Origin of the sequence: Brevibacillus sp. SIMBA_040 (assembly GCF_046535075.1) — a bacterium.
In the GTDB taxonomy this organism is placed as follows: Bacteria; Bacillota; Bacilli; order Brevibacillales; family Brevibacillaceae; genus Brevibacillus.
The window spans coordinates 113,714-198,848 of record NZ_JAWRXI010000012.1 but is presented as its reverse complement, the minus strand read 5'-3'; the positions used below and the strand labels follow the sequence as shown (position 1 = coordinate 198,848).

Below are 85,135 nucleotides of genomic sequence, written 5' to 3'. Positions count from 1 at the left end.
AGCTGACGAATACTAATCGGTCGAGGACTTATCCACACACTCTTAGCAAGCATGCGTATTCAGTTTTGAAGGAATGAAGCGAAAAGCTGTATTCACGATTACTTGAAAAAGTAATGGGGAATGCAGCTTTTTTGTTGTAGTCTGTTTTGTTCTCAAATCTGAATCCAAAAAAGTTATGCTCTAATGTGAATATCGATAAGTATGCCTGTTCACTTTTTTTCCAGCCAGCTTGCTCTCATTGTGATTTTGGGCATTTATGCTATGCTGGAACAGGTAGTTTTTTTAACGAAAGAGGGATAACCATATGTTAATTCTTGCAGTCGAGGATGAACAAGCTCTGCTTCAGGCGATTGCTGGAGTGCTGACGGATGAAGGCTATCAAGTAGATACAGCCGAGCGCGGGGATGATGGACTTCTGCTTGCACAGCGGGGTATCTATGATCTATTAGTGCTCGATATTATGATGCCCGGAATGGATGGACTAACGCTGGTCAAAACCTTGCGTGCCAAAGGCATTATGACACCTGTGCTATTTTTGACGGCAAAAGATAGCGTCCGAGCCAGGGTTGAAGGTTTGGATGCTGGTGCAGATGATTATTTGGTGAAGCCCTTTGCGACGGAGGAATTAACTGCGCGGGCACGGGCACTTTTGAGACGGCATGGTAAAACAGGAGCCGAGGGAGAAATGGCTTACGGGCCAATTGCTCTAAAAATAAATGAGTACGATGGGTTTGTTGACGATGAACCGATGAAGCTCACGACAAAGGAGTACGAGCTGTTAAAGTACTTTTTGCAAAATCGGGAGCAAATTTTAACGCGCCAGCAAATATTCGATCGGGTGTGGGGAATTGATTCAGATGCGAACTACGGGGTGGTAGATCTGTATGTTCACTATCTGCGCAAGAAGCTGGGTCAGTGTGAAGGCTTTATCCGAACCATCCGCAATGTGGGTTACATTTTGAAAAAGGATGAACGGTAATGTTTCAAAAAACCAGAATCCGTCTGGTGACATTGAATGTCATTGTTGTATTTCTGTTATTGAACGGTTTAGGAAGCGCGGTCTACTATACGATGCAATATCGCCTATACTCGCAGGTGGATCGCGAGCTGCAAAAAGTGACCGAGCGACTCATCGTAGATCCGCTGCCACGCCTTCAACGGGTAAATGAGGAAGCATTTCCCTATAATCGTCAGGAGCGAAAAAAATTCGGGGAGTTGGAGCGCAGATATGTCCTGCTTGTTTGGAATGAGCAAGGTGAAGTCATGGGCACTGCTTTTTCTGAGCGTTTAGAGCCTGAGGATTTACCTGGTTTTCAACACATCGGACAGCCGGATCGTGTAGAAACGCTTTCTGTAAACGGGCAAGTCTATCGCGTACAGACGGTCACGATGCCCAAAAAGGTCATTGTAGGGAACAGACCGCAAGCATCGTATCAATTTCAGTTGATCTACAATCTGGAGCAAGAACAAAAAATGCTGAGCAGCTTGTTGTATGTAGTCGTAATCGGCGGCGCGGTCAGTATCGTTATCGCGATGGTGGTAGGTCTGTTTCTCGCGAGAAGGGCGCTCGTTCCGATTCAGGTCTCGTGGGAAAAACAACAGCAATTCATTGCCGATGCTTCGCATGAGCTGAGAACGCCCTTGGCGGCTATTCTCGTCAATTTAGAACGGCTATTCCGTTATCCAGACCATACGATTGAGCAGGAAAGTGAAAAAATCATGGTCGGGATGCAGGAGACGCGGCGATTGAGCAAGCTTGTCTCCGATTTATTGACACTTGCTCGCAGCGATTCGAATGAGCTGCAAATCATGCCGCAAAAGTTCAGGCTGGATGAAATTGTACAAAAATGTACCCAAGTCTTTACTCAGCTCGCCATTGTGAAAGAAATCAGCATGGAAACGGAAATTGAACAGCCATTGGAAATGGATGGAGATGAAGAGCGATTGCATCAGCTGCTTGTCATCTTACTGGATAATGCGCTGAAGTACACGAATGAACACGGCAAGATTTTTGTCTCCTGTAAACGGGAAGGACAGCGTGTCGTTGTGCTTGTAAAAGATACAGGGATAGGAATTCCCAAGGAGGATATCCCTTATTTGTTTGACCGTTTTTATCGGGTAGACAAGATGCGCTCCCGATCGACAGAAGGGACAGGTTTAGGGCTGTCCATTGCGAAGTGGATTGTAGATGCGCATCATGGGAAAATACAGGTGAGTAGTGAGGAAGGGATAGGAACCAGTTTTTTGGTTACACTTCCGATGAGGCAATAAGGATAAAGAAAGGTAGCCGATTTCCGATAAAAAAGGGGATCGGTTATTTTTACTTTCTTTGTAACAGTTTATTATACTTTCTTACTTTACATATTTAGAAAGTGATGTAAACTACAAATGTAGAGAAAGGAGTGGCGCTTCTATGAAACTTACAGTAACTTCAGCAGCTCTTGCATGGTTTCGAGAGGAGTGGGGATGCCAGGAGGGAGACAGCATCCGCTTTTTCGTTCGTTACGGAGGCGTTAGCACAGTACAGGACTCGTTTTCCATGGGAATCGCAAAAGAGCAACCAAATGAAGCAGGGCTCTCCACAGTTGTAGATGGAATTACCTTTTATATGGAACAGGACGAGCTGTGGTACATGAATGGAAAAGGCTTGCTAGTGGATTACTTGCCTGCTACAGACGAAGTCGTTTTTAAGCTTGATTAAGAAAATCATATCGTGCTCATGAGCTAAGAAACTCCGAAGATACATCGGAGTTTTTTATTTTTAAAGCTGATTTATTTTATATTTTATACTTAACAAACCAAAAAGTTTATTATATGATAACGATAAGCAACTGGAAAAAGGAGGATGAGTGATGAGGCTGTTGGATTCGTATATAGAGCTTGGCGTAGTGGCAATGGCGCGGGCTGCTACGGCGGGATGGTTCGGAGGACATTATGGGGCAGCGCTGCTTGCCGGCTATTACATGAATCAGGAGCATGAATTGCCGGAGCATGTCAAAGCTGGCATTGAGCGAACCTGTGAAGCGTATCGCGCCCAGCAACCAGACTGGTTTTTACCAATCGACCAGGATGAGGCCGCTGACGCTACCCTGTTAAGTCAAGTTATTGCTGGACTTGCTGACAATGTCGCACAGCTACGTACCTCTGGGCATGGATTGGCGTTGGGCGTACTTGCCCTGAAGGCGCTGAGAGAGCGACCAGATTTGATCAGACCAAGTGTCGTAGATGGATTAGTCAAGCTGCTAAAAGCGACGACAAAGGACAGGCAAACCCGTTACTGGGGTATCGAAAACTATTTTGACCTCACAGAAGCAGACATAGCTGGTATTGAGCCGTATCATACTACAGTCGAGATGGCTGAGCGGGCATTTGATGAACTGCATACAGTCATACCGGGGCGTGTCATTGATGGGCTGCGCTATCATTTTGCAGGAGAGGTCGTTCACAGCGTCACCCATGCACAGGCATTGACTGATTTAGAGCGGTTCGGATACAGGGAGCTAGTGACACCTGGCATACGCAATCATCATGTGCAGATATATCTCAATAGGCAGATACCTGACTTTGTGTTGGAGGATAAAGTCAAGGAACCAGCCTTTGAGAACATTTTTTCACCTGTATTTTGGGAAAAGACGTACAGAGATCCGCACGCCCTGAAGCTGCCCTATGCGGCTCTTGATCTACTCAGACGTTTGCCGGTTGAAAAAAGGGCAGTAGCAGAGCGGAATTTATGCAAGCTATTGACGATCATGGACTGAAAAAAAGGGACGAATACAGAAAAAGCACAGAAAAGAGGAGGCCAGTATCGGACCTCCTCTTTTGTATAGTCTTGATTCTATTGAGCTTCTACCAGCTCGGAATAACCGTAGTCGTCGATTCACGATTGGCAAAATAGCTTTTATGCTCCACGAGAGCATCTAAAATAGCTTGTTCATTAATGCCAAAGCCAATGCCCGGTGCGGTTGGGACCTCAAGGACACCAGGTGCAGCAAAATCGATCATCGGCGTCACAATATCTTGGGCAAAGTAACGATTCGACGGGGAAGTATCACCTGCGATTGTGAAGTTGCCAAGTGACGCCATCGCGATATTGTGCGCGCGGCCAATACCGGCTTCCAGCATACCGCCGCACCATACCGGAATGCTGCGTTCTGCACACAGGTCATGAATCTTCTTGGCATCTGTCAGACCACCTACACGCCCGATTTTGATGTTGATGATGCGGCAGCTGCCCAGCTCAATCGCTTTGCGTGCATCTTCTACGGTATGGATGCTCTCATCCAGACAGAGCGGTGTCTTCAGCTCTCTTTGTAGAGTGGCATGGTCGATGATATCGTCATGCGCCAAAGGCTGCTCGATCATGATCAGTCCAAAGTCATCCAAATCCTTCAGCATATCCATGTCTTTCAACGTATAGGCGGAGTTTGCATCTGCCATCAATGGCACGTCCGGTCCGAATGTATGACGGATTGCGCGCATCGGTTCTACGTCAAAGCCAGGCTTGATTTTCACCTTGATTTTTTTGTAGCCGTCACGGATGAAGCCATCTACGCGCTCCAGCAGCTTTTCAATCGTCGGCTCAATCCCGATACTGACGCCCACATCGATAGTAGAGCGAGTGCCGCCTAATGCCTGAGAGAGCGAGATGCCGTTCATTTTCGCATACAGGTCCCAAATAGCGCCTTCAAGCGCAGCTTTGGCCATATGATTACGGCGCATCCAGGAGAACAGGCGAGAAACGTCATCAGGATGCTCGATCTCACGGGAGAACAGCTGAGGGATCAAATACTTCTCCAGCATGTACCATACAGTGTCCACATCTTCTTCGTTGTAGACAGGGACATCCATCGCAACACTTTCTCCAAAACCGACATGGCCTCCACTGTAGGCGCGAACGAGGATACATTCTTTGTGGGTTTCGGTTCCCATACTGGTTTCAAAAGGCGAATTCAGCGGTATCTTGATTCTTTGCAGATCAACGCGTTCGATTTTCATGTCCATATCTCCTCAACAATTGGGATGGGTGTTATGCAGTGAACGTAGAAGGAAAGCCTACTTGGTACTGTGCCGTTCGAAGGTAGTGAGCACCGCTCTCGTCAAAATTTCAATTCCGTCGAGCAAAGCTGATTTTTCAAAAGTCATCTGTGGATGATGGAGACCAGGAGCGAGGCCACAGCCCAGACCCAGCATCGTTGCTCGCAAATGCGGGCGTTCCTTGGTGTAGTAATGAAAATCTTCTGCACCAGGTGTCTGGATAGGAGGCTGGAGCTGCTCAGCTCCCAAAGTCTTGGTGATTGCATCGGCCATAATGACGCGCGCTTCTTCGTTTACCTCGGCTGCATATACCCGCTCTGTAATATCATAAGTCAGATTGACCTCATAGAGCTGGGAAACCTGCTTGAGGATATGTTCTACCTTGACAAAGAGAGCGTGCATGATTTCGTTTGTTTGAGCGCGCAGATCAAGCAAGAACTGAGCAGAGCCAGGAATGATGTTGGAGTTTTTTCCACCGGCACTCAGCTGCGTCATTTTGACGGAGTAAGGGACGAGTGGGTCCAAATGAATTCCTTTGAGCTGCTCGACGATGGTAGACACGACCTCAATCGCATTGACCCCAAGATGGGGGCGTGCCCCGTGAGCATCGTCTCCTTTAATTTGACCGGCAATCGTACCTGCCGCCCCATGCAAAATGGCAGAGGCAGCTGTACCGTTAGGGATTTCCTGTACAGGACGCAGATGGACACCATACAAATAGTCGACATCGTCCACGACCTTTTTATTCACGAGGGCCAAAGCACCATTCCCGCTTTCTTCAGCAGGCTGAAAGATCAGCTTCAGTCTGCCAGGCAGGTCGATGTTTCTCGCTTGCAGAACCATGAGAACGCCTAGAACCATCGTCATGTGAGCATCATGGCCACATGAGTGATTCGCTTGAAACACGCCGTTTACTTCCTGCCATAATGCATCCATGTCGGCGCGTACACCGACTGTCAACGAGCCTGGAGTGTTACTTCCCCATTCTGCAACAACCCCAGGTACATCCTCAAACGTAGTGACACGGCAGTTGGATTTCTGCAAAAGCTCGGCCACATACGCGGTCGTTTGCACCTCTTGCCAGCTTATTTCTGGATGCTGGTGCAAGTATTCGTACAGTGAAAAAATAGTGGGCTGCAATTGTTCGATAGTTGTGCGCATGGTTCCTCCAAATCTTGTTTACCGATAAGAATGCTTCTGTATTTTAGGAAACGCCGATGATGACGGCAACGATCAGGGCAACACAGGCGATGACTGCCCAGCCCAAGAGCAATTTCCAAATGAATTTAACCCATTTCTCATACGGAATGCCTGCTACAGCCAAGTATCCCATCAGTGCAGAGGAAGTAGGGATAATGGAGTTGGTTACAGCATCACCGTATTGGAAGGCGAGTACAGCGATCTGGCGTTGGATGCCCAAGAGGTCAGAGATCGGTACCATGATCGGCATAGTTGTAGCTGCTTGTCCGCTACCAGACGAAATAAAGAGATTTAGTACTGCTTGAATCAGGAACATGGCAATGACGTTTACAGCGTCAGGCAGATGCCCGATAGCAGAAGTCAAACCGTTAATCATCGTATCAATAATTTTTCCGTCTTCCAAAACAACAGTAATGGCACGGGCAAAACCAACGATCAGGGCTCCAAACGTAACTGCTTTTGCACCAGCGACAAAGGAGTCAAACAGGTTGTTGACGGAGAGACCACCGACTAGTCCGGCAACCAGACCCATGATCAAGAACGAAGCGGTAAGCTCAGTCAGGAACCATTCGTATTTGAATACACCGTAGACGTTCATCGCGAGTCCACAAACCATAACCAAAAAGACGAGCTTGTGACGAGCATTCAGATCAGGGATGTCTACTTCTACGTTTTCAGAGCTCGTTTGTTTTTCAATTGCGTAGATTACACTCTTGGTTGGATCAGCTTTTACGCGGTAAGCATAGCGCATGACATACCAGATTGCAAAAGCGAGAACGAATACATAGACAACTGCACGGAAGGCGAGACCAGAGAACAATGGCAACTGGGCAAGAGATTGGGCGACACCCACCGTAAACGGATTGAGCATACCTCCCATAAAGCCACTAGCAGCCCCCATGGTAATCATCGCAGTTCCTGTTACGGCATCAAAGCCCATAGCACGTGCCAAGGCAATTCCGATTGGAACGAAAATGATGCTTTCCTCAGCCATCCCCATCGTAAAGCCACCAATAGAGAAGAGGAACATGGAAGCCGGGATCAAAAGCTTTTCCCTGCCCTCTAAATGTCGAACCCCTTTGTTAATGCCGGCCTCGATTGCTCCGGTCTGACGGATGATTCCAAAAACACCGCTGACGATAAAAATGTAAAAGATGATTTGTGAGCCTTTTTGCATCCCATCTGGAATGGCTTTAAACATGTCGAAAAATCCGACTGGACTGCTTTCTACTTCATGATAGCTACCATTTACAACGATGGTTTTACCGGAAGTGGCGTCCTTGACGCGTTCGAACTCTCCTGTCGGCAAGACATAGGATGCTAACGCTGCCAAAATGATGATGATAAAGAGAATGGCATAAGTATGTGGCACAGAAAAACGTTTCTTAGCAGGTGTTGTCTGCTCAGAAGAATGTTGTGTAGCCATGAGGTCACCTCGCTTTTTTTCGGAATATACAAGCAAGGGGCGTGCCAACTGTCGAAATGTAGCGAAATAAGGCACTTTTCTTGGATTTGCGTATGTAAGCGGATACGCCCATACGTTCTTTAGGAATGTTTATTAGGTTTTATTCAGCCTAATACGACCTAATATTCGTTTCCCTTGCGCTCAAATCCGACCGTGTTGACGCAGTACCTCAATCCCTTCTCGGGTAATCGTGGTTCCCTGGCGGGTCGTGCCTGATTGTACCAGGCTTTGCTGCTCCAAATGCTTCAGCTTGTTGCGAAGGGTACTCTCTGTCCAGCCTATAGCTTTTAGAGCCGGAGAATGCGCAAGCTGATAGCGTCCCACTGGTTTGTTTGCCGTGTAGTATTGATATAGACAAGAAAGAATATCCAAATCGCGAACATCTGCGATGCTCACGGGTGTATCATGGGCAGATTTGCGGAATACACGATCTATGAGTCGTTTGGGCAGATCGTCCATGTTGATCATAGTCTGTTCAGATACAGTAATGGCGTAATCAACGACATTTTTCAGCTCGCGGATGTTTCCACGCCAATCGTGACTGAGCAACAGCTCCATGACTTCGGGTGCCCATGTTTTTCGTATGCCCTGCTTATCCAGATGGTCCTGCAGGAGCAGGGGAAGGTCACTGATTCGCTCACGCAGTGACGGGATTTCAATTGGCAGAACAGCAAGGCGATAAAACAGGTCCTCGCGGAAATGTCCTTGTGAGACAGCATCCTCCAAATCGCGGTTGGTCGCTGCAACTACGCGGCAATCGACAGAGAGTACCCCGGTCCCGCCCACGCGAATGACTTGCTTTTCCTGTAGCACGCGGAGCAGCTTTACTTGAATCGATGGCGATATATCTCCGACCTCATCGAGGAAAATGGTCCCGCCGTCCGCTTGCTCAAACACACCTGGCTTACCACCTTTTCGGGCGCCGGTGAACGCTCCGTCCTCATATCCGAACAGCTCGCTCTCCAGCAGGTTTTCTGGCAGAGAGGCGCAGTTGATCGCGACAAACGGGCCGTTTTTCCGCAGAGAGTGCTGATGAATGGCGTGGGCAAACAGCTCTTTGCCTGTTCCGTTTTCTCCGAGCAGGAGGATGGTTTGGTTGTTTTTGGCCATCTTTTTGCTCAGTTCAATGGCGTGCGTCAATCGCTCACTTTCCCCTTTTATGTCGGAAAACGAATAGGTGGCCGTGTGACCGCGCAAGGTGAGCTGGGTACGTAAGCGCTGAATTTCCGTGACGTCTTTAAACGTACAGACAAATCCCAGGTGCTCCTGGCTCCGGCGAATACTTTGGCTGCTAACAATAAATTGCCGACCGTCGATGGTGACCAGCGTATCTTCCTGCCCCTCATGCTCGAAAAAGAGGGTCAGCAGGTCGTGTTCTTTGAGCAGGGTGTAAGAGCGCCCGATGATGGAAGTGTCCTGTGGACAAAACAAATCTACTGCGACGTCATTGATGAAAGTAATCAGCCCGTCCTCATTGCAAGCGATAACGGGATCCTTGACTGCCTGAAAGGTAGACTGGAGCTGACTGTTCAGCTTCTGAACCTCGGCGTAGGAGGTGCCGAGCATTTTGGCCAGCTCTGACATTTCTGCGATGAACTTGGACAAATATTCGCGCTCCCACTCGATGGGCACGCCTACCTTGCGTCCCGTATCGATCAAATCGTGAATGCTGATTTTGCGAAACCCGAGGTCAATGACCTCAACATGGGGCGGCAAAGGTACATCAGGCACGCTCATAATAATGGCGTACGTGTTTGTATCATCGAACGTACATCCGGGGTGAAAAGGAATGTAGTTCAAGTGATCAATGTTGGCTTCCAAAAGATTATCGATTACTTCCTGGGAGCTGACTGGCGAGTTGTTCATCACGGGCACTGTTGTTCCCGGAGGTATTTGCATCAAGGCTTTAATTTTGCGCAGCTCAAAAAAGCGGTTCAATACCGTAATCGGAACCTCGTCGGCGGCTGCCTGACGCGCGATGGTATAGAGAAGCGGTGACTTGGAGGTGATAAAGATGTGTGCGGCTCCTCGCAAGTCTGGAATGTGCTCATAGCTCACATAACCGATTACACGACAGTATGGCTCCAAATAAGCCCGCAGTTCTTTTAATAAAAATTCGAGTGTGTCTATTGCGTTTGCTATCACAACGATGGTGTTGTTCATGAGGCACCGCCTTTACTAGGAACAGTTGCTTCCATGATAGCACAACAGGTGACCTTGAACGGGACAATTCCCGTGTATACGGTTGGTAAGACAAGGATTGATCAGAGGGTACCTATCTATGGTTTAATAGAAGAAAAGAGAGAAAAAGGAGCAGGGGGAGTCTTCATGGAAGACACATTGGTTCCAGAAGTGTTGCAAATGATTGGTGAAGTTGTTCCTGAAGGAGTATCCGTTGCCATTTCAGATGGCTCAAAATATCTCTACTACCAGCCAAGCTCAACGGTAGATTTGAAAATCGTTCCGGGTGATCAGGTGCCGATTGGCTCTGCTACACATCGGGCATTGAATGAAATGGGAAAAGTGGGTCATCAAGTAGAGAGTCGCGTCTTTGGTGTGCCTTATTATGGATTGTCCTTGCCACTCGTCCGACACGGACAGGTGATGGGGTGTATCACCGCGATTTATCCAGTACAAACGATGCCGCTAGTAAGTCCCGAACCACGGCCTCCGTTATTGATCGGCAAAGGGGAGGATGGCTGGCTGCCAATTTCACTGAATGAGATCGTGTACATCAGCTCGAACGAAGGGAAAACGCTTTTGCATACAGCAAGCGGTGCGTTTACCAACAAGTATAGTATGGCTGAGCTGGAGTACATGCTTCCATCTGAGCGGTTCGTGCGCTGTCATCGTTCTTATTTTGTCAATATGGAATCGATCGGCTTTATTCATCCGCATTTCCATTCGACGTTTATGCTGGAGATGAAGGATAAGCAAAAAACGCGTGTGCCCGTCAGTCAGACCTATGCCAGCTCATTTCGGCAACTGCTCGGCTTTTGATAGCGATTGAATGAGAATGGTTCGCTGTCAAAAAGGCTGCTTCGCCACATAAATATTCTGCTTTACCCAAAATCGAGTGCCCGCTCAGAATTCATGTGATAGTGTATAGGACAACAAAGAATTGGCGGGGGGTCACAATGATGTGGGAGCGCTTACGCGATAAACGAATGGCAGATAAAATCGTGACAGCTGAGGTAGCAGCGGGCTTTATCGAGGATGGCATGACGATCGGGTTAAGTGGCTTCACGCGTGCTGGTGATGCCAAGGTAGTTACACTCGCATTAGCGGAGTTAGCCAAAAAAGAGAACAAGCCTTTTGGGGTGAACGTATATACAGGAGCTTCACTCGGATCTGATGTGGATGCAGTAATGGCTGAAGCAGGAATCATCATGAAACGACTTCCTTTCCAGGCAGACCCGGTGATGCGCAAAAAAATTAATGATGGGAGCCTGATGTTTGTGGATCAGCATCTGTCCCACACAGCAGAGCTCATTCGCGAAGGTTTCATGGCACCGGTTGATTACGCGATTGTGGAAGCGGTTGCAATAACTGAGGATGGCATGATTATTCCTTCTACGTCAGTAGGGAATTCGAATATTTTCGTCGAGTATGCCAAGCATGTCATTATCGAATTGAATCTGGCTCAATCGCCGGAGCTGGAAGGCGTTCACGATATTTACACGCCAGCCAGACAAGGAGAGCGTGGACCAATCCCACTCACCACTGTGGATCAGCGGATTGGAACCGTAGGTATTCCTGTTGATATTGAAAAAATCAAAGGAATCGTGATAACCAATCAACTGGATTCGCCTTCGACGATTGTGGAGCCAGATGAGGAAACGGCACAAATCGCAGCTCACCTGATCGAATTTTTGCGTCTGGAAGTGAAACAAGGGCGTTTGCCAAATAGCCTCGCCCCACTGCAATCCGGGATCGGTTCGGTAGCAAATGCCGTATTCAACGGATTTTTGGAATCGGAATTTACCGATCTGACTGTTTTTTCCGAGGTGCTGCAGGATGCGGTGTTTGACTTGCTTGATGCCGGGAAAATTTCTTTTGCATCGGGCTGTTCGATCACGCTGACAGCAGACAAGATGAAGCAGGTGATGGACAACTTCTCTTCCTATCGTGACAAGCTGATGCTTCGCCCACAGGAGATAACAAACCATCCAGAGCTGATTCGTCGTATGGGCTTGATCTCAATTAATACCGCGATTGAAGCCGATATTTATGGAAACGTGAATTCCACCAACGTTTCCGGTACAAAAATGATGAATGGGATCGGAGGCTCCGGTGATTTTGCTCGCAATTCACGCCTGGGTATCTTCGTCACCAAGTCGATTGCCAAGGGTGGAAAAGTATCCAGCATCGTACCATTTGCATCCCATGTGGACCATACAGAGCATGATGTGGATATCATCGTAACCGAGCAGGGGCTTGCTGATCTGCGTGGACTGGCTCCACGTGAACGCGCACTGAAAATCATCGACAACTGTGCTCATCCGTTGTATCGTGATCAGCTGCGTGCTTATTACGCGGAAGCACTCACTCGCGGAGGACATACTCCGCATGTATTGGAAAAAGCCTTTTCTTGGCATGTTCGTTATGCGCAGGAAGGAACGATGCTGGAGCAAGAACCGGCTCTTGTATAATAGAAAAGACGAAGAACCCGCTAGGCTGTCTGTTGCCTTGGCGAAGAGAAAATCATTTGGTTAAAAAACGAGGCTGCGCCATTAAATGGACGCAGCCTTCATTATTTGGGAGTGCTCGATTGGAGTGCTCTACTTTTGCCTGACATAATGCTCGTCTTTCATAAACAGACGCCAGAAGTAAATAAATCCCGGAATCAAGACAGCAAAGCCAACCAGATAGCAAATAAACAGCGCATGAAACGTATCTGGATGCGTAAAGCTCGATTCAATCGTCACATGAGGATAAACGATATACGGTAATCTCGCAGCGCCGTACACGTAGCTGGCGAGCAAATACTGAATGGTGACCGCAATTACTGCGATTCGCGGCAGATGAAGTATATAGCGACGATTCTGCGGGAGGAGCAGTGCGATATAGCCGATGAAAAAACAGCCCACAGAAGCCAAAAGCCAAGGCAAATAGGTAATGATTCTGCTGTAGAGCCACTCTGCCTCTACTTTCATCGTCACCACAGTCAGGATTGCCATCAACAGCGTAACCGGCCCCAGGAGTGTGGCGTCCCGCCGATACACAGAAAATGCCTGTTTTTCGCCTGCTATGTATGAGTAGTCTGCCAAGAGAAGGGAGGAGAGAAACAGGGTGCTGCTAACAGCCAGACAGATGTAGGCATAGACGTGTGGGCTGGTGAAAAACAAGCTCCAATCCAGATTCTCAACACCGTCGGTTGAGCGGATGAAGCCCCCCTGTGTCACAGGGAGTACGCTGATCAACAGGGCAGGGACGAGGATGCCTGTAATCCCGGATACGATGCTCAGCGTCTTGTCGTATCTATGGATCAGATGGCTAAAGACCATGAAAGCACTGCGAATCAGTATCAACAACAGTACCAGGCTGCCAGGAATGAGCAAAACACTGCCGAGTGTATAGGTAGCACCGGGAAAAAAGGTAACGAGGGCGACGACGATCAAGACGATGAACACATTCACCACTTCCCAAGAGGGGGAAAGGTAACGGTTCGCGATAGAGGTGGCTTTGGTTTTTTCGTGATTCAAATAGATCATCGACCAAAAGCCTGCGCCGAAATCAAAAGAGGCGGCAACAGAGTAGATTACAACGAAAATCCAAAGCAGCGTAATCGCAATAATCGTGTCGGTCATCACGGTCCTCCGTTAGTGGAAATAGTAGTTACTCGGCATGGCGTTCCTTTGGATGGGTAAGAGGCTCAAGCTCCAGTGGATGGCGACCAAAATAGCTGCGAAAAACGAGCAGTGTGATAATACCAAGGAACAGATAGATAGCGAGAAATATCCGGAAAAAAGTGGAGACGCCTGCTGCTTGCGTAGCGGCATCTGCGGTTTTCATGACGCGGTAAATGACCCATGGCTGGCGTCCGGTACAGGCAAAAATCCAGCCGAATTCGATTCCGAGCAGGGCAAGAGGGCCACTTGCGACGAACACCCATAGCACCCAGCGGGGGAACTGGGAGCGGCGCAATAGCTTTTTCCAGGCAAAGCCCAAAAATCCTACGACGATCAGTAGGCTACCGATGCCGACCATGCCGTTGAACAAGGTATGGATATAGAGAGGCGGCCATAATTCTTGGGGGAAATCATCCAGCCCAACTACCACCTCGTCAAATCGGTTGGCTGCCAAAAAGCTGAGTGCCCACGGAATTTCTACGGCATATTTGACTTCTTTGGTCTGTGGGTCCGTAAAGCCGCCGATGGCTAAAGGAGCGTACGCTTGTGTTTCAAACAGTCCTTCTGCGGCAGCAAGTTTTTCCGGTTGATAGCGATGTAAAAGCTGTGCGGACTCATGGCCGTTTAATGCTGTTAAAAGGGAGAAGGTGCCTCCGACGATGAGGCCAGCCAGCAATGCTTTTTGATGATAGGAATAGACGCGCCCGCCTTTTTCAGCCCGAAGCATTTTCCATGCTGCCACACCTGCGATAGCAAAGGCACCTGTCATATACGCTGATACCGTGACATGCCCGGCTGTGACGAAAAAGCTGGGATTAAAAAAAGCAGCCCACGGATTCACATCGACAATCTCTCCGTCAGTGATTCGAAATCCGGTGGGTGTGCCCTCGAAGGCATGGACGTTGGTAATCAGGATGGCTGATGCTGTGGCCCCAACCAGCACCATAAACACACTGAGTAGGCGCATGGCAGGGGAGAGGCGATGCGCAGCGTACACGTAAATCGACATAAATAAAGCCTCTAGAAAAAAGGCAAAGATCTCAATTTGAAAGGGGAGCGAAATCACTTTACCGACTACCTCCATGAATCCCGGCCATAGGAGAGAAAGCTGCACACCTGCAATCGTACCCGAGGGGATTGCGACTCCCAAGAGGATCGCTTGTGCTTTTGTCCAACGCTTGGCCATGGTTTCGTAATCGCGATCCTTGGTCCTCCAAAACAAAATTTCTGCGAGCAGAATCATCAATGGGAGTCCTACACCGAGGGTGGCAAAGATGATGTGAAAAGCCATAGTTGTCCCAAAAGCAGCTCTGGTCATTACGATATCTTCCACGTTTCGCTTCCTTTCCAATCGATACTCACATGTTCAAGTTTCCTTACATAATGTCTCATGCTGAAAGGAAATTTATGCAAAAAGACCGCCCCAGAAGGAACGGTCTTAATAGAAGATAGAGGGAAGAATTGCATGGTTGCAAACGAGATTATTTGCGGTAGAGCGGATAGTCGACTTCCGTTGGGACTTGAATCAGTACCAGACGGAGCGGAGCATCAGCAGAGGCCTGGTAAACAGCGGTACTATTTTCCTCAGCTGAGGCGACGACGAAATCCCCTTTGTTCATCGTAACCGCATGTGCTGTAGGTACGTTTCCATCTGTGACTGTACCTGTACCTGAGACAACTACGACAGAATGTGCATAATCTGCTGGTAGGTCAAACTCATACGATTGTCCTGCCGGGATCGTGATATCATTCATCAAAGAGTCGGTAATCAGTTTAATTGGTGCTGCCTGCCCAATGATTTTCTTCACAATGACACCGTTTACCTCGTCAGTAGGAAAGTCCTCGTGATTGTATTGATTGTAGGTCGGTGGCAGCTTTGTGCTTTTCGCCAGATGCGGCTCAAACCAGATTTGAAACATTTCCGTATCCTTGCCCAGCTCTTCCGCGTGCTCTGCACCAGATCCTGTTTGCATTATCTGCACGCCACCTGTAGTCACCTCTTGCAGATTGCCTAGCGTATCGCGGTGACCCACGGTTCCGTTCAGTACATAAGAAAGAATTTCAAAACCAGAGTGCGGGTGAAGTGGAATTTCAAAGGTTTTTAATGATTTGGCCCAAGCCCAGTAGAACAGTGGTCCAACCCGTTTGACGACGGAGCCCTCGCGAGGAAAGCCAATCGGTTTGTATTCTACGATTTCTCCGTTTCCGAAATGTCCTTGTGCTTGGTCAGCTTGTGTGTAGACTTGAATATCCATTGGTTATTTCCTCCCTTAGAGTTTTCGATCGTATGCGGGACTTCACAGTTTATTTATTAAAACAGAACGTATGCGCCAGGTCCAATCATAGCAAGACCGATAGCAACAGCGATCAAAGCAAGATTGTATTCATAGCCGTTTTGAGTTACCCACAGACCATTTTGACCGTGTACTTTTACAATGGCTACGAGCATCGTAATGGCAATCAGGATAGCTCCCGCCCAGAATCCAACACCAGTTGCGAACAACAGCCCGCCGACAAGCTCACCGAGTCCGGCAACGAGCGCCATAGCGACACCTGGTTTCACACCGATAGAATCAAGCCATCCGCCTGTTCCTTTTAATCCGTAACCGCCAAACCAGCCAAACAGTTTTTGTGCACCATGACCTACGAACAGAAGTCCAATCACCAAACGAATGATAAGCAAACCGAGATCCATCATTTTTCATCTCTCCTTAAATTATTTTAAATTATAGTATTTTGAATTTGAGATATTACTTGAAAAAAAGGCTGGCGGGCCTTTAGAAAGTTTCCGCCAGTTGAGCTGCTTTTACGACACCAGCTTGAACGATTTCTTCTGCTTTGTCTGGGAACTGATTGTGACCTTCTACAACCACTTCAGTTACGTTGCTGATACCCCAGAAGCCGAGGATTGTTTTCACATATTTGCTAGCCAGCTCAATTGCTGCCATTGGTCCTTCGGAGTAAACGCCACCGCGAGCAGTCAAGAGAGCTACTTTTTTGTCGCCCATCAGACCTACTGGACCTTCTGCAGTGTATTTGAATGTTTTGCCTGCTTGGGACAGGTAGTCCATGTATGTGTGCAGGACAGCAGGAACGGTGAAATTCCACATTGGGTAAGCGATAACTACTTTGTCAGCTGCTGCAAATTGGTTCAGATATTTGTTAACGTAGTCTGCGCCTTTTTGTTCTTCGGCAGTCAGCTCCATGCCACGACCAGCTTTGAACATAGCAGTGATCAGATCGTTGCCGTAGTATGGCAGGTTTTCTGCAAATAGGTCCAACTCAGTAACAGTATCGTTAGGATGAGTCTCTTTATAGGATTTAACGAAAGCTTCGTACAGCTTTACGCTAGTAGCCTGTTCAACTGGGCGATCATTTGCTTTAATAAAAAGTACGTTACTCATGAAGTAATTATTCCCCTTTCGAATTGTAAGTTGCTAACTTAAAAAATGTAAATCTTGATTTTAAGATTATTATGAGCAAGGTATTTTGTCAATACCTTTTTGCACATTCATTTTTCCTTCGATACTAATAGCTATCCTGCGCAGCACGCCCCAGCTTTTTTAGCAGTTCAGTCGCTTGTCTCTGTTCCTCAAGAGTAAGACCACTCACCGCCTGTTCAATGACCTCTTGATGCGAGGGGAAAATATCAGCCAAAAACTGGTTTCCTTTTTCCGTCAGCTCTGCATAGATGACACGGCGATCCGCAGAACAGGGCTTGCGAATCAGGAGCTGCTTCTTTTCTAGTTTGTCCACCACGTACGTAATGTTTCCACTGGAGATCAGGATCTTTTCCCCAATTTGCTGTAACGGCTGTGGTCCTTTATGGTAAAGAACCTCAAGAACACCAAACTCGGTTGGGTTAAGCCCATACTGGCGAATATTGCGATTGGAATGTGCCATCACCCAGTTATATGAACGTGAAAGTACGACAAAAAGATCAAGGGAGTCATTTCGCATCGATTGCTCCGACATGAATGCCCCTCCTTTCAGATCAAAGAAAATGTGAATATCTTTAATTTAAGATAATCGTACACGATGGGAGTGAACTTGTCAATTCGTGCCCAGAAAAAAGAAAAACCTGAGGCGATTGTTGCCGTCAGGGAATGGAAGGAGAGAACCGGGATGGTTAGTACTCAATTTTCGTTACTTCATCTAAAGGGCCGAGGGGATTATCGTTTGCTTCGGCGATTTCTTTTTGCAAAAGTTTTTCATGTCCTTCATCAGACAGGTCAAAATAGAAGTATTCCTTTGGTCTATTTTGCTTCATGGAAGTACGCTTTTCAGACATTATAATCCCCCTTGGCTTTATTTTTCATGGAATAGTGTTTGCGACTCTGCAAAATTACATCCCTAACCAACCCAAGGAAGAGCACACTTTACGATTTTTTATTTTACAAACAAATGTCTTTGTGATAAACTTTTGTTTGTAGACGAAAGCTGTGAATGCTAGCAAACGAGAAAGGAGGATGACTGTGGACAAAGAAATGCAGATTTTGCATCATATTCGGCACAATCCTTTTATTAGCCAGCAAGAGCTAGCGGACCTGATCGGAATTTCCCGTTCGGCTGTCGCAGGCTATATTGCCCAGCTAACCAAGCGTGGCGAAATCAAAGGACGTGCCTATATTTTGCGCGACGAAGGCTTGATCGCTTGCATCGGTGGAGCGAACCTGGACCGTAAAGCGCGAGGGAAGCAAAAGGTGCGTCTGCACTCATCCAATCCGGTTACGATCATGGAGTCGTGCGGAGGGGTGGCGCGAAACATCGCCGAAAATCTGGGACGACTCGGCTGCAATACTTCCCTTTTTACCAGCATTGGCGAGGACAAGGAAGGCGAATGGATCGTGCAGGAGACGAGAAAGCACGATGTGGACATTAGCCAGGTATGGCGTTTAAAAGCCCAGCGGACAGGCACCTACACGGCGCTATTAGATATCGACGGAGAAATGGTCGTTTCACTCGCTAATATGGACATTTACGATGCACTGACACCGGAAATGTTCGCGGATAAATGGTCGCATATTGCAGCTGCCAGTGCGATCTTTCTCGATACGAACGTACCTGAGGATTGTCTGGCTTACATCATCGAGCGGTGCCGAGAGGAAGGCATTGCGCTGTTCATTGACCCGGTCTCTTCTGCAAAAGCAAAAAAGCTGCCACAGCGCTTGGACGGAGTAGAAGCGATACTGCCCAATCGCGAAGAGGCGGAGCTGTTATCCGGCGTGACGATCGGCTCGATCGAGGAATGTGCCGAGGCTTGCGCCAAAATCAGGGAACGCGGCGTCAAGCACGTCATCGTGACCATGGGTGAACAAGGAATTTATTATCAATCGGAAAACGTATCTGAGCATTTGACCCCGTATCCAACAGAAGTAGTGGATGTAACGGGAGCAGGAGATGCCTTCGTTTCCGGGCTGTTGTACGGGATCGTGAATGGAGAATCGTTCGAAAGAGCTTGCCGCCTCGGACTGGCAGCCTCTGCCCTGACCTTGCAAACGGAGCAATCGGTATCCCCATTACTCAAAGCAGATCAACTGGAACGGACAGTTGAACAATACGAAGAGGAGCGATAAGAAATGAAACAATACTTGACCTTTACTGAAGAAGTACGCCATGCACTGGAGAACAATTTGCCGGTAGTTGCACTTGAGACGACGATCATTTCGCACGGTATGCCATATCCACAAAACATCGAGATGGCAAAAGAAGTAGAACAAATCATTCGCGACAACGGAGCAGTACCAGCAACAATCGGAATCATGAACGGCAAAATCAAAATCGGTTTGACCGAGGCTGAGCTGGAAGAGTTTGCGACCAACCAATCGGTAGAAAAAGTAAGCCGTCGTGACTTCCCGTACATCCTGTCCAGCGGTAAAATCGGTGCGACAACCGTAGCGGCTACGATGATCGCAGCGGAGCTGGCAGGCATCCACATGTTTGCAACCGGCGGTATTGGCGGGGTTCATCGCGATGGCGAGATCACATGGGACGTGTCTGCTGACCTGACTGAGCTGGCGCAAACAAACGTAGCAGTCGTATGTGCAGGCGCAAAATCCATCCTGGATATCGGTCGCACTCTGGAATACCTGGAAACCCAAGGGGTTCCGGTAGTAGGCTACCGTACAGCTGAATTCCCATCCTTCTTTGCTCGCGAAAGTGGATTTGGTGTAGACTTCCGTCTGGATACTCCTGAAGAAGTAGGAGCATTGATGAACACAAAATGGGATCTGGGACTCAAAGGCGGTATGATCATCGCAAACCCGGTGCCTGAGTCTGATGCTCTGAATCACAAAGAAATCGAAGCGGTAATCCTGCAAGCTCTCACGGAAGCAAAAGAGAACAACATCGCGGGTAAAAAGGTGACTCCGTTCTTGCTTGCAAAAGTGAAAGAACTGACAGCAGGCAAAAGCTTGCAAACAAACATCGCACTGGTGAAGCACAATGCTGAAGTAGCTGCGAAGGTAGCGGTTGCTTACCAGCAAAAAGCAAACGAAAGCAAATAAGAAAATGATGAATCAAACCCTCGGGAATCAACCGAGGGTTTTTTGCATGCTGACAGCTTTTTGTTAGGCGATCTGCTCATCCTCCGGCACATCTCTGGCTTCCTGGCGTGAATAATACTTGCCTTTGGTCGCCACAGCCAATACGATCGTCAGGATAAAGGCAAGCACCGCAGCAAAGAAAGCGGCAATGTTTTGCAAAAGCTGCCCCATGTTGCCGAAAGCGGCAAAGGTACCTAGAATGCTGGATACAACCAGCGAGATGACGCCAACCGGATTCCACGGATACAAATAACGGCTGCGGTATTCAAAAAAACGCGGCCCGATTTTCAACCACTTTTTGACAACAAGAGCATCGGCGACCAAAATCGCGGCCCAGGCAAACAGGAAGACCCCTTGGAAGGTCAAGAGCGGCCCAAGGTAATCCAGCGCGCCGGCCAGCATAGCAATGATGGCGGTGATGGCCGTTGTTGCCACCCAGAAGGTGCGACCGGGTCGGAAGCGGAACACGTGCTCAAAAAAGTTGGCGAGCGACAAGGAACCACTGTACAGATTGGTGATATTGATGCGCAGCTGCGTCAGGATGGTAAAGAGTGCGCCACCGATACCGATCAGATGGACAAAATAGACGCCAGGGTTAGGCTCGCCCAAGCGGACGCCAAACCAGATGCCAGCCAATCCCATGAGGAAAAAGCAGACCAGTTGCGGGATAAACCCGACTGCGAAGACACCGATTTTCATTTCGTCACGTTTGATGAAGCGGGCATAGTCGGAAACTAGCAGCGCCATGATGCCGACCAGGCCGTTCATGATGCCGATGCAAGTCAACAGCATCGTGCCGCCAAACTGCGCACCCTCGGGCAAAAACGACCACACACTTCCCGTGTAGGCAGGCGTGATCCGCGTCGCAGCGACGATACCTGCGCCAAGCAGGATGAGAAAGACGGGCAGCGTCCACTTCTGCAGCTTTTCCAATTGCTTCATGCCAAACCAGTTGAATGGAATCACGATCAGTCCGAAAAAAATCATCAATGCCCAAACAGGTACGACCTGTACATATTCATGGACTGCACTGGCCATGATAGAGCCTTCAATCGCGGAGTACATGATGAAGTTCATGGCATAGATGAAAGAAGTGATGGAGGCGCCGACATAGCCAAAACCGCCGCCGCGTGCCATGAGATTGGTGTTCAGTCCCGATTTTGCAGCATAGTAGGCAATGGCAATGCCCAATGCCCCGCCGACTGCTGTTGCATAGATTTCGGCGATCAAGGCGTTCATGCTTCCATAGGCGGTGGCCATCAGGCTGCCCATCTGCATAAAGACCATGGCGGTCGCAACCCCGAGAGTAACATTGGTGATGCTCCACCATTTCATTCGATGGTGTGTCGGAACCTTCTCCAGCGCATAGTCCTCCTTGTGCTCATGGGATGCATCGTTGGTTGGATCTGTTGCTGGACGGATGATTTCTGCCACGTAAATCAACCCCTCTTCCTTTTATGAATGTGTTTGAACATCCGATTGGATACCGCTCCTCCTTTCTTGTTTGCAAAACGTAAGATAAGCAACCTGCATACCAACCGGGAAATATGTAATGATTTGAATTTTCAGATTAAATTCTTTCGTTTTTGCAAGAATGGAGAAAACAAACATAATAGGCAAAGCGGCTTGCAAGAATGCGAAAATCCCGTGTTGGCTGGTTTTTTCGATGCAAAAAGGCCATCTTCCATAAATGAAAGGCGATCTTTTGATATTGCAAGTATTTCAAGTAAGAAGACGCTTGAAAAATGAAGACTTCAGTAAAACGAGCGTTTTTCCCCTTGTGTGAAGGTGGTTTTTACGGGTTGGTATATTCCTTGCTTATGCTCATCTACGAGACGCAACCATGCGCAGTTATCATGAGGAAGGGGGAAGATGTCGGTGTCTGTTTTACTAGGTGAGATAAATAGCAGCACATAACAGGCTTTGTTTTTTGAAAATTCGAGCTTTTGGAGGGCTTACGATGGGGAAATATCAGTTGGCAGTTGACGTTGGTGGAACATTTACAGATGTTTTCATCTTTGACGAGGAGTCTAAACAAATTTCGGTGACGAAAGTTTCGTCTACCCCGCACAATCCTGCTGTCGGGATTTTGACGGGAGTCTCGCAATCAGAAGTATCGACAAAGGATATCCACTTGTTTTCACATGGAACAACAGTTGGTTTGAATGCGCTAATTACGAGACGTCTGCCAAAAACATCGCTGATTACGACAAAAGGCTTCCGTGACGTGCCGGAGATTCGACGCGGCACCAAACTTGATTTGTGGGATGCCTATGAAGATGTGGCTCCTCCCTATATCAAGCGGCGGGATCGGTTTGAACTGGATGAGCGGGTGGATTATACGGGCAACTTGCTAAAGGCTATCGATGAGCAAGAAGCAAGAGAGCTGGCGCGGCTCTTGAAAAAACGCGGCGTCCAATCTGTCGCGATCTGCTTCATGAATGCGTATACAAACGGCGCCAACGAGTTGAAGGTAAAAGAAATCCTGCAGGAGGAGCTGCCTGGCGTCTATATCTGCACGTCGAGCGAAACGCTTCCCGAGATTTTTGAGCATGAGCGGATGAGCACCACGATTGTCAATGCCGTGTTGGGCCCGATCCTGAGCACCTACATCCAAAACTTGACGGAAGAAATGAGGGACAAAGGCTACGAGGGAGATGTTCTCGTTTTACACTCGGGCGGGGGCGTCATGACCTCGGAAACCGTTCCTAAATTTGCCGCCCGCCTCGCCAGCTCAGGGATTGCCGCCGGTGCGATCGCCAGCTCCTACATCGCCAAGCTGTGCGGATTCCAGAATGCCATCGGGCTCGACATGGGCGGAACCAGCACCGACATCTCGCTCATGTACAACGGTGATTTGCGGATCGCGAAGAACTGGTATGTCGAATACGGCTACCCGATCGGATTTCCCAGCATCGAGATTCTCAGCATCGGAGCAGGCGGAGGCAGCCTGGCCTGGATCGATGAGGGAGGATCGCTGCGCAACGGTCCGCAGAGCGCAGGCGCAGATCCAGGGCCTGCTTGCTACATGAAGGGTGGAAAGGAGCCCACCAATACAGACGCCAATGTGCTTCTCGGCAGGCTGAACACCAAACTGCTCAGCGGATCGATGACATTAAATAAAGAGGCGTCCCATCAAGTCATCAGTGAGAAAATCGGGACGCCATTCCAGCTGTCTGATGAGGAAGCGGCCAACTCCATTTTGAAGGTGGCCAATGCCAACATGTGCGACGCGCTGCGACTTATTTCCATCCGTCGCGGCTATGACCCGCGTGATTTCGCGCTTGTCGTGTTTGGCGGAGCAGGAGCCCTGCACGGCGCTTATCTGGCAAAGGAGATGGAGATTCCGACTGTGATCGTTCCTCCTTTTCCGGGCATCACGTCCGCCATGGGCTGCTTGCTGGTCGATGTGCGCCACGACATTTCCAAAACCTATCTGGTCAATGCCGCTGACGTTACGGCTGAACAACTGGAGGCAGAATTCCAGGGGATGGAGGAGGAAGCCGCCGCGTTGCTTGCATCGGAAGGCATCACTGGCGAACAAATGAAGCTGGTCCGTTATCTGGACATGCGTTATAGCGGCCAGTGGAGATCTCTTGAGGTGGCGATGAGCCGTCCGATTCATTCTCTTGTAGAAGCGCTGGATCGATTCCATCAGGAGCATCAGCGCGAGTTCGCTTTCTCCAATCGTGAGCAAAGCGTGGAAATCTATGGGCTGCGTGTCGAGGCGATCGGGCTGGTGCCGAAGCCGAATCTGCCCCGCTATGAACCGGAGGGAGAGTTTGAGGATGCGCTGATCGAGTATCGTCAGGTCTTCTTTGAGGAAGCGGGAGGCTACACGCCGACACCGATTTACAATCGGGCTCAGCTGCCAGTGGAAAGCCAGTTTTCGGGTCCTGCCATTGTGGAGCAAATGGACTCCACGACGGTGATTCCACCGGGCTTCGTTGTGAGAGTGGATGAGTATAAGAACATGATCTTGACGTACGGGAGGGAGATATAAGATGAGTCAGGTTCGAGAGCAAGCAATTGCGTACAAAAGCAAGCTGGACCCTGTTACTTTTGAAGTATTAAAAAATGCGTTTGTGAATCTGGTGGACCAGATGTCCGAGCAAATTTTGCGAACCTGCTATTCCTTCGTCATTTACAATCGCGACTTCAGCTCTGCGGTATGCGATGCCAAGGGCAATACTATCATGCAGGGGACGCAGGATATCTCCGTCCACGTGGGGACGCTGCATTTGACTGCCAAAGCGGTGATCGAGGATTTCGGAGATGACATCCATCCGGGCGATGTTTTTCTGGTGAATGACCCGTACCGCGGCGGCACGCATTTTTGCGATGTGCGCATCATCCGCCCTGTCTTCTACGAGGGGGAATTGATTGCGCTCATGCAATCCAATGGACACTGGGCTGATGTTGGTGGCTCGGTTCCCGGTTCATTTGATGTGCAATCGCAGGACCATTATGGCGAGGGCATACGTATCCCGCCGATCCGGATGTGGAGCAAAGGCATTTTTCTCTCTGATGTCGCTAATTTGCTGGCCGCCAACATGCGTCTGCCTGAGGAGCGTTTGGGCGATCTGCGTTCACAAGCGGAAGCGACGATGGTCGGGGAGCGGCAGCTGCTGCAATTGATCAAAAAATATGGCAAAGAAACCGTGCTGACTGCGTTCGACGAAGTGCAGGATTATGTAGAGCGCTTGGCCAAGACGAAAATTGACCAACTGCCTAATGGAACGTGGGAAACGGTAGATTACCTCGATATGGACCCGCATCAGGGTGATGGCCTGATCCCGATCAAGGTGAAAATGACAATCGATGATGACACGATCTATTACGATTTGAACGGGTCCCATCCCTATATCGGCTGCTTCCTCAATGCAGGGTTTGGCTCGTCCTTTTCGGCAGTCGTCGCGGGCACCAAAACGTTTTTCCCGGAAATCCCGCTCAATTCCGGATTTTATCGAGCTCTTTCCGTAGACCTTCCGGAAAACTCGGTCGTGAATGCGCCGTGGCCAGTAGCGGTAACCGGATTTTGCTCGGGTGCCTATGAAAAGATCATGAACGCCATTTTTGAGCTCTGGTCCCACATCATGCCGGAGCGGGCGCTCGCGTGTTCCTTTAACCTGGAATACCTGCTGATCGGCGGCTGGGACAAACGGAGAGGATACGACAATTACTTCATGTGGTACGACTGGATGGCTGGTGGTCACGGCGGCCGCAACGACAAGGATGGGGCAAACGCCATGTCGCCTGTGTTCGGTGTGGGACTGAGCATTCAGCCGTGCGAAGGACAAGAACGGCTCTCCCCGGTGCTTACAACACATCATCAAATCATCCCCGATTCCGGCGGCCCGGGCAAATTCCGCGGTGGCTGCGGGGTGGAAAAAGGCGGAATGATGACGAGCGTCGATCGCACGGTGATGTCGTATTGCTGTGATCGTTCCCGTTCTATCACCTGGGGCATTTTTGGCGGCCAATCCTCCTATCCGCATGGGGCATGGCTCAATCCGGGCAAAGAGGAAGAACGCTATCTGGGTACGATATTTTCAAATGTCAAAATCAATACAGGTGATACGTTCACGCGACCTTCAGCGGGCGGCGGCGGCTTGGGCGATCCGCTGGAACGGCCAGCGGAACAAGTGGTGGAAGACGTAATTGACGGATACGTATCAATTGAGCGGGCCAAACGCGATTATGGCGTCGTAATCTGCGAGATCGACGGGGAGCTGGATCTGTTTGAGATCGATGAGAAAGCGACGGAGGCAGAGCGGGCGTATATCCGCACGCATCGCAAGGAATGGATGGAGCTTGACCTTTCCGAGGTGCAGGCATTGTATAACAGCAAGCAGATCGATAAGCTTGATCTTTTGCGCCGCTACAATGTCATCCTTGATTACGCAACAGGGACGATCCTGCCGAAATCGACGGAGCAATACCGCGCCATGACTGCAAAACGCACCTTGCCGTACTGGTCCTAAAACCGCTGCATGCACAAGCCCTTGGCTGTTCCGATGAGAATGCCAAGGGCTTGGCTGCTTCCTTGAAAGGGGTTTTTTTCCCTATCCTTTAGGGGACAGGCTTTAGTACAATATATAAAGAGGGATCTTTTGTTTTTTCTTCGCGACAGGTGGTGGAAAACATGATGATCTGGAAAGATATTCTTCAGGCGATGCCTGAGTCTGTTTCGCAACATGCAACCTTGAATGAGGCATTGAAAACGTTGAATGCATCCGCGCAAAAAATCATTTTTGTCACTGCGGAAGAAGCCGTGATCGGTTATCTGGACAGCGAGAGCTTGCTCCGTCAAATTGAGCGACATGGTCTCGACGCACAGATTCGCTACAATACCGACATCCTCAAGGTGCCGTGCGACAATCGGGTTGAGTTTTACCACAATGTCTCTATCGTGCTCGGCGTGGATAGCGGGGGAGGTCAGGTCGGGTTTACCACATTTGAGGAAGCGCGGAACCGGATTACCCAGCTGCAGCTGCATCAAAAAAACCAAATCTTCCACAGCTCCGGGATCGGGCTGATTACGACGGATTCTCAATTCCGCATCACGTTTATCAACGAACGGGCGGAAACGATTTTGGGACTCACCCGCAATTTTTTGTTGCACCGCAATTACAAGAAGTTGCTGGCTCTCGATGTGCTCGAGGAGGTTTTGCAAGGGAGACAGCTCGTCAATGTCACCAGCTCGCTTAATTTCAAGCAGATGATTGGCAATTTTTCGCCCTTGCAAGAAAGTGGCAACATTCAGGGCATCGTCCATATTTTTTATCTGCGTCAGCAATTGGAGCAAGAGATTCAAGAGCTGGAACTGGTGCGCAATCTGAACGATGATATCAAAGCGATCTACTCCTCCTCAAATGAAGAGATTCTCGTCATGAATGGACAAGGGCGGATCATGCGCCTGGCCGGCACGTATTTACAAGAGTTTTGGATGTATGAGCATCCGGACATGTTGATCGGCAAGCATTTTGGTGAGCTGCAAAAAGAGGGCTTTTTTCGTCAAAATATTTTGGATATATGCAAGGGTCAGCGGGGAAAGCATGTGTTTATTCAGGAGAATACGCGGGGGCGCAAGGTTTGGTCGGTCGCTACCCCTGTCTTTCGCGGCGAATTGTTGGAAAAAATCGTGATCATTTCACGCGACATCACGGAGATCAATCAGTTGAAGGAAGAGCTTGAGACAGTAAAGAAGAAGTCGGACCGTTACAAGCAAGAGCTGGATAAGATCCTTCATAAAACGCAACATGAAAAGAAGTTAATATACCGTTCCAAGGTGATGGAAAATCTGGAGAATCTCATCAAACAGATTGCTCGGGTAGATTCGACCGTCTTGCTTTACGGGCAGTCGGGGGTGGGGAAGGAAGTGTTTGCCCAAACCATTCATGCTTACAGCCCGCGCAGCCAGCAGCCACTTGTTCGGGTCAACTGCGGGGCGGTCCCGGAAAATCTGATTGAGAGCGAATTTTTCGGCTATGAGAAAGGGGCTTTTACCGGCGCGGATCGGAACGGCAAGCCTGGATTGTTTGAACTGGCTGATAAGGGCAGCATTTTTCTCGATGAGATTACCGAGATGCCGCTCAATTTACAGGTCAAGCTACTCCGTGTGCTGCAAGAGCGGGAGGTCACCCGGATCGGCGGGGTGAAAAGCAGGAAAATCGATGTGCGTGTGATTGCCGCGACAAACCGAGAAATCAAAAAGATGGTGGAGGAAAACAAATTCCGTGAAGATTTGTACTACCGGCTTAACGTGATTCCTATTCATATTCCGGCTCTCCGTGATCGGGTTGAGGACATCATCTCGCTGTCGATCGCCTTTATGCAGCAATACAATGCGGCGTATCAGCGGGAGAAAACGTTGACGCGCGAAGCACTTGATGTTTTGGAGAGTTATCACTGGCCTGGTAATGTCAGAGAATTGCAAAATGTTTTGGAGCGGCTGATCGTGACGACGCAGGAAGACGGGATCAAAGGGGAAGACGTCATGGCGATCCTCTACGGCGAAACGCGCGAGAAGAAAATCAAACCGATCATCAGCTCCATCGTGCCGTTAAAAGAGGCGGTGGATGAAGTGGAGGGGCAGCTCATCCGCTTTGCCTTGCAAAAATACGGAACAGCGGCAAAAGCGGCCGAGATTCTAGGTGTCAGTCAAGCGACGATGAGTCGCAAAATCAAACAATTGCTACCGTAGGTCAAAAGGGGTGAGCCGCATGTTTACACTGCCTGAGACGCGTTTTGATATTGCTGGTGACGAGTACATTTATGCGGAAATCTCGCGGGAAATGGGGCTGGAGAGTAATTTCAAGGCGCTCGCCATCACGAATGAGCTGCGCAAGCGAAAGATTCCCGGGCTCATCGATATCTGTCCGGCAAACGCATCCTACATGGTTCGGTTCAATCCTGAGCTGATTTCGGCGATTGATCTGCTGGATTATTTAATCGAGATCGATATCACCAAAAGCAATGTCGCCGAGCTGAATCTCGCGACGCGAATCGTGGAAATTCCAACCTGGTACGATGATCCGATTACCCGCGAATATTCTTTCCGTTTTGCCAACCGTCACCAGCATCCGGGGATCTCCGACTTTGAGTTCGTGATGAAATGCAACCATTTTGCGGACAAAGAGTCGTTCATACAAGCGCACTCGTCCACACCGTATTTCATCACGATGGTCGGGTATATTCCAGGCACTTCGTGGGAGTTCCCTTTGGGGGCAGCGAAGGAAGAGATCTTGCAGGCGCCCAAGTATCTCAGCCCCCGCACCGAGACGCCGAACCGCGCGATTGGATTGGGAGGAGCCTTCAACGCGATCTATCCGGTCGATAGCCCGGGAAGCTACCAACTAATCGGGATGTCAGCCGTGCCGGTTTATGATAAAGAGCGCCGCTATCCCGAGCTGTGCGATTATGTCCTGGCAAAGCCGGGAGACATCTGGCGGCATCGCCCGATTGACGAGACCGAATACAACCGCATCGTTGCGGATGTGGAGGAGGGCAAGTACCGGTATCGCACGCGTCATGTAGAATTTACTGTCAAAGAGTATTTGCTGCGAGGAAAAGAGTACATTGCGCATCTGATGGAGGGATTTTAGATGATTTTGGTGGTTGAGCCCGGCTTGTCGACCACAGTGCAGGATATGGGCAGAGACGGCTATTATCATTTGGGCATTCCTCCATCAGGGGCAGCGGACAAATACTCGTTTTTGCTCGGAAACCTGCTGCTGGGCAATCCTGTTTCGTATGCCGCGTTGGAGTTGACGCTCTTTGGGCCTAAGCTCGCATTTGGCAAAAAAACGGTGATTGCAGTGACAGGTGCACCGGTAAAAGTATACCTGAACCAAAGGGAAATGCCGATGTGGCAAAGCATTGAGATTAATGAGGGAGATATTTTGTCATTTGGCGCTGTTTGGTCAGGTATCCACGCGTATCTGTGCGTGTCTGGAGGGATTATCGTTCCTGAGATCATGGGCAGCAAATCAACCTATGTGCAAAGTGGTCTGGGCGGATTCGCTGGCCGCAAGCTGCAAAAGGGCGATCAGATCGAAATCGGAGAGCCTCTTCCCGGCGTGAGCAAGCAAATCGGCAAACGGGTTGGTGATGAAGCTCTTCCGCTGTTTCAGAAAGAAATCGATGTCCGGGTCGTCCTTGGATTGGCTAGCGATCGCATCAGCGATGAGGGCGTTCGCGCCTTCTTGAACGAAGAGTGGCGGGTATCGTCCGAATCTAATCGGGTCGGGTATCGCTTCTATGGTCCAACGCTACCCTTCGAGCCGTTTGAGACGCCATTTGGAGCGGGCAGCGAATTTTCTAATGTGGTGGATACCGCATACAAAATTGGTGGCATTCTCTTAACCAACAGCGAGGAAATCATCATTCAATTGAGAGATGCGACAACGGGGGGAGGGTTCATGACGATGGGGGTGGTCATCAGTGCAGATCTGGACCTGATCGCGCAGTCGAGACCCAATACGATCACCCGGTTTCATGCCGTGACCGTCAATCAGGCATACCAGGCTCGGATTGAAAAAAAGACGAAATTGATGAAAGTGGCAGAACAGTTTACCTTAACGAAATAAGAATGAGGAGCAAGCCTGATGCCGGTGAGGAATCCCTGCTCGCTCAGCCCGTCTCGCCATCATGGTCGGGAGTGATTAGGAAGCCTTCGATTTTCAACACAATTCTATCCAAAAAAGAAAGGCGGTTTGCTATGTCTTTACCCAACACGTATTTCATCGCCGGTCACGCCAAACTCCCGCAGGGAATGGCAGCAAAAAGCGTCTTTGATTCATTGACCATTACTGCTGAGGTGGACAAAAAATACGGTGTCATCGTAGAGGCCTCGTGCACGTTGGCTACAGAGCACGGCTCCGATTTTGTCGGCAGGCTGCTTCGGGGGTTCAGCTTGAAAGACGGAGTGGATGAGCCCATTCGGCATATTGTGGCACATTACCGGGGCAAGGCCGCCAATGCCCTTGTTGCCGCTATGAAAGATTTGCATGTGCAGTACGAGTCGTGTCGGTCGAACGGAAATTAATTGATCGCAATAAGGTAGTTGACAAAAAGATAAAAACGAAATAGTATGAAAATAATCTCACATTCACTTCAAGAAAGATGAACCCTTTCACGAGCGGTGAATGACTATTCTTTGAACCCCATTAGGTAAAATTACTGACGAATCTTCTGAACTCCGAGAGATCGGAGAGACAAAGCAGATCGAAGCCAGTTATATCATTCATGATTTTTCATGGATGGCTATAGCTGGCTTTTTTATCTATCCGGGCGAAAAGAAATCAGTTCATAATGTTCAGGAGGGAATGTACATGAGTATCGTGCAAGAAAAACAGGCGCTGCGATTTTTACAAAAGAAAGCGGGATACGAAATTAAGCCGCATCCGCATCACAACCGCTTATATCACATTGAGGTAAACGCTGAGCTTCTTGGTCAGTTTTTCGACGCTTTTCAAAAGGAGAATGCAGAGCGGCTCCAGTACGTGCCGTTTATGCGCTACATCATGGCAGGGGAAATGCGGGACTTGTTCGGTCAATCCTTTGTTGATGCGATTCGCGGGATTTTGCATGACCGTCAAACCGGGGGATTTACGATTGGGGTCCAGGGACAGACGACGGATACGGAAGACTACGTGAAATTTGCCACTGCGTTGACCCACCTGGTCGGGTCGTCGAATTTCGATGCGATGTCCGGAACCTTTTATGCGCGGTTTACGGTAAAGGATACGGACAACAGCGATTCGTATTTGCGTCAAGCGTATCGTCTCTTTACCCTGCATACCGACGGCACCTTTGTGGATGAACCAACGGACTGGCTGCTGATGATGAAAATGGATGAGCGCAATGCGGTTGGCGGAGAATCGCGCCTGCTGCACCTTGATGACTGGGAAGAGCTGGAGAAGTTTAGCAAGCATCCGCTCGCATCCTATAAATTTTTATATAAAGCGCCGGCAAGCAAAAACGTAGAGCAGGTCGTTTATCGTCCGACGTTCTTTGAAAACAACAACGGAACCTGCATCTGCTTTATCGACCAGTTCGTTCAGCCAGAGACGATTGATCAGGCAACGTATTTGAAGGAGCTGTCGGATTCGATGGAAAACAGCCCGGCCACTCACGCCTTGAAATTGCCTGTCGGTGATCTGGTGATGCTCAATAATACGTTCTGGCTGCACGGTCGGGCTGCTTTCGAGAAACATCCGGAATTGCACCGCGAGTTGATGAGGCAACGGGGGATGTTTGCCAAGTAATGAAGGCATTTATACAGCATGAGAGGAAAGGGGCAATGAACGATGGCGCGGATGGACGCGACAGATAAATGCATTTATTGTAAAGAAGAGCTGGCTTCTTGGGAGCGCAATCGCTCAGAATGCATGGATTGCCGTGATAAACACCCAACTGAGACGTATAGCGAATATCTAGAAGAGGATTCTGATCGAAAAACTGTTGACGGAATATTTGCAAAAATGATATAATTGGATTGTTATTATAAATTCACTTCTAGAAAGATATCCTCTTTTAAGATCAGTGAAAAATAACGATTTAGTAACAGGTGTTAGAATTTAAAACTGAATAGCAAAAATAACTGATGAATCTTCTGTACTCCGAGAGATCGGAGAAGCAAAGTAGATCAAAGCCAGTTATATCGTTCATGATTTTTATGGATGATATAACTGGCTTTTTTATTCGGAGCGAGAAGAAATATGTTCATATTGTTCAGGAGGGAATGTTCATGAGTATGATCCAAGAAAAACAAGCTTTGAAATTTTTACAAAAGAAAGCGGGATATGAAATAAAGCCACATCCACATCACAACCGTTTATACCACATTGAATTAAACGGTGAACTTCTTGGTCAATTTATCGACGCGTTTAAGGATGAGAATTCAGATCGGCTCCGATACGTGCCGTTTATGCGCTACATCATGGCAGGTGAAATGCGGGACTTGTTTGGTCAATCCTTTGTGGACGCCATTCGCGGGATTTTGCATGACCGTCAAACAGGAGGATTTACCATTGGGGTACAAGGACAAACGACGGATATGGAAGACTACGTGAAATTTGCCACTGCGTTGACCCACCTGGTCGGGTCGTCGAATTTCGATGCGATGTCCGGAACCTTTTATGCACGGTTTACGGTAAAGGATACGGACAACAGTGATTCTTATTTGCGTCAAGCGTATCGTCTATTTACTCTGCATACCGATGGAACCTTTGTAGATGAACCAACGGACTGGCTGCTGATGATGAAAATGGATGAGCGCAATGCGGTTGGAGGAGAATCGCGCCTGCTGCACCTTGATGACTGGGAAGAGCTGGAGAAGTTTAGCAAGCATCCGCTCGCATCCTATAAATTTTTATATAAAGCGCCGGCAAGCAAAAACGTAGAGCAGGTCGTTTATCGTCCGACGTTCTTTGAAAACAACAACGGAACTTGCATCTGCTTTATCGACCAGTTCGTTCAGCCAGAGACGATTGATCAGGCAACGTATTTGAAGGAGCTGTCGGATTCGATGGAAAACAGCCCGGCCACTCACGCCTTGAAATTGCCTGTCGGTGATCTGGTGATGCTCAACAATACGTTCTGGTTGCATGGTCGGGCTCCTTTTGAAAAACATCCGGAATTGCACCGTGAGTTGATGAGACAACGGGGTGTATTTGCAAAAAGTTAATCGAACAAGAAGGAGATGGCAACTATGTATGATTTTGCGATTGTGGGAGGGGGGATCGTTGGTCTCTCCACCGGAATGGCTCTAAGCCAGCGCAATCCAAATGCGAGCATTCTTGTTTTGGAAAAGGAAGATAGTTGGGCGAAACACCAAACGGGGCATAACAGTGGCGTCATTCATTCCGGCATTTATTATAAGCCAGGCAGTTTTAAGGCGAAATTTGCACGAGAAGGAAGCCGTTCGATGGTTGAGTTTTGCCAGGAAAATGGAATTGAGCATGATATTTGCGGGAAAGTGATTACCGCCACAAAACATGAGGAACTGACGTTATTGGATCAGTTATTTGAACGCGGTCTGGCAAACGGACTCGGGATTACGAAGATTAGTGCTGAAGAACTGAAAGAAATAGAACCCCATGTGAGCGGTTTGGCAGCCATCCGTGTTCCTATGGCGGGAATCGTTAATTATAAGCAGGTATGTGAAACATTCGCCGTCATCATTGCAAAATACGGCGGAGACTTGCGTTTGAATACCAGAGTGGAAAAAATTGTGGAATCTAATAATGGAGTCCATATCGAGACGAATAAGGGATCTTTTCAAGCGCGTTTTTTGATTAACTGTTCGGGATTGCACAGTGATCGAGTAGCCAAGAGCAGCGGCTTGAAAACGGATATGAAAATTGTCCCGTTTCGCGGAGAGTATTACGAGTTGAAACCAGAGAAACGCTACTTAGTTAAGCACTTGATCTATCCGGTTCCTAATCCTGCTTTCCCTTTTCTCGGGGTTCATTTTACTAGGATGATTGGCGGGCATGTGGAGGCCGGACCGAATGCAGTTCTTAGCTTAAAACGGGAAGGCTATAATAAGACGGATTTTGATTTGAAAGATTTTTCTGAGATTATGACCTATCCAGGATTTTGGAAATTGGCATCCGCATATTGGAAAGAAGGGTTGGAAGAAATGTTTCGATCCTTCAGCAAAGCAGCATTCGTCAGAAGCCTTCAGCAGTTGATTCCAGAAATTCAAGCGGAGGATCTTGAACCTGCATCAGCAGGAGTTCGAGCACAAGCCTTGAAACCAGATGGCAGTTTGGTGGATGACTTTCATTTTATCTCAGGAAAAAGTAGCATTCATGTTTGTAACGCTCCTTCTCCTGCGGCAACTGCTTCGATTCAGATCGGCAAGGCTATAGTGGAACGCATACCAGAACCTTCACAATTTAAAAAAATATGTGCCATCTAAAGAGGTGTTGCATCGATGTCAGTAAAATCACATGCAAAAACGTATCAAAATAGAATGAATGGCCAATGGGTGGAATCCAGTTCCGGTAAAGTGGTGGCAAGTCTCAATCCTGCTGATAATCGGGACATCGTGGGTTATGTACCAATGTCTGCGAAAGAAGATGTGGAACAAGCTGTTTCTGCAGCCAAAACGGCGGCGAAAGAGTGGCGCAAAATGTCCGGTCCAGCCCGTGGCGAGTTTCTTCGTAAAACGGCTGAGATTATGGAGCAGCGACTTGATGATATTGCCGAAACAATGGCGCGCGAAATGGGGAAAACACTGGTGGAGGCAAAAGGTGAAACCGCTCGTGCCGTAGCCATTTTGCGTTATTATGCGTCAGAAGGAATGCGTGCGATAGGTGAAGTTATCCCATCCAGTGAAGAAGGGGCAGTGTTGTTTACTTCCCGTGTTCCGCTTGGTGTTGTCGGGCTGATCACACCTTGGAATTTTCCGGTTGCTATTCCCGTTTGGAAAATGGCTCCAGCCCTTGTTTACGGAAATACCGTTGTAATCAAACCAGCTTTGGAGACAACGGTAACGGCAATAAAAGTTGTGGAGTGTTTTGTTGATGCCGGATTACCTGCAGGCGTTATCAACTTGGTCAGCGGGTCAGGTTCTGTGATTGGCAATGAGCTTTCTGAACATCCAGACGTAAAGGCGATCAGTTTTACCGGCTCCAATCAGGTAGGATGCTTGATTGCTTCAAAAGCTTTGGCACGCGGTGCAAAATACCAGTTGGAGATGGGCGGAAAAAACCCGGTGATTGTGACCCAAAGCGCTGATTTGGAATTGGCGGCCGAGCTCACCGTTTCGGGCAGCATGAAATCGACTGGTCAAAAATGTACGGCAACCAGTCGGGCAATTGTTGTCAAAGAGGTGTATGATACTTTTCGGGAAAAGGTTATTGAAAAAATCAAAAAAATAAAGGTTGGCAATGGTTTGGAGCCGGACACATACATGGGACCCGTCGCTTCCGAAAAACAATTAAAAAGCGTATTAGCCGCAATCGAGAAAGGAATAGCTGAAGGAGCCACGCTCGTTGCAGGAGGATTACCGCTAAACCAAGGTGAATGGGTCAATGGTTATTTTATCGAACCAACACTTTTTGAAGATGTAGAACCGAGCATGTCGATTGCTCAGGAGGAAATCTTTGGGCCTGTATTGGCTTTGATGAAAGTAAATAACCTGCAGCAAGCGCTAGAAGTTGCAAATGATGTTAAATATGGTTTGAGCGCTTCGATCTTTACCAATCGCTTGGATGAGATGATGTTGTATATGCAAGACATGGATGCTGGAATGATTCGAATAAATGGGGAAAGCTCGGGTGTTGAACTGCAAGCTCCATTTGGGGGAATGAAGGAATCTAGTTCTCATTCAAGGGAACAGGGAAGAGCTGCCATAGAGTTTTTCACCTCGGTTAAAACTATTACGATGAAGTCGTGAAATAATTTAAACATTAGATAAATTGAGACTGTTATGTTTGTCCTCCTTCATACCAGAAGTGAGATCACAGACGAAGTAGCCAGTCAAATCCCCGGAATCAGAGCTGACTAGTTCAGTAGATTATGGGGAGAGGACTGGCTTTTTCATTTTTATAAATAAATTTCCTGAAAACGAAAGTGAATGAGAGGGGATTTTCAGATGGAAACAACCAAAGAAATAAAAACGACCATTCCTGGGTTAAAATCGCAAGAGCTTCATGAACGCAGACAGAAAGCGGTTCCCGTAGGCCCTTATAACATTACTCCACTTTATGTAAAAGAAGCTCGCGGTGCATTGGTTACGGATGTAGATGGAAATACTTTTATCGACTTTGCTGGAGGAATAGGAATTCAAAATATAGGGCATTGCCATCCAAAAGTGGTGAAGGCCCTTCAAGAACAAGCCGCACAGTCCATCCATACGTGTTTTCATGTATTTCCTTATGAAAGTTACATTGAATTAGCGGAGAGATTGAATGCCGCAACGCCTGGGGATTTTGTGAAAAAAACGATGTTTGTCAATAGTGGGGCAGAGGCGGTAGAAAATGCTGTGAAAATTGCACGCGCGGCAACGGGACGAAAATCAGTCTTATCCTTTAGCCGTGGTTATCATGGGCGTACGTTGATGACCATGTCTTTAACGAGCAAAGTGAAGCCTTATAAATTTGGATTTGGCCCGTTCGCTCCCGATACCTATAAAATCCCCTATCCTTATTACTATAGAGATGCAGAAGCGTTGACTAGTGAAGAGGTTGATGCACAAGTTTTACAACGAATTGAAGAATTTTTCCTCGGTGAAGTAGCTGCAGAGGATGTAGCTGCCATTATTATGGAACCTGTGCAGGGAGAAGGCGGATTTGTCGTCCCGACAGGAAACTTCGTTCAAGGAATCAGACAACTTTGTGATAAATACGGTATCTTGCTAATTGCGGATGAGATTCAAACAGGTTTTGCGCGTACAGGAAAATTGTTTGCTATGGAAAATTTTGGGATAGCAGCAGATATTATGGTTTCATCTAAATCAATTGCCGCTGGAATGCCTCTTAGCGCAGTGACTGGCCGGGCAGAGATTATGGATGCAGCGGGAGCAGGACAGCTTGGTGGTACGTTTGCGGGTAGCCCGATGTCTTGTGTAGCAGGACTTACTGTGCTTGATGTTATTGAAGAAGAAAATTTAGTTGGGCGCGCACAGGTAATTGGTGAGCGTATGCTCATGTATTTCCGTGCCATGCAAGAGAAGTTTGCGTTAATAGGTGATGTACGTGGCTTAGGTGCGATGGTTGCGATGGAACTGGTCACTGATCGTAAAACAAAGAATCCAGCGAAAGAAGCGACAGCTGAGATTGTTCAGTTATGTTGGAAAAGCGGACTTATCGGTTTGAGCGCTGGACTGAATGGAAATATTCTTCGTTTCTTGCCGCCACTCGTAATTACAGATGAACAATTAGAGAAAGGCTTGGATATTCTTGAAGAAGTTATTGCAGCTGTAGAAAGAGACCAATTTTCTCAAACCACATAGTCGAGGACTGCACGAAAAGAACCGTCAGGGTGATGAACCCTGACGGTTCTTTGACTAATTAATCGAGCCAACCCTCAGTCCCTGTCTGAATGATGCATCCCTTTGTTCAGAAACTCGTATTTCTTCCATATTATTTTGACTACCTCAGGGGCTGAAAAATTGCAGTATGGATTTTGGGCAAAAAAATGTGAAAAAACCACTTGATATACCCTTGGGGGGTATTGTATTATAAGGGTGTGATAAGAATTGACCTGCAGGGGAACAATACGATAAAATATACCCCATTAGGGTATCTGTGACGGGGGAATAAAAATGAGTGCCAAAACAGCAGAGGCGACTGTTCCGATTACAGGAATGACATGCGCCGCATGTGCGCTTCGAATTGAAAAGGGCTTGAAGAAGCTGGATGGCGTTGAGACTGCCAATGTCAATTTGGCTCTGGAAAAGTCGACAGTCATCTATGACCCGGCAATAACTAACCTCGATGATATACGCACAAAAATTGAATCGCTGGGGTACGGTGTCGCAGCCGACAAAGTAGAGCTGAATATCACCGGTATGACATGTGCCGCTTGTTCGACCCGGATTGAGAAAGGGCTCAGTAAAATGCCCGGTGTTCTCAAGGCCAACGTCAATTTAGCATTGGAGATGGCCACAGTCGAGTACGATTCATCTCATGTAGGCGTGGCCGATTTGATCCAAAAGGTTGAAAAGCTGGGCTACCAGGCTGCTCGCAAGGAAGAGGGCAATGATGAGGAAAAGGTAGACCGTCGGGCAGCAGAGATTCAGCGTCAGACGAGGAAGTTCTGGATTTCCTTGGTACTCTCACTGCCACTGCTGTGGTCGATGGTAAGTCACTTTTCCTTCACCTCGTTCATCTGGCTGCCGGAATTTTTGATGAACCCGTGGGTGCAGCTGGCCTTGGCGACACCGGTTCAATTCATTATCGGGGCACAGTTTTACGTGGGGGCGTACAAAGCACTGCGTAACAAGAGTGCCAATATGGATGTGCTGGTCGCTCTCGGTACGTCAGCCGCTTACTTTTACAGTTTGTATGTAGCCATCTCTTCAATCGGTACTCATGGTCATATGCTTGAGCTTTACTTTGAGACCAGCGCCGTTTTGATCACGCTGATCCTGTTGGGTAAACTATTCGAGGTAAAAGCCAAAGGGCGTTCATCGGAAGCGATACGCAAGCTGATGGGACTGCAAGCGAAGACAGCAGTAGTCGTTCGGGATGGCGTCGAGATGACGATACCCGTAGAGGATGTTCGACTGGGCGATATCGTACACGTGAAGCCTGGTGACAAAGTGCCTGTAGATGGTATCGTTTTGGAAGGCCAATCCGCTGTCGATGAATCCATGCTGACTGGAGAAAGTATTCCTGTAGACAAAGCAGCTGGAGATACGGTCATTGGTGCCACCCTCAATAAAAACGGTTTTTTGAAGGTCCAGGCGACTAAGGTAGGAAAAGAAACCGCATTGGCCCAAATTATCAAGGTCGTAGAAGAGGCGCAGGGCACAAAAGCTCCAATTCAACGTCTGGCAGACAGCATTTCCGGGATTTTTGTTCCCATTGTTGTCGGGATTGCGATCATTACCTTCCTGGTCTGGTATTTCGCGGTCATGCCCGGCAATTTCGCTGAGGCATTGGAAAAAGCCATTGCAGTTCTGGTTATCGCTTGCCCGTGTGCACTTGGTCTGGCGACACCAACCTCGATTATGGCAGGGTCAGGACGTGCGGCTGAGCTGGGCATTTTGTTCAAGGGCGGGGAGCATCTTGAGACTGCCCATCATCTGGATACGATCGTTCTTGATAAAACGGGTACTGTTACAAAAGGTGAGCCTGAGCTGACAGATGTCATCACCTTTGATATCGAGGAGCAGGAATTACTCGCGCTTGTCGGAGCTGCCGAGAAAAATTCCGAGCACCCATTGGCACAAGCCATTGTGCGCGGCATAGCAGAAAAAGGCATTTCTTTGGCGGAGACCACTTCATTTGAAGCGATTCCCGGTTTTGGAATTCGAGCTGTTGTAGCCGGCAAGGAGGTACTGGTAGGTACTCGCCGCCTTCTGGAGCAATACCAGATTTCGTACCAAGCTGTTACAGATACGATGCTTCGCCTGGAGCAATCAGGAAAAACGGCAATGCTCGCTGTCGTCGATGGTAAGCTGGCAGGACTGATTGCCGTAGCCGATACGATTAAACCAACCTCGAAGCAAGCAGTGGAACGTATGAAAGCGATGGGACTCACGGTCATCATGATGACGGGCGACAACCGGCAAACTGCCGAGGCGATCGCACGTGAGGCAGGTATCGATCACGTAATCGCCGAAGTCCTGCCCGAAGGCAAGGCAGCTGAAGTGAAAAAGCTGCAAGCAGCAGGCAAAAAGGTAGCTATGGTCGGTGACGGAATCAATGACGCTCCAGCACTTGCCACAGCCGATATCGGCATGGCGATCGGAACAGGAACAGATGTGGCGATGGAGGCAGCCGATATTACACTCATGCGCGGCGAGCTCACGAGTGTCGCTGACGCAATCGAAATGAGCAAACGCACCATCCGCAACATCAAGCAAAACCTGTTCTGGGCATTTGCCTACAACACATTGGGCATTCCGTTCGCAGCTCTAGGATTCCTGGCGCCTTGGCTCGCAGGAGCAGCGATGGCATTCAGCTCCGTATCCGTAGTCCTCAACGCACTGCGACTACAACGGGTAAAGCTGTAATCGCCTGCAGCCAATAAAAGAAGTAACACGCGGCACGTCCGCATACCCTATAAACATAAAACTCAAAAGGAGAGATTGAGAAATGAAAAACATCACATTGAACGTAGAAGGTATGTCCTGCAACCATTGCGTTAACACCGTTGAAAAAACTTTGAAAGAGCTGGGCGCAGAAGGCAAGGTAAACCTCGCAGCCAAAACAGTAGAAGTAACCTATGACGAAAATGGCACAACCCTCGAAGCTATTAAAGAAGCCATCGAAGAACAAGGCTACGACGTAGTATAAAAGTAGAACTATGTTTTTAAGCTCTTGCCCGGTAATCACGGGTAAGAGCTTTTTTATTTTGTCGCCCACCAAAAAGTGCTGCGAGGACAGCCAACAGCTGTCGAGAGGAAAAAGGAGAAAAAAGCGAAACACGCCTTTAAGCGTCCACCTTTGATATGCCTCCTGAAAAAACGACTTTGGACGCGGTTTCGCTTTTTTCATGTAGCTGTGCAGGAATGACCCCTAAGCAAAGTGTTCCAAGAATCTAGAGCGTTTTCTCCTTTTTCCTCTCCTCCACTACAGCCCGAACCAATCACATCACTTCCCTCCCCCCACTTGTTTTGTAAAGATTCTGTAAATCGTTAACCAAACCTAAACAATGCATGAGCCTAGACATACAAAAACGCGCCACGACAGCATTTTCTTTTTATCAAACCTTGTTCAGCGCTTTATATGGGATTAAAAATTCAAATCTACAATGAAAGCAAGTGAAAGAGGTGGTCATTGTGGATTTGCATATGCACACCACTGCTTCTGACGGCAAGCTCACGCCAAAGGAGCTGCTGCTGGAGGCAAAAGAGCGGGGCGTGACTCATCTAGCCATTACCGACCATGACACCGTGGACGGTTATTTACTGGCACGAGGGGAAGCCACGCGGCTGGGGATCGGACTGATACCTGGAATCGAATGGAATACAGAAGGGCCGGAAGACGAGCTGCATATACTGGGCTACGGCTTTGATATTTCCGACCCGCGTCTGCTGCATCTGATGGATCGAAGACAGCAGGAGCGGATTGAGTGGGCCTCTGAGATGGTCGAGAGCTGCAACAGGCTGGGGATGGCGATTACCATAGAGGACTGTCTGGTCCGTGCAAAAGGCGGGGTCATCGTTCGAACACATATTTCGGAAGTATTAGTAGAGCGTGGATACAGCTCGACGCCACAGGCAGCATTTGATGCTTATTTGCGAAAAGGTGCTCCTGCGTATGTACCAAGACCAGTCTTTTCCGCACAGGAAGCAATCGAAGTAACGCACGAGGTAGGGGGAATAGCGATCCTCGCTCACCCAGGGATTTATCCGTTCGAAGTGAAGCTTGATACCCTGCTTGAATACGGGATTGACGGGATCGAGGTCTATTACCCGAAGCATTCATCAGCACAAATGGCCTTTTGGGAGCGTCAGGCAAAAAAGCATCAGCTGATTCGCTCGGGAGGCAGTGACTTTCACGGACATGGCTCACGCAACTCTACACCTGTTGGAAGCGTGCCATTGCCACGTGATGTAAAGGAGTGGTGGACATGCTGTATGTTTCATCAACACTAATGTGGGCGTACCCAGTAGAGGCCGCCATTCTAATTGCGAGGCAGTATGGATTTAGCGGTATGGAGGTGTGGGCAGAGCATGTCTGGTTTCATCAGAGCAATGCGCGCGAGATTCAGCAGGCAGCGAAGCGTGTAGGAATGAAGCTGACCCTGCACGCAGCGAGCTGGGATTTGAATCTGTGCTCGCTGAATCACGGTATACGCCAGCAGTCCATAACGGAGATAAAGCGATCGATTGCTCTGGCTTCAGAGATCGGTGCCAAGAGTGTGACGATCCACCCAGGACGCTTTACGCTGACCTCTAAAAACAGGAGTATGCATGAGTCGCTATTGATTGAAAGTGTAAATGAACTGGCGTACGAAGCTCAGCAGCAGGAGTGCATCCTGTCGATTGAGCACATCGAACCGCTCCCCAAGGAGATGATTGTAACGCCACAAGATCTCAATCGCTTGCGATCAGCGCTAGCGTATCCGACCACTGCTACCTTTGATATTGCTCATGTTCCGCTCTCCTGTTCCCTGACCCAATTTTATCGGGAGCTGGAAGGGGTGGATAAAATCCACGTGAGTGACGCCACTGCATCTAAGCTACACGTGCCGCTTGGAACAGGTGAGATTGATCTTGAGGCAATTTGGCCGCTTTTGTTTGAAAAAGACAGACCCGTTGTTGTAGAAGGCTTCGATGATGCGAAGGATTTGGGTGTACTCAAGCAAAATCTGTTGTATCTACAGCATGGTGATTGTGTCTCATTTGGATAGGAGGTTTATTACACATTGAATATTCTCGTCACGAATGACGATGGGATCTTTTCCAACGGCGTACTTTGTTTAGCACAGGCGTTACAACCGTTTGGCAATGTATCCATCGTCTGTCCCGATCAGGAACGTAGCGCAATCAGTCATGCGATTACGCTGAAATCGCCCGTAAAGGCGAATAAAGTGAACTTTTTCGATACTTCATTAGAAGCTTGGGCGGTCAATGGCACCCCTGCCGATTGCGTCAAAATGGCGATAGAAGCCATTCTCAAGGACAAGCCCGACGTCATTGTATCCGGAATTAACCGCGGTCCTAATTTGGGAAGGGATGTATTTTACTCCGGAACGATTTCAGCGGCAATCGAGGGCGCGATGTACCAAATCCCTTCGATTGCGATTTCTCTGGCGACACTGAAGCCGAATCCGTCGTTTTCTATTGTAGAGCCGCTCGCTTATGAAGTGTTTGAGACACTCTTGAGGCACAAGCTCACGCCAGAAACGGTATTGAACATCAATCTCCCGTATCTGTCAAAAGAAATGGTAAAGGGAGTAGCTGTAACGCCGCTCGCGATGGATGTCCTACGCTATCAATATGTCGGATTGAACGATCCCCAGGGATACCTCTGCTACTGGCTCTCTGATCATTTGACCGAGCTGCATTTTGAAGACGAGGAATCTGATTACTACAAGCTGCGCGATGGCTACATCACCATCACACCGCTTCAGCTGAATATGACGAATACGGCGATGAAAGCAAAGATTGGCAAGTGGTTTCAAAGTACAAAACAAAGCTCATAGCCATGCCCACTCATGATTAGGAGGAAATAGAAAATGAAACGTGTTCAACTCCACAAATGGACTCTTTCTCTATTCACAGCACTATCAGTTTTGGGATTGACAGCATGTGGTACACAGTCCACTTCCACTTCTGCGCAGCCAGAAGCCAAGCCGGCGCCAGCCACCCCAGCAGCAACAACTACAACTGCCACAACCGAGGCGGCAGCACCAAAAGTAGCGGGGAATCTGAGCTTTTACACATCACAGCCAGATGCAGATGCAGCGGCTTTGATCGAGAGCTTTACGAAAAAGTATCCGGAGGTAAAGGTCGAGCTGTTCCGTTCAGGTACGGAGGAGGTCATCAGCCGCTTGCAGGCTGAGGCACAGGCAGGACAAGTCAAAGCAGACGTTCTGCTGGTAGCAGACGCGCCGACCTTTGCCAGCTTGAAAAAACAAGACTTGCTCATGGGCTACAACTCTCCTGAAGCTGCTGACATCCCTGCGGATTGGAAGGATGCAGACGGTGCGTACACAGGAACAAAGGTCATGGCGACTGTTCTCGCCGTCAATACCAGCAAGGTAACTACAAAGCCTGACAGCTGGAAAGTACTGACGAGTCCACAGGCTGCTGGAAAAGCAATCATGCCAAGCCCGCTCTATTCCGGGGCAGCTGCCTACAACGTCGGTGTACTGACCCGCCAGGGAGATTTTGGTTGGGATTTCATCCAAGGACTCAAATCCAATCAAATGACTGTAACCAAAGGAAACGGCGCTGTGCTCAAAAGTGTAGCAGGCGGCGAAAAAGAATACGGCATGGTCGTCGATTATTTGGTAGCCAGAGCGAAAAAAGAAGGTTCCCCAGTAGAGCTGATCTACCCAAGCGAAGGTGTACCAGTCATTACAGAGCCGATCGGTATTTTGAAAGCCTCGAAAAATCAGGAAACGGCAAAAGCATTCGTGGACTTTGTTCTCTCGGAGGAAGGCCAAAAGCTCGCAGCAAGCCTGGGCTACACGCCTATTCGCAAAGGAATTCCCGCACCAGAAGGACTACTTGGCCAAGATCAGTTCAAGGTCCTTTCAGCCAATACAGATGAGCTGGAAGCATCCCGTGAGGCGGACAAAAAGAAATTTGGAGAGATGATGGGTGGCAAGTAACTGGCAGACAGTAGTGACCGAACGGCAGATCAGAGAGCGGCGTAAATTCGCCGCTTCTCTGTCGATGGAACAGGCGGCTACGTGGATGGTGCTGGTACCAGTCGCCTTCTTTTTTGTCTATCCGCTGTGGAAGCTGATGGCGCTCAGTGTGAAAACGGACACAGGACTCGGTTTTGCACATTTTGCAGAAGTGCTGACACATGCACGCACGTGGGATGCGGTTGGTCACACCATTACGGCTGCTGGTGTATCTACCGTTCTCTCGCTCGTAATCGGCGTATCATTGGCTTGGCTGTGCGCCTATACCGATATTCGCTTGAAGCCTGCGCTTCATGTACTTGCGCTTTTGCCACTGCTCATTCCTTCCTACGTCATGACACTGGCATGGACGCAGCTTGCAGGGCCGCAGGGAGTCATCAATCGAGTAGCAAGCTGGGTGGCTGGAACACCTGTAGAGATATGGAATGTGTATGGTCTGGACGGAATTATTGTCGTGATGGGCTTGACTCATTATCCGCTGGTTTACATGCTGACACTGTCTGTCCTGTACCGAATTCCCAAGGAGCTGGAGTGGGCAGCGCACTCTTCTGGAGCAAGTGCTCTCACGGTGTTTCGCAAGGTTACGCTGCCGCTTGCATTGCCTGGCATCGCTGGAGGCGGGCTGCTTGCTTTCATTTCTGGTCTCGACAATTTCGGAATCCCAGCGTTTTTGGGAATTCCGGAAAATATATCTGTTCTCAGCACACTCATCTATGAAGAAGTGATCGGATTCGGGCCGAGTGCTTTCGCCAAGGCTGCCGTTCTGTCTATTGTGCTCGGAGTAGTGGCTTTGGCTGGAACGGGGGTACAGTGGCTTTTGCTGCGCAAGAGTCGGGTAGACCAGACGAGCGCGGAAGACAAGTCGATTCGGCGATACTTGGGTGCGAAACGGGGATGGGTAGAGCTGGGTGTATGGGGCTTTATGCTCGTTACCGGCGTATTGCCGCTGCTATCGATGGCTGCCACCGCCTTTGTAAAAGCATATGGCTTGCCGTTTATCGCAGAAAATTTGACGTGGAAGCACTTTGCGTTTGTGCTCTTTGGCCATGCAGGGACACGGGACGCGATTCGAAATAGCCTGATGCTTGCTAGTCTGACGGGGATTTTGTGTGTGCTCGCAGGCACCTGGTTTGCCTACTGGCGCGTCAATCGCCCCTCGTTTACGGGCAAAATCATGGAAGGAGCTGTGGCATTGCCGTATGCATTACCCGGCATGGTGCTTGGCCTCGCGATGATTTTGACCTGGATGGAGCCGATTCCCGGTTGGCAGCCCGGCTTGTACGGAACGGTTTGGCTTATTTTGATTGCGTATGTGACACGGTTTTTGATTCTCCAAGTTAAGAGCAGTACGGTTTCGATCATGCAGGTAGGCAAGGAAGTGGAGGAAGCGGCAAGAATCAATGGGGGTGGCTTTTGGACGAGATGGGGCAGAATTCTGGTGCCGCTTTATGCGCCAGGAATGGCAACGGGCTTGTTCCTCGTCTTTTTGACGGCATTTACTGAGCTGACGCTGTCCTCGCTCTTGTGGACATCTGGCGCGGAAACGATTGGCGTCGTTATTTTCGGCTTTGAGCAGGCGGGGTCTACGACCTACAGCACGGCGCTTTCCACGCTGATTGTAGCTGCTATTCTGCTTCTTTTGACAGCGGGTGGCTTGTGGAAACGATATTGGCAGCGGAGGGTAGAGCAATGAATAGTGCGAGGGTAGCAGGAGTTTCCAAAAAATTTGGCAGTGTAGCTGCACTTCATCATCTGGATTTGCAAATTGGGCAAGGAGAGTTCGTCGCTCTGCTGGGACCGAGCGGCTGCGGAAAGACTACGCTACTGCGATTACTCGCTGGTTTTGAATCTCCGACGAGTGGTGAAATTTGGATCAATCATGAGCGGGTGGCAGATTCAAGCGGACGCAAACCACCGGAGGAGAGACGGATTGGCATGGTGTTCCAGTCATTCGCGCTGTGGCCACATCTGAATGTTTACGAGAATGTAGCCTTTCCACTGCGTCATCAAAAGCAAGTGCCGGATGCGTATAAAAAAGACCCTCGGGCGCGTGTGGCGCAAATGCTCGAAATGGTCGGACTGGGAGGAATGGAGGAACGCTTTCCAAGCCAGCTGTCTGGCGGACAAAAGCAGCGGGTAGCTCTGGCGCGTGCCATCGTGTTTAATCCGACGCTACTACTGATGGATGAGCCGCTCAGCAGTCTCGATGCGGAGCTGCGGATGCAGATGAGAAAAGAAATTCAGTACATTCACCGTGAGCTGGGCACGTCGATTGTCTATGTCACCCATGACCAGTCAGAAGCGCTAGGAATGGCAGATAAGATCGTGGTCATGAAGGACGGACGGGTAGAGCAGGCGGGTACCCCGCAGGAGATTTACTATGCTCCCGAGTCTTTGTTTGTCGCCAAATTTGTGGGACGGTCCAACTTTTTAAAAGGCAGCTGGTCGAATCCACACACCTTTTTGCTGGAGAAGGCAGGGGGGCAGACACAGCCGATTCCGGTATCGCGCGACTATGGTTCGTTTCACGCTCACCGCGTACTGCCGGTGCGGCCCGATCAGCTAAAGCTAAAGGCTTGGCACCAAGGCATGGACGGTGTCGTGGGGAAGGTAACTCATGTCCAATTCCAAGGGCGGGAGCTGTTGTATTCGATCCAGGTAGGTGAGGAGGAGTGGGAGGTCGTCTCCGATGTGAATGAGCGGTTTTCCTACGATGAGCAGGTGCTTGTAGAAGTGCACGTGTAAATTCGATCTGATAAAAAGGAAAAGCTCCGCCTGTTTGCCAGGATGGAGCTTGTTGGTTTTCTTACACACCAAGTAGTTTTTCCAAATCCTTGTCCAGCACAAAAACCTCGATTCGCTCTCCCATTTTTGTGCTGATGTCGCTATGGCTGGATAACACCTTGCACCCGGTCAGCTTTTCTACGATTTGTTCGGATTCTTCGCTGTACATTTCACGCAGCAGCTCACGCATTTCCTTTACGATGCGTCGCCCTTTTTCATGACTGGACAGATGCTTTTCCTCGACGGTGAGGACACCCTTGAAACGGGCAATCACCATGTCTCCGACTATGTACGTTTTCGACTCCTGCGGTCCACGTCCGATCAGATCGCGTTGGAACTTAATAAACGCTTCGCTAATTTCTGCTTCAAGCTTTTTTTTGTTAGAGATGGCCAATCCATATTCCTCCCATGCGTCATTTCCTTGTATGATTGGGCGCATCGAAGGCCCTGCCTGCGCCATTAGGCTTGCCGCGTGCTCTGATGGCTATATCTTAACGAGGTACTGGCGAGACTGTCAACAAAGTCGCAGGTAAGTGATTATCAGCTCGGGTCAGGGACCTAGTCTCTTTTTGAAAACAGAAGAGAAACCATGAAATATCGTGAGCGAATGAGGCTTGCTGGCTTTAAATCGCTTACATCAATAAAGAATGAGTAAATCGTGCTAATTAGACAGAAACAGGACATTAACAACCGATTATGCCGGACGTATAATGAGACTCGTAACCAACAATTGCAAATCTGGCCAAATCCCGAGGCACTCGGGAACGGAGGACCCAATCAGTAGGGGTTAATTCCACGATTCATTTGTGGAAGGGATGAGAAACTCTTTCGCCATCCTACCCGTCAGCTAACTTCGTCGGCTAAAGCGAGGGAGGTCTAAAGACCGCCTATTTGAGGAGGCCTTTTTGTTATCCCTAGGGATGGCAAAGGGCGCGACTCCAATCATTTTGCAGGTCTTTTCGTTTTGCCCAAAAACAAAAATAATCGGTACGACGAAAAAGGAAACGGGAGACAAAACGCAAAGAAGGCAATGCCGTTGTCGGCTGGGCGTTAGGTAGACCAATGAGTACTTTTTCTCCGAGAAAACATCGTTTTGCCGCTGGATGTGGGCGAGTGTATTCGCCTGTGCATCTTTGCCGGAGGGCTGTGTCGATCTACGGGGAAGGAGTAAGCATTGGTCTATTTTTATTACCCGAAGGCTTGTTTTTTTCCAAAAAGAAAACGAGCACAGGGTGAGCGAGAGAGACGCCTTAGCGATGGCGGTGGCTTGGTTTAAATAAAGGGTGAATTTTGAAAAAGGGGGAAACGGGGATGGACGTAGTTTCCATACTGCTCTTGGCACTATCATTCGGGGTATTTTACGCACTCATCCAATTTTGTGATGCTGTGGTCAGAGAACAGGGAGGAAAAGGAAAATGATCGTTTTGCTAGTGATCGTGGCCGGACTTTCCTTGTATTTGTGCCATGCTTTGATCTACCCGGAAAAATATTGAGCGCATGTGATGAAAGATTTTGCAGGAATGTTAGGAGGAGCGGTTGTGGACTTTTTACAAATATCGTTGGTTTTGGTGGTGCTGCTCATTCTGGCGATACCGATGGGGCGATACCTGGCTAACGCTTTTTCACTTGATGTGACAAGACTGGATCGGGTATTTGGCGGTCTGGAAAACGGAATTTACAAACTGTCCGGGATTCGCATGACAGATATGACCTGGAAGCAGTACGCCGTAGCGGTTTTGATGAGTAACATCGCCATGGTTGCCATTGCGTATATCCTGCTTCGCTTGCAAGGGGTGCTGCCTGGCAACCCGAGCGGCATTGCTGCGATGGACCCACTGCTATCGTTTAATACAGCGGTCAGCTTTTTAACGAATACAAATCTTCAGCATTATAGCGGCGAGAGTGGATTGTCCTACCTGTCGCAGATGATGGTTATCATTTACCTGATGTTCACGACGCCGGCTACAGGAATTGCGGTAGTCATGGCGTTTATGCGGGGGCTGACGGGGCAACGCAGCATCGGCAACTACTTTGTTGACTTGGTTCGTGCGCATACACGGGTCCTGCTTCCTTTGGCTGTAGTCGTGACGCTTTTGCTCGTAGCGCAGGGCGTTCCGCAAACATTAGAGCCGACAGCAACCGCGACCACGATTAGCGGTGCCGAGCAGCAAATTGCGCGCGGGCCGGTTGCTTCTCTCGTTTCGATCAAGCATTTGGGAACAAACGGCGGGGGCTTCTTCGGAGTGAACTCGTCACACCCTTATGAAAATCCAACTCCGTGGACCAATGTGCTGGAGATGCTCTCGATGTTTCTGATCCCGGCGTCGCTTCCGATTGCTTTTGGGCATATGGCAAAAAGCCGCAAGCAAGGATGGATCATTTTTGGGGCGATGGGAGCGATGTTTCTCGTCTTTTTGGCTACGGCTTATGTCAGTGAGAGTCACGGCAACCCTGCGTTGGAGCAGGCGGGCTTGTCGCAGGCGATGGGCAGTATGGAAGGCAAGGAAGTACGCTTTGGCATTGCGCAAAGTGCTCTGTTTACAGCGATCACGACAGCAGCAACGACCGGAACCGTCAATAACATGCACGATACACTGACACCGCTGGGCGGCTTGGTGCCGCTCGGGGAAATGATGCTCAACTGCGTATTTGGCGGAGACGGGGTAGGAACGGTCAACATCCTGATGTACGCGATTTTGGCGGTTTTCATTGCTGGCTTGATGGTAGGACGCACACCCGAATTTTTGGGACGCAAAATTGAGGGCAAAGAGATGAAGCTGATTGCGATTGCGATTCTTGCCCATCCACTGATCATACTGGCGCCTACTGCGATTGCACTGGCAACTGAGATGGGGACAGCTGGCATCAGCAATCCTGGATTTCATGGAATATCTCAGGTGCTGTATGAATTCACCTCGTCGGCAGCCAACAACGGCTCCGGTTTTGAAGGGCTGGGCGACAACACGCCATTCTGGAATATTTCTACGGGACTAGTCATGCTGTTTGGGCGGTATGTCTCCATCATCGCCATGCTGGCAGTGGCAGGCTCTATGCTTGTCAAAAAGCCGGTGCCGGAAACGATGGGAACGCTGCGAACCGATAACAATGTGTTCCTGGTGCTGCTGATCGCAACCGTTGTGATTGTGGGTGCCCTGACCTTTTTGCCTGTACTTGCACTAGGTCCGATCGCTGAGTGGTTGACCTTGCGATAGATACGGCTTTTCCCATGAAACTAGAGGCAAAGGAGATAGTTCTGATGAGTAGAACGCGCACGGTCGCGCTTCCCAAAGATATATACCGTCAGGCGTTAGTGGAGGCTTTCAAAAAGCTGGACCCGCGTGTGATGATGAAAAATCCGGTCATGTTCGTAGTAGAGGTCGGGTTTGTGATTACCTTATTGCTGACGTTTTTCCCCGGTCTGTTTGGGGGAGCATCAGCTCCAATCTACAACGGTGTCGTCAGTCTCATCCTGTTTGTGACGATTTTGTTCGCCAACTTCGCTGAGGCATTGGCGGAGGGACGCGGCAAAGCACAGGCAGCGAGCTTGAAGAAAACGAAGCAGGATACAAAAGCGCGCAGAATCGCAAAGGATAGTTCCATCCAGATAGTCAGCTCGACAGAACTCAGAAAAGGGGATGTAGTCGTAGTTGATATGGGAGAGTTGATCCCAAGCGATGGTGAAATTATAGAGGGTGTCGCTTCCGTTGACGAGTCAGCGATTACGGGTGAGTCGGCGCCAGTCATCAAGGAAGCGGGAGGAGACTTCAGCTCCGTCACAGGAGGTACGCGTGTCGTCAGTGACAGTATCCGTGTACGTGTGACGACAGATCCCGGTGAATCCTTCCTCGATCAAATGATATCGCTTGTTGAGGGAGCCAAACGCCAAAAGACGCCGAATGAAATTGCGCTCAATACGCTGCTCGTTAGTCTAACCCTCATTTTTGTGATTGTCTGCACGACTCTGTCGCCAATTGCTGCCTATGTTCATGCAGCAATACCTGTCGCCACACTGGTTGCCCTCTTGGTGTGCCTGATTCCGACGACGATTGGCGGCTTGCTTTCCTCGATCGGAATTGCAGGGATGGACCGGGTCACACAGTTCAACGTGATTGCGATGTCCGGGAAAGCAGTGGAAGCTTCGGGAGATATCAATACGATTATTCTCGATAAGACAGGGACGATTACATTCGGAAACCGGATGGCTGCTGAGTTTGTGACTGTCGGATTGACGACACAGGAAGCGTTGAACAAAATGGCTGCCAAAAGCTCGATTTACGATGAAACGCCAGAAGGACGCTCGATTATTGAGCTTGCGAAAAAGCTTGGTGTGGATGCCAAAGAGTTTGAGCTGCCCGGTTCTGAGGGCGTGGAATTTAAGGCGGAGACAAGGATGAGCGGTACGGATTTAGCTGATGGAACCGTTATCCGCAAGGGCGCTGTTGACGCAATCAAGCAATACATTGCTTCGCAAGGTGGGAGCGTTCCGACTGATCTGGAGGAAAAAGCTGCGAAAATTGCTACTGCTGGAGGAACGCCTTTGGCCGTAGCGGCAGGAGCCAATATTTTCGGGCTGATCTATTTAAAAGACACGGTTAAGCCTGGCATGCGTGAGCGATTTGAAGAGCTGCGCCGCATGGGAATTCGGACGGTCATGTGTACGGGGGATAACCCGCTGACGGCTGCGACGATTGCTCGTGAGGCAGGGGTCGATGATTTTGTCGCGGAGGCGAAGCCGGAAGACAAAATTGCGTTGATTCGCAACGAGCAGGCAGAAGGCAAGCTGGTTGCCATGACTGGGGATGGAACGAATGACGCCCCAGCTCTGGCACAGGCTGACGTCGGTTTGGCGATGAATAGCGGCACGATAGCTGCGAAGGAAGCTGCGAATATGGTCGACCTCGATTCCGATCCGACCAAAATTATTGAAGTAGTGGCGATCGGCAAGCAGCTGTTGATGACGCGTGGAGCCTTGACGACCTTTAGTATCGCAAACGATGTGGCAAAGTACTTTGCGATTATTCCGGCGATGTTCATGCTCGCCATTCCACAAATGAGTGCCTTGAACATCATGGGACTGGCAACACCGCAAAGTGCGATTTTGTCTGCGCTGATCTTTAATGCGATTATCATTCCGATCCTGATTCCGTTGGCGATGAAAGGCGTGAAGTATTCGCCGATGAGTGCGACGAAGCTGCTCAGCCGCAACCTCGTCATCTACGGATTGGGTGGTATCGTGGTTCCTTTTGTAGCGATCAAGCTGATCGACCTGATGCTGGTCGGATTGAATCTGGTGTAACCAACTCTGTTTAAAGAAAGCAAAGGTGAAAGCATATGCTGCTTACAAATCTGCGTCTCAGTCTCGTCTTGCTGTTAATCTGTGGTCTCGCCTACCCGCTTGCCATGACGGGAATTGCTCAAATCACGATGCCTGCAAAAGCGAGTGGCAGCTTGATCACAGACGCCAGCGGAAAGGTAGTGGGCTCCGGGCTGATCGGGCAAACCTTTTCTGATCCAAAATACTTCTGGGGCCGTGTGTCCTCGATTGATAACAATGGGGCAGGGTCAGGCTCCAACAACTATTCACCATCCAACCCAGCGCTGATCGAGCGTACACAAGCGGATATAGCCAGCTTTTTAAAAGCAAATCCTGCTGTGAAAAAGGAAGACATTCCTGCGGATTTATTGACCAACTCGGGCTCTGGGCTGGACCCGCATATATCTCCGCAGGCTGCTCTCATTCAGATAGAGCGGATTGCCAGTAAGCGAAATCTCGACCCAGCCAAGCTGCGTAATCTGATAGCGGAGCAGACAGAGGGAAGAAGCATGGGCGTATTCGGGGAATCACGGGTAAACGTGCTCAAGCTGAATCTGGCTCTGGATCAGTTGAGATAATACAGCAAAAAAGGAGGGCTGCAAGATGGTAGAACAGTTTCGAAAGAAGTCCCCAGACCAAATCTTGCAGTCTATCTCCAAAATGCACCGGGGCCGACTGAAAATTATTTTGGGGGCGGTGAGTGGTTCCGGCAAGACGTACCACCTGTTGATGGAAGGGCAAAGCCTGAAGAAAAAAGGAATCGACGTCGTACTTGTGCGTACAGGCGAAGCTACACATTCAAAGCTCGAACAAAAGAGAGAAGGGCTGGAGCAACTCCCGTCTATTGAATGGAACAGGCTCGGGCAAACGAGGCATGACCTGGATGTCGACGCATTGATTGATCGCGATCCGGAGGTAGTACTGGTGGATGGGCTGGCGCATCGCAATCGACCGGATGCACCGCGAGCCACCCGTTTTGAGGATGTCCAATTGCTGCTGCAACACAATATCAGTGTGATCACGACCGTAAATATATATGAGCTTTCCGGCATGAAGGAGCTGGCGGAACGATTGACCAAGATCGAGGTACAAATCGAGCAATGCGTTCCCGAGGATACATTAGCGCAGGCGGATGAGGTTAAGCTTTTGGACGTAACCCCGGAGGCGATCCTTAAACGATTGCAAGAGAACCAGGGCAATCTGTCACGTACGAAGCACCCTTTGTTTCGCAGAGACAATCTGCACATGCTGCGTGAGCTCGCTCTGCGTTTTGTAGCCAACGGAGTGAACGATGATCTGGAGGACTACCGGGATAGACATGGTATGGTGGGCGCGTCTGGTGCAACCGAACGGATTTTGGTATCGGCTCAGTATCATTGGAACGGATCGATTCTAGTCAGACGCGGACAGCAGGTAGCCAAAAGGCTCGGCGGAGAGCTGCTGGTTGTCTGCTTCTGTCTCGCCGGAAAAAGGCAGACGAAGGAGGAAGCCACTTTTCGTAGGGCAATCCTGAAGCTCGTTGATAAAGTGGGGGGCGTATTCGAAGAACAGTCGCTGCATCGTCCGCAAGCAGTTGCGAGTGAGCTGGTTGCCTATGCGATGGACAAAAAGGTAACGAGAATCGTCATGGGACAGTCTAAGCGAACACGCTGGGAGGAGATATGGTACGGCTCCATCGTCCACAGAATTTTGCGTCAAACGAAAAACATCGACATCTTCATCGTGGCAGACCGATCTGAGCGAGATGGGGAGCGAGTGTTGCCTACAAAACGCAGAGCTGCACCAATCAATCCTTTTCGGCGCCTGAGTGAGGCTGAAATGGAGGAGGAAATCGGTAAGATCAAGCGTGGCAGCTTGAAGGTGTACGTCGGGGCAGCGCCAGGGGTTGGCAAAACGTATACGATGCTGCGCGAGGGAAACGAGCTTGCGCAAAATGGCATTAACGTCGTTATCGGTCTGTTAGAAACACATGGACGAAAAGAAACGACAGAACAGGTTGGCGGGCTTCCTCTGATTCCACGCAAGCGAATTCCGTATAAAAACGTCACGCTGGAGGAAATGGATACGGAAGAAATCATTCGGCGCAATCCTGACGTGGTGCTGGTTGATGAGCTGGCGCATACCAATGTGCCGGGCAGTCAGCTGGAGAAACGGTATCAGGATGTAGAGAGGATTTTATCCACAGGTATTTCGGTCATTTCCAGTATGAATATTCAGCACCTCGAAAGCCTGAACGACAGTGTGGAGCAAATTACGGGTATTCGTGTGCGTGAAACCGTTCCCGACCACATTTTGCATCAGGCAAATGAGGTTGAGCTGATCGACATCTCGCCAAAAGCATTACGGCAGCGAATGCGCGAGGGAAACATTTATGCCATGGAAAAGGTAGAACAGTCACTCGCCAACTTTTTTAAGACGGGAAATCTCATTGCCCTGCGGGAATTGGCGCTGCGCGAGGTGGCGGATGACGTCGATGAACGATTGGAAGCGTGGGAGAGGCGAACGCTGCGGGGACCGTGGCGACAGCGGGAAGTGATTTTTGTCTGTGTCAATTTGCGAGCGGACAGTGAACGGTTGATTCGGCGCGGATTTCGGATTGCCTACCGGTTAAAAGCATCCTGGCACGTCGCCTATGTCCAGGATCATCAGCCGCTGACCGACGAGGAGAGAATACAGCTGGAAAAGCTGAAGAAATTGACGGAGCGGCTGGGGGGATGCTTTGAACAATATGAAGCAGCATCCAAGCGAAAGGTGTTCACCAAGCTGGTATTGCACATGAACGAGAAGCGTGCGACACAAGTAGTGATCGGACAATCAGCGAGGACGAGATGGCAGGAAATACGCGACGGCTCTGTCATACAAAGGCTACTGCGAGAAGTGAGGCATATGGATGTACTGGTCGTCGCCGATCATGTGCCAAATACGAATTGAGGGGGGCTTGGCATGGGCGCAGCAAATAAAGGGCAATGGGAGCAAAGCTTGGCAGAAGCCTATAGCCGCTTGGAGTGCCTGACAAAAGAGAGCGTCAGCTGTGGTGTGCAGGCTGAGTCGTGTATGGAGGCGCTTTTATTTTCTGAGCTGACCCGCGTCTATCTGGAAGAGGAAGAGGTTCGTGTGCGGCAAAAGCTGAAGCGAAAATCATCACAACGAATTTCTCGGGTTATACATGAGCGAGTAGGAGAGTTTTTGGCTGAGCGATTAGCAAGACTGTCTTTTCAGGTGAAGGATGGCCTGCTTTTTGTCAAAAGGGGCGAGCAGCTCGTCGGTGTAATCAAATGCATTCCCGATCTGGGCAGTTATGATACACCTTCGTGGAATGCAACCATCGCCCGTTTTGCCAAGCAGTATCAAAAACGCTACAAGCTGATGCCCGAGCAATTGTTGTTTGTAGTCTGCTCCCTCGCAAAAAGTCTGGATGCCGCTCATGCCAAGGCTTTGACGGGAGTGGACGTATGGAGCGGGACCACGTTGACTAGCCTCGCCTATCGGGATGCGCTGCAAGCCTATGTGGGCAAATGTGTGGAAGCTATGGATGCCATCCCGAAGCCGTGGGAGCAGCTCTATTTTTTAAGTGCTGATGTTCATCCCAATGCTCTCGCAACACAGCTGATCCAAGGGGAGACGGTGAGCATGCCAGATCGCTGGCTGCGACCTTCCGTATGCGAGATCATCCATTTTTTGGAACGGAAGCTGTGATATACTAGCTATATTCACAAAACCGAAGTTACAGGAGGGACTGGCTATTCCAGTTAAAGTTGTTGGTATTCCTCACTATGTGGGAGCATTGGTTTCGGGAACAGAGCTTGCTCCAGATGCCCTGCGCAAGGCAGGACTCATCACGCAGCTACAGAAGTACGGTTTGGATGTAGAGGACATAGGCAATCTGCGTCTTCCTGATTATTTACCACGGCACAATATGCCGCCAGTTCGCAATTGGCCTGCTCCGCGCATGCTATGGGATTTGCTGCAAAAGGAAGCGTATGAGTGGTTTGATTCTAAAGATTTTGTCGTGATGCTTGGCGGGGATTGCAGTACCATTGTCGGTACGGCCCTCGCTCACAAGGAGCGGTATGGAGAAAAGGCATATCTTGTCGTGATAGACGGTCACTTTGATGCAGTCGTTCCAGTTGCTTCCCGTTCGATTGGGGCAGCAGGGATGGGACTCTGGTTTTTGCTGGAGGACGCGGGCACTTGGATTATGCCGAGCGGCTGGACCTCGGATCGGATAAGAGTGATCGGCTGTCAACGGATGCCGGAAGTGACGTATGGTGTGGATATATTGACCTTGGATGAGCTGTCCGGCGATCATCTGGTTGAACGCATTACTGCTGTCATGAGATCTATCCCGGCAGATGCCAAAATATTGGTACACTTAGATGTCGATGTAATGCATAAACAGGCCATGGCAGCAGCTTATTCTCCGAGCGAAACGGGCTTGTCTTTGCAGGAAGCACAATCTGTACTCGATACTGTTTTGTGTGATTCGCGTGTGGTCGGTATGGAAGTGACAGAGTTCTCCGCGCTTCGGGATACGGACGGGGAACAGGCGGAAAGACTTGTGCAACTGATCTCTTCTACTGTTGCGAATCGAATTCGTACATAAAGGTAGCTTGCTTTTGGAATACATCACAAAACGGAGTGACACCTATTTTGGGGTCACTCCTAAGCTGTGTTTATTCATTACGCGGCTTGGTCGGATAACAATCAGGGGCTTTTACGTCAGAGACCTCAGATAGTTTCATTAAGTAATAGCACTCTTCCCTGGACATATGATCAGCCATTAATGGAGTGAGAACCCCCAGCAACTCATCGTTCATCCGCATTTCTTCCAATTCATGTAGGAACACCTGAAACAGCTTTATTTCCATTTCCGCTTGATGATTAAAACGGTTTAAAGCAGGGAAATTTTGCAGGTTTGTTCGTAGATACCCGGCTAACTCTATTGCTTTTAGATAAAAATGCTCGAATTGATTGGTAAAACGTTTGCTTTTTTCTTGAGTGTCGAATTCGACCATATCTAACAAGGAAGTGATGGTAGCAGCATGACCAGCAGCATCGGAGAGCCATAGCAGATGAATGTCAACAGGATTAGTGGCAGGTGGCAGGTTTCCTGATAGGTAAGCGTTCAATATTCGTTGATATTCTTCTAGCTCGTTTACCATGTGGTTTATAAAGGTAGGCGAAAGGCTGAGAGAAATTTTTCCGATTAGCTGTCTTTCTAGAAGATATAGTTTAAAATCGCGCAAGCTTTGTGTCTGAATGCTTGCCTGTTGGTTTAAAGTCATGATTTCTTCGTCAGACAAATTACTCCGAGCAAATTCCAGTAGGTTGTCAAAAGACTGGATAAAGTAATGGGCTCGTTCAATCTCGCTTTGCTCATTAGGCGCTAACGATTGAAAAATAAAACGGGAGTGATCGCCAAGAATTTGCAGCCAAAACCGATTCTCAAACAATACACTTTCGCGGATAGCTTCATTCATTTGAGTCCCTCCTTATTACCGTTCTTAGCCTATGTCGAGGTGCCCAGAAGTGTGTATTACTTCTCTTTTTGTTATAATATATAAGTGATTGGTTATATGAGGAGGAGAGGCCTGTGTTCAAAAAGTTAATGGCTAAGTTTGGAGTAGGGGCAGCCAAGGTTGATTTGAAGCTTGATCGCCCGGGATACCGATTGGGTGAAACGATGACGGGTGTTGTTCGAATAGAGGGTGGAAATGTAGAGCAGCGCATTTCAGATTTAAGTGCCCTGCTGCTGATGCGCGTGACGCTCAGAGGACAGGAAGTGACCAGGCAGGTACAGGCTTTCCCGATCAGCCGCAATTTCACTGTACAGCCGAAGCCATTCGCGCAGGAGATTCCTTTTTCATTCGTCATGCCAGAGGGCTTGCCGATCTCGACTCCAGCCGTTCAATATGCGCTTCACACCAAGCTGGATGTTGAAATGGCGCTTGATCCGACCGATTTTGATCGAGTAGAGGTATTACCGTCAGAGCCTGTTGAACGCGTCTTGAAGGCGCTCGATTGCTTGAATCTGCGCCAAAAATCTGACTCGGGCAAATTGACGCAATACGGTCAGGAATTCTCCTTTTTCCCAGGCGTGGATTTGGGTATTCCACTTAAGGAACTGGAGGTTATCTTCTTCACAGCTCCAGAAGAGCTTCGTTTACTCGTAGGTCTGGATCTGGCTTCCGGGCTGCTGCGTCGTGACAAAGAGTACAAGGCAGAAATCGTTGTTCCGCAAGACTTGCTCGCAGATGGTAAAGAGGAGGAGCTATCCCGCTATCTGATCGAGACGATTACCGGCTATGCCAACGATCCACAATCGATCCCGTACGTGTCGCTTGCCTCTTATCAGCAGGGACAATACGGTCAGCAGGGACAATACGGTCAGCAGGGACATCGCGGTGGTGGTATGGGCGGTATGCTTGGGGGTATGGCAGCAGGTGTCCTCGGTGGAATGCTGCTCAGCGACCTGATGTCAGGCGACGAGGAAATGGCATCGGAGGACACCGGAGATGGAGAAGGCGAAGACATGGATTACGACTTCGGAGGTTTTGACGAGGAGCTGTAAGAAAAAGTAATCCATTGGGTATAAATTAAAGCCATCGCTTGCTGGAATTTCGGCAGGCGGTGGCTTTTCAAATTTGTTAGCTCGTTGAGAATAATAGACACAGTAGGCATGAGGCTGACTGGCAGGAGCATTTGAAAAAATGGGAGGTTATAGATGCACTAAATTTGCATGCTAGTCTACGTTAGTCCATTTCCAGACACTTCCTCCTTCATATCATAAAGCGTAAGACAAACATCCGAGAATGGAGTGAGGAGATGGGTCTTTTTTTTCGCAACAATACGAACAGAACCGTATATGTTGCCTACGGTTACCTGAATTTCAACTGTGGACCTGTCACCTATGCGAACCGCGGCTGGTACCGTATTGATCCAGGCCAAACAAGACTGGTGAGAAGAGGGGGCGTCGGGGGACGTACCTACTATTTTTACGCCGAGGATGCTTTTGGTCGCAGATGGTCAGGTGATTACTTTACTGACGTGCCGCAGCAAGCGTTTCACTGGTGCTGGAACACAGGGTGTACGACATGTAGAAATGTAGGGTTTCGGAGGTTCTATGTAAGGGCGCTTAGAGATAACTACACGATCACCCTCTCAGCGGGTACGAGCCGAAGCAAATCGAGGACCAAATCAAAATCGGATACTGGTCGCGTGGAGCTGCCAACCAGAGGACAAACAGATCAGCTTGTGCGAAAAGTCCCTAAAGCACCATCACAGAAACAAAGAGCTTTGTTAGAACAACGCAAGCGACTGCGAAGTAGATTGAAAAGAAAAAGATAACTGCGTCTTTTGACGGCAAAAGGGAGTAGCCATTAGGGTACTCCTTTTTGTGTGCCGCCTGAGGCTGGAAGTCCCAATTGCGATGAAAAAAAGGCATTATTTGTATGCAAAAGGGAAAATGTGCCTATTTAATAGGGACTAAATCCTCTTTGGTCCCTATTTAGACTTGGATATCCTTGTTAATAGTTCAATATATAGGGGGATAATGGAGTGAAGAAGTGGTCAGTTTTATTCTTGGCAGTTGCGACTGCGATCAGCGTGACAGCATGTGGTTCAGCAGAGAAGCCGAACAACAATGCTCAAACAAACGAGGCTAAACAAGCAGCTGCAGTGGTACCTACTGTAGAAGAGATGATTGAAAAAACAGCAAAAGCAAGCGCTGAATTAAAAAGCTTCTCCATGGATTCGAAAGTGAACCAAAACATGGTGATGTCACAAGGCGATCAAAAGCAAGAGCAAAAAGTGGATATGACTATGAAATCAGACTTTGTAAAAGAGCCATTGCAAATGTACCAAGAGATTCAAATGAAAATGCCGCAGGGAGAGCAAACTGTTAAGCAATACATCACAAATGAGGGTATCTACACCCAGACGAATGGTACCTGGATGAAGCTGCCTAACGAGATGAAGGATCAAATTATGGCGAGCATGAAGGCTTCCATGGAGCCAGAGAAACAGATGGAGCAGTTCAAAAAAATCGTCAGCGATACAAAAATTGCTGAAGATGGCAGCGATTACGTCATATCAGCAGAACTGTCTGGCGACAATGTGAAGGAGCTTGCGAAGGAACTGATGAGCCAAGCAGGCGCAGGTGCTGGGGAGCAAGCTACAGCTATGCTGGACTCGATGAACATCAAAAGTCTCAAAATCCAGAACGCTGTAAACAAAGAAACGTATTTGCCTACACGCTCGGTCGTTAACATGACTATGGAGATGGAGCAAGAAGGTCAAAAAATTTCTCTCGAGATGGAAACGACAAGCACGTTCTCCAAACATAACGTAGTCGGCGAAATCAAAGTTCCAGAAGAAGCTTTGAACGCAGCCCCAGTTCAACAATAAGTGGTTTAAAGATTCGTGAAAACGCTAAGGCTCTGTCAGACAGAGCTTTGGCGTTTTTCATTTTGAAGTCCACTCTCCGTTTTGTCACCTCCTTTACGCTTTTTTAAGCACATATCCCGGGTATTTGGCGTATACCTAATAGGCAATACAGAAACTTTTGTCGCGAATTTCTAAGGGAAAGAGCGACAGCGTTTTTGTTGAAGGTTTGTTATGTGTTTCAGAAGGTTTAAGTGGCATGCTAGCAACAATTGAGTGCTTAAGCTTTCTTACACGTAGAGAAAGAGGTGACCACATGTGAGCGGATGGCTCTCACTCCTGCTCGTTTCCCTGGCCATCAGCATGGACAGTGTCAGCGTAGGATTAACGTATGGTTTGCGCAACATGAGAATGCCGCTGTTGTCTCTTATTGTCGTGTCGGGTTGTTCGTTTGTGGTCGTGTATGGGGTCATGCTGGTGGGCTCGTCGCTCACGTACTGGCTGACGCCCGAGATTGGAAAACACATCGGTGCTGCCGTGTTAATTATCATGGGATTGTTTACGCTGTGGAGACTTGTTTCGCCACGGGCGAAAGCCCAAGAAGAACACGACTTGGCAGGGGAAGTGGGTCGAAGCTCATCCTGTGAAACAGCAGGAGATATGCTTGCTGTGTCCAGACAGGATTCCCAAAGCGTTGCCGTAGAAAAGCAGGAGGAAGCAGAACGCACTGTCTTGTCTCAATTTCGCATTTTTGGAGTAATGATTCAGATCTTGCGCGACCCGGCCAAAGCCGACGCGGACCGTTCCGGGCATATTATGGGCTGGGAGGCCGTCATGCTTGGTCTCGCCTTGTCACTCGATGCCTTTGGAGCGGGCATCAGTCTTACCTTTCTCGGCTATACACCGCTTCTCGTCGCCATTTGCATAGCGGTTATGGGAGCTCTGCTTTTGGCGCTGGGTCTCGCACTCGGACGCCGTGCGGGGAAAATGAAGTGGCTGACACGCTTGACCTGGCTGCCGCCGATTTTGCTAATTTTTATTGGGCTTGTCAAAAGCCTTTAATATGATCTTTACATGAACTCGTCCCAGAGTAGGGGGACGGGTTGTTTTATTTTCTGGCTCGTCTGCATACACATGAAAAGGAGTGAGAAGTGGATGGAGGAGATGTAGGTGGATACACAGCCAATTCGAAAATGGTACACGCTGGCAGCGGCCGACGTGACCGATGCCCTTCATAGCGATGCGGCGCAGGGATTGACTCAGCAGGAGGCAGAGCGGCGACTGGCTAAACACGGTGCCAACCAGTTGGCTGAGACCAAGCGAAAGCCTCTCTACGCGGTCTTCGTTGACCAGTTCAAGGATTTCATGGTTCTCATCTTGTTCATCGCCACGTTGATTTCTTACTTCCTCGGAGAATACCTCGATGCGATTACGATTATCGCGATCATCATCATTAACGGCATTCTCGGATTTATTCAGGAGGCAAAGGCAGAGCGATCGCTGCAAGCTTTAAAAGAGCTTGCTTCGCCGATGGCCCGTGTCATGCGAGATGGACACCTCGCGATGATCCCGGCTTCCCGTCTAGTACCTGGTGATCTCGTGCTTTTAGAGTCAGGGGACCGGGTACCGGCCGATATGCGTCTCATCTCCGCAAACCGGCTGGAGATTGAAGAGTCTGCGCTCACGGGAGAGTCGGTACCTGTCGGCAAAATGATAAAAACAATCGAGCATGCGATTGATGTGCAGGTGCCGCTGGGAGACCAAAAGAACCTCGGCTTTATGGGAACGATGGTGACGGGCGGAACAGGCAGCGGAATTGTCGTAGCTACCGGAATGGGCACGGAGATCGGGAAGATTGCGCATCTGATGAACACAGCAGAGGAAGTGGAGACGCCACTGCAGATGCGCCTGGAGCAAATGGGCAAAATTCTCGTAGTCGTCGCAGTATTGCTGACGATCGTGGTTATTGGTGCAGGGGTATGGCACGGTCATGACCTGTTTACCATGTTCCTCGCTGGAGTGAGCCTGGCGGTAGCGGCAATTCCTGAAGGTTTGCCAGCCATCGTGACTGTAGCGTTGGCACTCGGCGTACAGCGTATGATCCGGCGCAATGCGATTGTGCGCAAGCTGCCGTCTGTGGAGACTTTAGGGTGCGCCTCTGTTATTTGCTCTGACAAAACAGGTACACTCACGCAGAACAAGATGACCGTTACGCACGTTTGGCATAGCAATACGATGTACGAGGTGAGCGGCAGCGGTTACGAACCAGAAGGCTCTTTTCAATACCAGGGCAAGACGGTATCGGTAGGTCGGGATGGAGCGCTCAGCCAAATTCTGCGGATCGCAGAGCGCTGCAACAACGCCCGCCTGACCTGCGAGGAATCGAGCACCCGAAATATTTTAGGCGTAGGGAAGACGAGTCGCTTTTGGCAGGTCATCGGTGATCCGACAGAAGGTGCGCTCAAGGTCTTGGCGGCAAAAGGACAACAAGGCAGTCAAGATCGCAAAAAGGATGGCCCACAGTCAACACGCGTAGAAGAGCTCCCCTTTGACTCAGAGCGCAAGATGATGTCTGTTGTGGAAAAGGGAACAGATGGAGTTTACTCGCTGTTAACCAAGGGGGCAGCGGAAGCGGTGCTGGCGAGGTCTACCCACATTCTCTGGAAAGGGGAGCTGCAGCCGCTGTCGGCTACGCTTCGCCATCAGGTGCTGGAGCAGACAGAGAGAATGGCTGGTAAGGCACTGCGCGTGCTGGCTTTTGCCTATAAAACGCTGCAAGGCTATCGACCAGGGCAACCGATCAATTCCGTAGAAAGCAATCTCGTATTTGTCGGTTTGGCCGGCATGATTGACCCACCGCGTGAAGAAGTTCGCTCCGCCATCAGCCTGTGCCATCAAGCAGGCATCAAGACCGTGATGATTACCGGTGATCACAAGGTGACAGCAGAAGCCATCGCCCGCCAGATCGGTCTTATGCGTGGCTACGGCGAAGTGCTCGAAGGTCGCGAGCTGGACAGCATGTCCGATGCCCAGCTGGCAGAATACGCTGAGCGGGTAACCGTTTACGCGCGTGTCTCCCCAGAACACAAGCTGCGCATTGTCCGTGCCCTGCAAAGCAAGGGGCATGTGGTAGCGATGACCGGGGATGGCGTCAACGATGCACCAGCTATCAAGACCTCCGATATCGGGATTGCCATGGGAATCACAGGTACGGATGTGACCAAGGAAGCGGCTGATCTTGTGCTTCGTGATGACAACTTTGCCACGATTGTTGCAGCGGTGGAGGAAGGCCGCAACATTTACGACAACATCCGAAAATTTATCCGCTACCTGCTTGCTTCCAACGTTGGTGAAATTCTCGTCATGTTTTTCGCGATGATTCTCGGTATGCCTCTGCCTTTGGTCCCGATTCAGATTTTGTGGGTCAATCTGGTCACGGACGGGTTGCCGGCAATGGCTTTGGGTGTGGATCAGGCGGAGAAGGACACGATGTACCAGCATCCGCGCAACAAGTCCGAAAATATTTTCAGTCGCGGATTAGGGTGGAAAATTATTAGTCGCGGATTTTTGATCGGAGCCATGACACTGCTTGCCTTCTGGTTAACCTTGCGCGAGAATCCGAATGACCTCGTGCATGCACAGACTGTAGCTTTTGTCACATTGGTGATGGCACAGCTTATTCACGTATTTGATTGCCGCAGCCAATACAGCGTTTTTCATCGAAATGTATTTGAAAACAAGTACCTCGTCTGGGCGGTCATTTCTTCGCTCGTACTGGTGCTTGGTGTCGTCTATATTGACGCACTGCAACCGATCTTTAAGACAACCGATCTGAATTTCCGGGATTGGGCATTGATTTTGGTTACATCCGGTATCCCTACGTTTGTGGCTGGAATTGGCGGAGTGCTAACTAGCGGTCGCCAACGCGCAAGCAAGCAAAAACGCTCGTCTATGCGTACGGTTCGTCCTGACTAAATCACTCACGAAAAGCCGTAACGTAAGCGGGGGAAAGGGAGTCACACGTGCGCTTTAACAGAGGGGGTAGGCGAAGGCGAGGCAGAAAGATTATAGTGATTACGCTATTCGTGATCATTGGGCTGTTCATTCTGTTTATTGTTGCGGAAAAACGGGTCGAGCCAACTCTTATGCTAATTGCCCAGTCCAAGGCCGATCAGGTGGCGAAGCTTGCGATTACGGATGCAGTGACGAAACGACTGACCCAGCAAGGGGTAGACTTCAACGAGATCGTCATCATGGAAAAAGACGGGGAAGGCAGCATCAAGGCGGTCAATTTCAATTTCAAGGAGTACTCCCGCATCGTCGGTGAAACGACCGCGCGGATTCAAAATCGTCTGAAGGAATTCGAGCAGGAAAATGTCAAAACGACGATACCGCTTGGCTTGGCGACCAAAAACGTTTTCCTGGAGCACCTTGGGCCAGATATTCCGGTATCGTTTGTCCCCATCGGGGCTGTCAAGACGCGGCTGGAGACTCGTCTTAAGCAGGCGGGAATCAACATGGTGCTGGTGACGGTTTTCATTTATGTTGAGGTTGATCTGCGGGTTATCATTCCGTTTGCTACCAAGCAGCAGACTGTTACAACGGAAATTCCGATTACCGAGGCGTTGATCGTTGGCAAGGTTCCCAATTATTTATACAATAATCCGACAGGGAAGCCGGACGTTCCGATGCCGCGAAATGCAACGATGCAAACACAGCCATAAAATTTTTTTGAAACGTTTTTTGGAATGCTGTCGTCCAAGGAGTAGACAAACTAAAACACACATAAATATTGGAGGCTGGAACAGCATGAAAAAAATACGTACAGGTATGATGACTTTGGCGGCGCTCGCCGTTTTGGGAACCAACGTAGTATCGGCGACCTCCGAACCAGTAAAAGAACTCTCCGTAAATATTAATGGAGTTGCTATCACACAAGCAGCGATTTACGATAAGCAGCAACAAACTGTTCTGGTTCCACTTCGCCCAGTAGCAGAATCACTCGGATTCAAGGTAGCCTGGAATGAGCAGGTAAAAGCAGCAGAGGTACAAAAAGGTGCGATTTCCAGTTATGCAAAGGCAGGAGAGGATCGCTACCCGTTCGCTAAAATGTACAAAACTTTGGGAGCTGAACCGCGTCTGTTAAACGGCAGCACCTATGTACCAGTCGCTTTTGTTGACGAAATCCTGCAAGCAGAAGTAAATGTATCCGATAGTGCGGTGACAGTCGTGGACGAAGAAGCTGAAAAAGCGCCAGTGCGTACAGGTACTATTACAAACATCAATAAAACCGAGAATGGCAAAATGTCGATCCTGATCGATGGTTACCAGACTGGAATCATTTTGCACCTGGACGAGAAGACCAAAATTACAGATGCCGCAGGTAAAGAGCTGAAGCCAGAAGACTTGAAGCTGGGCATGGAGATCGAAGCAACACACCAAAAATACATGGCGATGAGCATGCCGCCGCAAACTGGCGCGATCACTATCGCAGTAAAAGATAGCCTGGAGTCGCAAGATGTAGTAGGCACAGCCGGCAAAGTAGTTAGCATTGAGAAAGACCAAGAAGGCACCTACAAAATGCTGGTAGAAGGTCGTGGTCTGACAGCGACATCCCCTGAAAAGGTAGCGCTGATCATTAACAAGGATACCGTGATCGTGAGTGCAAGAGACAACAAGGTGATGAAGCCGGAAGAGCTGAAAGCAGACATGCAAGTATATGCTTTTTATGGCCCCAAACTGACTCGCAGCTTGCCGCCAATCGGTGTTGCTGAGAAAATCGTAGTAGAGGTTGTAGAACAACAATAATGAGAACGGGACGGCGCAGGCTGTCCCGTTTTTTTGTGCTACACAGAGGTTTTCTTCATAATCGGCTGAAACCTCTTAGGTTAAGGGAATTCCCTGATACACTTTCGTGCGCGTAAACTCTACAATAGCGTTAAGATATTGTCCGCAAGGAGGAGCGCCATGGGTACGTGGAAAGAAGAGCTGGGTACGTCTAGTGAAGCGATTTCTCTTATTCAGTCCATCTTTGCCAACGTGAGTGACGCGATCATGGTGATTGACCGTGATGGATTGATTGTAAAAGTGAATGCTGCTTTGGAGCAGATGACGGGCTGGACGGAAGAAGATCTGGTCGGAGCGAAACACATATGTGAGATATGTCGCGGAATGGCGACGTGCATGGAAGAGTCTACTTGTACGGACTGCTTTTTCAAACAGGTGCAAATGCCGTCCTTCGAAATGCGATTACGCACAAAGGAAGGCAAGGAGTTCCCTGTAGCGGCAAGCTCTGCGCAGCTGCCAAAAGAGTCAAACGGCAAAATGGTAATGATTCTGCGTGATATGTCAGTACAGCAAAGGGCTGAAAAGGAGCGCTACCAAAACAAGCTGACCAATTTTGCGATCCAGGCACAGGAAGAAGAGCGCAAGCGTATCTCCCGCGAGCTTCATGATGGGGTAGGTCAGGCGCTGTACAGTATTTTGGTCGGGCTGAATGTCGTCGGGCAAGGGAACTTGAGCGATCCGATCAGGCAGCACGTCACAGATTTGCTGCACATGACTTCCAAAGCGATGGAAGAGGTGAAGCGGATGGCTCTGGAGCTGCGTCCGTCCGCTCTCGACGATCTGGGCTTGTTGCCGGCATTGCGCTCGCTGATGAAACGGGTGGAGAAGAGCTTTAACATTCAGGTAGAGCTGCATACACAAGGGACGCGTCGCAGATATACGGCAGCAATGGAAACAGCCTTGTACCGGATTGTTCAGGAAGCTATGACCAACACCGCTAAGTATGCTCAGGCGAGCCAGCTTGGCATCGTGTTTGAAGACAGGGAAAAAGAAATCGTAGTGACAGTAGTAGATGACGGTATCGGCTTTGAGGTAGACAAGGCTCTCAATACAGGCAAGGGCCTTGGGGTATTCGGAATGAAGGAGCGTGCCCAACTGCTCGGGGGGACGGTAGATATCCGTTCTGCTCCGAATGAGGGTACGACCGTAATTGTACGGATTCCGTTGCCAAAGGAGGGGATAGAAAATGACCATTCGCGTGTTAATCGCTGACGACCATGCCATCGTGCGATCTGGCTTGGGCATGCTCATCAACGCCCAGGCAGACATGGAAGTTGTCGCGTATGCCGCTGACGGCAAAGAAGCATGTGAAAAAGCGTGGGAGATTCGGCCTGACGTCGTGCTGATGGACCTGAGCATGCCGCCAGGTGAAAATGGATTGACGGCAACAGCCAGACTGAAGGAAACAGCGCCTGAAATTCAAGTGCTCGTATTGACTATGCACGACGATGAGGAGTATTTGTTCCGTGTCCTCCAGGCAGGAGCGGCAGGCTATATTTTAAAAAGCGCACCTGACCTCGACCTGATCGCTGCCATCCGTTCGGTGAACAACGGCATGGCTTATTTATACCCGTCTGCAACGAAGTCCTTGATAGAGGAGTTTTTGCAGATGGTCAAAAACGGCGAAGAGCAGGCGAAATACGAAATCCTGACCGACCGGGAAAAAGAAGTGCTCGTCCTCATCGCCAAAGGCTTCAGCAACAAGGAAATCGCCGAGCAGCTAACCGTCTCGGTCAAAACAGTCGAGTCACACAAGGCACATATCATGGAAAAGCTGCACCTGCGCACACGCCCCGATCTAGTAAGGTATGCGATTAAAAAAGGCTGGCTAGATTTTGAATAGAATAATTCTTATTGTTGTGTTTGCAATGGCTTTGGTCGGCTGTGCATCCAATATTAGTGTGGAACCCATGAAAAACCTAGGTTTTTCCGTGTATAGCCCAGAATACATTCCAGAAGGTTTTACTGTGAATACACAACTAGATAGTGACAAGCAGGGGGTTCTGGTCACCTATGCAAAAGAAAAAGAGTACATCGAGATAATACAGAAATTAGGATCCACATATATGTACACAAATCTTGTTAGGAATTACTTTAACAAGCTAGCAAATAAAAGCATCGAGAAAGAAGACCCTATGTTTGAATATCTTGAAATTGGAGATTTTGCAGGCGAAGTAAATACTTCCTTACAAGCACAAAACATTTTCAACTATGTATTTGTTCCTAAAGAAATACTGCAAGAAACAGTTGATATAAAAAGCATCCCTTACTATGAAATCCAATCGAATATTGATCGTGACGAAGTTCTAAAGTTGATCAAAAGTTTAAAGAAAGATTAATTAAATTCCTATCCAATACCGCAACCAAGCGTCTGAGAGATAATGCTCAGACGCTTTTCACGTATTTAGGCCACGAACATCGGTGACAGCTCGCAGAGGAAACGGGAGAAAAAAGCGAAGGTCTTTGGGACCCAGACCAAGCCGTAGTGGAAAAAGGGAAACACGCCATTAAGCGTCCACCTTGAAAAAGCTCCCTGAAACGGGCCACTTTGGACGCGGTTTCCCTTTTTCCATGGAGGCGTCCAGTAAAATCCCCCAAGCTAGGGTCCCAAGTACCTGGAGCGTTTTCTCCCGTTTCCTCCCCTCCACGACAGCCCGCCGAACACTGGTTTTATGTCCAACTTGTGTCCGAAACCACCGAATATCAGGAGTTTCCCCGACCATTTTAGGGGATTTCCCCGAATTACTTCCAACTAGACCCAGCGGTAGAATGAAGGCGTAAAGTAACCACGCCCCACAAGGGCACTAGGAAAGGAGGAGAACGCGATGGAGACGCAAACAAACACTCCGGGTCAAACAAAGAAATCCAAACAAGAAAAGACCCAGCCGGAGGAAAACCTGAAAGGGACGTTTGCTGCCGTGCTAATCGTCGGAGGTATTATTCTCCTCAGTTGGTTTGGTGTATTCGGTCTTTTCCTGGAACGGGCATAAGAGGATAGAGAAGGAGGGTACTTATGCATTTGCATCGTTTTGAAAAAATTTGGTTGATGCTTGGCGCAGGCGGCTTGGCCTTGTTTATTGTCTTATTGTGCGTCAATGCATTCGCGATGGGGATGGCTCCGCCAAGTAACATGGAAATGATTGATCCAGAAAAAGTAATGGAGACACCTCCTTTTGATAAGCCAGGTTTAAAGCAGGTAGGGGAAAAGGAATTTGACGCCTACATGACAGCCTTTGCGTTTGGTTTTTCTCCCACGAAAATGGAAGTAGCAGTTGGCTCTACGGTAAATTTCCACGTTACCAGTCCTGATGTTATCCACGGCTTTCAAATCCCTGAGACAAACGTCAACTTCATGGTGTTGCCAGGACATATCAGCTCTGCCACCTATACGTTTGACAAACCGGGCGAGTACTTGATTCTTTGCAACGAGTATTGTGGAGCAGGTCATCAGGTGATGGCGACTACAATTATTGTGAAATAAAAGGTAGGTGATAATGGATGGTAATCGCACGAAAAGAAGAGACAAAGATCTCACATGCTCCGATCGCACCAGCAACGGCAAAGCTGAGTCTGGCTTATGTCTGGGTAGCGTATGTGGCATTCGGACTCGCAGCATTGGCGGGAATGCTGCAAGGGATGGTGCGCGGCGGCATCATGGAGCTGCCTAGCTGGACGAACTACTATCAAATTTTGACTGCGCACGGTGTATTGATGGCACTTATTTTTACCACGTTTTTCATCGTTGGATTTATTTTCTCAGGTGTTGCTCGCACGACAGGCGGTGCTTTGCACGGTACAGCACTGAAGCTGGGCTGGATTGGATGGATTATGATGGTGGTTGGTACAGCGATGGCTGTCGTCACCATTTTAAGAAATGAAGCTTCGGTATTATACACCTTTTACGCACCGCTAAAAGCGTCGCCTTACTTTTACATCGGCGCAGCGCTGCTGGTAGTTGGTAGCTGGATTGCGGGTATCAGTGTCTTTACGAGCTATCGCAAATGGAGACGGGAAAACAAGGGGCAAATGTCCCCACTGTTCGTTTTCATGGCAGTAACCACCTATATTATGTGGATTATCGCTACGCTTCCTGTAGCTGCAGAAGTATTGTTTCAGCTTATTCCGTGGTCGCTTGGACTCACGCCAACGATTAACGTCATGCTTAGCCGCACCTTGTTCTGGTTCTTCGGACATCCGCTCGTATACTTCTGGTTGATGCCTGCTTACATGGCATGGTATGTATGTATTCCACGAATCATCGGCGGACACGTATTCAGTGACTCGCTCAGCCGTCTCGCCTTTATTTTGCTGTTGCTGTTCTCGATCCCTGTAGGCTTCCACCATCAGCTGATGGAGCCAGGTATCTCGGCAGGCTGGAAGATGATTCACGTAACACTCACACTGATCGTCGTTATACCATCGTTGATGACAGCCTTCTCGATGTTTGCGATTTTTGAAACGTCTGGACGTAAAAAAGGCGGAGTAGGGCTGTTTGGCTGGTTCAAAAAGCTGCCTTGGACGGATGTTCGCTTTTTCGCTCCATTCGTCGGTATGCTGTTCTTTATCCCTGGTGGAGCTGGAGGAATTATTAACGCAAGTAACCAGATTAACGCCGTCGTTCACAATACGATCTGGGTAACAGGTCACTTCCATATCACAGTAGGTGCCGCAGTTGCCATGACATTCTTCGGGGTCAGCTTCTGGCTGGTTCCAGCCCTGACAGGTCGCACGTTGACAAAAACGGCAAATCGCATGGCAATGGTGCAAACCGTATTTTGGGCAGTAGGGATGTTCCTCATGTCCCTGGCGATGCATACCATGGGCTTGCAAGGAGCACCGCGCCGTACTGATTACACGACATACATGGATCATCCGCTTGCACTTGGCTGGATGGACTACCAACGCGTAATGGCTTTTGGTGGCGGACTGCTATTTGTATCGGCGATCCTCATGATCTTGATTTTGTTGTACCTGACCTTTTACGCACCAAAAGGAAATACCGAGTATCCGATTGGAGAGACAGAAACCAAGCAGGACGTTCCTCGTATTCTGGAGCGTTGGCCTGTATGGGTCGGACTGGTCGCATTCCTGATTATTCTGGCGTACGGTTATCCGATTATGGAGCAAATCCAGCATCAGGCACCGGGCTCGCCTCCATTTAAAACCTGGTAATCCATTGGGGGATGAAATAGTAGAAAGCCACTTCGTGTTAGACCACGAGTGGCTTTCTTTTGTGTCAATAATTCAGGGCAGCCAATTCGGTAAAGGCGAGAATCAGATACCCGATAGCAAGCAACCAGAGTGCGATAAGCCTGAGATCTTCTTCTTCAAAAGGCATACTACTGCTCCTCCTTTATCTCTTGGTATAATCAAGATATTCAACAGGAGGGGCATTGGTTTAGTTTTTAAGGGAGGTAAATCATCTTGCGCGTCATTCCGCCATCGATGACAAGCTCCGTTCCCGTAATAAAATCATTGTCCTTTTGTGTCAGGAACAGACAAGCGCGAGCGATATCATCAGGGGTGCCTACACGACCAGCAGGATGCTGTTCATGATCTTCGGGACGTAAAAGGGAGTAGTCGCCCGTTTCAATCCAGCCGGGTGAAATCGCATTTACCCGAATGCCATCAGGACCGAGAGAGACAGCTAACGCATGTGTCAGAGCGAGAATGCCGCCTTTGGAAGCAGCGTAGGCCTCGGTATTAGGCTCAGACATATGGGCGCGCGTTGACGTCAGATTAACGATAAAACCGTGTTTTTGCTGGCGCATGATTTTGGCAGCTTCCCTGGACGCGAGGAACACACTGCGCAGATTGGTATTTAGGATGGAATCCCAAGCGTCTACCGTCAGATCATAGGGAGATTCCCATTTGGTCACACCCGCATTATTAATCAAAACATCGAGCCTGCCGTGGCGTTCAAAAACCGTTTGCATCAGCTGTTCAATCTCTTCTGGCTGACTCACATCAATTTGATAAAAGGTAGCGCTGTCGTCAGAGGTTTGCGAGTTGATCCTATGTGCGACTGCTTCTCCAGTATCACGATTGCGTTCGGCGACCACTACATGTGCGCCGCAAGAGGCATACATTCTGGCGACAGCCCGGCCAATTCCGTGACCTGCACCCGTGACGATGACAATGTTATCCGTGTATCTCATGGAATCCTCCTTCAAACAATAAGGCTATATGCACAAAAAATATAGTTGCAAATCGTTCCTAACTATATTAAAGTAAGTTTCATCAATTTCACATGTTATTACTCGTAGGAGGTACAGATACACATGCAAACTGAACTCAAATGGACAACCGAGCAAGTAATGGAAGCGCGTCATAGCGTACGTAAATACGATCCTACCGCAACGATTCCTCAAGGCGAGCTGAACGAAATCTTGCGTCTGGCAGCAAGTGCACCTTCTTCCTGGAACCTGCAACACTGGCGCTTCCTCGTAGTGACTGATCCAGCGATAAAAGAAAAATTGCTCCCGATCGCATACAATCAGCAGCAAGTAGTGGATGCATACGCCACCATCATTATATTGGGCGATTTGGAAGCAGACAAGTCGGCACGTCTAGTGTATGACGAGGCTGTTGCAAACGGTCTTATGAACGAATCTGTACGTGACACGATGATTGCGCAAATCGAAGGTGCTTACAAATCGAACCCGGAGATTGCCCGTGACGAAGCCATCCGCAATTCTTCGTATGCAGCGATGCAGCTGATGCTTGCTGCAAAAGCAAAAGGCTATGACACATGCCCAATGGGTGGATACAACCGTGATGCTTTGATCAAGGAATTGAATATCCCGTCCCGCTTTTTGCCAACATTGATGCTGACCGTTGGCAAAGCAAGCGTGCAGGCACATCCGACAGCGCGTTTTGGTCTGGACCAGCTGGTGATCAATAATAGCTTTTAATTTTTCGATATAACGTACTTCTGGCAATGCCCAGAAACTGTGATGCTTCCGTTACTGATTTTGTTTTTTGCAGTGCTTGCTCGATGACTTGTCTTTCCAGGCTTTTCAATGAGTTGGATCGGGCAGGCTGCTGCAAAATATAATCTCCGCTTCTCATGCTGGGTGGCAAATACTCCAGCGTTATTTCCGATTGTTCCTGCCTTGCTAATAGAAAAGCACGTTCAATCACATTACGCAGCTCGCGAATATTTCCTGGCCATGGGTAATGCACAATGGAATGCAGCGCCTCTTTCTGAAAGGATTGAGGACCATCTCCATAGGTCAGGAAGCATTCGTGTATAAATTCCTGGCAGAGGTGCTCGATGTCTTCCGGTCGTTCCTTGAGGGGAGGAATTGTGATCGACAAGACATTCAGCCGGTAAAACAGATCAGGACGAAACGAGTGAGTGATGGCAATTTCCTGTGGGAGATTGCGGTTAGTGGCTGCAATGATCCGTACGTTGATCGCACGCTCTCTGGACTCGCCAAGCCTCATAATTTTCTTCGATTCAATCACACGAAGGAGCACCACCTGAAGCTCCAGCGGCATATCCCCAATCTCGTCCAAAAAGATCGTGCCATTATGCGCCGCCTCAAATTTCCCGATTGCCCCGCCTTTTTTAGCTCCAGTAAAAGCCCCATCCACAAACCCAAACAACTCGCTTGCAATCAAATCCTTTGGCAACAAAGCTGTGTTCACTGCTATGAAGGGTCCGTTTCTGCGATCGCTTTCCCGATGGATCGATTCAGCCATTACTTCTTTACCTGTCCCGGTTTCTCCCAGAATCAACACATTGGCAGAGGATTGTGCAGCCAGCCTGGCTATTTCCAGCTCTCGTTGATAGCCGAGATGTACCGTCTGGACACGACCGAAACGAGAAGCTCGTAGAGTAGGGAGCACAGTGGTCATTCTTGGCTTCAATAAATAAAACTGGTAATTCTGCTCGCGATGGGCAGTGACCAAAAAAGCTTGGTGCATCGTTTGGAGCATAGCGGGCGTGATTGATTGCCCGAGGGTAAACGATGTCAGCTCTTCTGCCTTGCTGCTCATATACATGACAGTTCCTTGCTCAGATACGACGAGTACAGCCTCCTCGCTTATTTGCCCCCATGCTTTTAAAGCCAATTCATGCAAGGGAGGGGAGGGCTTGATACTTGCGGGAAAAGGTCTCGGCAGTATATTTCGCTCCGAATCCCACACGATCTCAAACTGACCGTTGGGTAGAGATTTCCCGATTTTCACTGGGCGTGACAAGTGGCGATGAGGCGCATCTACCTGCATCGTTCCACATGCCGTTTCAAATGTCTTTTTGCTCATATGCTCATAAATTTTCCGATGGTTGGTACTCTTCGCCTCCACGATCGTGTCCAATACCATCTTCGTTCCAAGATACGTGTTATACATGACAGAGGAGATCGCGCGTCTCTCTCCTGTGAATTGTTGAAAACAACGGATAAATGCCAGATTTTCCGGAGTAGGCAGGGATTGAAAATAGCTGGCAGAGCTGTAATGACCAGCACCATATTCCGCGCCAATCGCTTCCAGCTCAGTTTCTTTCGTAATCGGACTAAAAATCGGGACTCTTTTACGCTTTGCCCCTATGCGATGGTGATCACGGTAAAAAGGAATAATGCTTCTTCCAACGAGGGTGGAGAAAATAGCATCCGGCTCCTGGGATAGAATATCGCTCCATACGTCTTGAAAATGCTGATGTCCAAATGGGACGTAATACTCCTTTACGACTGCACCGTTGCGAGCATGTAAAAATGAATGCACCTGCTGATTCGTTTCACGCGGGTAGATATAATCTGTACCGATGCAATATACCTTTTTTCCGTAGTGGCATGTCAAATAATCCAGTAACGTATGTACCTGCTGATTCGGTAATTCTCCGGTATAGATCACGTTTGGGTGACATTCCTGTCCCTCATATAAAGTGGGATAGACTAGAAGGCAATTGTATTTTTCCAGTACCGGTAGAATCGCTTTTCTGCAGGCAGATGTGTAGCATCCGATGAAGATCTGGACGCCTTCTTTTGCCATCGATTCTGCTTCCTGTGCACTTTTTCTCGGATCGGAACAAATATCACGAACGATCGCTTCTATTTGGTATGGTCCATGGCTACCTTCTTCGATGGCCAATCTAGCTGCATCACATTGTCCTTTTTCGGTGAGCGCAGTTGTGCCTGTTAACGAAAACAATAACCCCACTTTAATATGCACGTGATCCCTCCGTTTCATCTTGTCTCACTTTGAGAAAGCCGTCTCACATTGGGACGAGCAGTCAAACTACATTTATCATATAACAAAAATCAGAATATTTGTTATTTATGTTTTATATTGCAACACCGTTTCATTTGCCATGCTTGTCCTGTCAAAGGCGGGCAATTGGCATGATAGTTGCGACTACCATAGCTTCAAAGAGAAAGGAGGATGGCGGGTTCAGTAGAGAAGACAGCGAATAATTTTTTCAAAAGTTTTCGACCGCACAAAAAGGAGGAGGACTTGCATTGAAATTATTTATTCTTGATGTCTTGGAAAGCAAAGGTGTGACGGTTCCGAGAGAGCACCTGGATGAGCTGGCTACGCGCTGGCAAGCGATTGAAAACTTAAAGAGGGAAACGGAGCAAGCGCTATTGGATGATTACGATATCGCCCTGCGCAACATTCCAGGAGGTGATCACGCTTGAGTAAAGAGCTGGTTGGCAAATCGGTCGAAGAGTTGGCGCCTCTGATTGAAAAGAGGGAAGTCTCCTCGTTGGAATTGACGCAAGCGGTATTGGATCATGCTGAGACGCTTAATCATACAGTGAATGCCTATATCAGCTTTACGAGGCAGAAGGCGGAAGAAACAGCGGAAATGGTAGATCAGGAAATAGCGATAGGCAATTATCGCGGGATGTATCACGGCATCCCGATGGGTATCAAGGATAATTTGTACTTTAAAAATGAAGTAACCACGATGGCCTCCAAAATTCATCGAAATTTTGTATCCGACTACGATGCAACGATCATCGCAAAGATGAGAGAAGCGGGCATCGTCTTTACCGGAAAATTGAATATGCACGAGTATGCGTGGGGAATTACGAATAACAACCCTCACTTCGGAGCATGCCGCAATCCGTGGAATCTCGAAAGAATCCCAGGCGGCTCCAGCGGCGGATCAGGTGCTGCCATCGCTGCTGATATGAGTGTAGCCACACTGGGTACTGATACGGCGGGTTCGATCCGTATCCCGTCTTCAGCGTGCGGCATTGTAGGCTTGAAGCCGACGCATGGTCGTGTCAGCAAATACGGCTGTTTCCCGCTCGCATGGTCCCTGGATCATATCGGTCCCATGACGAAAACAGTGAGGGACGCTGCTGGATTGCTGGAGATTATTGCGGGCTATGACCCGAATGATCCGACCTCGGTCAATGCACCTGTCAGCCAATATACAGCGGCGCTCACGGGAGATGTGAGCAATCTAGTTATCGGTGTCAATGAAGAGTATTTCTTCAAAAATGTAGATGCAGGCGTCGAAAAGCTGGTGAGGGCTGCGATTCAATCACTTGTCGATCAGGGCGCGAGAGTAGAGGAGGTCAGCATTCCGTCGCTGAAATATGCGGAGTATGCGGAGATGATCACGATTTTGTCAGAGGCTGCGGCTATCCATCATCGGGATTTGCTCAAGCGTCCGGACGATTTCGGATCAGATATTCGCCTGCTGTTTGAGCTGGGTGAGATTCCTTCAGCAGTTGACTATTTGCAGGCACAACAGCTGAGAAGACAAATTAAACAGGACTTCCAAAAAATCTTTGAAAAAGTAAACGTCTTGCTGGCACCGACTTTGCCACTCATCGTTCCGAACATTGGGGACAATGAAGCTGTAATTAATGGGGAAAGGGTTGATTTGATTGACCATATTATTCGCTTTACAGGACCGGGCAATTTGTCGGGTCTCCCTGCGCTGACGGTTCCGTGCGGATTGCATGACGGTATGCCAGTCGGCTTGCAAATTTTTGGACCAGCCTTGCAGGAAGGAACTGTATTGAATGTAGGGTATGCGGTTGAAAAAACAAACCCTTTAAAAGGGAAAAAGCCGGGGCTGGTCGGATCTGTGTAAAAAAGAAGGGTAGGGAGCTGCAACGGCTCATCCTACCCTTTCTTATCCTTTTCCATCGGCAAATCGACTGCGATGCTCGTTCCGTGACCTACAGAGCTGCTGACGTGAAATTGGCCGGCATGCAGCTGAATGATTTCTTTGCAAATGGCAAGCCCTAGACCGCTTCCTGACTGCTTCGAGCGCCCTTTGTAAAACTTTCTGGTGATGTGTGGCAAATCCTCGGTGTCAATGCCCTCTCCCGTATCAGTGACGGTAATAATGGCTCTGTCCGCGGAAGCTTCGGCTGAAACGGTGATGGAGCCGCCCGATGGGGTGAATTTAAAGGCATTATCCAATAAGTTGACAAAGACCTGCTTGAGTCGGTTGGGGTCGCCCATGACAAGTAGTGGCGATGAGGGAAGCTCCAGATGCAGGTCCACCTGTTTTTCCTGTGAACGAATAGCAAATTGTAGATGCAAATCATCCAGTACATCCCGTATATCCATTCGCTCCTGGCATAGCTTCATTTCTCCCGATTGAAACTTGGAGAAGTCCAAAAGCTCCTCGACCAAGCCGATGAGTCGATCAGTTTCTTTGGAGATGACCTCCAGCCCGAGCATGGTTTCTTCCGGTTCGTCCAGCCCCCCGGAGATCAGCGTTTCACCCCAGCCCTTGATTGAGGTTAGGGGTGTCCGCAGCTCATGGGAAACGGAGGAGATGAAGTCATTTTTCAGCTTTTCATTTTTGCCGATCTCAGCCGCCATGTAATTGAAGGCATCAGCTAGTGTTCCGACTTCATCGTCATAGCGTTTGGTGGCTCGGGTAGTAAAGTTGCCTTTTGCCATTTGCGCCGCGGCTTTGGTCAAATCCTTGATCGGATCTACAATGCGCTTGGCAATCAATAAACTGAGTGCAAAGGCCAGGATGACCACGCCAGTCCCGACTCCAGCACCGTACAAGGCGATCCGATTTACTGCATGGTAGAGCGGTTCTGCAGAGATCGTGTAGCGTAATACACCGATGTACTCATTGGCAAAAAGGAGCGGATTGGACACAGCGATAATCCGCTCTTTTGTTTTCGGGTTTTTCCCGATATGAAGTCCGGATTGACCCTTCAGGGCATCAATGACATCAGGAGTTTGGATGATTTCGCCCGTTTGAAAGCCGTACGAGTTGAGGATGACCCTTCCATCCATGTCCAATACTTCAACCTTGGCGTACTCTTGATTCGAAACGTTCTCGAGAATATATCGTGCTTTGTCTTTGAGCGAATAGCTCGTGGTGTACTTATTGATAAAGTTGGTAAAAGTCGTGGTACGAGTCACTAATGCCTCAGTAGCGGTTCCGAAATAGTAGGAGTGAACCGCCCAATAGAACAATCCTTCGAGCAATAGAACAATCAAGAGGAGGATCAGGCCGAAATAAACAACGAGCCTGGTCCTAATTCCTTTCATCATGAGTGTCCTTTCGCCATAAGTACCCGTACCCCCAAACGGTCTCCAGGAAGGCGGGATGGGCTGGGTCCTGCTCGATTTTTTGACGGATACGCCTTATATTCACATCGACAATTTTCAGATCCCCAATAAAGAACTGTCCCCAGACTGCTGTCAAAATCTCATCGCGACTAATCGCTTTATTGGCATTTTCAGCGAGCAGCTTAATAATCGCAAATTCTTTTGGCGTCAAAACGATTTCCTGATCGCCCCGAATCAGCTTCCGTTCGTCCAAGAGCAAGGTGAAAGGGGAGATATCGATTTCATTTCGATGCTCCGCGATAATCGTTACAGGAGCGAGTCGGCGGTGCAGAGCTTTGATTCTTGCCAGCAGCTCAGCTGGGCTAAACGGTTTTCCTACGTAATCGTCTGCACCAAACTCCAACCCCATCACTTTGTCCAGCTCCTGACTTTTGGCTGTCAGCATGATGATCCCGAGACGAGGATATTTTTTGCGTAACCGACCGCAGACCTCGAAGCCGTCGATGCCCGGCAACATCACATCTAAAATTGCGATGTCGATATCAGCTTGGCTCTCAGCGATCTCCAATGCTTCTTCGCCAGTTGCTGCTTCGACCACTGTGTAGCCTTCCCGTTTTAGATTGATGCGGACAAAGTCGCGAATCGATTTTTCATCTTCCAGCAGTAATACCTTCATAAGTGATTCCCCTTGCTATTGATTAGGTTGCTGTCATTTCCATAGGTGCTTATAGGACGTCCAGCGGTTATTACATCGGCATGGATACCGGTTTGTAATGCTTGCGAACTTCATCAGGTGTCAGCAGCAGGGATTTGTACTCTTGCTTGGCAGACTTCCCAAGATTAGGGGTGACTTGCGGCTGGATGGCTACCAGCACCTGCTTGGTTGCCTCTTTCAGCACAATATAGGGCACCTGCTTTTGTTTCAGCATGCTCTCGAATTTGGCCCACTCTTTCGTTGGGACAGTCTGCAAAGTAAGCAGCTCAGCCTTTGTCTTTCCGTTATCGGCATAGAAAAAGAAACGTGTAAGCATGGAATTCGGGTCTTGGGCTGAGGAGGTGATTGTGTATTTTCCTTCCCATTTGTCAGGAATGCGGAAATCATACCCCATTAAAAAGTTTTGGTAGTGCTCTTCAATCGGCTTCAGTCCAGACATTTGATCCCATTGAAAATAAGAAGACACCCAGGGAATCTCGGCCATCGACAAATCATCGGTTCCCGGAGGCTGGGTCGTTACCCCAATCTCTATGATGCCATCCCCGTTAATATCCTCACTATACAAGGAATACGGCTTAAAAGTCAGGTCCATCTCTCCGTCAATTTTGGCTAGCGGGTTGTGCAGCACTCCCTCATCCCACACTAACAATTCAGTAGAAGCAGAATGCGCCCCAAGCCCCGCCTCGATAAATAACCCGTTTTGAGTAGGAGAGGCCTTTCCAATAATTGCCTGTTCATATCCGTTAATTGCGCCTTCCAGCGGCAGCTCTGTCAGCTTGGCGAGTTTTCCGTCCTTAGCACCGTAGATATCTACTTTGGATGTAAAGTTGTTATGGTCGTGCAGGACGAGTGCTAAATCAGAGAGGCCATTGCCTGTGAGATCACCTACCGCCATGACAGAGTACGGCTGTTTGATTAGCTCTTGAACCTGTCCTTGGGTAATGGAGTATACGGAAAGCTCTTTATTCAGATTCTCGCCTCCGCCAAGGCCAATCAGCATTTCGGGCAATTGATCTCCGTTCAGGTCCTCGAACGTGACGTAGTCCAGCTCGCTGCCAATTCCCGTAAAAGTGGCGAGCTTTGCCCAGTTGCCTTGCTTTTGAGAGAGCACGAGCACACCGATTTCGTAATCGGTTTTTTCTGTTTTAAAAAAGGCAACGACTTCTGGATTGCCATCTCCCGTCAAATCCTGGAGAGTAACTGCGCTCGCCTCACTGGGGTGGAGCGGCACGGTCAATTGAGACCCGGGAGGCAAGAACTGCATAACGGCTTGATTAATTGATTTTTGATCGCCATCTGCTGTTGGAGCGCGCATCAATTCATTTGGTGTATCAGTAAATCCGCATCCGCCAAGCATCGCGGCGAGAAGCACGGCAGAGTAAAGCCAGGCCTTTTTCATTCGATCTGTTCCTTTCCATAGATGTATCCATTTGACTCTATTGTAGCCTGACCATCTGTGAAAGTTGTTGCAAACCGGTAAAAAAGTGCTAAGAAACTTAGGAAAATTTACTAGCAACATTTCCCCTGATTTTTCCGTTTAAGAAGTGGGGAGAGGGAAGTAAAAAAGGAGGACGATATTATGAAAAAAGGGTTAAAAACCTTGGCAGCTATCCTGTGTAGTAGCGGGCTTCTGATTGCTTCTGGCTTGGGAGTCGATAAAGCTTTTGCGAATACAGCAAAAACACAACCATATGCCTCGATGGTCTTATTGCAATCTCAGCATAACATTCCATTTTCCATACAGTTTCTTGATGGATTCAAGGTAAAGGTAACGAATAATCGGACAAAAGCAGTGAGTACATTCGATGTATCTGCCAACAAATCAGAGTATTTCAGCTTGGGCATCTATCAAGGAGATGGCAAGCTGCAAAAAAACACTACAGGCTTTGCGCAAAAGCTCGTTCAGCTAGTGCCTTTTACGGATGCAAATGGCAACCTGCGCTGGAAGGGTCAGCAAACCCTTTGGGGTGTGAATGGCGAAGATCGGATTGCAGTAGCAACGAGTGTGTGGAACATCGTGAATGATCAGCCGCAGCTTCTCGGCGTAACCGTCAACCAGGGAGATTGGGACAATATGCCTTCGCCTGACGTTGAAATCAACAGCGGATTTAGCATGAGGCGGGATACTACCTTCGTGCTCGATACCAAGTATGCTGATGTAACGGGAGACGGAGTAAAGGATCACATTTTTTTGATCGGTGATAAAATGGGAAGCGCAATGAATATTGTTGCCGAGGATCTGCGAATTGTGGTTCGCGAAGGAAAGCATAATAAGCAGATCGTTGTTTCAGTCGGAGAGCAGAATAGTGGTATTCTCCCTAAGCTGTTTATTGGTGATGCCAATCACGATCAAGTCCCGGACATCCTTGTAACGATGCCGACCGCGACTGGCAAGAATTACAGTCTGTTTACATGGAAGGACAATCATCCAGCGCCAGTTGTGGAGCAGCAGAAGCTGAATGATCGCGGCGTATACCAACCAGTGAACGGTATGTATGGAGAAGCCATTTCGATGAATCTGATCAAACAGAAGTGATGTAGAAAAACCCTCGTTTCAACGCGAAAAGGGGGTTTTTCGTTGTCTTTTTTGGCTTGTAAATCGTAAATATTACGTTTTGTATTGACGCGCTCACTTTGTATACGATAGTATAACGATTAAATCGTAATTGTTACGTTTTAAAAACGAAAAGGAGATTACTTTCATGAACGATACAAGAATTCCGGTTACAGTTCTGAGCGGTTATTTGGGTGCTGGAAAAACGACTCTGCTGAATCATGTACTGAACAATCGGGAAGGGCTGCGCGTTGCCGTTATCGTGAACGACCTGAGTGAGGTAAACGTGGATGGTGCGCTTATTTCTCAAGGCGGCGGGCTCTCTCGGGTCGAGGAAAAGGTCGTGGAAATGTCCAATGGCTGCATCTGCTGCACGCTACGGGAGGATTTGCTGACGGAGGTAGAGCGACTTGCGCTGGCAGGCGTATATGACTACATATTGATCGAGTCTACAGGTATTGGTGAGCCCGTGCCTGTTGCCCAAACCTTTACGTATGTAGATGAAGAAAACGGAATTAATCTGTCAGCCCTATGCCGTCTCGATACGATGGTAACGGTGGTTGATGCCTATCGTTTTTGGCATGACTTTTCCTCTGGAGACAGCTTGCTCGACCGAAATCAGGCGGTGGGGGAAGAGGATACTCGTGAAGTGGTGGACCTTTTGATTAGCCAAATCGAGTTTTGTGACGTCCTGATTCTCAATAAATGCGATATGGTCGCGCCGGAGGATTTATTGCAGCTGGAAGGAGTTTTGCGCAAGCTGCAGCCGAATGCTCGTCTGATCCGCTCCAAACGGGGACAGGTGGACCCACACGAGATTTTGAACACAGGTTTGTTTGATTTTGAGCAGGCTAGCCAATCGGCAGGCTGGGTGATGGAGCTGCAAAAGGAAGAGCATACACCGGAAACAGATGAATATGGCATCTCCTCCTTTGTCTATCGCGGACACAGACCTTTTCATCCCGAGCGTTTTAGTGAATGGCTGACAGCCTGGCCTGAGGAAGTCGTTCGTGCAAAAGGATTTTTTTGGCTGGCGACCCGCAATGATTTGGCGATGACTCTGAGTCAGGCAGGTCCTTCTATTGAGATTGGCACCGCAGGCTATTGGACGGCGGCGTTGCCGGAGGAAGAGAGGCTGGCAGTTTTGGCGGACGACCCTGACTGGAGAACGACATGGGACGAAGAACATGGGGATCGGATCACCGAGCTGGTATTCATCGGGATTGAGCTGGATCAGGAAGCGGTAGAAGAGCAGCTAGATGCTTGTTTGTTGACGGATGAAGAATACGCATCTGACTGGAGCGAGCTGCCAGATCCGTTGCCGACAGCAGACACGGTTGTAGAGACAGCTGTATAACGTATAAACAGGAGGGATATTATGCGGGTCAATATCACGCTACAGTGCACAGAAACGGGAGATCGCAATTACATTACGACGAAAAATAAGCGCAGCCATCCCGAACGTCTGGAATTAAAGAAGTATTCCCCGCGTTTAAAGCGCTACACTTTGCACCGGGAGACGAAATAAAAACAAGAACAGGCAGTTCCTGTTTGTCCGTAGACGAGGGAACTGCCTGTTTTTTACTGTATAAGAATATAGAGGTTTTTTTACGCGTTCTTTTTCAGAGCTGGTGACTCTGTTCCTTGGTGCTTGTCGGAGAACAGCCATTTCATCATCGGTGGGGTTACGATCGTGGTCACGAGTACAACGACGATCAATACGGCGAACATGTCCTCGGTCAGCAGGTTGCTTTCCAACCCGATGGCAGCAATGATCAATGCAACCTCTCCACGTGATACCATGGCTGCTCCGATTGCCATTGAATTTTTCCACGGGAACCCGGACAGCTTAGCCCCAATGGCACCACCTACGAGTTTGGAAATGATTGCCACAATACTCAGAATCACAATCAGCCACAGATTTTGCACGATTCCGTAAAACTGTGCGGTTACTCCGATCGAAGTGAAAAAAACAGGGACGAAGATGGAGTAGCTGATCGTCTCAACCTTGCTTGCTACCTCGTGTCTATAATTAGTCAGGCTGATGGCAACGCCTGCGATGTACGAACCGATGATGGCTGCGACACCTGTGTATTCTGCGAAGTAGGCGAACAGGAAGCAAATAATCAGTCCAGCTGAAATCACGGATTCTGTGACTTGCAGCGGAGCGAATTTTTTTAATACCCACGGAACCACTTTCCAGGAGAGCAGGATAATCACGGCGAAGAAGGCTACCTTTTTCAAAATAACCATGCCTAGATTCACGTCTCCGCCCGCAAAGCTCATAAGGAAGGCGAGTGCCAAAATCACAAGAACATCATCGATAACAGCGGCCCCCATGATCGTAGCGCCCTCTCTCGACTTTAGCTTGCCCAATTCCTTCAAGGTTTGTACAGAAATACTTACGCTAGTCGCAG

73 protein-coding genes and 1 riboswitch (1 of these 74 only partly in view) are annotated in these 85,135 nt (G+C 48.9%); of the genes, 53 read left to right on the top strand and 20 right to left on the bottom strand.

Annotation, left to right across the window (positions count from 1 at the left end; all coding sequences use genetic code 11):
* The first annotated feature begins 304 nt into the window (after positions 1-304).
* The 4 genes from SB752_RS21120 (at position 305) to SB752_RS21105 (ending at position 3,758) form a co-directional block, all read left to right on the top strand.
* Positions 305-979 carry a response regulator transcription factor gene (locus SB752_RS21120; RefSeq protein WP_410717522.1) on the top strand — a complete coding sequence of 225 codons (675 nt, stop codon included), beginning with the start codon at positions 305-307 and terminating at the stop codon, positions 977-979.
* Positions 979-2,271 (top strand): sensor histidine kinase, encoded by a 1,293-nt coding sequence (locus SB752_RS21115; RefSeq protein ID WP_410717521.1) that lies wholly within the window; start codon positions 979-981, stop codon positions 2,269-2,271. The genes SB752_RS21120 and SB752_RS21115 overlap by 1 nt, the downstream gene beginning before the upstream one ends.
* 142 nt (positions 2,272-2,413) lie before the next feature.
* Positions 2,414-2,701, top strand: a complete 288-nt coding sequence (locus SB752_RS21110; protein WP_103108175.1) for a HesB/YadR/YfhF family protein — start codon at positions 2,414-2,416, stop codon at positions 2,699-2,701.
* A gap of 151 nt (positions 2,702-2,852) precedes the next feature.
* Positions 2,853-3,758: a hypothetical protein gene (locus tag SB752_RS21105; RefSeq protein ID WP_410717520.1), complete on the top strand. Its 906-nt coding sequence runs from the start codon at positions 2,853-2,855 to the stop codon at positions 3,756-3,758.
* An 88-nt stretch (positions 3,759-3,846) separates the two neighbouring features.
* On the opposite strand, the gene menC is transcribed toward SB752_RS21105, so the two are convergent.
* From menC to SB752_RS21085, 4 genes are all read right to left on the bottom strand, one after another.
* Entirely contained in the window at positions 3,847-4,995 is a 1,149-nt protein-coding gene (gene menC, locus SB752_RS21100; protein WP_410717519.1) for an o-succinylbenzoate synthase, read from the bottom strand.
* Positions 4,996-5,052: 57 nt separating this feature from the next.
* A complete protein-coding gene (locus SB752_RS21095; protein ID WP_410717518.1) occupies positions 5,053-6,195 on the bottom strand; it encodes a M20 peptidase aminoacylase family protein in 1,143 nt (380 codons plus the stop codon).
* 43 nt (positions 6,196-6,238) lie between these two features.
* Positions 6,239-7,660, bottom strand: a complete 1,422-nt coding sequence (locus tag SB752_RS21090) for a YfcC family protein (RefSeq protein WP_410717517.1) — start codon at positions 7,658-7,660, stop codon at positions 6,239-6,241.
* 180 nt (positions 7,661-7,840) lie between these two features.
* Positions 7,841-9,862 (bottom strand): sigma-54 interaction domain-containing protein, encoded by a 2,022-nt coding sequence (locus tag SB752_RS21085; RefSeq protein ID WP_410717516.1) that lies wholly within the window; start codon positions 9,860-9,862, stop codon positions 7,841-7,843.
* Between the two features lie 165 nt (positions 9,863-10,027).
* On the opposite strand from SB752_RS21085, the gene SB752_RS21080 reads away from it, so the two are divergent.
* The gene (locus tag SB752_RS21080; RefSeq protein WP_410717515.1) at positions 10,028-10,699 is read left to right on the top strand and encodes a LytTR family DNA-binding domain-containing protein; all 672 of its coding nucleotides are present in this window, start codon (positions 10,028-10,030) and stop codon (positions 10,697-10,699) included.
* Between the two features lie 140 nt (positions 10,700-10,839).
* Positions 10,840-12,351, top strand: coding sequence for a succinyl-CoA:acetate CoA-transferase ScpC (gene scpC, locus SB752_RS21075; protein ID WP_410717530.1), 1,512 nt, complete (start codon positions 10,840-10,842; stop codon positions 12,349-12,351).
* A gap of 129 nt (positions 12,352-12,480) precedes the next feature.
* Here the strand turns inward: scpC and SB752_RS21070 are convergent, their stop codons facing one another.
* From SB752_RS21070 to SB752_RS21040, 7 genes are all read right to left on the bottom strand, one after another.
* A complete protein-coding gene (locus SB752_RS21070) occupies positions 12,481-13,509 on the bottom strand; it encodes a cytochrome d ubiquinol oxidase subunit II (protein ID WP_410717514.1) in 1,029 nt (342 codons plus the stop codon).
* A 28-nt stretch (positions 13,510-13,537) separates the two neighbouring features.
* Entirely contained in the window at positions 13,538-14,869 is a 1,332-nt protein-coding gene (locus SB752_RS21065) for a cytochrome ubiquinol oxidase subunit I (RefSeq protein WP_410717529.1), read from the bottom strand.
* A gap of 163 nt (positions 14,870-15,032) precedes the next feature.
* On the bottom strand, positions 15,033-15,806 hold the full coding sequence (locus SB752_RS21060; RefSeq protein WP_410717513.1) for a pirin family protein: 774 nt from the start codon (positions 15,804-15,806) through the stop codon (positions 15,033-15,035).
* A 56-nt stretch (positions 15,807-15,862) separates the two neighbouring features.
* Entirely contained in the window at positions 15,863-16,249 is a 387-nt protein-coding gene (locus SB752_RS21055) for a DoxX family protein (RefSeq protein WP_410717512.1), read from the bottom strand.
* Between the two features lie 79 nt (positions 16,250-16,328).
* Positions 16,329-16,955, bottom strand: a complete 627-nt coding sequence (locus SB752_RS21050) for an FMN-dependent NADH-azoreductase (RefSeq protein WP_410717511.1) — start codon at positions 16,953-16,955, stop codon at positions 16,329-16,331.
* 124 nt (positions 16,956-17,079) lie between these two features.
* Positions 17,080-17,526, bottom strand: coding sequence for a MarR family winged helix-turn-helix transcriptional regulator (locus SB752_RS21045; protein ID WP_410717510.1), 447 nt, complete (start codon positions 17,524-17,526; stop codon positions 17,080-17,082).
* 154 nt (positions 17,527-17,680) lie between these two features.
* Entirely contained in the window at positions 17,681-17,842 is a 162-nt protein-coding gene (locus tag SB752_RS21040; RefSeq protein WP_410717509.1) for a hypothetical protein, read from the bottom strand.
* A gap of 184 nt (positions 17,843-18,026) precedes the next feature.
* Between SB752_RS21040 and SB752_RS21035 the strand changes: the two genes are divergently transcribed.
* Together SB752_RS21035 and SB752_RS21030 are read left to right on the top strand one after the other, a co-directional pair.
* A complete protein-coding gene (locus SB752_RS21035) occupies positions 18,027-19,127 on the top strand; it encodes a carbohydrate kinase (RefSeq protein ID WP_410717508.1) in 1,101 nt (366 codons plus the stop codon).
* Positions 19,128-19,130: 3 nt separating this feature from the next.
* Positions 19,131-20,057 (top strand): pseudouridine-5'-phosphate glycosidase, encoded by a 927-nt coding sequence (locus tag SB752_RS21030; protein WP_410717507.1) that lies wholly within the window; start codon positions 19,131-19,133, stop codon positions 20,055-20,057.
* A gap of 63 nt (positions 20,058-20,120) precedes the next feature.
* Here the strand turns inward: SB752_RS21030 and SB752_RS21025 are convergent, their stop codons facing one another.
* Complete coding sequence (locus SB752_RS21025; protein ID WP_410717506.1) at positions 20,121-21,530, bottom strand: purine-cytosine permease family protein; 1,410 nt, start codon at positions 21,528-21,530, stop codon at positions 20,121-20,123.
* 526 nt (positions 21,531-22,056) lie between these two features.
* Between SB752_RS21025 and SB752_RS21020 the strand changes: the two genes are divergently transcribed.
* From SB752_RS21020 to SB752_RS20930, 19 genes are all read left to right on the top strand, one after another.
* Positions 22,057-24,099, top strand: coding sequence for a hydantoinase/oxoprolinase family protein (locus SB752_RS21020; protein ID WP_410717505.1), 2,043 nt, complete (start codon positions 22,057-22,059; stop codon positions 24,097-24,099).
* A gap of 1 nt (position 24,100) precedes the next feature.
* Entirely contained in the window at positions 24,101-26,080 is a 1,980-nt protein-coding gene (locus tag SB752_RS21015) for a hydantoinase B/oxoprolinase family protein (RefSeq protein ID WP_410717504.1), read from the top strand.
* 161 nt (positions 26,081-26,241) lie between these two features.
* The gene (locus tag SB752_RS21010; protein ID WP_410717503.1) at positions 26,242-28,302 is read left to right on the top strand and encodes a sigma 54-interacting transcriptional regulator; all 2,061 of its coding nucleotides are present in this window, start codon (positions 26,242-26,244) and stop codon (positions 28,300-28,302) included.
* Positions 28,303-28,321: 19 nt separating this feature from the next.
* Entirely contained in the window at positions 28,322-29,203 is an 882-nt protein-coding gene (locus tag SB752_RS21005) for a 5-oxoprolinase subunit B family protein (protein ID WP_410717502.1), read from the top strand.
* Positions 29,204-30,187: a 5-oxoprolinase subunit C family protein gene (locus tag SB752_RS21000; RefSeq protein WP_410717501.1), complete on the top strand. Its 984-nt coding sequence runs from the start codon at positions 29,204-29,206 to the stop codon at positions 30,185-30,187.
* Between the two features lie 131 nt (positions 30,188-30,318).
* Complete coding sequence (locus SB752_RS20995) at positions 30,319-30,645, top strand: DUF3870 domain-containing protein (RefSeq protein WP_410717500.1); 327 nt, start codon at positions 30,319-30,321, stop codon at positions 30,643-30,645.
* Between the two features lie 286 nt (positions 30,646-30,931).
* Positions 30,932-31,867, top strand: coding sequence for a glutarate dioxygenase GlaH (gene glaH, locus SB752_RS20990; protein WP_410717499.1), 936 nt, complete (start codon positions 30,932-30,934; stop codon positions 31,865-31,867).
* A gap of 482 nt (positions 31,868-32,349) precedes the next feature.
* A complete protein-coding gene (glaH, locus tag SB752_RS20985; protein ID WP_410717498.1) occupies positions 32,350-33,288 on the top strand; it encodes a glutarate dioxygenase GlaH in 939 nt (312 codons plus the stop codon).
* 24 nt (positions 33,289-33,312) lie between these two features.
* The gene (gene lhgO, locus SB752_RS20980) at positions 33,313-34,527 is read left to right on the top strand and encodes an L-2-hydroxyglutarate oxidase (protein WP_410717497.1); all 1,215 of its coding nucleotides are present in this window, start codon (positions 33,313-33,315) and stop codon (positions 34,525-34,527) included.
* A 15-nt stretch (positions 34,528-34,542) separates the two neighbouring features.
* Positions 34,543-36,009 carry an alpha-ketoglutaric semialdehyde dehydrogenase GucD gene (gene gucD / locus SB752_RS20975; RefSeq protein ID WP_410717496.1) on the top strand — a complete coding sequence of 489 codons (1,467 nt, stop codon included), beginning with the start codon at positions 34,543-34,545 and terminating at the stop codon, positions 36,007-36,009.
* Positions 36,010-36,207: 198 nt separating this feature from the next.
* A complete protein-coding gene (gene gabT / locus SB752_RS20970; RefSeq protein WP_410717495.1) occupies positions 36,208-37,566 on the top strand; it encodes a 4-aminobutyrate--2-oxoglutarate transaminase in 1,359 nt (452 codons plus the stop codon).
* Positions 37,567-37,878: 312 nt separating this feature from the next.
* The gene (locus tag SB752_RS20965) at positions 37,879-40,296 is read left to right on the top strand and encodes a heavy metal translocating P-type ATPase (RefSeq protein ID WP_410717494.1); all 2,418 of its coding nucleotides are present in this window, start codon (positions 37,879-37,881) and stop codon (positions 40,294-40,296) included.
* Between the two features lie 82 nt (positions 40,297-40,378).
* Positions 40,379-40,579, top strand: coding sequence for a copper ion binding protein (locus SB752_RS20960; RefSeq protein WP_103108156.1), 201 nt, complete (start codon positions 40,379-40,381; stop codon positions 40,577-40,579).
* A gap of 485 nt (positions 40,580-41,064) precedes the next feature.
* Positions 41,065-41,883 carry a PHP domain-containing protein gene (locus SB752_RS20955; protein ID WP_410717493.1) on the top strand — a complete coding sequence of 273 codons (819 nt, stop codon included), beginning with the start codon at positions 41,065-41,067 and terminating at the stop codon, positions 41,881-41,883.
* Complete coding sequence (locus tag SB752_RS20950; RefSeq protein ID WP_410717492.1) at positions 41,859-42,641, top strand: sugar phosphate isomerase/epimerase family protein; 783 nt, start codon at positions 41,859-41,861, stop codon at positions 42,639-42,641. The genes SB752_RS20955 and SB752_RS20950 overlap by 25 nt, the downstream gene beginning before the upstream one ends.
* A gap of 15 nt (positions 42,642-42,656) precedes the next feature.
* A complete protein-coding gene (surE, locus tag SB752_RS20945) occupies positions 42,657-43,436 on the top strand; it encodes a 5'/3'-nucleotidase SurE (RefSeq protein ID WP_410717491.1) in 780 nt (259 codons plus the stop codon).
* A gap of 33 nt (positions 43,437-43,469) precedes the next feature.
* Positions 43,470-44,570 carry an ABC transporter substrate-binding protein gene (locus SB752_RS20940; protein ID WP_410717490.1) on the top strand — a complete coding sequence of 367 codons (1,101 nt, stop codon included), beginning with the start codon at positions 43,470-43,472 and terminating at the stop codon, positions 44,568-44,570.
* Positions 44,560-46,302 carry an ABC transporter permease gene (locus SB752_RS20935; protein ID WP_410717489.1) on the top strand — a complete coding sequence of 581 codons (1,743 nt, stop codon included), beginning with the start codon at positions 44,560-44,562 and terminating at the stop codon, positions 46,300-46,302. The genes SB752_RS20940 and SB752_RS20935 overlap by 11 nt, the downstream gene beginning before the upstream one ends.
* A complete protein-coding gene (locus tag SB752_RS20930) occupies positions 46,299-47,354 on the top strand; it encodes an ABC transporter ATP-binding protein (RefSeq protein WP_410717488.1) in 1,056 nt (351 codons plus the stop codon). The genes SB752_RS20935 and SB752_RS20930 overlap by 4 nt, the downstream gene beginning before the upstream one ends.
* A gap of 61 nt (positions 47,355-47,415) precedes the next feature.
* Here the strand turns inward: SB752_RS20930 and SB752_RS20925 are convergent, their stop codons facing one another.
* Positions 47,416-47,787 (bottom strand): Na-translocating system protein MpsC family protein, encoded by a 372-nt coding sequence (locus SB752_RS20925; RefSeq protein WP_410717528.1) that lies wholly within the window; start codon positions 47,785-47,787, stop codon positions 47,416-47,418.
* 336 nt (positions 47,788-48,123) lie between these two features.
* A riboswitch (cyclic di-AMP (ydaO/yuaA leader) is annotated at positions 48,124-48,270 on the top strand.
* Between the two features lie 538 nt (positions 48,271-48,808).
* Between SB752_RS20925 and kdpF the strand changes: the two genes are divergently transcribed.
* Genes kdpF through SB752_RS20890 form a run of 7 tightly spaced genes read left to right on the top strand, consistent with a single transcriptional unit; the run spans position 48,809 to position 57,310 of the window.
* Positions 48,809-48,886: a K(+)-transporting ATPase subunit F gene (kdpF, locus tag SB752_RS20920; RefSeq protein WP_084766153.1), complete on the top strand. Its 78-nt coding sequence runs from the start codon at positions 48,809-48,811 to the stop codon at positions 48,884-48,886.
* 45 nt (positions 48,887-48,931) lie between these two features.
* Positions 48,932-50,605 (top strand): potassium-transporting ATPase subunit KdpA, encoded by a 1,674-nt coding sequence (kdpA, locus tag SB752_RS20915; protein WP_410717487.1) that lies wholly within the window; start codon positions 48,932-48,934, stop codon positions 50,603-50,605.
* A 44-nt stretch (positions 50,606-50,649) separates the two neighbouring features.
* Positions 50,650-52,689: a potassium-transporting ATPase subunit KdpB gene (kdpB, locus tag SB752_RS20910; RefSeq protein ID WP_410717486.1), complete on the top strand. Its 2,040-nt coding sequence runs from the start codon at positions 50,650-50,652 to the stop codon at positions 52,687-52,689.
* A gap of 35 nt (positions 52,690-52,724) precedes the next feature.
* Positions 52,725-53,285 carry a potassium-transporting ATPase subunit KdpC gene (kdpC, locus tag SB752_RS20905; protein ID WP_410717485.1) on the top strand — a complete coding sequence of 187 codons (561 nt, stop codon included), beginning with the start codon at positions 52,725-52,727 and terminating at the stop codon, positions 53,283-53,285.
* 25 nt (positions 53,286-53,310) lie between these two features.
* Positions 53,311-55,638 carry a histidine kinase gene (locus SB752_RS20900; protein ID WP_410717484.1) on the top strand — a complete coding sequence of 776 codons (2,328 nt, stop codon included), beginning with the start codon at positions 53,311-53,313 and terminating at the stop codon, positions 55,636-55,638.
* Between the two features lie 12 nt (positions 55,639-55,650).
* A complete protein-coding gene (locus SB752_RS20895; protein WP_410717483.1) occupies positions 55,651-56,403 on the top strand; it encodes a hypothetical protein in 753 nt (250 codons plus the stop codon).
* The gene (locus SB752_RS20890; protein ID WP_410717527.1) at positions 56,381-57,310 is read left to right on the top strand and encodes an arginase family protein; all 930 of its coding nucleotides are present in this window, start codon (positions 56,381-56,383) and stop codon (positions 57,308-57,310) included. Before SB752_RS20895 ends, SB752_RS20890 begins: the two co-directional genes overlap by 23 nt.
* A 70-nt stretch (positions 57,311-57,380) precedes the next feature.
* On the opposite strand, the gene SB752_RS20885 is transcribed toward SB752_RS20890, so the two are convergent.
* Positions 57,381-58,187 (bottom strand): DUF2935 domain-containing protein, encoded by an 807-nt coding sequence (locus tag SB752_RS20885; RefSeq protein WP_410717482.1) that lies wholly within the window; start codon positions 58,185-58,187, stop codon positions 57,381-57,383.
* Positions 58,188-58,300: 113 nt separating this feature from the next.
* On the opposite strand from SB752_RS20885, the gene SB752_RS20880 reads away from it, so the two are divergent.
* From SB752_RS20880 to SB752_RS20820, 13 genes are all read left to right on the top strand, one after another.
* Positions 58,301-59,278 carry a sporulation protein gene (locus tag SB752_RS20880; RefSeq protein ID WP_410717481.1) on the top strand — a complete coding sequence of 326 codons (978 nt, stop codon included), beginning with the start codon at positions 58,301-58,303 and terminating at the stop codon, positions 59,276-59,278.
* A 254-nt stretch (positions 59,279-59,532) separates the two neighbouring features.
* The gene (locus SB752_RS20875) at positions 59,533-60,054 is read left to right on the top strand and encodes a DUF1036 domain-containing protein (protein ID WP_410717480.1); all 522 of its coding nucleotides are present in this window, start codon (positions 59,533-59,535) and stop codon (positions 60,052-60,054) included.
* A 210-nt stretch (positions 60,055-60,264) separates the two neighbouring features.
* The gene (locus SB752_RS20870; protein ID WP_410717479.1) at positions 60,265-61,113 is read left to right on the top strand and encodes a DUF6612 family protein; all 849 of its coding nucleotides are present in this window, start codon (positions 60,265-60,267) and stop codon (positions 61,111-61,113) included.
* A gap of 294 nt (positions 61,114-61,407) precedes the next feature.
* Positions 61,408-62,151 carry a manganese efflux pump gene (locus SB752_RS20865; RefSeq protein ID WP_410717478.1) on the top strand — a complete coding sequence of 248 codons (744 nt, stop codon included), beginning with the start codon at positions 61,408-61,410 and terminating at the stop codon, positions 62,149-62,151.
* A gap of 108 nt (positions 62,152-62,259) precedes the next feature.
* The gene (locus SB752_RS20860) at positions 62,260-65,064 is read left to right on the top strand and encodes a calcium-translocating P-type ATPase, SERCA-type (protein ID WP_410717477.1); all 2,805 of its coding nucleotides are present in this window, start codon (positions 62,260-62,262) and stop codon (positions 65,062-65,064) included.
* A gap of 47 nt (positions 65,065-65,111) precedes the next feature.
* On the top strand, positions 65,112-65,813 hold the full coding sequence (gene yunB, locus SB752_RS20855; RefSeq protein WP_410717476.1) for a sporulation protein YunB: 702 nt from the start codon (positions 65,112-65,114) through the stop codon (positions 65,811-65,813).
* An 85-nt stretch (positions 65,814-65,898) separates the two neighbouring features.
* Positions 65,899-66,897: a copper amine oxidase N-terminal domain-containing protein gene (locus SB752_RS20850; RefSeq protein WP_410717475.1), complete on the top strand. Its 999-nt coding sequence runs from the start codon at positions 65,899-65,901 to the stop codon at positions 66,895-66,897.
* Positions 66,898-67,056: 159 nt separating this feature from the next.
* Positions 67,057-68,148, top strand: coding sequence for a PAS domain-containing sensor histidine kinase (locus tag SB752_RS20845; protein WP_410717474.1), 1,092 nt, complete (start codon positions 67,057-67,059; stop codon positions 68,146-68,148).
* Complete coding sequence (locus tag SB752_RS20840; RefSeq protein WP_049742385.1) at positions 68,123-68,779, top strand: response regulator; 657 nt, start codon at positions 68,123-68,125, stop codon at positions 68,777-68,779. The genes SB752_RS20845 and SB752_RS20840 overlap by 26 nt, the downstream gene beginning before the upstream one ends.
* Positions 68,772-69,275, top strand: coding sequence for a DUF4367 domain-containing protein (locus SB752_RS20835; RefSeq protein ID WP_410717473.1), 504 nt, complete (start codon positions 68,772-68,774; stop codon positions 69,273-69,275). Before SB752_RS20840 ends, SB752_RS20835 begins: the two co-directional genes overlap by 8 nt.
* Before the next feature lie 486 nt (positions 69,276-69,761).
* A complete protein-coding gene (locus SB752_RS20830) occupies positions 69,762-69,926 on the top strand; it encodes a cytochrome c oxidase subunit 2A (RefSeq protein WP_103108133.1) in 165 nt (54 codons plus the stop codon).
* A 23-nt stretch (positions 69,927-69,949) separates the two neighbouring features.
* The gene (locus SB752_RS20825) at positions 69,950-70,417 is read left to right on the top strand and encodes a cytochrome c oxidase subunit II (RefSeq protein WP_103108132.1); all 468 of its coding nucleotides are present in this window, start codon (positions 69,950-69,952) and stop codon (positions 70,415-70,417) included.
* 17 nt (positions 70,418-70,434) lie between these two features.
* Positions 70,435-72,108 carry a b(o/a)3-type cytochrome-c oxidase subunit 1 gene (locus SB752_RS20820; protein ID WP_410717472.1) on the top strand — a complete coding sequence of 558 codons (1,674 nt, stop codon included), beginning with the start codon at positions 70,435-70,437 and terminating at the stop codon, positions 72,106-72,108.
* Positions 72,109-72,341: 233 nt separating this feature from the next.
* Here SB752_RS20820 and SB752_RS20815 read toward each other — a convergent pair whose 3' ends face one another.
* A complete protein-coding gene (locus SB752_RS20815) occupies positions 72,342-73,094 on the bottom strand; it encodes a glucose 1-dehydrogenase (RefSeq protein WP_410717471.1) in 753 nt (250 codons plus the stop codon).
* A gap of 123 nt (positions 73,095-73,217) precedes the next feature.
* Here SB752_RS20815 and SB752_RS20810 point away from each other — a divergent pair, with 123 nt between their 5' ends.
* Positions 73,218-73,850: a nitroreductase family protein gene (locus SB752_RS20810; RefSeq protein ID WP_410717470.1), complete on the top strand. Its 633-nt coding sequence runs from the start codon at positions 73,218-73,220 to the stop codon at positions 73,848-73,850.
* Here the strand turns inward: SB752_RS20810 and SB752_RS20805 are convergent.
* Positions 73,834-76,113: a transporter substrate-binding protein gene (locus SB752_RS20805; RefSeq protein ID WP_410717469.1), complete on the bottom strand. Its 2,280-nt coding sequence runs from the start codon at positions 76,111-76,113 to the stop codon at positions 73,834-73,836. The genes SB752_RS20810 and SB752_RS20805 overlap by 17 nt on opposite strands.
* Positions 76,114-76,400: 287 nt before the next feature.
* On the opposite strand from SB752_RS20805, the gene SB752_RS20800 reads away from it, so the two are divergent.
* The gene (locus tag SB752_RS20800; protein WP_410717468.1) at positions 76,401-76,580 is read left to right on the top strand and encodes a hypothetical protein; all 180 of its coding nucleotides are present in this window, start codon (positions 76,401-76,403) and stop codon (positions 76,578-76,580) included.
* Positions 76,577-77,995 carry an amidase gene (locus tag SB752_RS20795; protein ID WP_410717467.1) on the top strand — a complete coding sequence of 473 codons (1,419 nt, stop codon included), beginning with the start codon at positions 76,577-76,579 and terminating at the stop codon, positions 77,993-77,995. Before SB752_RS20800 ends, SB752_RS20795 begins: the two co-directional genes overlap by 4 nt.
* A 32-nt stretch (positions 77,996-78,027) precedes the next feature.
* Here SB752_RS20795 and SB752_RS20790 read toward each other — a convergent pair whose 3' ends face one another.
* From SB752_RS20790 to SB752_RS20780, 3 genes are all read right to left on the bottom strand, one after another.
* The gene (locus SB752_RS20790; protein WP_410717526.1) at positions 78,028-79,428 is read right to left on the bottom strand and encodes an ATP-binding protein; all 1,401 of its coding nucleotides are present in this window, start codon (positions 79,426-79,428) and stop codon (positions 78,028-78,030) included.
* Entirely contained in the window at positions 79,415-80,125 is a 711-nt protein-coding gene (locus SB752_RS20785; RefSeq protein WP_103108125.1) for a response regulator transcription factor, read from the bottom strand. Before SB752_RS20785 ends, SB752_RS20790 begins: the two co-directional genes overlap by 14 nt.
* Before the next feature lie 70 nt (positions 80,126-80,195).
* Positions 80,196-81,563 carry a VCBS repeat-containing protein gene (locus tag SB752_RS20780; protein WP_410717466.1) on the bottom strand — a complete coding sequence of 456 codons (1,368 nt, stop codon included), beginning with the start codon at positions 81,561-81,563 and terminating at the stop codon, positions 80,196-80,198.
* A gap of 180 nt (positions 81,564-81,743) precedes the next feature.
* On the opposite strand from SB752_RS20780, the gene SB752_RS20775 reads away from it, so the two are divergent.
* The 3 genes from SB752_RS20775 to rpmG all read left to right on the top strand — a co-directional run bounded on the left by SB752_RS20775 (position 81,744) and on the right by rpmG (position 84,246).
* Positions 81,744-82,700: a hypothetical protein gene (locus tag SB752_RS20775; RefSeq protein WP_410717465.1), complete on the top strand. Its 957-nt coding sequence runs from the start codon at positions 81,744-81,746 to the stop codon at positions 82,698-82,700.
* A gap of 166 nt (positions 82,701-82,866) precedes the next feature.
* Positions 82,867-84,075 carry a GTP-binding protein gene (locus SB752_RS20770; RefSeq protein ID WP_410717464.1) on the top strand — a complete coding sequence of 403 codons (1,209 nt, stop codon included), beginning with the start codon at positions 82,867-82,869 and terminating at the stop codon, positions 84,073-84,075.
* 21 nt (positions 84,076-84,096) lie between these two features.
* Positions 84,097-84,246 carry a 50S ribosomal protein L33 gene (gene rpmG / locus SB752_RS20765; RefSeq protein WP_103108121.1) on the top strand — a complete coding sequence of 50 codons (150 nt, stop codon included), beginning with the start codon at positions 84,097-84,099 and terminating at the stop codon, positions 84,244-84,246.
* Positions 84,247-84,326: 80 nt separating this feature from the next.
* Here the strand turns inward: rpmG and SB752_RS20760 are convergent, their stop codons facing one another.
* Positions 84,327-85,135 carry the 3' portion of a cation:proton antiporter gene (locus SB752_RS20760; protein ID WP_410717463.1) on the bottom strand. Its footprint extends 358 nt past the window's final position, so the window shows 809 of its 1,167 coding nt (coding positions 359-1,167); its start codon lies off the right edge, out of view; its stop codon occupies positions 84,327-84,329.

Coding starts and splice junctions, on each gene's coding strand:
- SB752_RS21090 (WP_410717517.1), bottom strand. CDS start 7,660: ATGGCTACACAACATTCTTCTGAGCAGACAACACCTGCTAAGAAACGT.
- SB752_RS21005 (WP_410717502.1), top strand. CDS start 28,322: ATGTTTACACTGCCTGAGACGCGTTTTGATATTGCTGGTGACGAGTAC.
- SB752_RS20950 (WP_410717492.1), top strand. CDS start 41,859: ATGCTGTATGTTTCATCAACACTAATGTGGGCGTACCCAGTAGAGGCC.
- SB752_RS21115 (WP_410717521.1), top strand. CDS start 979: ATGTTTCAAAAAACCAGAATCCGTCTGGTGACATTGAATGTCATTGTT.
- glaH (WP_410717498.1), top strand. CDS start 32,350: ATGAGTATGATCCAAGAAAAACAAGCTTTGAAATTTTTACAAAAGAAA.
- SB752_RS21040 (WP_410717509.1), bottom strand. CDS start 17,842: ATGTCTGAAAAGCGTACTTCCATGAAGCAAAATAGACCAAAGGAATAC.
- SB752_RS21095 (WP_410717518.1), bottom strand. CDS start 6,195: ATGCGCACAACTATCGAACAATTGCAGCCCACTATTTTTTCACTGTAC.
- SB752_RS20775 (WP_410717465.1), top strand. CDS start 81,744: ATGAAAAAAGGGTTAAAAACCTTGGCAGCTATCCTGTGTAGTAGCGGG.
- SB752_RS20960 (WP_103108156.1), top strand. CDS start 40,379: ATGAAAAACATCACATTGAACGTAGAAGGTATGTCCTGCAACCATTGC.
- SB752_RS20780 (WP_410717466.1), bottom strand. CDS start 81,563: ATGAAAAAGGCCTGGCTTTACTCTGCCGTGCTTCTCGCCGCGATGCTT.
- SB752_RS21080 (WP_410717515.1), top strand. CDS start 10,028: ATGGAAGACACATTGGTTCCAGAAGTGTTGCAAATGATTGGTGAAGTT.
- SB752_RS20930 (WP_410717488.1), top strand. CDS start 46,299: ATGAATAGTGCGAGGGTAGCAGGAGTTTCCAAAAAATTTGGCAGTGTA.
- SB752_RS21055 (WP_410717512.1), bottom strand. CDS start 16,249: ATGATGGATCTCGGTTTGCTTATCATTCGTTTGGTGATTGGACTTCTG.
- SB752_RS20790 (WP_410717526.1), bottom strand. CDS start 79,428: ATGAAAGGAATTAGGACCAGGCTCGTTGTTTATTTCGGCCTGATCCTC.
- SB752_RS20820 (WP_410717472.1), top strand. CDS start 70,435: ATGGTAATCGCACGAAAAGAAGAGACAAAGATCTCACATGCTCCGATC.
- SB752_RS20810 (WP_410717470.1), top strand. CDS start 73,218: ATGCAAACTGAACTCAAATGGACAACCGAGCAAGTAATGGAAGCGCGT.
- SB752_RS20840 (WP_049742385.1), top strand. CDS start 68,123: ATGACCATTCGCGTGTTAATCGCTGACGACCATGCCATCGTGCGATCT.
- SB752_RS21050 (WP_410717511.1), bottom strand. CDS start 16,955: ATGAGTAACGTACTTTTTATTAAAGCAAATGATCGCCCAGTTGAACAG.
- SB752_RS20825 (WP_103108132.1), top strand. CDS start 69,950: ATGCATTTGCATCGTTTTGAAAAAATTTGGTTGATGCTTGGCGCAGGC.
- SB752_RS21030 (WP_410717507.1), top strand. CDS start 19,131: ATGAAACAATACTTGACCTTTACTGAAGAAGTACGCCATGCACTGGAG.
- SB752_RS21010 (WP_410717503.1), top strand. CDS start 26,242: ATGATGATCTGGAAAGATATTCTTCAGGCGATGCCTGAGTCTGTTTCG.
- SB752_RS21120 (WP_410717522.1), top strand. CDS start 305: ATGTTAATTCTTGCAGTCGAGGATGAACAAGCTCTGCTTCAGGCGATT.
- SB752_RS20940 (WP_410717490.1), top strand. CDS start 43,470: ATGAAACGTGTTCAACTCCACAAATGGACTCTTTCTCTATTCACAGCA.
- kdpC (WP_410717485.1), top strand. CDS start 52,725: ATGCTGCTTACAAATCTGCGTCTCAGTCTCGTCTTGCTGTTAATCTGT.
- SB752_RS21065 (WP_410717529.1), bottom strand. CDS start 14,869: ATGACCAGAGCTGCTTTTGGGACAACTATGGCTTTTCACATCATCTTT.
- lhgO (WP_410717497.1), top strand. CDS start 33,313: ATGTATGATTTTGCGATTGTGGGAGGGGGGATCGTTGGTCTCTCCACC.
- SB752_RS21110 (WP_103108175.1), top strand. CDS start 2,414: ATGAAACTTACAGTAACTTCAGCAGCTCTTGCATGGTTTCGAGAGGAG.
- gucD (WP_410717496.1), top strand. CDS start 34,543: ATGTCAGTAAAATCACATGCAAAAACGTATCAAAATAGAATGAATGGC.
- SB752_RS21000 (WP_410717501.1), top strand. CDS start 29,204: ATGATTTTGGTGGTTGAGCCCGGCTTGTCGACCACAGTGCAGGATATG.
- gabT (WP_410717495.1), top strand. CDS start 36,208: ATGGAAACAACCAAAGAAATAAAAACGACCATTCCTGGGTTAAAATCG.
- scpC (WP_410717530.1), top strand. CDS start 10,840: ATGTGGGAGCGCTTACGCGATAAACGAATGGCAGATAAAATCGTGACA.
- SB752_RS21070 (WP_410717514.1), bottom strand. CDS start 13,509: ATGACCGACACGATTATTGCGATTACGCTGCTTTGGATTTTCGTTGTA.
- SB752_RS20845 (WP_410717474.1), top strand. CDS start 67,057: ATGGGTACGTGGAAAGAAGAGCTGGGTACGTCTAGTGAAGCGATTTCT.
- SB752_RS20850 (WP_410717475.1), top strand. CDS start 65,899: ATGAAAAAAATACGTACAGGTATGATGACTTTGGCGGCGCTCGCCGTT.
- SB752_RS20995 (WP_410717500.1), top strand. CDS start 30,319: ATGTCTTTACCCAACACGTATTTCATCGCCGGTCACGCCAAACTCCCG.
- kdpF (WP_084766153.1), top strand. CDS start 48,809: ATGATCGTTTTGCTAGTGATCGTGGCCGGACTTTCCTTGTATTTGTGC.
- SB752_RS21015 (WP_410717504.1), top strand. CDS start 24,101: ATGAGTCAGGTTCGAGAGCAAGCAATTGCGTACAAAAGCAAGCTGGAC.
- SB752_RS20815 (WP_410717471.1), bottom strand. CDS start 73,094: ATGAGATACACGGATAACATTGTCATCGTCACGGGTGCAGGTCACGGA.
- SB752_RS20900 (WP_410717484.1), top strand. CDS start 53,311: ATGGTAGAACAGTTTCGAAAGAAGTCCCCAGACCAAATCTTGCAGTCT.
- SB752_RS20785 (WP_103108125.1), bottom strand. CDS start 80,125: ATGAAGGTATTACTGCTGGAAGATGAAAAATCGATTCGCGACTTTGTC.
- SB752_RS20830 (WP_103108133.1), top strand. CDS start 69,762: ATGGAGACGCAAACAAACACTCCGGGTCAAACAAAGAAATCCAAACAA.
- menC (WP_410717519.1), bottom strand. CDS start 4,995: ATGAAAATCGAACGCGTTGATCTGCAAAGAATCAAGATACCGCTGAAT.
- SB752_RS21105 (WP_410717520.1), top strand. CDS start 2,853: ATGAGGCTGTTGGATTCGTATATAGAGCTTGGCGTAGTGGCAATGGCG.
- SB752_RS20895 (WP_410717483.1), top strand. CDS start 55,651: ATGGGCGCAGCAAATAAAGGGCAATGGGAGCAAAGCTTGGCAGAAGCC.
- SB752_RS20875 (WP_410717480.1), top strand. CDS start 59,533: ATGGGTCTTTTTTTTCGCAACAATACGAACAGAACCGTATATGTTGCC.
- SB752_RS21020 (WP_410717505.1), top strand. CDS start 22,057: ATGGGGAAATATCAGTTGGCAGTTGACGTTGGTGGAACATTTACAGAT.
- glaH (WP_410717499.1), top strand. CDS start 30,932: ATGAGTATCGTGCAAGAAAAACAGGCGCTGCGATTTTTACAAAAGAAA.
- SB752_RS21085 (WP_410717516.1), bottom strand. CDS start 9,862: ATGAACAACACCATCGTTGTGATAGCAAACGCAATAGACACACTCGAA.
- SB752_RS21045 (WP_410717510.1), bottom strand. CDS start 17,526: ATGTCGGAGCAATCGATGCGAAATGACTCCCTTGATCTTTTTGTCGTA.
- SB752_RS20770 (WP_410717464.1), top strand. CDS start 82,867: ATGAACGATACAAGAATTCCGGTTACAGTTCTGAGCGGTTATTTGGGT.
- SB752_RS20885 (WP_410717482.1), bottom strand. CDS start 58,187: ATGAATGAAGCTATCCGCGAAAGTGTATTGTTTGAGAATCGGTTTTGG.
- kdpB (WP_410717486.1), top strand. CDS start 50,650: ATGAGTAGAACGCGCACGGTCGCGCTTCCCAAAGATATATACCGTCAG.
- rpmG (WP_103108121.1), top strand. CDS start 84,097: ATGCGGGTCAATATCACGCTACAGTGCACAGAAACGGGAGATCGCAAT.
- SB752_RS21060 (WP_410717513.1), bottom strand. CDS start 15,806: ATGGATATTCAAGTCTACACACAAGCTGACCAAGCACAAGGACATTTC.
- SB752_RS20965 (WP_410717494.1), top strand. CDS start 37,879: ATGAGTGCCAAAACAGCAGAGGCGACTGTTCCGATTACAGGAATGACA.